Raw genomic sequence first — 115,343 nt, 5'->3', positions numbered from 1 at the left:
CAGGATCTCCCGCAGCACGCCGGTGAGCTGGTCGGCCATCTCCTCGGCGGAGGCGAAGCGGCGGCGCGGGTCCGGGTCGGTGGCCCGCACCAGCAGCCGGTAGAAGGACTCGTACCGGGCGAAGACCTCGACCTGCTCGGGGCCGGGCAGTTCGTACTGGTGGGCCGCGGTGTTGTAGCCCTGGAAGTCGAAGGTGAGCACGGCCAGGGTGCGGGCCACCGTGTAGAGGTCGGAGGCCGGGGAGGGGCCGTCGGTGGCGATCTCGGGGGCCTGGTAGCCGACGGTGCCGTAGATCGGGCCGTTGTCGTCGAACCGGCGCACCGCGCCCATGTCGATCAGGGTGAGGGTGTCCTCGCTCTGGATGACGTTGTCGATCTTGAAGTCGCAGTACACCAGGCCGCGGCTGTGCAGGTAGCCGAGGGCCGGCAGCACCTCCAGCGCGTAGGCGATGGCCTGCTCCACCGGGAGCGGGTCGCGCTTGCCCGCCGGGTTGCGGCGGTCGTTGGCGATGTCCTTGAGCGACTTGCCGCCGACGTACTCCATGACGATGTAGCCGTCGGTGGAGCCGGTCTTCAGGTCCGGGTGCTCGACGAAGTTGATGATGCCGACGATGTTCGGGTGCTTGACCTCGGCCAGGAACCGGCGCTCGGCGATGGCCACCGCCAGCGCGTCCTCGTCACCGGTGTCCAGCAGGCCCTTGAGCACCACCCAGCGGTCGTTGACCCGGCGGTCCACCGCCAGGTAGATCCAGCCCAGGCCGCCGTGCGCCAGGCAGCCCATCACCTCGTACTGGCCGCCGATCAGGTCGCCGCGCTGCAGCTTGGGGGTGAACGAGTAGGGCTGGCCGCACTGCGAGCAGAAGCCGTCCGGGCGGCCCGGGCGGTCGCCCTTGGTGCGGCCCACCGGGGCGTCGCACTTGGAGCAGAACCGCTTGCGCTCGGCCACCTCGGGGTTGGCCAGCACGGCCGCGGCCGGGTCGGCCCTGGGCACCGGCGGGACCACCACCAGGCCGGCGCCGAGCCGGCTGCGGGTGGCGCTGGGACCGGAGGAGCGGGAGGTGTTGACGGCGATCGAGCCGCGGGTGCCGGTCCGGGTGGACCGGTGCGAGCGGGACCGGCCCGACATCGAACGGGCCGAGCCGGTGCGGCTGGAGCGGATCGAGCCGGAGCGGACCGAGGCGGAGTCCGGTGCCGACCGGGCCGGCGGCACCGCCGGGGTGCTGGCCACGGCCTCCGGGGCCAGGCCGCACTCGTCGCAGAAGCCGTCCGCGTCGATGGTGCCGGAGCAGCCCGGCCGGGTGCACCGGCTGCCGACCGCGGATCCGCCGGCCGGTGCGGCGCTCACGCCCGCGGTGCCGCCCGCGCTCTCCGGCGCCAGGCCGCACTCGTCGCAGAAGCCGTCCGCGTCGATGGTGCCGGAGCAACCCGGCCGTCCACATACCTCGCCCATGGCTCTCAATCCCCCTGTCCGTCGTACCGCCGCGCGTCCTGCGGCCCGGCCGCCGGTCGCAACGCCTGCTGGAACCTGGCCACCGCCGCTGCCGCCGCCCGCAGATCGCACGGGGCGCTCCACAGCAGCCAACGGGCCTTCTCGTAACGCTCGATCACTTCGGGGTCCTCGGCGACCCTGAGCCGGGCGGCCATCGCCTTGTAAGCGTCAAGCCGGCCACGCAGTTCGGCCCGGACCGCGAGCGGGGCGGTCACCTCGGTGAGCGAGGCGCGGGCCCGCTGCAACTCCTGGGCCGCCTGCTCCTCCAGCGAGTCCAGCAGCGGCGCCAGCCGGTGCCAGAGCCCGGTCTGGCGCAGCTCGGCGGCCTGGTGCAGGCCGTCGCGCAGCGCGCCGGAGGGGCCGGGCACGGCCGGCACCTCGGTGGCCGCGATCTTGGCCAGCACCTCGCCGCGGGCCTGCCGGGCCTCGCCGAGGGTGGCGTCCGCGCGGCGCAGCAGGTCGGCGACCTGGTGCAGCCGCTCGTCCGCCTCGTCGCGCAGCCGCAGCAGCTGCTCCAGCTCGACCCGTATGCCGTCCAGTTCGCGCCCGGCCCGGTCGAACCGCTCGGTGTCCACCACGCCGGCCGCCGCGGCCTGGGCGGCCGCCACGCTGGTGGCCGACTCGTAGCCGCGCTGCGAGGGCACCCGGGCCGGGCGCCACAGCGCCAGCGGGTCGGCCACCACCTCGGCCCGCAGCTCGGTCAACTGCCGCTCCAACCGGGCCAGGTCGTCACCGAGCGGGTGGTTGCCGGCCTGCACGCCCACCGAGCCGGCCAGCATGGTCACCCGGCGCAGCTCGGCCAGCAGCAGGTCGATCCGGGCCGGCAGCGCCGACCAGACCGCGTCCGCCGCGCTGACCACCTCCAGCACGGTGGCGTACCAGGTGTTCATCCGGTCCATCAGCTCGGACAGGCTGACCTGTTCCACCAGCCGTGCCGGTCCGGCCAGTTGGCGGGCCGCATCGGGCAGCTGGGCGCCCGAGACGGTGACCGCCCGGCCGCGCAGCAGCTCGCTCAGCTCGGCCAGCTCCGGGGAGCTGGGCCGCACCCGGCGCGAGCGCACCGCGCGGGCCGAGGCCAGTGCCTCGGAGTAGCGGTCGAAGAAGGTCCACAGCAGGGACAGGCCCTGGGACGCGAGCTGCCAGCGCTCCTCGGTCCGGCCCGAGAGCGTGGCGCCCTCCAACAGGCGCCGGCCCGGGTGGTCCTGGAGCGCGAGCAGCGCCGACTCCACGGCCTCGCGCTCGGCGCTCAGCCGGGTCAGCTCGCGGTCCACCTCCTCCCGGCTCAGCACCGGGCCAGCGGATCCGGTCAACGCCACGCCCTTCCCCTCCTGTGTGTTCCCTCTGTCGCGTGCTGCCGCTTGCTACGGCAGGTAGTTGGCAGCCGGCGGCTGCGCGCCCCTGCCGAGGTAGTCCTCCAGCCAGCGGTGGTAGCTGTCCTGCCAGGGGCCGTGCCGGTAGTCCTCCAGGACCGCGTTGACCCTGGCCACCAGGTCCGGCGAGCTCTTGCTGATGGCGACGCCGTAGGGCTCGTTGGTCAGCGAGGGGCCGATCACCTGGACGGTCGGGTCCTGGGCCGCCTGGCCGACCGCGATCGCGTTGTCGGTCAGCGTGGCGTCCACCTGGCCGAGCTGCATCAGCACCAGGCAGTCCAGCGCGTTGCCCACCTTGGTCAGGCTCGCCTGGCCGCGCGGGTTCTTCTCCAGGTAGTCCTGCGCGGTGGAGGAGTCCGCCACGCACACCCGCTTCCCCTTCAACGCATCGTCAACCGTCTTGGCGCCGGCCGCCTTCGGCACCACGACCTGCTGGCCGGCCTGGAAGTACGCGGTGGAGAAGGCGGTGTCGTTGAGGCGCGCACAGGTGATCGTCATGGTACGCGCGATCAGGTCCACGGAACCGCTCTTGATGGCATCGATGCGCTTGGCGGTCGGCACCATCTTGAACTGCACCTTGTTGGGATCGCCGAGCAGCGCCTTGGCGATCGCGTGCACGATGTCGATGTCGAAGCCCTGGAGCTGGCCGGTGGCCGGGTCGCGGAAGCCCCAGCGGTAGCTGTTCTGGTCCACGCCGGCGATCAGCACGCCGCGCTTCTTGATCGCGCTGACGGCCGGTCCGGATTCGTCGGTGCTGGGCCGCAGGCTCTTGGTCGGGTCGCAGCTCGGGGTGTCGGTGAGCGCGGCGGCCCGCACCGCGGGCGGGCGGTCGCCCGCCTGGAGCGGGGCGGCCTGGGCGCTGGTGAGCGCGAGCGGGGTGGCCAGTACGGCGGCCAGTGCGGCGGTGCGGAGGCGGCGCATGCGAGGGCCCCTGGACTTGGTGTTCATCGGTACTCCGCCAGGCGTCGGTTGATCCCGGTCAGCACGCCGGCCGCGGCCAGCAGGGCCAGCACGCCGGCCGCGAAGACCACCGGCACGGTGGCGTCCCGGCCGTCCTGGGCGGCGCTGCGGAACTCGGCCTGCTCGACCTTGACCGCGGCGGCCAGGTCCTGGTCCAGCTTCTGGTACACCGGCTGGGAGCTGTCCGCCCCGGTGCCGACCGTCGCGTCCAGCGCGCCCTGGTAGTCACCGGCGTCGTTCTTGGCGCTGGCCGCGTCGTGCTTCTGGGTCCACACGGTGAACTGCTGGCGGGCCTGGCCGATCGAGTCGGCGGCGGCACCCGGGGCCAGCTGCTGGGCGTGGGCCAGCGCGGTGGCGTCGGCCTTGCTGGAGGTGGTCCACTGGTCGGCGTAGGTGGTGGTGGAGCCGCGGGCGACCAGGTTGAGGTTCTCGGCGGTGCGGGCCTGCAGCGAGTTGGTGCGGGCCACGTCGAGCGCCTGCAGCGGGGTGGCTCCCCGGCTCTTGCTCTGGTCCAGCGAGGAGTTCGCGCTCAGCACCCCGGTGGTCAGCCAGCCCAGCAGCACCAGCACGGCGGCGGTGGCGCCCAGCAGGCCGGAGTTGAAGACCCGGTTGGTGCGGCGGAACAGCATCAGCTGCGCCCAGAACAGAACGGCCAGGGTCAGCAGGCCGAAGGCGTAGGAGAACCACGGGGTGGCCCCGGCGTCCCGGTAGTCGCTGTCCAGCCGGGAGACCTCGGTGTCGGAGAGCTTCTGGGCCTCGGGCAGCAGCTGGGTCTGCATCATGTTCGAGGCGTAGCGCAGGTAGGCGGCGCCCAGCGGCAGGCCCTGCCGGTCGTCGGCCCGGGCGGTCTCCACCAGGCCTGCGTAGACCGGCAGTTGCTGGTTGAGCTGGGAGACCAGGTTCTGCGCCTGGTCGGAGCCGTTGGACTGGGCGGCGGCCTGGGTGAGCAGCTGGGTGGCGTTGGCCAGGTCGTCCTGGTAGCGCTGGCGCACGTCGTGCGGCTCGCCGCCGGCCAGCAGGAAGCCGGCCGCGGCGGTGGTGTCGGCGTCGGCCAGCGAGCGGTAGATCTCGGCCGCGTTCTGGCTCAGCGGCTGACTGTGCGTCACCACCTGGTCGGCGGCCTGGGTGCGGTCGTTGACCTCCCAGCCGGTGAGCGCGCCCAGGGCGAGCACCAGCACGGCCAGGCCGGCCGCGAGCAGGCGCAGGCGGCCGGGCGCGGTGTCGGCGGTGCGGCGCAGGCGGGCCAGCGGGCCGGTGCCGGATGCGGGCGCCTTCGGGGCCCGGGCCGGCGGGGTGTGCGTGAGGGCCGGGTTGGGCGCGTGGGCCGGCGGGTGCTGCGCGAAGGCCGGCGGGTGCGGTGCGGGGACCGCCCCGTACCCCGCTGCCGGACCGAACCCCGGCGCACTCGGCCCGCCCGGCGGCGCCTGCGCCGGCAGGTACGCCGACGGTGCTGCGCTCTGCTGTTCTGGTGTCGCCACCCGCCCCACCCTCCCCTGTAGCCGCCCGGTGCGTGGCGGCCGATGCCTGCAGTATGGCCAACCGGTCCGACGGCCACACGCGGTTTGTGCTGCTCTTGAGCTTGTGCCGGAGCGGTGGAACGCGGCCCGGCGGGCTCAAGACGCGAGGCGTACCCTATGCGGTTCCGAGGGGCGGCGCTGCGGCTGGGGGCCGGTAGGCCGGTGATCGACGGGTGCTCACCCGGTGCTCGGCGGCCGGTCGGCAGACGGTCGGTGGGCGATCTACCGGCGGGCGACGGGTGGCCGGCGCGGCGAGCAGCGCGGCGGGCGGCACCGGGGGCCGGTCCGGTGATCGTCCGCGGTTCGGCGATGATGGCCCGATGCACATCTCCGCAGCCTCCGGCTACCACGGCCCGCCGCCCTGGCAGTGGGCCGACCTGCTGACTTCCTGGACCCTGGAACCGGTGGTCCTCGCGCTCTCGCTGCTGGCCGGCGGGGGCTACCTGCTCGGGGTGCGCCGCCTGGCCCGGGCCGGCACCCGCTGGCAGCCGACCCGCACCGCCGCCTTCCTCGGCGGCCTGGCGCTGTGGCTCTGGCTCACCTGCTCGGGCATCGGGGTGTACGAGCGGATCCTGTTCACCGACCGCGCCGTGCAGGTGGTGCTGCTGCTGATGGTGGTGCCACTGCTGCTGGCGCTGGGCGCGCCGGTCTCGCTGCTGGTCGAGGCCTCGCCGCCGACCCGGCAGGAGCGGATCCTGCGGGTGCTGCGCAGCGGCCCGTCCAAGGTGCTGATGTTCCCGGCGGTCTCCACCGCGCTGCTGATGGCGCCGCCGTGGCTGCTCTACTTCACCCCCTGGTACGAGAAGTCGCTCAGCAGCGGCGCCTGGAACATCGGGCTGCACCTGTCGCTGGTGCTGCTGGGGCTGGCCTACTTCTGGCCGCGGCTGCAACTGGACCCGGTCGGCCACGAGTACCCGCACCTGGTCGGACTCTTCATCACCTTCGCGGAGGTGATCTTCGACGCGGGCCTGGGCATCGTGCTGATCTACGGCGGCCACCTGGTGGCCGAGCACTACTACCTGGCGCTGGACCGCCCCTGGGGTCCGAGCCCGGCCCAGGACCAGACCTGGGGCGGCAACGCGCTCTGGGTGCTGGGCGACCTGGTCGGCCTGCCGTTCGTGGCGGCGCTGGTGCGGCGCATGATCGTGCAGGGGCGCGAGGAGACCGCCCGGGTGGACGCCGAGCTGGACCGGCGCCACCAGGCGGCGGTGGCCGCGACCCCGGCCGGCGGCGAGGTGGAGTCCGAGGAGGGCATGCGGCCCTGGTGGCTGGACGACCCCAACCTGAAGCACCGTTACGGGGGGTAGTGGCGGTGCGCCCTACGATGGGGCCCATGCAGCTGACCGGAACCGTGACCGCCGACCGACCGCTCCTGGTGCTCGCCGTGGCCGAGGAGGCCTGCTACCTCGGCGACGAGTTCCCGGTGCTGCTGACCGGGATGGGCAAGGTGAACGCCGCCGCCGGGCTGGCCGCCGTGCTGGCGGGCGGCCCGAAGCCGTCCGCGGTGGTGAACCTGGGCACGGCCGGGGCGCTGCGGTCCGGGCTGGCCGGGCGCACCCACGAGGTGGGCAGCGTGCTCCAGCACGACCTGGACAGCCGGGTGCTGCGACTGCTGACCGGCCGGGCCGTCGGCGAGCCGCTGGACCTGGGCGGGGACGGCCCGGTGCTGGCCACCGGCGACCTGTTCGTCTCCGACCCGGCGGCCCGCGACCGGCTGGCCGAGCGGGCGCACCTGGTGGACATGGAGGGGTACGCGCTGGCGCTGGTGGCGCACCGGGCCGCGGTGCCGGTGCGGCTGGTCAAGCACGTCAGCGACGAGGCCGGCGAGGGCGCGGACCGGGTCTGGCGGGAGACGGTGGACGACTGCGCGAAGGTGCTCGCGGACTGGGTCCGCGAGCACCTGTGAGACCGGTGGCCGGCGCGGGTCAGGCGCCGCCGGCGGTGACGATCGCGTCGGTGACGAAGCCGGCCATGATGCCCGCCAGGATCATCCAGGTGGTCAGCTCCTTGAGCGCGGCCCGGCGGGCCACCGCGAGCAGCTCGATCACCACGTAGAGGATCGAGCCGGCGGCCAGCGCCAGGAAGGCGATGCTCAGGTAGTCGTTGACCAGGTGCTGGCCGATCAGGGTGCCGGCGAAGGTCGGGCCGCCGCCGATCAGGCCGAGCAGTGCCAGGCTGCCCCAGGACGGGCGGGTGCCCTCGGCGGCCAGCGGGGCCACGATGCCGAAGCCCTCGGTGGCGTTGTGCAGGCCGAAGCCGATGATCAGTAGGACGGCGAGCGAGATCTCGCCCTGGGCCGCCGAGTTGCCGATCGCCAGGCCCTCGGCGAAGTTGTGCAGGCCGATCCCGACCGCGATCATCATCGCCAGGCTCGCCGCGCTCCGCTTGCCCTCCGGGTCGGCGGCCGCCCGGCGGCGGGCGTTCCAGCGGTCGTAGTAGACCAGGCCGACCAGGCCCACCCCGAGGCCCACCGCCAGCACGACGCCGCCGCCCGCCGCGGTGCCCCAGTGCTTGTCCGAGAGCGCCTTGTCGGTCGGCTCCCAGGCGTGCGACAGCACGTCCCAGACCAGGAAGACCAGGATCCCGATGGCGAGCGCGTTCAACCCGGCCCGCAGCTTCGGCGCGGGGTTGCGCAGCCGGCCGATCGGCAGCCCGAGATAGATGGTGAAACCGGCGATGGCCCCGAGCAGGGCGATCTGACCGCTCGACATGAGATGGCTCCGGGGGAGTCGGAATGAGGGTGGTGACGCGGAGACCTTAGGACAGGCAAGGCTCACCTAACAAGCCCTGCTGGGGTCGGGGCCGTACGCCGGGGGTCGACGGTGCACACCGCGGAGACGGTGACGGTCCAGATTCGAGCGCCGGACATGGACCCCCAAATAATCGTTTGACGGTAGTCGCCGGCCCGGCGAAGCTGGCGCCATGCCACCCCAGGAACCCACCGAGGAGCTGCGGGCCCTCGCGCACCCGTTGCGGCTGCGGCTGCTCTCCCTGCTCACCAACCAGCCGATGAGTGCCGCCGAGGCGGCCCGGGAGCTGGGGGAGAGCCAGGCCAACCTCAGCTACCACCTGCGCCGGCTGCACGCGGCGGGGCTGCTGGAGCTCGTCGAGGAGGTGTCGGTGCGCGGCGGGCAGGCCAAGCGGTACCGGCACGACCCGCAGAGCGGCAGCAAGGTCGCGCCCAGCACGGTCGAGGAGCACCAGCTGATGGTCTCCGCGCTGGCCGCCGAGCTGCGCCGGCGCACCGCGCAGCGGGCGCTCGCGGCGCGGAGCGCCACCACCGACGCCGAGCTCTGGGTGGACCCGGCCGTCTGGGCCGAAGCCCTGGCGCGGGCCGGCGAGTTGGGTGTGCTGCTGCACGACGCGGCGCAGCGCCCGCACGCGCCGGGCGCGGTGCGGGTGTCGGCCACCATGGTCCTGTTCCAGCTGCACGAGGAGACGGCGAAGTGACCACCCCGCTGCGGCACCGGCCGTTCCGCAACCTGGCCGCGGGCCGGGCGAGCGCGGTGCTGGCCAACGCGATGGCGCCGGTGGCGCTCTCCTTCGCGGTGCTGGACCTGACCGGTTCGGTGACCGACCTCGGCCTGGTGGTGGGGGTGCGCTCGCTGGCCAACGTGGTCGCGCTGCTGTTCGGCGGGGTGCTGGCCGACCGGGTGCCGCGGGCCCTGGTGCTGCAGGGCACCGCCTTCGGCTCGGCCGTGGTCCAGGGGCTGTTGGCGCTGAGCGTGCTGACCCACTTCGCCTCGATCCCGCTGCTGCTCGCGCTCAGCGTGGCCAACGGCCTGCTGGCCGCGCTCTCGCTGCCGGCCGCCGCCGCGCTGCTGCCGCAGACGGTGCCCGCCGAGGAGCTGCGGACGGCCAACGCGGTGTCCCGGATCGGCGCCAACCTCGGTCTGATCGCCGGCAGTTCGCTGGGCGGCCTGCTGGCCGCGGCGCTCGGGCCCGGCTGGGCGCTGGCGGCGGACGCGCTCGCGCTGCTGGTGGCGGCCGGCTGCTACCTGGGGGTCCGGTTGCCCGAGGAGCCGGCCAAGGCGCCCACCAACACCGGACCACTGACGGAACTGCGCGACGGCTGGAGGGAGTTCGCCTCCCGTACCTGGGTCTGGGTGGTGGTGCTGCAGTTCATGGTGGTGAACGCGGCCGACTCCGGTGCGCTCTCGGTGCTCGGGCCCGGGATCGCCAACGCGACCATCGGGCGCGGCGCCTGGGGCGTGGTGCTGGCCGCGCAGATGGTCGGCGCGGTGCTGGCCGGCCTGCTGGTGGCCCGGCTGCGGATCCGGCGGGCACTGCTGGTGGGGGTGGCCGCGGTGCTGGCCTCGGCGCTGCCGGTGGTGGCGCTGGCGCAGCAGGCCGGGGTGGTGGTGCTGGCGGCCGGCACCATGCTGACCGGGTTCGCGGTGGAGTTCTTCGCGGTGGCCTGGGACCTGTCGCTGCAGCAGAACGTGCCCGCCGACCGGCTGGCCCGGGTGTACTCCTTCGACGCGCTGGGCTCGTTCCTGGCGCTCCCGCTGGGGGAGATGGCGATCGGCCCGGTGGCGCACCGGTTCGGCAACCACACCACCCTGCTCGCGGCGGCGGCGCTGATCCTGCTGGCCACCGGCGCGGCGCTGACCTGCCGTTCGGTGCGCACCCTGACGGTGCGCGAGGAGACGGCGGTACCCCTCGGTGCCACCGTGGCCGAAGCCGCCTGACGATCAGTCAGGCCGCCATCTCCACCGTGCCGTACGCCGCCCGCAGCCGCCGCTGCGCGTCCGCCCCCGCGCCCAGGCGGTCCAGCCCCAGCAGCGCGGCCCCCAGCACCGGCGGTGCGGTGACGATCCGCGGCTCCGCCAGCGGGGCCGCCTCGCGCAGCCGTGCGTACAGGTTGTCCAGCAGCAGCGGGTGACGGGCCGCCAGCACCCCGCCGCCGAGCACCAGCGGCGTCGGCTGGTCCAGCCGGTCCAGCCGGGCCAGCGCGACCCGGGCCATCGCGACCACCTCCCCGGCCTGGCGGTCGATCAGCGACAGGGCGACCGGGTCCCCGGCCTCGGCGCAGGCGAAGACCAGCGGGGTCAGCTCGTGCAGCCGCTCGGCGGCCAGCCGGCCCAGGTGGACGGCCTCCGCCACCGCGAGGGCGCCGGACAGGCGGAAGTGCGCGCCGATCGCCCGGGAGAGCGCGGTCGGCTCGCCCCGTCCGTCCTCGGCCCGGGCGGCGAACCACATCGCCTCCCGGGCCAGCCCCCCGCCGCCGCCCCAGTCGCCGGTCAGCCGCCCCAGCGCGGCGAACCGGGCGGTGCGCCCGTCGGGCAGCAGGCCGGCGCAGTTGATCCCGGCACCGCAGACCACCGCCACCCCCAGCGGCGCGTCGGTGCCGGCCCGCAGCAGCCCGAAGGTGTCGTTGGCCACCGCGACCGAGCTGCTCCAGCCGTGCCGGGCCAGCGCCGCGGCCAGCGCCTCCTCCTCCACCGGCAGGTCGGCGTTGGCCAGGCAGGCGTGCAGGTGGTCGACCAGCGGGCGACCGCGCACCGCGAGCCCGTCTCCCGCGAGCCCGTCCCCCGCGAGCCCGTCTCCCGCGAGCCCGTCTCCCGCGAGCCCGTCTCCCGCGAACCCCTCCGTGGCGAGCCCGGCCTGCGCGGCGGCCGCCCGCACCAGCGGGGCCAGCGCCGCGACCGCGGCCTCGGGTCCGTGCACCTGGGGCGCGAAGCCGCCGCCGCGGGCGGTGCCGAGGAGGGTGCCGTCGGCGGCCACCAGGGCGACGTCGGTCTTGCTGTTGCCCGCGTCGACGGCGAGCACGCCGGCCAGGTGCGGCGGGTGGAGGTTCATGGGATCCCCGGGTAGGTGCGTACCCCGGCCGGGACGGCGGGGGCACCCGGTCCGAGCGGCGGCTCGGACCGGGACGGACAGGCGCGGCTCAGGCCCAGGCCAGGTACTGCCGGTTGTGGGCCAGCAGCCGGTCGGTCAGCTGCTCGGCCAGGTCGAGCTGCCCGACCAGCGGGTGGGCCAGCAGGGCGGAAAAGACCCGCTCCCGCCCGCCCTTGAGCGCGGCCTCGAGCGCCAGCTGCTCGTAGCCGGTGACGTGCGCGATCAGGCCCGCGTACAGCGGCTCGACCGGGCGCTGCGGCAGCGGGCGGACCCCGGCGGCGTCCACCACGGCCGGCACCTCGATCACCGCGTCGTCCGGCAGGAACGGCAGCATCCCGTCGTTGCGGGTGTTGACCACCTGCACGTCCGAGCCGCCACCGGTGCCCAGCAGTGCCGCGATCAGCTGCACGGCCGCCTCCGAGTAGAAGGCGCCGCCGCGCTTGCCCAGCAGCTCGGGCTTGGTGTCCAGGGCCGGGTCCGCGTACAGGGTGAGCAGCTCCTGCTCGATCGCGGCGACCTGGGCGGCCCGCGAACCCTGCTCGCGCAGCTCGGCGACCACGGTGTCGTGCTGGTAGAAGTAGCGCAGGTAGTAGGAGGGCACCACGCCGAGCTGCTGGATCACCGGCAGCGGCAGGTGCAGGTCCTCGGCGATCTCCTTGCCGAAGCCGGCCAGCAGCTCCGGCAGCACCTCGCGGCCGCCCGCCGCCCCGGGGGCGTCCAACAGGGTGACCCCGCGCTCCCAGGTCAGGTGGTTGAGGCCGACGTGGTCCAGCCGGACCAGCTCCGGCGCCACGCCCAGGTGCGCGGCGAACTTGCGCTGGAAGCCGATGGCCACGTTGCACAGGCCCACCGCCTTGTGCCCGGCGGTCTGCAGGGCCCGGGTGACGATGCCGACCGGGTTGGTGAAGTCGACGATCCAGGCGTCGGGGTTGGCCCGGCGGACCCGCTCGGCGATGTCCAGCACCACCGGCACGGTGCGCAGCGCCTTGGCCAACCCGCCCGCGCCGGTGGTCTCCTGACCCACGCAGCCGCACTCCAGCGGCCAGGTCTCGTCCTGGTTGCGGGCCGCCTGCCCGCCGACCCGCAGCTGCAGCAGCACCGCGTCGGCGCCGGCCACCGCCGCGTCCAGGTCGGTGCTGGTGGTCACGGTGCCCGGGTGGCCCTGCTTGGCGAAGATCCGCCGGGCCAGGGCGCCGATCAGCTCCAGCCGCTCGGCGGCCGGATCGATCAGCACCAGCTCGCCGATCGGCAGGCTGTCCCGCAACCGGGCGAAACCGTCGACGAGTTCGGGCGTGTAGGTGGAACCGCCGCCGACGATGGCGAGTTTGAGAGACATCAGCCCTTGACCCCTGTGAGTGTCACGCCTTCGATGAAGGCCTTTTGCGCGAAGAAGAAGAGGAGGATGACCGGCGCCATGACCAGCAGGGTGGCCGCCATCTCCAGGTTCCAGTTGGTGTGGTGGGCGCCCTTGAAGGACTCCAGGCCGTAGGAGAGGGTCCAGGCGCCCTCGTTCTCGCTGGCGTAGATCTGCGGCCCGAAGTAGTCGTTCCAGCAGTAGAAGAACTGGAACAGCGCGACCGCCAGCACGGCCGGCTTGGCCATCGGCAGGACCACTCGCAGCAGGGTGCGCAGTTCGCCGCAGCCGTCGACCCTGGCGGCCTCCAGGTACTCCCTGGGGATGGTCAGCAGGAACTGCCGCAGCAGGAAGATGGTGAAGGCGTCACCGCAGGCCATCGGGATGATCAGCGGCCAGAGCGTGCCGCTCAGGTGCAGCTGCTTGGCCCAGAACAGGTACATCGGGATGATCGTCACCTGCGGCGGCAGCATCATCATCGCCACCACCGCCATCAGCGCCAGGTTGCGGCCGCGGAAGTCGAACCGGGCCAGCGCGTAGGCGACCGGCAGGCTGGAGACCACGGTCAGCAGGGTGCCCAGGCCGGCGTAGACCAGGGTGTTGCGCCACCAGGTGAGGAACCCGGGGGTCTGGAAGACCTTGGCGTAGTTGGACCACTGCCAGTGCTGCGGCCACCAGTCCGCGGTGAGGGCCTGACGGTCCGTCATCACCGAGGTGAGGAAGACGAAGGCGAACGGCAGCAGGAAGAAGAGTGCGGCGGCCACCGCGGTGGCGTGCACGGCGATCCAGTGCAGGGCGGCGCGGCGGCGGGCCGCGGCGAAGCCGGTGGTCCTGGCCGGGCGGGTCCCGAGGGCGATAGCGGTCATGGTTGTCTCTCAGTCCTCGCTCGACAGGAACCCGGCCCGGCGGCGCAGCAGCAGGCTGGTGAAGGCCATCGAGAGGGCGAACAGGATCAGCGCCACCACGCAGGCCGAGCCGGTGTCGAAGCGCTGGAAGCCGAGGTTGTAGACCATCTGCGGCAGGGTCCAGGTGGAGCCGTGCGGGTAGCCGGGTTCGAACTGCTGGCCGGAGCCGCCGATCACGCCGCTGGCCACCTTCCCGGCCACGATCGCCTGGGTGTAGTACTGCATGGTCTGGATCACCCCGGTGACGACGGCGAACATCACGATCGGCGAGATGTTCGGCAGGGTCACGTAGCGGAACTTGTGCCAGGCGGTGGCACCGTCCAGCTCGGCCGCCTCGTACTGCTCGCGCGGCACGTCCAGCAGCGCCGCCATGAAGATCACCATCAGGTCGCCGATGCCCCAGACGGCCAGCAGGCTCAGGGCCGGCTTCGACCAGTCGGGGTCGGTGAACCAGCCCGGCTGCGGCAGGCCGAGCGCGCCGAGGAAGTGGTTGACCGGCCCGGTGCCCGGGTTGAGCAGGAAGGCGAAGGCGGTGGTGGCCGCCACCGGCGGGGCCAGGTACGGCAGGTAGAAGGCGGTGCGGAAGAAGCCGGCACCGGTCTTCACCTTGGTGATCAGGATCCCGATGCCGAGTCCGAAGACCACCCGCAGGCTCACCATCACCAGCACCAGCCAGAGCGTGTTGCGCAACCCCTGCCAGAAGAACGGGTAGTGCTCGAAGACGTAGGTCCAGTTCTTCAGCCCGGTGAACACCGGGGCGCTGAAGCCGTCGTACTTCATGAAGGAGAAGTACACGGTGGAGACCAGCGGGTAGGCGAAGAAGACCGCGAAGCCGACCAGCCACGGGGAGAGGAAGGCGAAGGTGCGCAGGCCCGCCCGCCGGCGCTTGCGACGCAGCGCCGGCGGGGTGGCGAACTTGGTGGCCGCGGTGGTCACTTGGCCTGGTCCACGGCGGCGTCGATCTCCTTGTCGGTGGCGCTCAGGCCGGCCTTGAGGTCGTTCTGCTTGCCGGCCTCCACGTCGTAGGCGAGGTTCTGCAGGCTCACCTGGTAGGCGCCGCCGTTGATGCTGGCCGGGGTGGTGGAGCTGTGCGGGTTCCTGGCGATGTCCAGGAACACCTTGAAGTTCGGGTCGCTGTCCAGCTTCGGCGAGCTGAGCGCGGCGAGGGTGCTGGGCACGTTGTGGATCGCGTTGGCGAAGCTCACCACCGCGTCGGTGTCGGTGGTCAGGTACTTCACCAGCTCCCAGGCGGCGGCCTGCTTCTGGCTGCTGCGGGCGATGCCGACGATGGTGCCGGTCTGGTAGCCCCGGCCGTAGCTGTCGGCCTGCGCGTCCGGCACCGGGAACGGGGCGGTGGCCCAGTCGATGTCCGGCTTGTCGGCCTGCAGCGAGGCGGTGCGCCACTCGCCGTCCAGTGCCATCGCCACCTGGCCGGTCTCGAACGGGTTCTTGGCGCTGAACTCGTCGCCGAAGGAGGTGCGGAACTTCTCCAGCTTGTCGAAGCCGCCCAGTTTGCCGATCAGGTTCTTCTGCCAGGTCAGCATGGAGGTCACGGTCGGGTCGCCGGCCAGGTTCGACTTGCCGTCGGAGCCGAAGTACTCGGTGCCCCACTGGCCCAGGTAGTGCGCGGGAGCGGTCTCGTAGCCGTGGTAGTTCGGCATGAAGCCGAGCTGCTGGTAGCCGTCCGCGTTGGCCACGGTCAGCTTGACCGCGTCGGCGTCGAACTCGCTGAGCGTCTTGGGCGGGGCGGTGATGCCGGCCGCGGCGAAGGCCTTCTTGTTGTAGTACAGGCCGAAGGCGTCGGCGAGCAGCGGGAGCGAGCACTGGTCGCCCTGGAACTGGGTGTACTTGAGCATCGGGGCCGGGAAGGTGGCGGCCGGGTCGATCTTGTCCTTCTTCAGCAGCGGGCCGAGGTCGACCCACGCCTTGGAGTTGCAGAACTTGCCGACGTTGTCGGTGGTGAACGAGGAGACCACGTCCGGCGCGTCCGGGCCGCCGGCCCGCAGTGCCTGGTCGATCTTGTCGTCGGTGATGTTGGCGACCACCTTGACGTGGATGTTCGGGTGCGCCTTCTCGAAGTTGGCGATGTTGTCGTTGATCGCCTTGGTCTCGTTGTCCTGGCTCCAGCCGTGCCAGAAGGTGATCGTCACGTCCTTGCCGGACGCCGAGGCGTCGTTGCCGGAGCCGGAGTTCGAACCGGTGCAGGCACCGGCGAGGAGTGCGGTGGCCGCGGCCAGGGCGACGGCTGCGACCGGGCGGTGGCCGAGGGATCTGCGGTGAACGGACACGGGAACTCCTGAGGGTACGGGGGCAGGCGTCATCGCCCGACGGCCCGGCGGGGGTTGGGGGAGGAGGAGCGGGTGGTGCCGTGAGTACGGGTGGTGCCGTGGGTGCGGGCATGGCAGGCATGGCGGGGAGTCGACGGCGGGTCAGGCGGTGGTGAAGGCCCTCTCCCGTGCGTCGGTCAGGGCTCGTTGCAGGGCGCCGTGCAGCACCGGCGAGCCCTGGACGGTGGAACTGCGCACCTTGGGCCGCGGTACGGCCAGTCCGGTCAGCTCCTCCCGGACCAGCTCGCGCAGCCGCTCGCCGCCGGCGGTGGGAATCCCGCCGGAGAGCACGACGAGCTCGGGGTCGACCACGGCGACGATCGCGGCCAGCCCGGTGGCCAGCCGGTTGGCCAGCACCTGGAGGAACTCCTCGCCCGCACCCGGGGTCCCGAGCGCGCGGGCGATCGCCGCCTCGGCCGACTTGGCGGTCAGCCGGTACTGCTTGGCCAGGGCCAGCACGGCGTTGGCGCCGGCCAGCTCCTGGAACCCGCCGGAGTTCTCCCGGCGGACGTTGCGCACCAGCGGCGCGCCCGGGAGCGGCATGTAGCCGACCTCCCCGGCGCCGCCGGTGAATCCTCGGTGCAGCCGGCCGCCGATCACGATCGCGGCGCCGATCCCGTCCTCGGCCCAGAGCAGCACGAAGTCCTGACTGCCGCGGGCCGAGCCGAGCGCCTGCTCGGCGACCGCGGCCAGGTTGACGTCGTTCTCGATCGCCACCGGGGCGCCGAGTGCGGCGGCCAGCTCGCCGGTCAGGTCCGGGGTGTGCCAGCCGGGCAGGTGGGCGGCGTAGCGCAGCTTGCCCGTCTGCGGGTCCAGCGCGCCCGGGGTGCCGATCACCACCTCGCTCAGGCTGCCCCAGGGCAGTTCGGCCCGGCGCAGCACCTCGGCCAGCCCGTCGGCCACCCGCGCCACGGTGCCCGAGGCCTGCCGGCCGGGGGTGGCCAGGGTGTACTCGGCGCGGGTGCGGCCGGTCAGGTCGGCCACCGCGAAACGGATCTGACTGGGCGTCACATCCAGGCCGGCGACGTAGCCGGCGTCCGGGTTCACCTCGTACAGCTGGGCGTTGGGTCCTGGGCCGCCGGCCGTGGTGCCGACCGGGACCACCAGGCCGACCGCCTCCAGGCGGGCCAGCAGCTGGGAGGCGGTGGGCTTGGACAGGCCGGTGAGGGCGCCGATCCGGGTGCGGGAGAGCGGGCCGTGCTCCAACAGCAGGTCGAGCGCGGCGCGGTCGTTGATGGCGCGCAGGCGGCTGGGGGTGCCGGGGCGGGGGGCGGCCGTGGGGCGGGTGGAGTCGTTCACGGGGTCGATCCTCCTCCGTCGCTCGCCGGGACCGCCAGCTCCGTCCATTGCGGGCTGACGACTGGAAACTTTACTAACAATCTATGGAGTGTCAATGGATACGACGAAGCCCCGCACTCCCGGATCGGTGGGGTGCGGGGCTTCGCGGCGGCGGACCTGACGGTTGCGCGGCGCTGCGGCGGCCGGACGGCGCGGCCGGAGCGCGGCGCGTGGGCGGGCGGCGCGGTGGGCGGGCGGCGCCGTCAGGGGAGCTTGCCGAAGGCGGCCTGCTCCTCCGGCGACGGCGGCGGTATCGGCCTGGAGGCCAGCGAGCGGGCCGAGGTCGGGTCGGCCAGCGAGGAGGGCGCCTGCGCCTCCGCCAGGGTCGGCTTGGGCACGGCCGCCGAAGTGTCCTCCTTCAGCTTGACCCCGGCCCGGTCGAAGGCCTGCTTGAGCCGCAGCCGCAGCTCCCGGCCGACCGTGGCGCTCCGGCCCGGCATGGTCCGGGCCTCGACCCGCAGCACCACGGTCTCGGCGGAGACCGACTCCACCCCGAGCACCTCGCCCGGCGCCCAGAGCAGCTCGTCCCAGGGCGTCTCCTTGGCCATCGCCTCGATGGCGTCGGTGACCAGCTCGCGGACCAGCTCCAGGTCCTCGCGGTAGCCCACCTGCAGGTCCACGGTCGCGGTGGACCAGCCCTGGCTCATGTTGGCGATCCGCTTCACCTCGCCGTTGCGGATGTACCAGATCTCGCCGCCGGCCCCGCGCAGCTTGGTCACCCGCAGGCCCACCTCCAGCACGGTGCCGGCGGCCACGCCCGTGTCGATCTCGTCCCCGACGCCGTACTGGTCCTCCATGATCATGAAGACCCCGGACAGGAAGTCGGTCACCAGGTTGCGGGCGCCGAAACCGAGCGCCACGCCCGCCACCCCGGCGCTGGCCAGCAGCGGGGCCAGGTCCACCCCGATCCCGGCGAGCACCATCAGCGCGGCGGTGCCCAGGATCGAGAACGAGGCGACGCTGCGCAGCACCGAGCCGATCGCGGCCGAGCGCTGGGCTCGTCGCTCGTTGTTCACCAGCAGGCCACCGAGCCTGCTGCTGGTCTCGTGGTCGTTCTGCTCGGCCCGGGCCGCCATCCGGTGGATGAACTGGTCGATCAGCTTGCGCACCACGGCCCGCAGCACCAGCGCCAGCACCACGATCAGCACCGCCCGCAAGGTGCCCTCCACCCAGCTCTGCCAATGGGTGTCGAGCCACCCGGCCGCTTGGCGGGTGCTGCTGGTCACGTCGGTCACGGGCGGTCCTCCTGCGGTGCTTGCACGTCCGGCCTCAGCCTAGTGCCGCGCCAGGCAGCCTTTGCCCCGGGCGAAGGCTGCCCGACGCGGCGATATCAGCGTTCGAGTGCGTCGAGTCGCAGGTGTGGGCATAGAGATCAGTACGACCGGGTGGCGGCCGAACCCTCTTCGGCCTGTTACCCGGTAGTGGTGGCGCCGTACAAAGCCGTAAGGCGACACTGGGGGTGATCGTGCAGCGATGCGCGGTCATCCGCTCGTCCCGGCGCAAGCCACGCGCCGCAGGCGTCCAAGGAGGCATCCGTGCCGCATGTCCTGGTCCTCAACGCGTCGTACGAGCCACTCGGCGTCGTATCGATGCGCCGCGCCCTCATCCTGGTCCTCAACCACAAGGCAGTCAGCCTCGAGGATTCGGGTGTCACTCTGCACAGCGCCACCAGCGCCGTTACGGCGCCCTCCGTGGTCCGGCTGACCCGGTTCGTCCGGGTGCCGTTCTGCGGGCCAGTACCGCTCACCCGCCGCGCTCTGTTCGCCCGTGACCACGGGCGGTGCGTGTATTGCGGGGCCGCCGCGACCAGCGTCGACCACGTGATCCCGCGCAGTCGAGGCGGTCAGCACCGCTGGGACAACGTGGTGGCGGCCTGCCGCCGCTGCAACCACATGAAGGCCGACCGCCACCTCACCGAGCTCGGGTGGCGGATGAAGCGACCTCCGGCCCCGCCCAGCGGACTGGCCTGGCGCATCATCGGAACCGGGATCAAGGACCCGCGCTGGCGGCCCTACCTGGAGCCGTACGGCGGCACGGACCAGTTCCGTGACTTCGAGCACTACGACCATACCGAGCACCCCCCGACCCGCATCCACCGCGGCGAGCCCGAAGCGCTCACCGCCTGACCCACCCCGGGCCGCACCAGCACCGCGGCAGCCCCATGGGCCGGCCCCGCCCCTCGTGTGAGGGGGTGGAGCCGGCCCGCCGCGTTCGGGGAGGGGTCAGATCTTCAGTACGGCGACGTGCGGGGGCAGCAACCCCGGGAGTCGTAGGCCTCGACCAGGGCCGCGCCTACGGTCGAACGTATGGCAACGAAGAGGATCACCGTCACCATCCCGGAGGATCTCCTGGAGGGGGTGCCGGACAATCGCCCTTTCCGGTGACCCCGGTGCCCCTGCCACCGGTGCTTCGCCCGCTCGGGCGGCGTGCCGGGAGGGGTGGTGGGCTGGTGCGCCGGGTAGGACTGGAGCCCGACTGTTCGCCGTTGCCAGGAGGTCGCGTTGGCCGCGTATCTGGACCGTTCCGAGGAGCACCGTGACGAGTCATCAGCTCCGGGCCCCGCGCCCGACGAGCCAGGGGAGGACGCACCGTCAGCGGCGCTGGCCGCACTGGCGCACGCGCACGGAGTGGACAGCAGCTACGACGCCGGTGACGGGGACTTCGTCCAGGTGGGCGCCGCCACGCTGATCGCGGTGCTGGCCGCGCTCGGGGTGGACGCGAGCTCGCCGGAGGCCGTCGAGCGGGAGCTGCGCCTGCACCGGGAGGCGGCCGCGGAGCGCCTGCTGCCGCGCTGCCTGGTGGCCCGGGCCGGGCGCCGCACCGCGCTGGACGCCCCGGCCGCCGCCCGCCTGAGCATCGAGCTGGAGGACGGCGGCGACTGGCAGCTGCCCTCCGGCCGCTCGCACTGGCTGCCGGCCGACCTGCCGCTGGGCCGGCACACCCTGCACCTGCGGCTGGCCGACCGCACCGAGTCGGCCACCCTGATCGTCACCCCGGACCGGTTGGCCCCGCTGCCCGGCCGCGGCTGGGGCTTCCTGGCCCAGCTGTACTCGGTGCTCTCCGAGCGCTCCTGGGGGATGGGCGACCTGGGCGACCTGGCGGAGCTGGCCCAGTGGTCGGCCGGCGCGCTGGGCGCCGACTTCCTGCAGATCAACCCGCTGCACGCGGGGCTGCCCGGCGCCCCCTCCGACCCGTCCCCGTACCGCCCCTCCAGCCGCCGGTTCGCCGACCCGGTGCACCTGCGGATCGAGGCGCTGCCCGAGTACGCCTACGCGTCCGCCGCCGACCGCGCCGCCCTGGACGAACTGGCCCAGCGCGCCGGGCGGTTGCGCGCCGAGGTGCTGGAGCACGACGGGCTGGTCGACCGGGATGCGGTCTGGGCGGTCAAGCAGGAGGCGCTGCGGGTGCTGCACACCGTGCCGCGCGGCCCGGGCCGGGAGGCGGCCTACCAGGCCTTCGTCCGGCGCGAGGGCGACTGGCTGGAGCAGTACGCCGGCTGGACGGCGCTGGCCGAGCAGCACGGCAGCGACTGGCACGCCTGGCCCAAGGGCCTGCGCCACCCGGGCTCCCCGCAGGTGGCCGCCGCCCGGGCCGAACTGGCCGAGCAGATCGAGTTCCACCGCTGGCTCGCCTGGCTGGTCGACGAGCAGCTGAGCGGTGCCCAACTGGCCGCCGAGCGGGCCGGTATGGCGGTCGGTCTGATCCACGACCTGGCGATCGGCTGCCACCCGCACGGCGCCGACTCCTGGGCGTTGCAGGACCACCTGGCCGGCGACATCTCGGTGGGCGCGCCGCCGGACGCCTTCAACCCGCACGGCCAGGACTGGGGCCTGCCTCCGTGGCGCCCGGACGCGCTGGCCGCGGCCGGCTACGCGCCGTTCGCCGAACTGCTGCGGGCCGCCGCCCGGCATGCGGGGGCGATCCGGATCGACCATGTGATGGGCCTGTTCCGGCTCTGGTGGGTGCCCGCCGGCCACCCGCCCACCCAGGGCGCCTACGTGCGCTACGACGCCGAGGCGATGCTCGGCGTGCTGGCGCTGGAGGCGCACCGGGCCGGCACCGCGGTGATCGGCGAGGACCTGGGCACCGTGGAGCCCGGGGTGCGCGAGGAGCTGACGGCCCGTGGGGTGCTGGGCACCTCGGTGCTCTGGTTCGAGCGGGACTGGACCGGCAAGGAGGGCGCCAAGGGGGCGCCGCTGGCCCCCGAGCGGTGGCGGCCCGGCTGCCTGGCCACCCTCACCACCCATGACCTGCCCAGCACCGCGGCGCGCCTGGGCGGGGACCACGTGGAGCTGCGGCACCGGCTGGGGCTGCTGGCCCACCCGCTGGCCGAGGAGCAGGAGGCGGCCGCCGCCGAACTGGCGGACTGGCGCGCCGAGCTGACCAGGCGGGGGCTGCTGGAGCCCGGCGCCGCCGTGGACCAGCAGGCGCTCTACCGTTTCCTGCTGGCCACCCCCGCCGAACTGGTCGGGGTCTGGCTGCCGGACACGGTGGGCGACCCGCGCCCGCAGAACCTGCCGGGCACCTGGGACCAGTACCCCAACTGGCGGCTGCCGGTCGCCGACCGGGCCGGCACCCCGGTCACCCTGGAGCGGCTGGCCACCGAGCCCGGTGCGCTGGCGTTGCACGAACTGCTCGGCGAGGGGCTGGCCCGGGCGTCCGGGCGCGGGCGCCACGGAAGGCCGACCCCGCCGCGCGAGGGCCGGTAAGGGGCCGGTACCTTGGGAATCGTGGACAAGAGGAACGCTTTGCGCGCTGGTGCGGTCTCCGCAGCGGCCACGCTGATGATGCTGATGACGTCGCCCGCCTTCGCGCTGACCCGCGACGACGGTGACGACCCGGGCAAGGGCCTGACCGTCGCGCAGACCCTCGGCCTGTACGTCGCCGCCCCGTTGGTCGCCTTCGCGGTGATCGCCGGCCTGGTCATGGTCGCCGGCGGCAACAAGAAGAAGTAGCCCCCGGGCTTCGCGCCCGCCCGGCGCTGCCCCCGTCCCGCGAGAACCGGGGACGGGGGCAGCGCCGTGCGGGCCACCGTGCCCTCGGAGTCCGACCGTGCCTCAGACCCCGGCCGCGCCCAGGAGTGAGCCCGCCGCGTAGGTGACGGCCATCGCCAGTCCGCCGCCGAGCAGGTTGCGCAGGATCGAGGGGCGCACCGGGGAGTCGCCGAGCCGGGCGCCCGCCCAGCCGGTGAGCGCCAGCGCGCAGAGCACCGCCACCACGGTGACCGGTACCCGCAGGTCGGCCGGCGGCAGCACGATGGCCAGCAGCGGCAGCAGCGCACCGACGGTGAAGGCGACGAAGCTGGCCCAGGCGGCATGCCACGGGTTGACGATCTGCGCCGGGTCGATGCCCAGCTCGACCTGGGCGTGCGCGGCGAGCGCGTCCCGGGCGGTGAGCTGCTCGGCCACCTCGCGGGCCACCGCCGTGGTCAGGCCGCGCGCGGCGAGCAGGTCGGTCAGCTCGTCCAGTTCGGCCTCCGGCTGCTCGGCCAGCTCGCGCCGCTCCTGGGCCAGCGCGGCCCGCTCGGAGTCGCGCTGGGTGCTGACCGAGACGTACTCCCCGGAGGCCATCGACAGTGCTCCCGCCAGCAGGCCCGCCAGGCCCGAGGCGAGCAGCGCGGTGGCGTCCGAGGTGGCGCCGGCCACGCCGACCACCAGGCCGGCCGTGGAGACCACCCCGTCGTTGGCGCCGAGCACCCCGGCCCGCAGCCAGTTCAGCCGACCGCTCAGCCCGCTGCCCTGGTCCGCGGTGTGTACCTCGCTCTCGTCCATCAGGCCAGTCTCACCCGGCGGCTAACCCTGCGCCAAATGACGGGCCAGTCCCGGGGTGCCCAGTCGGCGGCCGTCGGGCAGGACCACCAGGGCCTCGTGGCCGGCCAGTGCGGTGACCCAGTCCAGCGCGCGGTGCGGGCCCATGGCGAAGGCCGCGGTGGCGTACGCGTCGGTCAGTGCCAGCCGCGGGCCGACCACGGTGACGGACAGCGCCCCGCCGGCCGGCCGCCCCGCGACCGGGTCCACGATGTGCGCCCCCCGCTCGGCCGTCCCCGAGGTGGCCACCGCGAACGCGCCCGACCCCGCCAGCACCGCAGCCAGCGCCTGCGGCCGCGCGGGGTCGGCCACCCCCACCCGCCACGGCTGCCCGTCCGGCCCGGTGCCCCGGGCCTGCACGTCGCCGCCGCCGGTCACCGTGTGGTCCGGGCAGCCCGCCGCGGTCAGCAGGTCGCTGGCCCGTTCCACCGCCCAGCCCTTGACCCAGCCGGACAGGTCCAGCCGGCCGCCCGGCCGCTCGGTGAAGAACCCGCCGCTGCGCGCCCGCACCGCCGCGCAGTGCGCCAGCGCCTCGGCGACCAGCGGGTCGCACTGGTCCACCGTCAGCTCGCCGCGCCCCAGCCGGCTCAACTGGCTCTGCGGGCGGTAGGTGGAGAACAGCCCGTCCAGCCGGTGCAGCTCGGCCACCGCCGGGGCCAGCGCCCCGGCCGGGCCGCCGCGCACCGCGAAGGAGAAGACGGTGCCCATGGCCTGCTCGGTGTGACGCAGCATCAGCCGCTGCCGCCCTGCCCGGCCTGGTCCAGCGCGCTCTGCAGCGAGCGGGTGTAGCCGTCGCTGGTGTAGGTGGCCCCGGAGACCGCGTCGATGTTCGCACTGCCCGCCGCGATCGCCTCCTGGTTGAGCTGCGGCAGCGCGTACGCGTTGATCTCCCGGTCCCGGCCCGACTCGGCCGGGTACTGCAGCACGTCCACCTTGGTCAGCTTGCCGCCGGTCACCGTGATCCGGACCTGGACCGGTCCGAACCGGGTGTCGACGGCGTTGCCGGTCACCGTCCGGGTCCCGGTCGCCGGCTGGCCGGACGAGGCCGGGGCCGACGGAGTGGCGGAGCCCGACGGGGTGGAAGGGGCGGTGGCGGGGACCGCCGCCCCCTGGTCCGAGGAGATCAGCGCCTGCGACCCGGAACCGCCCGAACCGTGCGGCTTCAACCCGAGCAGCAGCACCACCAGGGAGACCGTCGCGACGCCCGTCACCACTGTCCTGCGCATGAACCCGTACTCCTCAGAAGACGAACGACTCGTGGTGGATCCGCCGACCCGGCACTCCCGCGGCCCGCAGCTCGCGCACCGCGGCCTCGGTCAGCTCCGCCGGCCCGCACAGGAACACCTCGTGCTCGCGCAGCCGGGGCACCAGCGCGGTCAGCCGCCGGGCGCCGAGCGGGTCCTCGCCGCCCTGGTCCCGGCTGCCCAGCAGCCAGTGCACCTTGGCCCTGCGCTGCTTCGCCACCTGCTCCAGCTCCTGACGGAACAGCAGGTCCTCCTCCCGCCGGGCCCGGTAGACCAGGGTGGGCCGGCCGGGCAGGGTCTCGAACAGCGCCCGGACCGGGGTGATCCCGACCCCGGCGGCGATCAGCAGCACCGGCCGGTGCGGCGCCACCCGGGCCCGCTCGGTGAAGGCCCCGTACGGTCCCTCGGCCCGCACCCGGACCCCGGGCCGCAGCGCGGCCACCGCCGAGCTGTGGCCGCCCAGGTCCTTGACCGTGAAGCGCAGGAACCGCGGGTGCGGCGGCGCGGAGAGCGAGTACGGGTTGGCCGCCCAGCGCAGGCCCGGAGCCAGGAACTGGAGCCGGAAGAACTGGCCCGGCAGGCAGCGCAGTTCGTCCAGCCGACGGCCGGTCAGGAAGATCGAGACCACGCCGTCCGCCTCCGGACGCACCTCGGCGATCCGCAGCCGGTGCCGCCGGTCGCGCAGGAACGGCAGCGCCAGCCGGAACCAGCCGAGCACCGCGAACGAGCCCAGGTAGAGCGTCCACCAGCCCAGCAGGCCCGGCCCCTCGACCAGGTCGGCGCCGTTCACCAACTGGTGCGAGAAGCCGAGGGCGATCGCCAGATAGGTGGCCAGGTGCAGGTAGTACCAGGCCTCGTAGCTCAGCCGCCGCCGGGCCGCCCGGGCGGAGATGGCGCCGGTGCCCAGGAACAGCAGGGTGGCCGCGGTGCCCTTGAGCATCTCGGGGTAGTGGAACACCAGTTGGCCGGTCTCGGCGACCACCGTGCGGTGCGCGGTCAGCGCGTACCCCCAGGTGACGGCCAGCACGTGCGAGGTGATCAGGAAGACCAGGTACCGCCCGCCCAGCGCGTGCCAGCGGGCCAGCCGGTCGGCCCCCACCTCGCGCTCCAGCACCGGGATCCGGGCCATCAGCAGGAGCAGCACCGGGGCCAGGTAGCCGGCCAGCAGCCCGGTGATCCGCCCGGCGCCGGTCAGCCACTGGTCGGCGCCGGTGACCGCGTAGGTGTCCCGCCACCACAGGGCCAGCACGCCCAGCGCGCCGGCCGCGACCGCGGCGGGCAGCAGCCAGGGCAGCGCGGCGCGGGCCAGCTCCCGGTCGGGCGCGGGCGCCCGACGGTGGGTGGTGGGCGCGGTCACGGCTGCTCCTTCCTCTCGATCCCGGCCCACCCTGGCAGCGCAAGCTCTCAGTTCGCTCTGAAAACCTGCCGGCGCCCTCCGCCATGGACCGGATATTCGCAGGTCAGTGCAGGTCAGGCGGCTGCCAAAGCTCATCGCATTCTCATACCGGTGCGGCACAATGCCCGCTATGACCGCGCACCGCATCCTGGTCGTCGACGACGAACCCGACCTCGTCGAAGTGCTCTGCGCCGCACTGCGCTACGAGGGTCACCAGGCGCTGGGGGCGGCCACCGGCGTACAGGCCGTCCGGCTGGCCCGCGACTGGGCACCGGACGCGGTGGTGCTCGACATGATGCTCCCCGATCTGGACGGCATGGCGGTGCTGGAGCGGATCCACGCCGAGCGGCCCGAGGTACGGGTGCTCTTCCTCACCGCCAAGGACGCCCTGGAGGACCGGATCGGCGCGCTGGCGGCCGGCGGCGACGACTACGTGACCAAGCCGTTCAGCCTGGAGGAGGTGGTGGTCCGGGTCCGCGGCCTGCTGCGCCGGGCCGCCCCGCCCGCGGCGCCGCCGCCCGGGGCCCTGGTGCTGGGCGACCTGGTGCTGGTGGAGGCGGCCCGCGAGGTCAGCCGGGCCGGCACCCCGATCGAGCTCAGCCCCACCGAGTTCGCCCTGCTGCAGTACCTGATGCGCCATCCGCGCCAGGTGCTGAGCAAGGCCCAACTGCTGGACGCGGTCTGGTCCTACGACTTCGGCGGCCAGGCGCACGTGGTCGAGCTGTACATCAGCTACCTGCGCAAGAAGGTCGACGCCGGCCGGGCTCCGATGATCCACACCGTCCGGGGCGCCGGCTACCTGCTCCGGGCCGCGGTGTGAGGGCCCCGGCCTGGTGGCCCCTGGCCTGGTGGCGCGGCCGCCGCTCGCTGCGGGTGCGGCTGCTGGCCGGCCTGCTCGCGCTGCTGCTGGTGATCTTCGCCGGGGTCGGCCTGGCCGTCACCACCGCGCTGCGCGGCTTCCTGCTGGCCCGCCTGGACCAGCAGCTCGCCGAGACCGGCGGCCGGTACGCGGCCAGCCTGGAGCACGGCAACACGAGCGACACCCGGGCCCAGGCCCCCGGCACCTTCGGCGCCCGGCTGCTGGCCGGCACGGTGACCGCCGCCGCCGTGGTGGACGGCGACTCGGACGACGCGGCGGTGGCCGCGGGCACGGCGGCCGCCGACGCCTCCGACCAGGTCGTGCCGGCCCCGCCCGTCCAACAGCGGCTGGCCGCACTGGCCGTCGGCGGCGCGGCCGACACGGTGCGCCTGGGCGCGCTCGGCTCGTACCGGGTCCGCGCGGTGCCCGGGATGGACGGGGACGTGCTGGTCACCGGCGTGCCGCTGCGCCCGGTGGAGGACACCGTGCACCAGGTCGTGCTGCTGGAACTGACCGTCTTCGCGGCCGCCGTGGTGGTGGCCGGCACCGTCGGCGGCGTCTGGCTGCGGCTCGCGCTGCGCCCGCTGGACCGGATCGCCGCCACCGCCACCAGGGTCAGCGCGCTGCCGCTGGCCCGCGGCGAGGTGGTGCTCAGCGAGCGGGTCCCGGCCCGGGCGGCCGACCCGGCCACCGAGACCGGCCGGGTCGGACTCGCCCTGAACCGGATGCTCGGCCACGTGGAGGGGGCCCTGGCCCAGCGGCACGCGGTGGAGGACCGGCTGCGCGGCTTCGCCGCCGACGCCGGGCACGAGCTGCGCACCCCGGTGGCCACCGTGCGCGGCCACGCCGAGCTGGCGCTGCGCCACCCCGAGCCGGTGCCGCAGCCGGTGCGCCACTCGCTGGAGCGGATCGCGGCCGAGTCCCGCCGGATGGGCGCGCTGGTGGACGATCTGCTGCTGCTCGCCCGGCTCGACGCCGGCCGCCCGCTGGCCGCCGCCGAGGTGGACCTGACCCGGCTGGCCCTGGACTGCGTGGCGGACGCCCGGGCCGCCGCCCCCGAGCACCACTGGCGGCTCGAACTGCCCGAGCAGCCGGTGCTGGTGACCGGGGACGAGGACCGGCTGCGCCAGGTGGTGGCCAACCTGCTGAGCAACGCGCACCGGCACACCCCGCCCGGCAGCACCGTCACGCTGTCCCTGACGGATCGTCAACTCACCGTTGCCGACGACGGACCGGGGATCCCGGCCGAGCTGCACGAGCAGCTCTTCGAGCGCTTCGTGCGCGCTGACCAGACCCGGGCCCGGGCTACCGGCGGCACCGGCCTGGGCCTGGCCATCGCCCGCGCGGTCGCCCTCGCCCACGGCGGCACCCTGACCCTGGAACCCGGCCCGGGAGCCCGGTTCGTGCTGCGGCTGCCCTGACTCGGTTTCACCAGGACCAGGTTTCACCAGGACCAGTACGACTGCCCGGGGGACATCGACAGGGGGCGTTGACGAAGGCCGCGGGCCCCGGACACCGCGTGGTGTCCGGGGCCCGCGGCGGGACCTGACCGGGGCTCAGCTCCGGGCGCGGTCCGCGGCCTGGGCCTTGAGGGCGCGCTCGACGCCGGCCCGGGCCTCGACGACCAGGCGGGCCAGCGCCGGGGCCGGGTCGGCGGTGGCCAGCCAGTGGTCGGTGGCCTCCAGGGTGGCCGGCTCGATCTGCAGCGACGGGTAGAGCCCGGTGATGATCTGCTGCGCGATCTCGTGGCTGCGGGTCTCCCAGACCGTCTTCAGCGCGGCGAAGTACCGGCCGACGTACGGCGCCAGCAGCTCGCGCTGGTCGCCCACCGAGAAGCCGGCGATCACCGCGTCCTGGACGTAGTTGGTGAGCGCGTCCGACTCCACCACCGAGTCCCAGGCCTCGGCCTTGGCCTCGGCCGTCGGGCGGGCCGCCCGGGCGCAGGCCGCCCGCTCCTGGCCGGCCGCGGTGTTGTCGCGGGCCAGCTCGGCCTCGATCGCCGCGTCGCCGGCCTTGCCGGTGGCGACCAGCCGGAGCAGCAGGTCCCAGCGCAGGTCGGTGTCGACGGCGAGTCCGTCCAGCTCGACGGAGCCGTCCAGCAGGCCCGCCAGCAGGGCCAGCTGCTGCTCGGTGCGGGCCGCGCCGGCCAGCGCCTTGGCCCAGGCCAGCTGGTGGTCGCCGGCGGGTGCGGCGGCGCGCAGGTTCTGCTCGCAGACCTCGGCCCAGCGCAGCAGGCCCGTCTCGCGCCAGGCCGGGTCGGCGTACAGCTCCAGGGCCAGCTTGGCCTGGCGCTGCACCGACTGGACCACGCCGATGTCGCTCTCCTTGGGCAGCCCGGCGACGGCCAGCTCCAGGTAGTCCCGGGTGGCCAGTTCGCCGTCCCGGGTCATGTCCCAGGCGGCGGCCCAGACCAGGGCGCGCGGCAGCGGCTCGGCGAAGTCGCCCAGGTGCGCCGTGACCGCGGCCAGCGACTCCTCGTCCAGCCGCAGCTTGGCGTAGGACAGGTCGTCGTCGTTGAGCAGCACCACGGCCGGGCGCTGACGGCCGACCAGCTCGGGCACCTCGGTCCGCTCGCCGTCCACGTCCAGCTCGACCCGGTGGGTGCGCACCAGCTTGCCGTCCACCAGGTCGTAGCAGCCGACGGCGATCCGGTGCGGGCGCAGCGCCGAGCTGCCCTTGGCGCCCTCGGGCAGCGCCGGGGCGTCCTGGCGGACCGCGAAGGCGGTGATCAGGCCGGCCGCGTCCACCTCGATCTGCGGGCGCAGCACGTTGATCCCGGCGGTCTCCAGCCAGGCCTTGGACCAGGTCTTCAGGTCCCGGCCGCTGGTCTCCTCCAGCGCGCTGAGCAGGTCGGCCAACCGGGTGTTGCCCCAGGCGTGCCGCTTGAAGTACGCCTGCACGCCCTTGAAGAAGGCGTCCTGGCCGACGTAGGCGACCAGCTGCTTGAGCACCGAGGCGCCCTTGGCGTAGGTGATGCCGTCGAAGTTGACCATGACGTCTTCGAGATCGTTGATCTCGGCCATGATCGGGTGGGTGGACGGCAGTTGGTCCTGCCGGTACGCCCAGGTCTTCATCTGGTTGGCGAAGGTGGTCCAGCCGTTGGGCCAGCGGGTGCCGGTCGGCTCGACCAGCGCGACCATCTCGGCGTAGGTGGCGAACGACTCGTTCAGCCAGAGGTCGTTCCACCACTCCATGGTGACCAGGTTGCCGAACCACATGTGGGCCAGCTCGTGCAGGATCGTGGTGGCCCGGGCCTCGTAGGAGGCGTCGGTCACCTTGGACCGGAACACGTACTGGTCGCGGAAGGTGACCGCGCCGGCGTTCTCCATCGCGCCCGCGTTGAACTCCGGGACGAAGAGCTGGTCGTACTTCTCGAACGGGTACGGGGTGTCGAACTTCTCCTGGAAGTAGTCGAAACCCTGCTTGGTGACGTCGAAGACGGCCTCGGCGTCCAGGAACTCCTTGAGCGAGGGCCGGCAGTAGATGCCCAGCGGCACCACCTGGGCGCCCGCGGTGTACTCGTCGAAGACGCCCACGTACGGACCGGCGATGACGGCGGTGATGTACGAGGAGATCCGGCCGGTCGGGGCGAACGACCAGCGCTGCGCCTCGCCGTCGCCGACCGGCTCGGGGGTCGGCGAGTTGGAGACCACCACCCAGCCGCGCGGGGCGGTCACCGTGAAGGTGAAGGCCGCCTTGAGGTCGGGCTGCTCGAAGGAGGCGAACACCCGGCGGGCGTCCGGCACCTCGAACTGGCTGTACAGGTACGTCTCGCCGTCCACCGGGTCGACGAACTTGTGCAGGCCCTCGCCCGTGTTGGTGTAGGCGCAGTCGGCCACCACCCGCAGCTCGTTCTCGGCGGCCAGGCCGGTCAGCGCGATCCGGCTGTCGGCGAAGGCGGACAGCTCCACCGCGGTGCCGTTCAGGGTGATCTCGTGCACGGTCGGGGCGACCAGGTCGATGAACGTGTCGGCGCCGGGCCGGGTGGCGGTGAACCGGACCACGGTGGTGGACCGGAAGGTGCCGCTGTCACGGGCCGAGCTCAGGTCGAGCTCGATGTCGTACGCGTCCACGCTGAGGAGCTCGGCCCGGGTGCGGGCCTCCTCACGGGTCAAGTTGGTGCCAGGCACTCGCAGGACTCCTTCGTCAGGCTTGTTGGGCGCATCCTCCCACGAGGAACGGTCGTGGGCGGATTGCTCCGTTCGGGGCCGCTACTGCTTGGTGTAGAGGGTGAGGGTGGAGTCCATCGGCAGCTGGGGCAGCGTCAGCACCTGGTTGTCCTGGGAGTCGAAGAGGACCTGCTCGTCCTGGAAGGACAGGAACGAGTCCTTGGTGGCGAAGGAGAGCAGCGGGCTGAAGCTGCCGTCGGTGGCCGACAGGGTGCCCAGCTGGGCGGCCTTGTTGTAGCCGTGCATGGCGATCACCGTCGGACCGTCGGTACCGGTGTGGTCGACCAGCCGCACGCCCTCCTCGGCGCCCGCGTCCTTCGTCCACAGGGTCTTGCCGCTGCCCAGGTCGATCGCCCGCAGGCCGGTCTTGCTGCCCTCGTTGACCTCGATGTAGAGGTTGTTGCCGATCACCAGCGACTTGGCCAGCGGGGCGCCGTACGGGGTCGGGCGCAGCTTGTCCTCGCCGGTCACCTTGAGCGGGATCTTGGTGGTGGGGCTGAAGTTGGAGTCGAGCACCTGCAGGTAGTCGTTGTCCGACCCGGCGGAGATCTGCAGCACCACCGGCTTGGTGGCGACGATCGCCTCCACCCGCTCGTTCTCCCCGCTCAGCGTGAAGCTGCCCAGCTGCTTGCCGTCGCCGGAGCCGAGCACCTGCAGCTGCTGCTTGGGGCTGCCGTCCGAGCAGTAGTCGCTGACCACGACCAGGCTGGCGCCGGCCACCGCCGACTCGTTGCAGTACTGGCCGCGGTCCTTGAAGCTCCAGGCCGTCTTGCCGTCGCTGATGTTGACCCCCGCCAGCAGCGCGCTGCTGGCGGCGGCGACCGTGGTGTCCGAGACGGTGACCTGGGTGTCGAAGCTCTTGCGGTCCAGCGGCTGGCCGGTCTTGAAGAGCAGCTTGCCGGTGGTCGCGTCGACCCCGCCGATCCCGGCGCAGTCGTCGTCGCCGAGGTTGAACGAGACGCCGCCGACGTTGTTCTTGTTCAGGCCGGGGGACATGCTGCAGAACGCCTTGGTGCCGCTGGGCGCCGGCAGGGTCCAGGCCTGCTTGCCGTCGCTCAGGTTGTAGGCGGTCAGCCCGGTGGCGTCGCCGCGCACCAGCAGCTTGTCGGTGGTCCACTCGCCGAGGGTGGAGTGGTCGCTGGCGTTGCCGGTGGCCTTGGGCACGGTCCAGCCGACCCCCAGCTTGCCGCTGGCGGAGGTGTTGGTGTCCGGGCCGCCGGTGGTGCTGTTGTGGTGCGGGGCGGGGCCGTTGAACAGCACCACCAGGCCGATCACGATGCCGATGGTCAGCACGGTGCCGGCGATCGCGCCGAAGACGAAGATCGGGTTGCGCTGCTTGGCCGGGGCGGTCGGGCCGACGGTGACCGGGGCGCCGGTCTGGGCGGGGTAGCCGTAGCCGAGGCCGGCCTGCGGCGGCGCGGTGGGCCGGCCGTACGGCTGCCCGTACGAGGCCTGCCCGAACTGCGGCTGCGCCTGGGGCTGGCCGAAGCCGGCCTGCGGCGGCGCGGCGGGCTGGCCGTACGGCTGCTGCGGCGCCTGCGGGTAGCCGTAGCCCGCGCCGCCCTGCTGGTCGTACGGGCCGAACTGCGCGCCCGGCGCGGGCGCGGCCTGCTGTGCGGGGAAGGCCGGCGCGGTCGGCTGGTAGGCCGCAGGCGCCGGACCGGCCTGCTGCGGTGCGCCGACCGGTCCGCCCGGCTGGGGGCCCTGGCCGGGGACGGCCGCCCCGTCCAGCTGCGTCATCTGATCCGCGACCGCCGCCGGGTCGACTCCGGGCCGCTGCGGTGCGCCGCCGCCCGTGCTGGACTGATCCCCTGCCATGTGATGCCCCGTCATTTTCCGGTCCGGGCCGCCCCCGTCCGGTGCCGTCGGGGCACCGGTGAACGGATGGGCGGCTGAGAATTAAGGGACATCGTAGAGGGGTGCGGTGCGCCGATCCGAGCAAGGGGCGCCCCGGCCGGCCGCACGCTCGGCGACCCGGGCGCGCGCCGGACGCGGACCCGCTGCGGCTGCGCGGGGACACCGGCTCGGCATAGAGTTCACAAGTTGAAGGTGAACTTCTGGTATCGGCACGCTCTGCCGCAAGGGTGCGGCGGGGGCCGGGAACGCACGGGTTCCCGTGCCCGGAGGAGGGTAATTCATGTCCATGGACACGCCGGGGTCGCAGTCCTCACTGCACCGCGCCAACCTCGAACGGGTGCTGCGCGCGGTGCGGATGGCGGGCTCGCTGACCCAGGCCGAGATCGCCCGGACCACCGGCCTGTCGGCGGCCACCGTCTCCAACATCGTGCGCGAGCTCAAGGAGAGCGGCACGGTGGTGGTGGCCGACACCTCCTCGGGCGGGCGCCGGGCCCGCAGCGTCTCGCTCAGCGGCGACGCCGGGATCGTCGTCGGGGTCGACTTCGGCCACTCCCACCTGCGGGTGGCGGTGGGCAACCTGGCCCACCGGGTGCTGGCCGAGGAGAGCGAGCCGATGAACGTGGACGTCTCGGCCGAGCAGGGCTTCGCCCGGGCCGAGGCGATGGTGGCGCGGCTGCTGGAGCAGGCCGGCTTCCGCTCCGACAAGGTGATCGGGGTGGGCCTGGGCGTGCCCGGACCGATCGACGTGGAGACCGGTGCGCTCGGCTCCACCGCGATCCTGCCCGGCTGGACCGGGATCGCGCCCGGTCGCGAACTGGCCCAGCGGCTGGGCATGGAGGTCTACGTCGACAACGACGCCAACCTGGGCGCACTGGGCGAGCTGGTCTGGGGCGCCGGGCGCGGGCTGGGCGACCTGGCCTACATCAAGGTGGCCAGCGGTGTGGGTTCGGGACTGGTCATCAACGGGCAGATCTACCGGGGGCCGGGCGGCACGGCCGGCGAGATCGGGCACATCACGCTGGACGAGGCCGGACCGGTCTGCCGCTGCGGCAACCGGGGCTGCCTGGAGACCTTCGTCGGTTCGCGCTACCTGCTCAACCTCTTGAACGCTAGCCATGACCGGGAGCTGACGTTGTCCGCAGTGGTCCAGCTGGCCCAGCAGGGCGACCTGGGCTGTCGGCGGGTGATCGCGGACGCCGGGCGGCAGATCGGGACCGGCGTGGCCACCCTGTGCAACCTGCTCAACCCGCGCCGGGTGATCCTAGGCGGCGACCTCGCCGAGGCCGGTGAGCTGGTGCTTTCCCCGATCCGGGACTCGGTGGCGCGGTACGCGATCCCGTCCGCGGCCCGGCAGCTGTCCATCGTGCCGGGCACGCTGGGTGGTCGGGCCGAGGTGCTCGGCGCGCTGGCCCTGGTAATGAGCGAGATGGGCGAAACCGGAGCAATCGGACATGCCAGTCAGGCGATGGGAGCGCGTTCCTGACGGTGCGCCTCCCTCCCAAGAGGGACAAAGCGTGACGAGTCTGCGCAGTTAGGTCTCGGCTTAGCCTTCAGGAAGGTAACGAAAGCATTTGGATCTCAGAAGGCTTGGGTTTACTTGTTGACGCCAATGCGAGGTGGAAGGTTGACTCCCTTCCACCTCGCCGCGATGTTGCGGCTCTGTCAGGGAGGCTCCCCCCCATGAACGCAATGATGCGTCGCGTTGTCATCGGCACTGCCGCGGTCTCGATGGCTCTCACCATGGCCGCCTGTGGCAAGGCCGGAAACAGCAGCTCCTCGAACTCCGCGAGCTCCGGTGACACGAAGACCGTCGGCCTGCTGCTTCCGGAGAACTCCTCCTCGGTCCGCTACGAGTCCTTCGACAAGCCGCTGATCGAGGCCAAGGTCAAGGCGCTGTGCCCCGACTGCACCGTCAAGTACAACAACGCCAACGGTGACGCGGCCACCCAGAAGCAGCAGTTCGACACCCTGGTCTCGCAGGGCGTCAAGGTGATCCTGCTGGACGCGGTCAACGCCAAGGGCACCGCGGCCTGGGTCACGGACGCCCAGAAGAAGGGCGTCAAGGTCGTCGCGTACGACCGCCTGGCCTCCGGCCCGGTCGCCGGCTACGTCTCCTTCGACAACGAGAAGGTCGGCGAGCTGCAGGGCCAGGCCCTGGTCGACGCGCTGGGCGCGAACGCCAAGAGCGCCAACATCGTCATGATCAACGGTGACGACGCCGACCCGAACGCGGGCATGTTCAAGGCCGGCGCCCACAAGGTGCTGGACACCGGAGTCGCGAAGATCGCCTACGAGCAGTCCGGCGAGTGGAAGCCGACCGTGGCGAGCCAGAAGATCGGTGCCGCCATCACCTCGCTGGGCAAGAACGGCTTCCAGGCCGTCTACTCCGCCAACGACGGCATGGCCGCGGCCATCATCACCGCGCTCAAGGCCCAGGGCATCAACAACATGCCGGTCGGCGGCCAGGACGCGGCCTCCGACGCGATCCAGCGGATCCTGACGGGCGACCAGGCCTACACCATCTACAAGGCCTACAAGCCGGAGGCCGATGGCGCCGCCACCATCGCCGTCGACCTGCTGCACGGCCTCGACGTGACCGGCACCGCCACCGCGATGACCGACAGCGACGGCACCAAGGTCCCGTCCCTGCTGCTCACCCCGATCGTGGTCACCAAGGCCAACGTCAAGGACACCGTGATCGCGGACGGCCTGTACAAGGCCAGCGACATCTGCACCGCCCAGTACGCCGACGCCTGCAAGGCCGCCGGCATCCAGTAAGCAGCACCCTGTCCGGCCGGGCCGCCACCACTGGCCCGGCCGGTCCCTTCGTACGTCCCGGGCGTGCACGCGCGATCAGCCGCCCCTTCCAACTCCCCACGGAGCCCACAACCATGGCCCAGACAGACGCACCCGTACTGGCGTTGCGCGGAGTCTCCAAGCGATTCGGCGCCGTCCAGGTGCTCACCGGTGTCGACCTGGAGGTGCACGCCTCCTCGGTGGTCGCCCTGGTCGGCGACAACGGCGCCGGCAAGTCCACCCTGGTCAAGACGATCGCGGGCGTGCACCCGATCGACGAGGGAACCATCGAGTGGGAGGGCCGCCGGGTCCACCTGAACCGCCCTCAGGACGCCCAGGCGCTCGGCGTCGCGACGGTCTACCAGGACCTCGCGCTCTGCGACAACCTCGACGTGGTCGCCAACCTCTTCCTCGGCCGCGAGCTGATCCGCGGCGGCCGCCTCGACGAGGTGGCGATGGAGAAGAAGGCCAAGGAGCTGCTGGACACGCTCTCCATCCGGATCCCCAGCGTGCGGATCCCGGTGGCCTCGCTCTCCGGCGGCCAGCGCCAGGTGGTCGCGATCGCCCGCGCCCTGATCGGCGACCCGAAGATCGTCATCCTGGACGAGCCGACCGCCGCCCTGGGCGTCGAGCAGACCGCCCAGGTGCTCGACCTGGTCGAGCGGCTGCGCGACCGCGGCCTCGGCGTGATCCTGATCAGCCACAACATGGCCGACGTGCGCGCGGTCGCGGACGAGGTCGCGGTACTGCGCCTGGGCCGCAACAACGGCGTCTTCAAGGTGGCCGACGCCACCCAGGAGACCATCATCTCGGCCATCACCGGCGCCACCGACAACGCGGTGACCCGCCGTCAGGCCCGGGTGTCGGAGGGGACCAAGTGAGCAAGCACGCCAGCACCCAGACGAACGGCAGTCCTGTGAGCGAGATTCCCGACAGCGCGGCACCCATCCCGGCCGTGGACCCGCGACTGCTGGTCCGCGAGCAGGGCCTGACCGGCTACCTGGGCGAGTTCAAGCGGAAGCTGCGCAGCGGCGACCTCGGCTCGCTCCCGGTGGTGATCGGGCTGGTCCTGATCGCCGCCATCTTCCAGGGCATCACCGGCAAGTTCCTCACCGCCGGCAACCTGTCCAACATCACCCTGTACATCGCCGGCCCCGGCCTGATCTCGGTCGGCATCGTCTTCGTGCTGCTGCTCGGCGAGATCGACCTCTCGCTCGGCTCGGTGGCGGGCGTCTCGGCCGCGGTCTCCGCGGTGCTCTCCATCCAGCACGGCGTCAACGAGTACGCGGCGGCGCTGATAGCCGTGGCCGCGGCGCTGGCGATCGGTGCGCTGCACGGCTTCTTCTTCGCCAAGATCGGCGTGCCCGCCTTCGTGGTGACCCTGGCCGGCCTGCTCGCCTGGAGCGGTCTGCAGGGCTGGGTGATGGGCAACACCGGCACCCTGAACAACATCCCGGGCGGCTTCATCGCCAACCTGGACAACTACTTCTTCGAATCGGTCGCCGCCGCCTACGGCCTGGCCGCGGTCAGCGTGGTCGGCTACCTGGTCGCCGCACTGCTGGGTGCCAAGAGCCGCCGTCAGGCCGGGCTGCTGGCCAAGCCGGTCGGCGAGATCGTGCTGCGCGCCGCGCTGCTGGCCGTGCTGGCCTTCGGAGCCGCCTACACCCTGAACCAGGACCGCGGCCTGCCGCTGGCGCTGGTGGTCTTCCTCGGCGTCGTGGTGGTCACCGACTTCGTGCTGCGCCGCACCTCCTACGGCCGCAAGGTGTTCGCGGTCGGCGGCGGCGTCGAGGCGGCCCGCCGGGCCGGCATCAACGTGGCCCGGGTGCGGATCTCGGTCTTCATGATCTCGGCCGGGCTGGCCGCGGTCGGCGGCCTGTTCATCGCCTCCCAGGCGGGCTTCGCGGACAAGCAGCTGGGCAGCGGCAACGTGCTGATGAACTCGATCGCGGCGGCCGTCATCGGCGGCACCAGCCTGTTCGGCGGCCGCGGCAAGACCTGGTCGGCGCTGCTGGGCATGCTGGTGATCCAGTCCATCGTCACCGGCCTGGACCTGCAGGGCATCAGCCAGTCGATCCAGTACATGATCACCGGCGCGGTGCTGCTGGCCGCCGTGGTGCTCGACTCGGTCTCCCGCCGGACCCAGAAGTCGGCCGGCCGCGGCTGACCCTTCCCGCCACTGCCACGGAGCCCGGGACACGCCCCGCACAGGGGCGTGTCCCGGGCCTTCGTGCGCCCCTCCCGGCTCCAGTCGTCCGCGAGGTGGACATTAGACTCGACCAGCCGGGTGGGCCGACAGCCCGCCGGGACACGTACCGAAACGAGGAGGAACGGGTGCCCCTGCTGACCCGCATCCGGGGACCGCGCGATCTCGACCGGCTGACCCCGGCACAGCTGCCGGCCCTGGCCGAGGAGATCCGCGCCTTCCTGATCGAGGAGGTCGCCAAGACCGGCGGGCACCTGGGCCCCAACCTCGGGGTGGTCGAGCTGACCATCGCGCTGCACCGGGTGTTCGACTCCCCGCGCGAGCGGATCCTCTTCGACACCGGGCACCAGTCCTACGTGCACAAGCTCCTCACCGGCCGGCAGGACTTCGCCCGGCTGAAGATGAAGGGCGGCCTGTCCGGCTACCCGTCCCGGGCCGAGTCCGAGCACGACGTGATCGAGAACTCGCACGCCTCCACCGTGCTCGGCTACGCCGACGGCATCGCCAAGGCCAACCAGCTGCTCGGCCACCAGGACTGCCCGGTGGTCGCGGTCACCGGCGACGGCGCGCTGACCGGCGGGATGGCCTGGGAGGCGCTGAACAACATCGCCGAGGGCAGGGACCGCCCGGTGGTGATCGTGGTCAACGACAACGAGCGCTCCTACTCGCCGACCATCGGCGGCCTGGCCAACCACCTCAGCACGCTGCGCACCACCCAGGGCTACGAGCGCTTCCTGTCCTGGGGCCGGGACGCGCTGCAGCGCACCCCGGTGCTCGGCCAGCCGCTGGCCGGCGCGCTGCACGGCGCGAAGAAGGGCCTGAAGGACTTCATCGCCCCGCAGGGCATGTTCGAGGACCTGGGCCTGAAGTACCTCGGCCCGATCGACGGCCACGACATCGCCGCGCTGGAGTCCGCACTGCGCAAGGCGCGCGGCTTCGGCGGCCCGGTGATCGTGCACTGCATCACCGAGAAGGGCCGCGGCTACCACGCGGCGCTCAACAACGAGGAGGACCGCTTCCACGCGGTCGGCGTGATCCACCCGGACACCGGCCTGCCGGTGAAGACCTCGGGCAAGGACTGGACCTCGGTCTTCGGCGAGGAGATGGTCGAGCTCGGCCGCGAGCGCAAGGACATCGTGGCGATCACCGCGGCGATGCTGCACCCGGTGGGCCTGGCGCCGTTCGCCAAGGCCTTCCCGGAGCGCACCTTCGACGTCGGCATCGCCGAGCAGCACGCCGCGGTCTCGGCGGCCGGCCTGGCCACCGCCGGGCTGCACCCGGTGGTCGCGGTCTACGCGACGTTCCTCAACCGGGCGTTCGACCAGGTGCTGATGGACGTGGCGCTGCACAGGCTCGGCGTCACCTTCGTGCTGGACCGGGCCGGCGTCACCGGCACCGACGGCGCCTCGCACAACGGCATGTGGGACATGTCGATCCTGCAGGTGGTGCCCGGCCTGCGGCTGGCCGCCCCGCGCGACGCCGAGCAGCTGCGGGCCCAGCTGCGCGAGGCCGTGCAGGTCGAGGACGCCCCCACGGTGGTCCGCTACTCCAAGGGCTCGGTCGGCCCCGCGGTCGCCGCCGTCGGCCGGATCGGTGGGATGGACGTGCTGCGCGGCTCGGCCGCCCCGCCGGCCGAGGGCGAGCGGCGGGCCGACGTGCTGATCGTCTCGGTCGGCGCGCTGGCGCCGATGTGCCTGGAGGCGGCCGCGCTGCTGGACGCCCAGGGGATCAGCACCACCGTGGTCGACCCGCGCTGGGTCAAGCCGGTGGACGCCGCGCTGCCCGCGCTGGCGGCCGAGCACCGGGTGGTGGTCACGGTCGAGGACAACGGCCGGGCCGGCGGTGTCGGCGCCGCGGTGGCCCAGGCGCTGCGCGACGCCGAGGTGGACCTGCCGGTGCGCGACTTCGGCATCCCGCAGGAGTTCCTGGACCACGCCAAGCGCGAGGAGATCCTGGCCGAGATCGGACTGACCGGTCCGGACATCGCCCGCCAGGTGACCGCCCTGGTCTCCCGACTGGACCAGACCACTGCGGTCAGCGGTCTGACAAAGTGACAGTCATAACCAAGACTGGTTCCGCCACCGTTTCGCTCAGGTACGGCGGGTAGGTTGTCCCACGTGCCGACCGACACCGCGAACTCCGTGCCGCCCACCGCCCGCCCGGCCACCCGGCCCGGCGGGCGGTGGACCGCCGCCTGGGCCGGTCGGGTGCGGACCGGCTACTGGACCAGGCTGGTCCCGCTGCTCGCGGTGCTGGCCGTCGCCACCCACGTGCCCTCCTTCATGCGGCCGGTGTGGAGCCCCGACGAGGGCTACCTGGCCACCCAGGCCCGGATGCTGGCCGACGGCGGGGTGCTCTACGACACCGTGGTGGACCGCAAGCCGCCGCTGCTGCCCTGGCTCTACGAGGCCTGCTTCTCCATCTTCGGCTCGCTCTCGCTCTGGCCGCTGCGCACCCTGGCGATCGTGGCGCACCTGGTCACCGCGGTGCTGCTGGCCTCGATCGCGCGCGGCCGCTGGGGCAACCGGGCGGGCGGCGCGGCCGGTGCGCTCTACCTGATGCTCTCCATCGGGCTCTCGCCCGAGGACACCCAGGCCGCCACCTTCGAGGTCTTCATGCTGCCCGCGATGGTGGCCGCCTTCCGGTACGCCGAGCGGCGCCGCTGGCTGGCGGCCGGGATCGCGGTGGCGGTCTGCTCGCTGACCAAGCAGACCGGCGGCGCGGTGCTGCTGCCGGTGCTCTGGATGCTCTGGCAGGACGCCCGGCACCGCGGCGTGCGCGGGCTGCCGGCGCTGGCCAAGACGGCCTTCGGCTTCGCGCTGCCGATAGCGCTGGTCGCGGTGATCCTCACCAAGCCCAAGGGCTTCCTGTTCTGGGTGGTCACCGGCAGCGGCGACTACGCCTCGCTGGGCGGCAACTGGCTGCAGATGATCGGCCGGGCGCTGGGCAACTCGGCGATCCTGGCCGCCGCCGGGCTCGGCTTCCTGTTTCCGCTGGGCCACCGGCTCTGGGTGCGCTACCGCACCGGCCGGCCCGCGCCGGTGCACGGCGAGTCGCGCGGCTCGGTGGGCGACCTGGGGGTCTGGCTGGCCTCCTCGGTGGTCGCGGTGGCCACCGGGTTCCACTTCTTCGGCCACTACTACCTGCAGCTGATGCCGCCGCTGGTGCTGCTGGGGGTGGGCGCGGTGGCCGCCTCGGCGGTGCGCTGGCGCCCGGTGATGGTCTACAGCACGGTGGCCGCCACCGCCTTCTGGGCGCTGGCGATGGCCTGGCCGGGGGAGCAGCTGGACCAGACCACCCAGGTGGCCACCGCGGTGGCCGAGCGCAGCACCCCCAAGGACAAGGTGCTGGTCTGGGGCATGCACCCGGAGCTGTACTGGCTCTCCGACCGCCAGCCCGCCTCGCGCTACCTGACGGCCGGCTTCCTGACCAACTTCAGCGGCGGCAAGAGCGCCGACTCGGTGGGCGAGCAGTACAGCGTGGCCGACGCCTGGCAGACCTTCGACCAGGACCTGATGGTCAACGGGCTGCCCGAGATCGTGGTGGACGACTCGGGCAACGCGCCCTACCAGCCGTACCTGGTGCCCAAGATCGAGGACCTGCTGGACACCCACTACGAGCCGGTGGGCGCCTACGGCGACACCGTGGTGTACCGGCTGAAGAAGACCGGCTGACCCGCCCGCGGCCGGGGCCGCGGGCGGGTCGGGTCATGCGGTACCGGTCAGGCCCGGCGACGGTTGCCCAGCACCATCCCTGCTCCGGCGGCGAAGGCGAGCAGGCAGGTCAGCCCGCCCACGATCACCTGGTTCCAGATCATGCCCCGGGTTGCGGTGTGACCCACCGTCACCACCCACGGGGAGATGATCAGGAAGACACCTGTCGCGGCCATCGCCCAGGTCAGCCCCATCATCCGGGCCGGGGCGAGGGTCAGGCAGAGCCCCAGCGCGGCGATGCCGATGCCGAGGATCAGGTTGCAGATCACCAGTTCGTGGCTGGCGGCACTGAAGTGCACCACATAGGGCGAGATGGCCAGGTACAGGCCGGCCAGGACGACCAGGCCGTCCACCGCCACCCCCTGCGGCCCGTCCATCACGCGTGCGTACCGGGCGCGCATCTCGGCGATGTCCGGATGCGTGCGCAGATCACCGGCTCGATGTGAGACGTCGGCCATACGACTCGCCTCCTTCGGTGTGCAAGTCAGTCCGCTTGGCCTAACGGTATTATGCGCTTTGTCCTCATTTGATGTATAGCGAGAAGGCCCCCGTTCCGTTACGGAACGGGGGCCTTCGCTGCTCGGGGGTCACCCCGGGGCGGCCGTCAGGCTCAGGCCGGCACGCTGGCCAGGCCGGGAGCCAGGAACTTCTTGCCGGTGACCCGCTCGGAGACGCCCTCGCGGTCCAGGTACGGGGTGATCCCGCCCAGGTGGAACGGCCAGCCGGCGCCGGTGATCATGCACAGGTCGATGTCCTGCGCCTCGCCGACCACGCCCTCGTCCAGCATCAGGCCGATCTCCTGCGCCACCGCGTCCAGCGCCCGGGTCAGCACCTGCTCCTCGGAGAGCACGCTGTCGCCGAAGGAGAGCAGCTCGAGCACCTCGGGGTCGAGCACCTGGGCGCCGTCCTGCCAGATGTAGAAGCCGCGCTTGCCGGCCTTGACCACCTTGCCGAGGTTCTCCGAGACGCTGAACCGCTCCGGGAACGCGCCGTGCAGGGTCTCCGAGACGTGCAGCGCGATGGCCGGGCCGACCAGCTCCAGCAGCGCGATCGGGGACATCGGCAGGCCGAGCGGCTGCACGGCCTTCTCGACGGTCTCGAACGGGGTGCCCTCGTCGATGACGCTCTGGATCTCGCCCATGAAGCGGGTCAGGATCCGGTTCACCACGAACGCCGGGGCGTCCTTGGTCAGCACCGCGGTCTTCTTCAGCTTCTTGGCGACCGCGAAGGCGGTGGCCAGCGAGGCGTCGTCGGTCTTCTCGGCCCGGACGATCTCCAGCAGCGGCAGGATCGCGACCGGGTTGAAGAAGTGGAAGCCGACCACGCGCTCCGGGTGCTGGAGCTTGGAGGCCATCTCGGTGACCGAGAGCGAGGAGGTGTTGGTGGCCAGCACCGTGGTCGGCGAGACCACGGCCTCCAGCTCGGCGAGGACGTTCTGCTTGACGCCCATCTCCTCGAACACGGCCTCGATGACGAAGTCCGCGTCGCCGAAGGCGGTCGCCTTGTCCAGGTGGCCGGAGACCAGGCCCTTGAGCTTGTTCGCCTTGTCGCCGTTGACCCGGCCCTTGGCCAGCAGCTTGTCGATCTCGGCGTGCACGTAGCCCACGCCCTTGTCGATCCGCGCCTGGTCGATGTCGGTGAGCACCACCGGCACCTCGAGGCGGCGGGCGAAGAGCAGCGCCAGCTGGGAGGCCATCAGACCGGCACCGACCACGCCGATCTTGGAGACCGGGCGGGCCAGCGACTTGTCCGGCGCACCGAACGGCTTCTTGGCCCGGCGCTGCACCAGGTTGAAGGAGTAGATGCCGGCCCGCAGCTCGCCGCCCATGATCAGGTCGGCCAGCGCCGCGTCCTCGGCGTCGAACCCCTTCTGCAGGTCGCCGTCCTTGGCCGCGGCCATGATGTCCAGCGCGCGGTAGGCGGCCGGAGCGGCACCGTGCACCTTGGCGTCGGCCACCGCGCGGCCCCAGGCGATGCACTGGTCCCAGTTCTCGCCCCGGTCGATCTCCGGGCGCTCGACGACGGTCTCGCCCTTGAGGACCTTGGCGGCCCACAGGATCGACTGCTCCAGGAAGTCGGCCGGCTCGAAGATCGCGTCCGCGATGCCGAGCTCGAACACCTCCTGGCCCTTGAGCTGCTTGTTCTGGCTCATCGAGTTCTCGATGATCACCTTGACCGCGTTGGCCGGGCCGACCAGGTTCGGCAGGATGGTGCAGCCGCCCCAGCCGGGGACCAGGCCGAGGAAGACCTCGGGCAGCGAGAAGGCCGGGGTGCCGGAGCTGACGGTGCGGTAGGTGCAGTGCAGACCGACCTCGACACCACCGCCCATCGCGGCGCCGTTGTAGAAGGTGAAGCTCGGCACCGGCAGCGCGGCGATCCGCTTGAAGACCTCGTGGCCGCCCTTGCCGATGGCCAGCGCGTCGCCGTGCTCCTTGAGCAACTCGACGCCCTTGAGGTCGGCGCCGACCGCGAAGATGAACGGCTTGCCGGTGATGGCGACCGCGACGATCTTCCCGTCGGCGGCCTCCGCCTCGACCTGGTCCAGCGCCTCGGAGAGCTTGAGCAGCGAGCCCGGGCCGAAAGTGGTCGGCTTGGTGTGGTCGAAGCCGTTGTCCAGGGTGATCAGCGCCAGCCTGCCGGCCTGCAGCGGCAGGTCCAGGTGGCGCACGTGCGCGGTGGTGACGACCTCGCCGGGGAACAGCTCGGCGCCGCGCTTGAGCAGCTCAGTGGTGTTCGTCATGATCACTTACCACCCTCGAAGTGCGGGTTCTCCCAGATGACCGTGGCGCCCATGCCGAAGCCGACGCACATGGACGTCAGGCCGTAGCGGACGTCCGGGCGCTGCTCGAAGCGGCGGGCCAGCTGGGTCATCAGGCGCACGCCGGAGGAGGCCAGCGGGTGGCCGTAGGCGATCGCGCCGCCGTACGGGTTGACCCGCTCGTCGTCGTCGGCGATGCCGAAGTGGTCGAGCATGGCCAGCACCTGGACGGCGAAGGCCTCGTTGATCTCGAAGGCCTGGATGTCGTCGATGGTCAGGCCGGCCATGGCCAGCGCCTTCTCGGTGGCCGGCACCGGGCCGTAGCCCATGACCTCCGGCTCCACGCCGGTGAAGGCGTAGGAGACCAGGCGCATCTTGACCGGGAGGCCGAGCTCGCGGGCCACGTCCTCGGCGGCCAGCAGCGAGGCGGTGGCGCCGTCGTTGAGGCCGGCCGCGTTGCCGGCGGTGATGTTGCCGTGCGGGCGGAACGGGGTCTTCAGGCCCGCCAGCATCTCCATCGTGGTGCCCGGGCGCATCGGCTCGTCCGCGGTGACCAGGCCCCAACCGGTCTCGCCGACCTCGGGGTTGGTGTTGCGGACGGCGATCGGGACCAGGTCGGGCTGGATGTCGCCGTTGGCGTACGCCTTGGCGGCCTTCTCCTGGGAGCGCACCGCGTAGGCGTCGCAGCGCTCCTTGGTGATGTGCGGGAAGCGGTCGTGCAGGTTCTCCGCGGTCATGCCCATGAACAGGGCGGACTCGTCGACCAGCTTCTCCGAGACGAAGCGCGGGTTCGGGTCCACGCCCTCGCCCATCGGGTGGCGGCCCATGTGCTCGACGCCGCCGGCCACCACGATGTCGTAGGCGCCGAAGGCGATGCCGCCGGCGGTGGTGGTGACCGCGGTCATCGCGCCGGCGCACATCCGGTCGATGGCGTAGCCGGGGACCGACTTCGGCAGACCGGCGAGCAGGCCGGCGGTGCGGCCGATGGTCAGGCCCTGGTCGCCGATCTGCGTGGTGGCGGCGATGGCCACCTCGTCGATGCGCTCGACGGGCAGGTTCGGGTTGCGGCGCACGAGCTCGCGGATGCACTTGACGACCAGGTCGTCGGCGCGGGTCTCGTGGTAGATGCCCTTCGGGCCGGCCTTGCCGAACGGGGTGCGGACGCCGTCGACGAAGACGACGTCCCGCGAGGTACGAGGCACGGGGGCTCTCCTCCCAGGGAACATGGCATGGTGTGCAGAACCGTGCTCGCAGGCGAGCAGCGCTGCTTCACCGGCCATGCTACTGGTCGGTAACCAACTTGCCCAGGGCCGGGCCGGTGTGCCGGATGTGTCCCGCGCCACGTGCCGCAGCGCTCACTGCGGCGGCTCGACCAGGGCGGCGGCGAACGCCTCGGCCACCACCGGGGCGACCAGCTCCACCTGCCAGCGGCGGGCCCCCAGGGTGCGCAGCGCACCGGCGAGGGCGGGCGCGGTGGGCTCGGCCGGTGGCTCCCAGCAGACCCGGCGGACCAGCTCCGGGGTGATCAGGTTCTCGGCCGGCAGCTTGAGCCGCTCGGCCAGCTCGGTCACCGCGGCCCGGGCCCCGGCCAGGCGGGCGGCGGCCACCGGGTCCTTCTCGGCCCAGGCGCGCGGCGGCGGCGGGCCCTCGTGCGGGGCGGCGGCCGGCGGCAGCTGGGCCTCGGGCACGGCCCGGGCCCGGTCCAGGGCGGCCAGCCACAGCTCCAACTGGCGCCGGTGCACCCGCGGCCCGAAGCCCTGCACGGCCTGCAGCGCCGCGACGGTGGTCGGCATGGCCAGCGCGGCCGCCACGATCGCCGCGTCGGAGAGCACCCGGCCCGGCGAGCTGTCCCGCTCCTGGGCCAGCTTGTCCCTGGCCTGCCAGAGCTCGCGCACCGCGGCCAGCTGCCGGCGGCGGCGGATCTTGTGCAGACCGGAGGTGCGCCGCCACGGGTCCACCCGGGGCGCCGGGCGGGGCGCGGCGGCGATCGCCGCGAACTCCTCCAGCGCCCAGTCCAGCTTCTGCTGCCCGGCCAGCTCCGCCTCCAGCGCGTCGCGCAGCTCGACCAGCACCTCGACGTCCAGCGCCGCGTAGCGCAGCCAGGGCTCGGGCAGCGGGCGGGTGGACCAGTCCACCGCGGAGTGCTCCTTGGCCAGGCTGTAGCCGAGCACGTGCTCGGTCATCGGGCCCAGGCCCACCCGGGCGAAGCCGGCGATCCGGCCGGCCAGCTCGGTGTCGAACAGGCGCTGCGGGCGCATCCCCACCTCGGCCAGGCACGGCAGGTCCTGGGTGGCCGCGTGCACCACCCATTCCGTGTCGGCCAGGGCGGCGCCCAGCGCGCTCAGGTCGGGGCAGGCGATCGGGTCGATCAGCGCGGTACCGGCGCCCGCCCGGCGCAGCTGGATCAGGTAGGCGCGCTGTCCGTAGCGGTAGCCGGAGGCCCGCTCGGCGTCCACCGCGACCGGGCCGGTGCCCGCCGCGAAGGCGGTGACCACGGCGTCCAGCGCCGCTTGGTCGACCACCACCGGTGGCAGACCCTCCCGCGGTTCGAGGAGCGGCACCGGGGCGGTCTCTAGGGCGATGGCTTCTGCGGCGTCGGTCACCCACCAAGGGTACGACGCGCACCGCTTGGCGGACCCGGATCGTCAGGCGTGGACCAGCCCGAACACCAACGGCGGTCCGGAGGAAACGTTCCTCCGGTCCGCCGTCGCGGTTCAGTGGATGATGCCGGTGCGCAGCGCCACCGCGACCATCCCGGCCCGGTCGCCGGTGCCCAGCTTGCGGGCGATCCGGGCCAGGTGGCTCTTGACGGTCAGCGCGGACAGGCCCATGGCCACGCCGATCGCCTTGTTGGACTGGCCCTCGGCGACCAGCCGCAGCACCTCGACCTCGCGCCCGGACAGCTCGCGGTAGGCGGCCGGGGCACCGCCGGGGACCCCGGGGACGCCGGGCGCGCCGGGGGTGCCCGGAGCACCGAGGTGGCCGGGCGCGCCGGGGATGCCCGGACGGCGGAGCCGGCCGGCCAGCCCGGCCTGACCCAGCGGCAGGCCCGGGCGGCCCGGCATCGCGACGTTGGTCCGGGTGCCGGTGACCACGTAGCCCTTGACCCCGCCGGCCAGCGCGCTGCGCACCGCGCCGATGTCGTCGGCCGCGGAGAGCGCCAGGCCGTTGGGCCAGCCCGCCGCCCGGGTCTCGGCCAGGATGGTCAGGCCGGAGCCGTCCGGCAGGTGGACGTCGGCGACGCAGATGTCGCGGGGGGTGGAGACCCGCGGCCGGGCCTCCGCGATCGAGGAGACCTCGATGACGTCGCGCACCCCGAGGGCCCACAGATGACGGGTGACGGTGTTGCGGACCCGGGGGTCGGCGATGACCACCATCGCGGTGGGCTTGGTCGGGCGGTAGGCGACCACGTTTGCGGGGTGCTCGAGCAGGACCGACACCGTGCCTCCTGAAGGGGAGTGGCGGACGGAACCCCGATGGGCGAAGGAGTCGGAGTGTTCCGCGGAGTGGAAAGGGTCACAGACTGCTTCGGCATCATCCGTGCCCGGCTTTAGCGAATGATCACGATCTAGTGAGTCACAATACGGACATTTCGATCAGACATCCGGTGCGACATGCGCAGAAGTCGGTCGAATTCGAATGGATTCCGCACGAAACGGTCGTACTCGGAGCGTCGGTTGACGCCCCATGAGGGCCTGTGAGCAGCAGTGATCCGGATTTCGGGGCCTGCAGGGGGGTCGGCGGTCCGTCAGCCTTCAGTGTGAGCGGGGGCGGCGCCGGGCCGGCATCGGGACCACTCCGCCGAGTGACGGCGCGTCAGCCGAGGGCAGGGGCGCGGGCGCGGTGGGCGGCAGCCCCGCGCAGACGCAGAGCAGGTCCGCCCAGGCGGTCAGGTGGCGCTCGAACCGGCCGTCGGCCGGGGTCCAGGAGGCCCGCAGCTCGATCTCGGTGCTGGCGCCGCGGTCCGCCAGGGCGCCGAAGTAGTGCGAGGCGCACCTGGTCACGGTGCCGCCGGGCTCGGCGTAGCCGGCGCCGTGCGTCTGCAACGCGTCCAGCAGCCAGGACCAGCCGACCTCGCCGAGCATCTGGTCGCCGGCGATCTCCGGCTCCAGCTCGGCGCGGACCATGGTGACCACCCGGTACTCGCCGTGCCAGGCCTCCTGGCCGGCCGGGTCGTGCAGCAGCACGAAGCGGCCGTCGGCCAGCTCCTCGCCGTCCACCTCGACGGTGGCGGTCACCGCCCAGCTGTACGGGGCCAGTCGGCGCGGGGCCGGGGTGGCGGCGAAGACGACCTCCGGGCGCGGCCGGACCGCGACCAGCGCCTCGACCGCGGAACGGAACCCGTCGGGCGCCGACTCCTTGCCCGTGCCGCCGCGCTGCGCAGGGTTCCCACCGACCGATGCCATGAGCTGAAGACTATGCCCAGCGGCGCCCGTGCCGGGTGACCGGCACGCAGTTCGGGCACCCCGAACGCCAGGGTGCGCCACCCCTGCGGGCCGCTCCCCAGTCTTCGGAGGAAACCACCAGTGGGCCCGGCCGGTACGGCCCGCGGTGCGTGGGAGGATGACCGGGTGAGTGAGACGACCGCAGCCCAGCCTTCCGCGCGCCGGAGTGCCGCACACGACTCCGCCTTCCTGCGCGCCTGCCGGCACGAGCCGGTGCCGCACACCCCGGTCTGGTTCATGCGGCAGGCCGGCCGCTCGCTGCCCGAGTACCTCAAGGTGCGCGAGGGCATCCCGATGCTGGACTCCTGCATGCAGCCCGAGCTGGTCAAGGAGATCACCCTGCAGCCGGTGCGCCGGCACAAGGTGGACGCCGCGATCTTCTTCAGCGACATCGTGGTCCCGCTCAAGGCCGTCGGCATCGACGTGGACATCAAGCCCGGCATCGGCCCGGTGATCGCCGACCCGATCCGCACCGCCGCCGACCTGCAGCGGCTGCGGCCGCTGACCCCGGACGACGTCCCCTACATCACCGAGGCGGTCGGACTGCTGGTCGACGAGCTCGGCGCCACCCCGCTCATCGGCTTCGCCGGCGCGCCGTTCACCCTGGCCAGCTACCTGGTGGAGGGCGGCCCTTCGAAGAGCCACGAGCGGACCAAGGCGATGATGTACGGCGCCCCCGAGCTCTGGGCCGAGCTGCTGGACCGGATCGCGGTGATCACCGCCGGGTTCCTCCAGGTGCAGATCGAGGCCGGCGTCTCCGCCGTGCAGCTCTTCGACTCCTGGGTCGGCTCGCTGGCCCCGGACGACTACCGCCGCTCGGTGATGCCGGCCAGCACCAAGGTCTTCGACGCGGTCGCCGACGCGGGCGTGCCGCGGATCCACTTCGGCGTCGGCACCGGCGAACTGCTGGGCCTGATGGGCGAGGCCGGCGCCGACGTGGTCGGCGTGGACTGGCGGGTCCCGCTGAACGAGGCGGCCCGCCGGGTCGGCCCCGGCAAGGCGCTGCAGGGGAACCTCGACCCGGCGGTGCTCTTCGCCCCCACCCGCGTGGTGGAGACCAAGGCGCGCGAGGTGCTGCACGCCGCCTCCGCGCTGGGCACCAGCGGACACGTGTTCAACCTCGGCCACGGGGTGTCGCCGAGCATGGACCCGGACGCGCTGACCCGGCTGGTCGCCTTCGTGCACGAGGCCAGCGCACGCTGACTTAGACCCTCCGGCAATTGGGGGGCGGCGTCGCGACGCCCGGACTCTCGCCTGGACGGCTTCTCCTCAGTCGCCAATGGTCCGCATGGACTCCTTCGTCGGCACCGCCCAGACTCGGCCCGGACACCGCTCCTTCACCCACCCCCCAATGCCGGAGGGTCTTAGTCCTGCGGTTCCTGGGTGGTGCCCCGCTGCCGCTGCTTGCGCAGCTGACGGAGCGCCACCCAGCCGATCGGGGCCAGCACCAGCAGGAACGGGGCGAGCGCGGCCAGCGCGATCAGCAGCGCGCGGACCACGGCGACCAGGGCGTGCCAGCCGCCGGCCAGCGCGTGCCCGATCGAACCCCAGAAGCCCTGCTGGTGCGGGGCCGGCGGGGCGGACTGCGGCTGCGTTCTGGTGCTCAGCTCCAGGGTCACCGTGGAGAGCGCCGTCTTGCCGGCCAATGCCTGGGCCTGGCCCTTCAATGACTCCAGGTCGGACTCGCGCTTGGTCAGCTCGCTCTCCAGCGAGACCACCTCGGCCAGCGTCTTGGCGTCCTGCATCAGGGCGCGCACCCGGTCCACGCTGGCCTGCTGGCTCTTCACCCGGCTGTCCAGGTCCACCTGCTGCTGGGTCAGGTCGTCGGCCTGCCGGCTGCGGGCGAGCACGGTGCCCAGGGCGGCGAACTGGTCCAGCGACTTGGCGAAGTCGGCGGACGGCACGCGCACGACCAGCTCCGCGGTGCTGCCGGTGGTGTTCTCGTGCTCCACGTAGCCGGCGCCGGCGGTGGCCAGGTCCTGGGCCCGGGCGAGCGCGGCGTCCAGGGCGGGGACCTGCAGGTCGAGCCGGGCGGTGTAGGACATGGCGCGGTCGGCGGCGACGGCGGTGCCGCCGGTGGTGGGCTTGGCGGTGGCGCCGACGGCGGGAGCGGGGGCCATCGGGGCGGCCCCGGCCCCGTGGGCGGCGCTGTCGGTGCCGGACGAGCCGGCGGCACTGCACCCGGCCAGCCCGAGCAGGGCGGTCAGGAAGAGCGCGGCGGTGCGGGTTCTGTGTCGGGTCATGTCCCTTGGACGGGGCGGCTGGTGACGGGGTTTCAGTTCCCCGGTTGCGGGGTGGTCACAGAACGAACACCGACCGGACACCCCCGTGCGGGGCTTACCCCCTGCACCGGGCCGGGGCGCCGGGGTGGGAGACTGCCTGGCATGGGAGAAGCACTGCCCCGGATCGCCGTCATCGGTGGCGGCATCGCCGGCCTCACCGCCGCCGCGCAGCTCGGCGGGGCGACCGGCCGACCGCCCCGGGCCCGGGTCACCCTCTTCGAGGCCGGCCCGCAGTTCGGCGGCAAGCTGAGATCCGGCGAGGTCGGCGGCGTCCAGGTCGACCTCGGCGCCGAGTCGGTGCTCGCCCGCCGCCCCGAGGCCGTCGAGCTCGCCCGGGAGGTCGGCCTGGCCGACCAGCTCGAACCCCCCACCACCGCCAAGGCCGCAGTCTGGACCAGGGGAGCCCTGCGCCCGCTGCCCGGCGGCCAGTTGATGGGCGTCCCGGGGGACCTGGCCGCGCTGGCCGCCGCCGACCTGCTCACCCCCGAGGGCCTGGCCCGGGCGCACGCCGAACGGCCGGCCTCGGTGGACCCGGACACCGCGGACGTCGCGATCGGCGCCTACGTGGCCGAGCGGCTCGGCCAGGAGGTGGTGGACCGGCTGGTGGAGCCGCTGCTCGGCGGGGTGTACGCCGGGCGGGCCGAGGAGATCTCGCTGCGCGCCGCCGTCCCGCAACTGCTCGCGGCGGCCCGGCGCGGTGGCTCGCTGGTCGAGGGCGTGCACGAGCTGCTGGACCGGCCCCAGGCCGGCGGCCCGGTGTTCCAGGGCCTGCGCGGCGGGATCGGCACCCTGCCGCGCGCGGTGGCCGCTGCCTGCGAGCGGCACGGCGTCCAGCTGTGCCCGAACACCGCGGTGGCCGAGCTGCGCCGCACCCCGGACGGCTGGCTGGTGGACGGCCGCGGCTTCGACGCCGTGCTGCTGGCCGTCCCCGCCCCGCAGGCCGCCCGGCTGCTGGCGGCCGACGCCCCGCAGGCCGCCGCCGAGCTGGCCGCGGTCGAGTACGCCGGGATGGCCCTGGTCACCATGGCCTTCCACCGCACCGAACTGCCCGCCCCGCCGCCCGGCAGCGGCTTCCTGGTCCCGCCGGTGGACGGCCGGTCGATCAAGGCCGCCACCTTCTCCTCGCAGAAGTGGGGCTGGCTGGCCGCGGCCGCCCCCGACGCCTTCGTGCTGCGCACCTCGCTGGGCCGCTTCCGCGAGGAGGCGGCGCTGGAGCTGGACGACGCCGAACTCGTCGCCCGTTCGCTCGCCGACCTCGGCGAGGCGGTCGGTCTGCGGGCCCGCCCGTACGCCACCGCCGTCACCCGCTGGCGGGCCGGGCTGCCGCAGTACCCGGTGGGCCACCAGGACCGGGTGGCCCGGATCCGGGCCGCGGTGGCCCGGGCCGGCCGGCTCGCGGTGGCCGGCGCGGCCTACGACGGGGTCGGCATCCCGGCCTGCGTGGCGGGCGCGCGCCGCGCCGTCGACGACCTGTTGACCCCGCTGCCGAGTGCGGCGGACGCGAAGGGACAATGAGGACATGACTGAGACGACCGCCGAGCAGCAGCCGCAGAAGATGAAGGCCCGCGACCTGAACCAGGTCATCCGCTACACCATGTGGTCGGTGTTCAAGCTCAAGGACGTGCTCCCCGAGGACCGTTCGGCGCTGGCCACCGAGGTCGAGGAGCTGTTCGAGCAGCTCGCCGCCAAGGACGTCACGGTCCGCGGCAGCTACGACGTCTCCGGCCTGCGGGCCGACGCGGACATCATGATCTGGTGGCACTCCGGCAGCTCGGACGACCTGCAGGAGGCCTACAACCGGTTCCGCCGCACGGGCCTGGGCCGCCTGCTGGCGCCGGTCTGGTCGAACATGGCGCTGCACCGGCCCGCGGAGTTCAACAAGTCGCACATCCCGGCCTTCCTGGCCGACGAGGTGGCCCGCGAGTACGTCTGCGTCTACCCGTTCGTCCGCTCCTACGAGTGGTACCTGCTGCCGGACGAGGAGCGCCGCGGGATGCTGGCCGAACACGGCAAGATGGCCCGCGGCTACCCGGACGTGCGGGCCAACACCGTCGCCTCGTTCGCGCTGGGCGACTACGAGTGGCTGCTCGCTTTCGAGGCGGACGAGCTGCACCGGATCGTGGACCTGATGCGCGACCTGCGCCCGTCCCGCGCGCGGCTGCACGTGCGCGAGGAGGTCCCGTTCTACACCGGCCGCCGCAAGCCGGTGAGCGAGCTGCTGAACGGCCTGGCGTAGCGGCGCCGGGTCCGAGGGCGCTGCGCGGTCAGCCGCGCAGCGCCGCGCGCAGCCGGGCGTCCGGCACCGCGTCGGTGCCGTCGATGGCCACCGCGGTCAGCAGCCGGCGCTCGGCGTCGCCGGACTGCCCGCCGCTCTGCTGGCGCGGCAGCCGGATCTCGCGCAGCACCCGAAGGCCGGCCGGCGCCGCCCAGCGGGTGTACGGGTGCACGTCCACCCGGGCCATCAGCAGGGTTCCGGTGGTGAGGATCAGCGGCAGCGAGAACCAGGCCAGGGTGGTTCCCGCGGTGCTGCCGTCCGCCGGGCCGGTCAGGGTGACCGCGGCGACCAGCATCAGCACCCCCAGCAGCAGCGCCTGGCGGACCTGACGCACCGCCAGCACCGTGTTCTCGCGCACCCCGGCGGGGGTGGCCAGGCCGGCCAGCGAGAGCCGGACCCCGATCTCGGTCACCGTCGGGTGCTCGCTCAGCGCCGCGCGCAGCTCGGTGGTGCGGCACTGGCCCTCCGGGCCGATCTCGCTGATCAGCGCCCGCTCCAGCCGGCTGCGGCCCTGCGGGTCGACCACCGTGGTCCAGCCGGTGTGCGCCAGGTGCAGCCGGCCGCGCCCGCTCATCAGCACCAGTGCCAGGTCCACCACCCGGCGCGGCCCGCCGGCCAGGTAGGCGGTCTCGTACAGCCCGATCAACACCACCTCGGCGTCCTCCTCGGCCAGCCCGGCCATCGCGTCCGCGGCGGCGGCCACCCGCACCAGCCGCAGACAGGAGAGCACCGCGACGACACAGGCGGGAACCAGGAAGAGCAACCACATGGGCCCTGTTGTAGACCGCCCGCACCCCTCCTGGCAGGGGCAACGGGTCGCGCGATACCGAATCGTGATCCGCGCGACCCGCCTGCCCCGGCGCGCCCGCCCCGGCCGGCTCAGCCCTCGGCGGGCCGCAGGGTGAGCGAGATGCTGTTGATGCAGTACCGCTGGTCGGTCGGCGTGCCGTACCCCTCGCCCTCGAAGACGTGGCCCAGGTGGCCGCCGCAGCGCGCGCAGCGGACCTCGACCCGGCGCATGCCCATCGAGTCGTCCTGGATGTACTGCACCCGGTCCTCGGCCAGCGGCGCGAAGTACGAGGGCCAGCCGCAGTGGCTGTCGAACTTGGTCTCGGAGCTGAACAGTTCGGCTCCGCAGGCGCGGCAGGCGTACACCCCGACGGTCTTGGTGTCGGTGTACTCGCCGGTGAACGGCCGCTCGGTGCCGGCCTCGCGCAGCACCTGGTACTCGGCCGGGCTGAGCTGCTCGCGCCACTCGGCCTCGGTCTTCTCGATCTCGTAGCTCATCGCGCCAGCTCCTCCAGGATGGCGGGGCCGAGGTTCGTGACGTCCCCGGCTCCCATGGTGAGAACCAGGTCGCCCGGCTTGGCCATTCCGGCCAGCAGGGCGGCAGCGGCGGTGAACTCGTGCTCTGCGGTGACGTCGGCGCCGGCCGCGCGGGCGGCGGCGATGATCAGCTCGCTGGTGACGCCCGGGATCGGGTCCTCGCGGGCCGGGTAGATGTCCAGCACCACCGAGGCGTCGGCCAGCGCCAGCGCCTGGCCCATCTCCGCGGACAACTGCTGGGTGCGGCTGAACAGGTGCGGCTGGAAGAGCACCAGCACCCGGCCCCGGGCCACCTCGCGGATCGCCTCCAGGTCGGCGGCCATCTCGGTCGGGTGGTGCGCGTAGGTGTCGATCACCTGCACGCCCGCCGCCTCGCCCTTGAGCTGCAGCCGGCGGCGGACCCCGGTGTAGGCGGCCAGCGCCTCGGCCAGCTCCTCGCCGGGCACGCCCAGCGCGATGCCGGCGGCCAGCGCGGCCACCGCGTTGTGCGCGTAGTGCCGACCCGGGACCGAGACGGTGAAGGTCAGCTCGGCGCCCTCCAGCTCGATCGTGACCTCGCTGGTCATGCCGTTCGGCACCACTGAGAGGACCCGCACGGTGGCGTCCTCGGCGGCACCGACGGTGACCACGCTCAGGTCCTCACGGCCCACCACCCGGGCGGTCAGCTCGCGGGCCCCGGGGTGGTCGGCGGAGACCACCAGGGTGCCGCCGGGCTGGATCCGGCCCACGAAGGTCTCGAAGGAGTCGTGGATCTCGTCCAGCGAGGCGTAGTTGGCGTGGTGGTCCAGCTCCACGTTGAGGATGATCGCGACCTCGGGGGCGTACTTGTGGAAGCTGCGGTCGCTCTCGTCCGCCTCGGCCACGAAGATCTCGCCGGTGCCGTGGTGGGCGTTGGAGCCGGGCGCGTCCAGGTCGCCGCCGATCGCGTAGGACGGGTCCAGGCCGAGCGCGGCCAGCGAGACCGCCAGCATGCTGGTGGTGGTGGTCTTGCCGTGGGTGCCGGCCACTGCCAGCGCCCGGCGCCCGCCCATCAGCGCGGCCAGCGCGTCCGAGCGGTGCACCACCGGGATGCCGCGCTCGCGGGCGGCGGCCAGCTCCGGGTTGTCCTCGCGGATCGCGCTGGAGACCACGATGCTGCTGGCCCCGTCCGGCACGTTCTCGGCCGCGTGTCCGACCTGGACCGCGGCACCCAGCTCACGCAGCGCCAGCACGGTCTCGGACTCCCTGGAGTCGCTCCCGGAGACCTTGGCGCCGCGGACCGTGAGGATCTTCGCGAGGCCCGACATGCCGGCGCCGCCGATGCCGATGAAGTGCGGGGCATGCAGGTCGTGGGCGGCGTCGTTCAAGGGTGTGCTCCGTAGTCAGTGGCGGAATCGTCCTCGCGAGCGGGCTCCCCGGGGGCGCCGCCCGCAAGGACGATTCTGCACCACCGACGGCGGCCGGTGACGCGCTCAGGACTCGCTGGCGAACAGCTTCAGCACCGGGACCCCCACCTTGTGCCGGGCCTGGGAGGCCCAGTCCCGGTGGAAGAACTCCTCCACGAAGTGCGGTGCGGTCAGCACCAGCACCTCGTCCGCGCCGGTCTCCTCGCACACCGCGCGCAGGCTGTCCAGCGGGTGCTCGACGACCACCCGGCCGACCGCCTCGGCCCCCGCCGCCCGCAGGTGGCGCAGGCTGTGTTCGAGCGACTCGTCCGCCACCTCCGCAGCTCCCGCCTCGGTGCGCTCGTGCACCGCCTTGTCCAGATGCCCGAGTGCCACGTCGTCCAGTGCGCGCAGCAGTTCGTCGGTCTTTCCGCGGGGTTGCATCAGGACGACGAAGGAGACCTTCTCCTCGCCGTGGAGCGTGGTGACCAGCTCCACGTCGGCGTCGGAGAGCGCCTTTTCGATCATCAGTACGGTCTTGAACACAAGAGTCCCTTCCGTGTCGCAGGCCCCCGGGGTCCGGTGTCCCCTCTCATAGTGCCCGGCGGAAGCTTTCCTCACGCGGCACACGCGGCACACCGGCCCCTTGGGAGTGATCACTGACCCGGTTCAGGATTGCCCGCTCGGCAGTAGCGGGTAAAGATGAAACCTTTCTGCTCGATCAATGAGACCAGCCGCATCGCCTGCGCGTCCGGCATTTCCAGTCCGTGCATGATCCGTGGCGCGTCACCGGCGGTCATCAGCGGGGCCAGCGAGAGGCAGAGCTCGTCCAGCAGCCCGGACCCGGCCAGTCCGGCCAGCAGCCGGGGACCGCCCTCGGTCAACTGCCGGGTCCAGCCGCGCGCGGTCAGCTCCCGCTGGGCCGCCACCAGGTCCACCGAGCCGTGCCCGGCCTCGACCAGGTCGGCCACCTCGGCCACCGCCGCCCGGGCAGCGGCGGGGGCGTCCCTGGTGGTGACCACGACGGTGCGCACCAGCGGCTCGGTGAACAGCGGGGCGGTCAGGTCCAGGTCCAGGCTGCGGCTGACCACGGCGATCGCCGGGGCCGGCGCCTGCCCGGCCGCGGCCCGGGCGGCGGCGAACCCCTCCCGGGCCCGGGCCGGCCGATACCCCTCGGCGCGGACCGTCTCGGCGCCCACCAGCACCACGTCGCACAGGGCCCGCAGCACCCCGAAGATCCGCTTGTCCGCGGTGCTCGACAACCCCGCGGAGAGCCCGTCCAGCCGGGCCGCCCCGTCCAGCGAGGAGACCATGTTGGCGCGTAGCCAGGGCCGGCCCAAGTTCACCTGCTCGGGGTACGCGTAGACCTCGGCGAGCGCGGCCAGGTCGTCCTGGTCAAGCTCCTGGGAGTGTGATGCAGGGATCAGTCGGCGCATGACTGGCAGTGTTCCACGGCGCGTAGGCTTTATTACCGTGTCCGCAGCCTCACACCCCCATGCCATAACCACCGCGGCCCCACCCGTCTCGCTGGTCGAGCGCCGCCCGGTGGTCGCCGCCGAGCGGCTGGTCGCCGAGATGGTGCCCCCGCCGCGGTTCGCCGGGGTCAGCTTCGGCTCCTACCTGCCCGACCCGACCCAGCCCAGCCAGGCCGAGGCCGTCACCGTGCTGGCGGAGTTCGCCGCCGGCCTGAACGCCGCCGAGGCCCCGCGGCGCGGCTGGTTCCGCCGCGCCGCCCCCGCCCCGACCGGCCCGGCCGGGGTCTACCTGGACGGCGGTTACGGCGTCGGCAAGACCCACCTGCTCGCCTCGCTCTGGCACGCGGTGCCCGGGCCGAAGGCCTTCGGCACCTTCGTCGAGCTGACCAACCTGGTCGGTGCGCTCGGCTTCCAGCAGGCGGTGGCCACCCTGTCCGGGCACAAGCTGCTGTGCATCGACGAGTTCGAGCTGGACGACCCGGGCGACACCGTGCTGGTCTCCACCCTGCTCTCCCGGCTGGTCGAGGCCGGCGTCAAGCTGGCCGCCACCTCCAACACCCTGCCGGAGAAGCTGGGCGAGGGCCGGTTCGCGGCCACCGACTTCATGCGGGAGATCCAGGGCCTGTCGGCGCACTTCAGGTCGGTGCGGATCGACGGCCAGGACTACCGCCACCGCGGCCTGCCGGCCGCCCCGCCGCCGTACACCGACCAGCAGGTCGCCGAGCGGGCCGAGCAGGCCCCGGGTGCCGCGCTGGACGACTTCCCGGCACTGCTGCGGCACCTGTCGGCGGTCCACCCGAGCCGCTACGGCGCGCTGCTGGACGACGTGCATGCGGTCTTCCTGCAGGGGGTCTGCCCGGTGGAGGACCAGTCCACCGCGCTGCGCCTGGTGGTGCTGGCCGACCGGATGTACGACCGGGAGCTGCCGATCACCGCCTCCGGCATCCCGTTCGACCAGGTCTTCTCGGCGGAGATGCTCAAGGGCGGCTACCGCAAGAAGTACCTGCGGGCGGTCTCCCGCCTGGTGGCGCTGGCCCGGGACAGCGCCCGCGGCTGAGGGGGCGTTAGGCCGGTGTTAGACCGGCTGCCTAGGGTGTCGACCGGTCGTCCACCGACGGACGGGCCGTCACCCTTCCCTCTGCTGGAGCTCCTTGATGCCCCGCACCATCCGCCGTCCCGGCCCGGCCGTGGCAGTCCTGCTGCTGCTGATCGCCGCGCTCCTCGGCGCCCTCCCGGGCGCCGCCCGGGCAGCCGTCCCGATCGGCCCTCCCGCCAACATACCCGGCACCGCGCCCGTGCCCGCCGGAGTCACCGTCAGCGGGGTTGACCTGCACGACGGCCAGATCCAGAAGTTCGGCTCGACGTACTACCTGTACGGCACGATGTACAACTGCGGCTACACCTGGCAGCAGCAACCCACCCCGTGGTGCGGGTTCGGCGTCTCGACGGCGTCGAGCATGAGCGGGCCCTGGTCGACGCCCGTCATGCTCTTCTCGAAGGACGCGCCCGACCCGTACAACCCGGGCCACACCTACCAGGACGTCTGCGGAAACCACCGCTCCGGCTGCTTCTCGCCGCGGATGGTGCAGCGGTCCGGCTGGGGCGCCGGCGACAACGTCTTCGTGCTCTGGTTCAACGCACCCGCGTACATGAGCCTGCCGGCCCCCAACACCGCCTCGCACGCCTACATGACGATGGGCTGCAACGGTCCGACCGGCCCGTGCGGCGCCTCGGCCGGCGCGCCCTACGGCACCACCCACCGCCCGACCCTGCACCAGTGCGACGGCGCCAACGGCGACCCGGGCCTGACCGCCGACTCGGAGCGCGTGGCCGTCGGCGAGCCGAGCTCGATCGCGCTGATCTGCCCGTCGGTCGGCACCACCTCGGTCTCCGTGGAGCAGCTCGACAAGTGGGGCACCAACGGCACCGGGGTCGGTGTCGACAAGGTCCCCGGCATCGCCAACGCCGAGGCGATGGGCGCCTACCGGGACGCCTCCGGCACCTGGGTGATGACCTTCGCCGACCACAACTGCGGCTACTGCGCGGGCACCGGCGCGGGTTACGCGACCGCGCCCCACATGCTGGGCCCGTGGACGGTGCAGGGCAACAAGGGCGTGGGCCAGTCCGACGACGCCCGGCGGATCTTCTCGCCCGGCTCCTGCGGCGGCCAGGTGGACACCGTCTCGGTGATCGACGGCCAGGCCTGGGAGAAGATCGACCTGTGGACCGGTGCGATGAACGAGAAGGGCGCCAACCTGCGGTTCGAGCCGCTGAACTTCAAGGCGAGCAGCCACACCGCCGGTGACGGCCAGGTCTGGCGCCCCGAGCTCGCCGCCTTCGGCTGCACCGACGCGCCGCCGCCCGCGACCGCACCGCCGGCCCCGGTGACGATCAGCGGGGTGGACCTGCACGACGGCCAGATCCAGAAGTTCGGCTCGACCTACTACCTGTACGGCACGATGTACAACTGCGGCTACACCTGGCTGGCGACCGCCACCCAGTGGTGCGGCTTCGGCGTCTCGACGGCGTCCAGCATGAACGGCCCGTGGTCCACGCCCCAGCTGCTCTTCTCGGCGACCGCCGACGACCCGTACTACCCGGGCCACACGTACCAGGCGGTCTGCGGCTCCGGCTCCGGCTGCTTCTCGCCGCGGATGATCCAGCGCTCGGGCTGGGGCGCCAACGACGGCGTCTTCATCCTGTGGTTCAACGCCCCCGGCTACAAGAACCTGCCCGCCCCCTACACGGCCACGAACGGCTATATGACGATGGGCTGCAACGGCCCGACCGGCCCGTGCGGGGCCTCGGCCGGGGCGCCCTACGGCACCACCCACCGCCCGAGCCTGCACCAGTGCGACGGCGCCAACGGTGACGCGGGGCTGAGCACCAGCGTCGAGGACAACACCCTCGCGCTGGTCTGCCCGATGCCCGGCACCGGCTCGCTCTCGTTGGAGGAGCTGAGCTACTGGGGCACCGACGGCAGCGGGACCGGAATCACCCACCTGGGCAAGCTGGACAGCACCGAGCTGGGCAACGTGGAGTCCACCGGCCTGTTCAAGGACAGCGCGAGCCACAAGTGGGTGCTCACCTACGCCGACAAGAACTGCGGCTTCTGCAGCGGCACCGGTACCGGCTACGCGACCGCCGACACCCTGACCGGGACCTGGACCGCGCCGGCCAACACCGGCGTGTACGCCGCCGGGCCGGACTCGCCCGCGCACAGCCGGCGCCAGGTCTCCGCCAACTCCTGCGGCGGCAAGCCGGACACCGTCTCGGTGATCGACGGCCAGGCCTGGCAGAAGATCAACCTGTGGACCGGCTCGACCGCGCCGGCCGGATCCGGCCTGCTCCTCGAGCCGCTCAGCTACCAGCCGTCCGGCAACAAGGCCGGCGACGGGCAGCCCTGGCTGGCCGAACTCGCCCCGTTCACCTGCCCGGACATGTGATCCCCGGCTGAATGTCGGCGATGGGTCGTACGGTGGATCCGTGCGACCCATCACGAGCATTGAGCGGACCAAGGCGCCCTTCGAGGTCGTCAGCCCCTACCAGCCCAACGGCGACCAGCCGGCGGCGATCGCCGAGCTGGAGCGCCGCATCCGCGCGGGCGAGAAGGACGTCGTCCTGCTGGGCGCCACCGGCACCGGCAAGTCGGCCACCACCGCCTGGATGATCGAGAAGCTCCAGCGGCCCACCCTGGTGATGGCGCCGAACAAGACCCTGGCCGCCCAGCTGGCCAACGAGTTCCGCGAGCTGCTGCCGAACAACGCGGTCGAGTACTTCGTCTCGTACTACGACTACTACCAGCCCGAGGCCTACGTCCCGCAGACCGACACTTACATCGAGAAGGACTCCTCGATCAACGAGGAGGTCGAGCGGCTGCGCCACTCCGCGACCAACTCGCTGCTCACCCGCCGGGACGTGGTGGTGGTCGCCTCGGTCTCCTGCATCTACGGCCTGGGCACCCCGCAGGAGTACGTGGACCGGATGGTCCAGCTGCGGGTCGGCGAGGAGGTCGACCGGGACGCGCTGCTGCGCCGCTTCGTCGACATCCAGTACACCCGCAACGACCTGGCCTTCACCCGCGGCACCTTCCGGGTGCGCGGCGACACCGTCGAGATCTTCCCGGTCTACGAGGAGCTCGCGGTCCGGATCGAGATGTTCGGCGACGAGATCGAGGCGCTCTACCTGCTGCACCCGCTGACCGGCGAGATCATCCGCCAGGACCAGTCGATCCACATCTTCCCCGCCACCCACTACGTGGCCGGCCCGGAGCGGATGGAGCGGGCGGTCAACGGCATCGAGGCCGAGCTCGCCGAGCGGCTTGCCGTGCTGGAGAAGCAGGGCAAGCTGCTGGAGGCCCAGCGGCTGCGGATGCGCACCACCTACGACATCGAGATGCTCCGTCAGATCGGCTCCTGCTCCGGCGTGGAGAACTACTCGATGCACTTCGACGGCCGCGAGCCCGGCTCCCCGCCGAACACCCTGCTGGACTACTTCCCGGAGGACTTCCTCCTGGTCATCGACGAGTCGCACGTGACCGTCCCGCAGATCGGCGCGATGTACGAGGGCGACGCCTCGCGCAAGCGCACCCTGGTGGACCACGGCTTCCGGCTGCCCTCCGCGCTGGACAACCGCCCGCTCAAGTGGGAAGAGTTCCTGGGGCGGATCGGCCAGACCGTCTACCTCTCCGCCACCCCCGGCCCCTACGAGCTGTCCCGCGGCGACGGCACGGTCGAGCAGATCATCCGCCCGACCGGCCTGATCGACCCCGAGGTGATCGTCAAGCCGACCGAGGGCCAGATCGACGACTTGGTGCACGAGATCCGGGCCCGGGTGGAGAAGGACGAGCGGGTGCTGGTCACCACGCTCACCAAGAAGATGTCCGAGGACCTCACCGACTACCTGGTCGGCCTGGACATCCGGGTCCGCTACCTGCACAGCGACATCGACACGCTGCGCCGGGTCGAGCTGCTGCGTGAGCTGCGGGCCGGCAAGTACGACGTGCTGGTCGGCATCAACCTGCTGCGCGAGGGCCTGGACCTGCCCGAGGTCTCCCTGGTGGCGATCCTGGACGCGGACAAGGAGGGCTTCCTGCGCTCCGGCACCTCGCTGATCCAGACCATCGGCCGCGCCGCCCGCAACGTCTCCGGCCAGGTCCACATGTACGCGGACCGGATCACCCCGTCGATGGAGCGGGCGATCGACGAGACCAACCGCCGCCGAGCCGTCCAGCAGGCCTACAACGAGAAGCACGGCATCGACCCGCAGCCGCTGCGCAAGAAGATCGGCGACATCCTGGACACCCTGGCCCGCGAGGAGGTGGACACCGAGGAGCTGATGTCCAGCGGCTACCGGGACGCCAAGGCCAAGGGCCGGGCTCCGGTGCCCGCCCTGGGGGTCGGCCAGAAGGACACCAGGAGCCTGCCGGCCGCCGAACTGGCCCAGCTGATCCAGGACATGACCGAGCGGATGCACACGGCCGCCGCCTCGCTCCAGTTCGAGCTGGCGGCCCGGCTGCGCGACGAGGTCAAGGAGCTGAAGAAGGAGCTGCGCCAGATGCGCGAGGCCGGCATCGCCTGACCCGGGGCGGGGCCCCGCGCGGGGCCGGGGCCCCTGGTCGGGGGTCCGGCCCAGGGCCTAGGGTGAGGGTGGCGTACATCGGAGGGGGCCGCACCGTGTCGGTGAGTCTGAGCAAGGGGCAGCAGGTCCGGCTGCGCCGGTCGACCGGGGAGGCAATGACCCTGGTCCGGATGGGCCTGGGCTGGCAGGCGGTGCCCAAGCGCGGCCTGTTCGGCAGCAAGCCCCGGCAGATCGACCTGGACGCCTCCGCGCTGCTCTACACCGACCGGGTGCCGACCGACGTGGTCTTCTTCAAGCACCTGGTGAGCAACGACGGCTCGGTGCGGCACGCCGGCGACAGCAGGGTCGGCGGCGCCGTGGCCGGCGGCGATGACGAGTCGATCGTGGTGGACCTGAGCCGGATCCCGGCCCGGATCACCCAGCTGGTCTTCACCGTCAGCTCGTACGGCGGCCAGCCGTTCACCGAGCTGGCCGCCGCGCACTGCCGCCTGGTGGACGAGTTCGGCGGCCAGGAGCTGGCCCGCTACGAGCTGGCCGGCGGCGGCGCGCACACCGGCCAGATCATGGCCAAGGTCTACCGCGAGCCGGACGGCGACGGCTGGGCGATGCAGGCGATCGGGGCGGTGGCGCAGGCCCGGACCTTCCAGGACATGCTGCCGGCCATCGCGCCGTTCCTCTGACTTCTTTACCTGCGCTTGACGTTCTCTGGTAGCCTTCGCAGTAACGGAGGGGAGTATTCCCCCTCGGCGCTTCCCGTCATCACGGCGACCTCCGACCGGTCGCCCGGGTTCGCCGGCTCGCCGCAGGCGGGCGGAAGAGACCTCCGGCATCGAATCCATGCCGGAGGAGCAGTTCCGTGGACGTTTCGTTCGCCCTGTGGGCGGCCACCATCGGGGTCCTGATCGCCCTGATCGCCGCCGATTTCTTCATCGGCGGCCGCAAGCCGCACGAGGTCTCGCTCAAGGAGGCCGGCATCTGGACCGGGGTCTGGGTGGCCCTGGCTCTCGCCTTCGGCGGCTTCCTCTGGTGGCAGTTCGGCGGCGGCAAGGCGGGGGAGTTCTTCGCCGGCTACGTCACCGAGAAGTCGCTGAGCGTGGACAACCTCTTCGTCTTCGTGCTGATCATGGCCAAGTTCGCGGTGCCCAAGGCGCAGCAGCAGCGGGTGCTGCTGGTCGGCGTGCTGATAGCGCTGGTGCTGCGGGCGCTGTTCATCGCCGGCGGCGCGGCCCTGGTGGCCAGCTTCTCCTGGATCTTCTACCTGTTCGGCGCGTTCCTGATCTGGACCGCCTGGAAGCTGGTCAAGGAGGCCCGGTCCGGCCACCAGGAGAGCGAGTTCGAGGAGAACGCGCTGCTGCTGGCGGTGCGCCGGTGGTTCCCGGCGATCTCCGCGATGACCGTGGTGATGCTGGCGATCGGGCTGACCGACCTGCTCTTCGCGCTGGACTCGATCCCGGCGATCTTCGGCCTGACCCAGGACCCGTACATCGTCTTCACCGCCAACGCCTTCGCCCTGATGGGCCTGCGCCAGCTGTACTTCCTGCTCGGCGGGCTGCTGCAGCGGCTGGTGCACCTGAGCTACGGGCTCTCGGTGATCCTCGGCTTCATCGGGATCAAGCTGGTGCTGCACGCCCTGCACGAGGGCGGGGTGGCGGTGCCGGAGATCAGCACCCCGCTCTCGCTGGGGTTCATCGTGCTGGTGCTCGCGGCCACCACGGCCAGCAGCCTGTGGGCCTCGCGCCGGGGCGCGGCGCGCGAGCTCACCGGCTGAGCCGCAGCCCGGTGGCCGCCGGCCCGGGCGGGCGGCGGCCACCGGCGGGTGTCACCAGCCGCGCTCGCGCCATTCGGCCAGGTGCGGGCGCTCGGCACCGAGCGTGGTGTCCTTGCCGTGGCCCGGGTAGACCCAGGTCTCGTCCGGCAGCGCGTCGAAGAGCTTGGTGGTGACGCCGTCCAGCAGGCTGGCGAAGGCCTCCGGATCCTTCCAGGTGTTGCCGACCCCGCCCGGGAAGAGGCAGTCGCCGGTGAAGACGTGCGGGTGGCCCTCCGGGTCGTCGTAGACCAGCGCGATCGAGCCGGGGGTGTGCCCGACCAGGTGGCGGGCGGTCAGCTCGGCCCGGCCGACCCGGACGGTGTCGCCGTCGGACAGCGGCAGGTCGGTGGGGACCGGGATGCCCTCGGCGTCGAAGCGGCCGGCCGCGGTGCGGGCGCCGGTGGCGGCCACCACCTCGGCCAGCGCGCCCCAGTGGTCCGGGTGGCGGTGGGTGGTGACCACGGTGGCCAGCCCCTCGCCGACCGTCTCCAGCAGCACCGGGGCGTCCGCGGCCGCGTCGATCAGCAACTGCTCGTCGGTGGCCCGGCAGCGCAGCAGGTAGGCGTTGTTGTTCGTCGGGCCGACGGCGACCTTGGTGATGATCAGGTGGGCCAATTCGCGGACGTCGGGCCGACCGCCGACGTGGACGTCTCCGTGGTAGCTCAAGACCTACTCCTCACAGTCAGGTGGCACAGCAGAACAGTCGAGTGGCACAGCGGAACGGGAACATGATCCCGGGTCAGCCCATCGGGGGCAGCGCGGGCAGGGCGGTGCGCGGGTCGGTGAGCAGCTCGCCGTTGCGGTGCACCTGCAGCCCGTCGCCGTCGGCCCGGCCGGAGAGCCAGGCCAGCAGCGCCCGCACCGGCCCCTCCACCCGCAGCTCGAAGGGGGCCTCGGCGCCGGCACCGGTGCCCAGCCGGGCCCGGTCGCCGGTGTCCTCGGCGACCAGCTCGACCGCGGGCAGGCCGTCCAGGGTGGCGAACCGGCCGGTCAGCTTGCGGAACTCGGCGGTGGCGAAGCCGTCCGGCCAGTGCGCGGGGGTGTAGCCGGCGGCCAGGTCGACATGGTGGTACTCCAGCTCGCACAGCCGCTTCCAGGGCAGCTCACTGGCCGGGAAGGTGTAGCCGTGCCGGTGCTTCAGCTCGGCCCCCCAGGCCTCGGCCGGCAGCGCGGCGGCGGCCGCGGCCAGCCGGTCGGCGCTGGCCCGCAGGTCGGCCGCCTGCTCGGCGAGCGGGCGGCCGGCGCCCTGCTGGATGCCGTCCTCGCGGGCCTGCTCGTCGGCGTACTGCGGGATGTCCTGGCCGGTGCGGGCCGACTCCAGCAGGTTGACCAGCGAGTCGGCGTTGCGGGACAGGTGGGCCAGCAGGTGGCCGCGGGTCCAGCCGGGCAGCGCGCAGGGCTCGGCCACCGCCTCGGGGTCCAGCTCGGCGACGGTGTGCAGCAGGTGCTCGGTGGCGGCCGCCACCTCGCGCAGGGTGGTGGCGGCGGTCTCGGCGGGCGTGGTCATCAGGTGGGGCCTCCGGACGGGCGTTGCCTTGCAGGGCCTGGATCGTTGGACAGCCGAAGGCTATCGCCGGGCGGGTGGTCGGGCGGGGAGTGGGCGCGACGCAGCCCGACTGTCAGTGGTATGCGGTTGACTCGGTGCGGCGTTCACTCGTCCGGGTGGGGTCCATTGGACAAGCTCGATAATCGAACGCCTGAGCTATACGCTGATCGGCGACACTGGAGAAGTTCTCTTGTTGCCAGATCCCGGAGAAAGGCGCCAGTAGCAGTGGCCGATCGCCTCATCGTCCGCGGTGCCCGCGAGCACAACCTCAAGAACGTCTCGCTCGACCTGCCCCGGGACGCCCTGATCGTCTTCACGGGCCTGTCCGGCTCGGGGAAGTCCTCGCTGGCGTTCGACACGATCTTCGCCGAGGGCCAGCGCCGGTACGTCGAGTCGCTGTCCTCCTACGCCCGCCAGTTCCTCGGCCAGATGGACAAGCCGGACGTGGACTTCATCGAGGGCCTCTCCCCGGCCGTCTCGATCGACCAGAAGTCCACCAACCGCAACCCGCGCTCCACCGTGGGCACCATCACCGAGGTCTACGACTACCTGCGGCTGCTCTTCGCCCGCGTCGGCAAGCCGCACTGCCCGCACTGCGGCCGCCCGATCGCCAAGCAGTCCCCGCAGGCCATCGTCGACCAGGTGCTGAAGCTCACCGAGGGCACCAGGTTCCAGGTGCTCAGCCCGGTGGTGCGCGAGCGCAAGGGCGAGTTCGTCGACCTCTTCGCCGACCTGCAGTCCAAGGGCTACGCCCGGGCCCGGGTGGACGGGGAGACGGTCCAGCTGACCGAGCCCCCCGTGCTCAAGAAGCAGGAGAAGCACACCATCGAGGTGGTGATCGACCGCCTCACCGTCAAGGAGAGCGCCAAGCGCCGGCTGACCGACTCGGTGGAGACGGCCCTCAAGCTCTCCGGCGGCATGGTGGTGCTCGACTTCGTCGACCTCGACGCGGGCGATGCCGAGCGCGAGCGGATGTACTCCGAGCACCTCTACTGCCCGTACGACGACGTCTCCTTCGAGGAGCTGGAGCCGCGCTCCTTCTCCTTCAACTCCCCGTTCGGCGCCTGCCCCGAGTGCACCGGCCTGGGCAGCCGGATGGAGGTCGACCCCGAACTGGTCGTCCCCGACGAGGAGAAGTCGCTGGAGGAGGGGGCGATCCACCCCTGGTCCGGCGGCCACATGAAGGAGTACTTCGGCCGACTGATCGCCGCGCTGGCCGGCGAGCTGGGCTTCCGCACCGACATCCCGTGGGCCGGCCTGCCGGCCCGGGCCAAGAAGGCGCTGCTCTACGGCCACAAGGCCAAGGTCGAGGTCCGGTACAACAACCGCTACGGCCGCGAGCGCTCCTACGTCACCGGCTTCGAGGGCGTCATCCCCTTCGTCCAGCGCCGGCACACCGAGGCCGAGACCGATTCGGGGCGCGAGCGCTTCGAGGGGTACATGCGCGAGGTGCCCTGCCCGGCCTGCCAGGGCACCCGGCTCAAGCCGGTGGTGCTCGCGGTCACCGTGCAGGGCAGGTCGATCGCCGAGGTCTCGGCGATGTCGATCAGCGACTGCGCCGACTTCCTCGGCGCGATGAAGCTGACGGCCCGCGACAAGAAGATCGCCGAGCGGGTGCTGAAGGAGGTCAACGAGCGGCTGCGGTTCCTGGTCGACGTCGGCCTGGACTACCTCTCGCTCAACCGCGCGGCCGGCACCCTGTCCGGCGGCGAGGCGCAGCGGATCCGGCTGGCCACCCAGATCGGCTCCGGCCTGGTCGGCGTCCTCTACGTGCTGGACGAGCCCTCGATCGGCCTGCACCAGCGGGACAACCACCGGCTGATCGAGACCTTGGTCCGGCTGCGCGACATCGGCAACACCCTGATCGTGGTCGAGCACGACGAGGACACCATCAAGACCGCCGACTGGGTGGTCGACATCGGCCCCGGCGCCGGCGAGCACGGCGGCAAGGTGGTGCACTCCGGGGCGCTCAAGGAGCTGCTGGCCAACGAGGAGTCGCTGACCGGCCAGTACCTCTCCGGCAAGCGCTCGATCCCGATCCCGGGGGTGCGCCGCCCGCGGGACAAGAAGCGCCAGATCACCGTGCACGGCGCGCGCGAGCACAACCTGCGCGACGTCACGGTGGGTTTCCCGCTCGGCACCTTCACCGCGATCACCGGTGTCTCCGGCTCCGGCAAGTCCACCCTGGTCAACGACATCCTCTACACCCACCTGGCCCGCGAGCTGAACGGGGCGCGCAGCGTCCCCGGCCGGCACACCCGGATCACCGGCACCGACCAGGTGGACAAGGTGGTGCACGTGGACCAGTCGCCGATCGGCCGCACTCCGCGGTCCAACCCGGCCACCTACACCGGCGTCTTCGACCACGTCCGCAAGCTCTTCGCGGAGACCACCGAGGCGAAGGTGCGCGGCTACCTGCAGGGCCGGTTCTCGTTCAACGTCAAGGGCGGCCGCTGCGAGAACTGCTCCGGCGACGGCACGATCAAGATCGAGATGAACTTCCTGCCGGACGTCTACGTGCCCTGCGAGGTCTGCCACGGGGCCCGGTACAACCGGGAGACGCTCGAGGTGCACTACAAGGGCAAGTCGATCGCCGAGGTGCTCGACATGCCCATCGAGGAGGCGCTGCACTTCTTCGAGGCGGTGCCCGCCATCGCCCGCCACCTGCGCACGCTGAACGACGTCGGCCTCGGCTACGTCCGGCTCGGCCAGAGCGCACCCACCCTCTCCGGCGGCGAGGCGCAGCGCGTCAAGCTCGCCTCCGAGCTGCAGAAGCGCTCCACCGGCCGGACGGTCTACGTGCTGGACGAGCCGACCACCGGTCTGCACTTTGAGGACATCAGCAAGCTGATCAAGGTGCTCTCCGGTCTGGTCGAGAAGGGCAACACGGTGATCGTCATCGAGCACAACCTCGATGTGATCAAGACCGCCGACTGGGTCGTGGACATGGGGCCGGAGGGCGGCAGCGGCGGCGGCACCGTGGTGGCTGAGGGCACCCCGGAGGAGATCGCCCAGGTGACGGCCAGTCACACCGGCAAGTTCCTGCGGGACATCCTCGGCGACCGGATCACCGACGAGGCCCCGGTGCCCGCCCCGCGGGCCGCCCGCAAGCGGGCCACCGCCAAGAAGTGAGCGGCGGCGGCGCGCTGAGGGACCGCAGCTAGACTGCCGCCGTCCCCCAGCCGCCGTCCCGCCCAGGAGTTCGCACCATGTCCGAGTCCGCCGAGCTTCCCACCACCTCCCGCCGCACCCTGCTCTGCTGCGGGGCGGCCGTGCTGGCGGGCGGCTCTGCCGTCGCGGTGGCCGGCTGCTCCTCGGCCGGCGCCTCGGGGGGCAGCGGCTCCGGCTCGACCGCGACCACGCCGGCCAGGAGCACGGCCGCCGTCGAGGTCGGCGCCGCGGCCGACGTGCCGGTCGGCGGCGGCAAGGTCTTCCGCGACCAGTTGGTCGTGGTGACCCAGCCCACCGCCGGCCAGTACAAGGCGTTCAGCGCCCGCTGCACGCACGCCGGCTGCATCGTGGACCAGGTCAAGGACAACCAGATCCAGTGCCCCTGCCACGGCAGCCGGTTCTCCACCGGCGACGGCGCGGTGCAGGACGGCCCGGCACCCAAGCCGCTGCCGTCCTACCCGGTGAGCGTCGAGAACGGCCGACTGATGGTCCAGAAGTAGGGTTTCCACAGACGACAGCACCATCCGAGGGGGACCGAACCGCATGGCTGACCCGTCCACCTACCGCCCGGCACCGGGGGCGATTCCGACGTCCCCCGGGGTCTACCGGTTCCGGGACGCGCACGGTCGGGTGATCTACGTCGGCAAGGCCAAGAGCCTGCGCCCGCGGCTCTCCTCCTACTTCCAGGACCTGGCCAACCTGCACCCGCGCACCGCCACCATGGTCACCACCGCGGCCTCGGTGGAGTGGACGGTGGTCGGCACCGAGGTCGAGGCGCTGCAGCTGGAGTACTCCTGGATCAAGGAGTACGACCCCCGGTTCAACGTCAAGTACCGCGACGACAAGAGCTACCCCGAGCTCGCCGTCACCCTGAACGAGGAGTTCCCCCGGGTCCAGGTGATGCGCGGGGCGCACCGCAAGGGCGTGCGGTACTTCGGCCCCTACGGCCACGCCTGGGCGATCCGCGAGACGGTGGACCTGCTGCTGCGGGTCTTCCCGGTGCGCACCTGCTCCACCGGCGTCTTCAAGCGCGCCCAGCAGGTCGGCCGCCCCTGCCTGCTCGGCTACATCGGCAAGTGCGCGGCCCCCTGCGTCGGCCGGGTCTCGGCCGCCGAGCACCGCGAACTGGCCGAGGAGTTCTGCGACTTCATGGCCGGCCGGACCGGCAACCAGCTGCGCCGGCTGGAGCAGCAGATGCAGCAGGCCGCCGCCGAGACGGAGTACGAGAAGGCCGCCCGGCTGCGTGACGACATCGAGGCGCTCAAGCGCGCGATGGAGAAGAACGCCGTCGTGCTGGCCGACGGCACCGACGCCGACCTGCTCGCCCTCGCCGAGGACGAGCTGGAGGCCGCGGTGCAGATCTTCCACGTGCGCGGCGGCCGGGTGCGCGGCCAGCGCGGCTGGGTCACCGACAAGGTCGAGGACGTGGACAGCGCCGCCCTGGTCGAGCACGCGCTGCAGCAGCTCTACGGCGGCGACACCGCCTCGGTGCCGCGCGAGGTGCTGGTCCCGGCGCTGCCCGAGCCGCTGGCCCCGGTCCAGGAGTGGCTGACCGGCCTGCGCGGCGCCCAGGTCGACCTGCGGGTGCCGCAGCGCGGCGACAAGAAGGACCTGATGGAGACGGTGGCCCGCAACGCCCAACACGCGCTGGCGCTGCACAAGACCAAGCGGGCCTCCGACCTGACCACCCGCAGCCGCGCGCTGCAGGAGATCGCCGACGCGCTGGAGCTGGACTCCGTCCCGCTGCGGATCGAGTGTTTCGACATCTCCCACCTGCAGGGCGAGGACGTGGTCGCCTCGATGGTGGTCTTCGAGGACGGACTGGCCCGCAAGAGCGAGTACCGCCGGTTCCAGATCAAGGGCTTCTCCGGGCAGGACGACGTCCGCTCGATGCACGAGGTGATCAGCCGCCGGTTCCGCCGCTACCTGCGCGAGCGCGAGCAGACCGGCGAGTGGGCGGTCCCCGAGGAGGGCCCCGAGGACGACGGTGCGCGCCCCGACGGCGACGGCCCGCGCACCGAGGACGGCCGCCCCAAGCGCTTCGCCTACCCGCCCCAGCTGCTGGTGGTGGACGGCGGCCAGCCCCAGGTGGCCGCCGCCCGCCGCGCCCTCGACGAGCTCGGCATCGACGACGTGGCGCTGTGCGGCCTGGCCAAGCGGCTGGAGGAGGTCTGGCTGCCCGGCCAGGACGACCCGGTGGTGCTGCCGCGCAGCAGCGAGGGCCTCTACCTGCTGCAGCGGGTGCGCGACGAGGCGCACCGGTTCGCCATCACCTACCAGCGCGGCAAGCGGGCCAAGCGGCTCACCGCCGGCGGGCTGGACGCGGTGCCGGGTCTGGGCGAGACCAGGCGCACCGCCCTGCTCAAGCACTTCGGCTCGGTGAAGAAGCTGCGGGCCGCCACGGTCGAGGAGATCTGCCAGGTCCCGGGAATTGGCCGGCGCACCGCGGAGACTGTTGTCGCGGCGTTGGCCTCCCGGACACCCTCCGCCTTCGCGCTGAACACCGCCACAGGCGAGATCATGGACGACGAAGTGCCACAGGGAACGCAACACAGCACCGAGAGCGGGGAACCGAAGTGACAGTGTCCGACGAGGGGCGCGCGGCCCGGCCGGAGCCGGCCGGCGACGAGACCGCCCCCGAGCTGGTCATCATCTCCGGGATGTCCGGCGCCGGCCGCAGCACGGCCGCCAAGTGCTTGGAGGACCTCGACTGGTTCGTGGTCGACAACCTGCCGCCGGCCCTGATCCCGACCATGGTCGACCTCGGCGCCCGCTCGCAGGGCGCGGTGGCCCGGATCGGCGTGGTGATCGACGTCCGCGGCCGCCAGTTCTTCGACGACCTGCGCGCCTCGCTGGAGGAGCTGGACAAGCGCGGCACCCGGATGCGGATCGTCTACCTGGAGTCCAGCGACGACGTGCTGGTGCGCCGCTTCGAGTCGGTGCGCCGCCCGCACCCGCTGCAGGGCGATGCCCGCCTGGTGGACGGCATCGCCCGCGAGCGCGACCTGCTGCGCGAGCTGCGCGGCGAGGCCGACCTGGTGATCGACACCACCGACCTCAACGTCCACCAGCTGCGCGCCAAGCTGGACGCCCAGTTCGCCGACCACGACGAGCCCGCGCTGCGCTGCACCGTGATGAGCTTCGGCTTCAAGTACGGCCTGCCGGTCGACGCCGACCTGGTGGTCGACTGCCGCTTCCTGCCCAACCCGCACTGGGTCCCGGAGCTGCGGGCCCACACCGGCACCGATGCGGCGGTGGCCGACTACGTCTTCGCCCAGCCCGGCGCCCAGGCGTTCCTGGACGGTTACACCGACCTCCTGCGTATTGTCACCGAGGGTTATCGGCGAGAGGGTAAGCGCCACATGACCCTTGCCGTAGGCTGCACCGGTGGCAAGCATCGCAGCGTGGCCATGTCGGAGCGGCTGACGAAGCGTCTGGTCGCCGACGGCGTGGAAACGGTGCTCGTGCACCGCGACATGGGACGGGAGTAACGGCGGTCCCCCAGCACCGCCGACCGACAGGAACGTGGGGTAGGTGTGACGGGATACTCGCCAGGGCGGCAGCTCCAGCACAAGGCCGCTGAGCGGGGATCCCCGGGCGCATCGAGAGCACCGCGGGGCACCGCGCCGCGGATCACCGCACTGGGCGGCGGCCAGGGGCTGTCCGCCTCGCTCTCCGCACTGCGCCGACTCACCTCCGACCTGACCGCGGTGGTCACCGTGGCCGACGACGGCGGCTCCAGCGGCCGGCTGCGGTCCGAGCTCGGCGTGCTGCCGCCCGGCGACCTGCGCAAGGCGCTGGCCGCACTCTGCGGGGACGACGAGTGGGGCCGCACCTGGTCCGAGGTGATCCAGCAGCGGTTCTCCGGCAACGGCGAGCTGGGCGGGCACGCGGTCGGCAACCTGCTGATCGTGGCCCTGTGGGAGAAGCTCGGCGACCCGGTGGCGGCCCTGGAGTGGGTCGCCCGGCTGCTCAACGTGCAGGGCCGGGTGCTGCCGATGTCGGCGGTCCCGCTGGACATCGAGGCCCAGGTGCGCGGCCACGACCCGGCCCACCCCGCACTGGTCGCCGCGGTCCGCGGCCAGGCCAGCGTGGCGGGCACCCCGGGCACCGTGCAGTCGGTGCGGCTGCTGCCGGAGGAGCCGCCCGCGGTGCCGGAGGCGGTGACCGCGGTGCTGGAGGCCGACTGGGTGGTGCTCGGCCCCGGCTCCTGGTTCACCAGCGTGCTGCCGCACCTGCTGGTGCCGGAGCTGGCCAAGGCCCTGGTGGAGACCAAGGCGCGCCGGCTGCTCTGCCTCAACCTGGCCCCCCAGCCGGGCGAGACCGAGGGCTTCACCCCGCAGCGCCACCTGGAGGTGATCGCCGACCACGCTCCGCTGTTGGGGGTGGATGCGATCCTGGTGGACGAGCGCGCGGTCACCGGCGGTGCCTTCGGCGTGGCCGACCTGGGTGGCCTGCGCAGCGCCGCCCAGCGGATGGGGGCGGCGCTGGTGCTGGACAAGGTGGCCGCCAAGGACGGCAGCCCGCGACACGACCCGGAGCTTCTGGCCGCCGCGTACGACCGGATTTTCCGGACACATGGAAGGATCGGCCCATGGCGATGACGGCAGCGGTGAAGGACGAAATCTCGCGGCTCCCTGTCACCCGGGCCTGCTGTCGCAAGGCTGAGGTGTCGGCGATCCTGCGATTCGCGGGCGGACTGCACATTGTGAGCGGTCGGATCGTGATCGAGGCGGAGCTGGACACCGGCATTGCGGCCCGGCGGCTGCGCAAGGACCTGCTGGAGATCTTCGGCCACGCGTCCGAACTGGTGGTGATGGCCCCCAGCGGGCTGCGGCGCGGCAGCCGGTACGTGGTCCGGGTGATCAAGGACGGTGAGCTGCTGGCCCGGCAGACGGGGTTGGTGGACGGGCGGGGCCGGCCGATCCGGGGCCTGCCCCCGGCGGTGGTCTCGGGTGCCACCTGCGATGCCGAGGCGGCCTGGCGCGGTGCGTTCCTGGCCCACGGCTCGCTGACCGAGCCGGGCAGGTCCTCCTCGCTGGAGATCACCTGCCCCGGCTCCGAGGCGGCCCTGGCCCTGGTCGGCGCGGCCCGCCGGCTGGGCATCCCGGCCAAGGCCCGCGAGGTGCGCGGCGCGGACCGGGTGGTGATCCGGGACGGCGACGCGATCGGCGCGCTGCTCACCCGGCTCGGCGCGCACGAGTCGGTGCTGGCCTGGGAGGAGCGCCGGCTGCGCCGCGAGGTGCGGGCCACCGCCAACCGGCTGGCCAACTTCGACGACGCCAACCTGCGCCGCTCGGCCCGCGCCGCGGTCGCGGCCGGCGCCCGGGTCCAGCGCGCGCTGGAGATCCTGGGCGAGGAGGTGCCCGAGCACCTGGCAGCGGCCGGCGCACTGCGGATGCAGCACAAGCAGGCCTCGCTGGAGGAGCTGGGCGCGCTCGCCGACCCGCCGCTGACCAAGGACGCGGTGGCCGGCCGGATCCGCCGCCTGCTGGCGATGGCCGACAAGCGCGCGATGGAGCTGGGCCTGCCCAACACCGAGGCCAACCTGACGGAGGAGATGGCACTCAACTGACCCGTGTGCCTGGCGTGGCGGTTGCGACGCAATGTGGCGTACAACGCCACGCCAGGGGCTTGACCTCGGGGGGTGATGTGCTCCGGAACACGTCCGGGGGGTAGGGTCGTGGGTGGTCGGGGACATCCCAAACTCCACCCCCGTCGGCATAGCCCGGCGTACCTCAGAGGAGATCGGTAAGTGACGATCCGGGTAGGCATCAACGGATTCGGCCGCATCGGCCGGAACTTCTTCCGTGCGGTGAAGGCTCAGGGCGCGGACATCGAGATCGTGGGTGTCAACGACCTCACCGACACCAGGACCCTGGCGCACCTGCTCAAGTACGACTCCATCCTCGGCACCCTGCAGGCGGAGGTCAGCCACACCGCCGACTCCATCACGGTGGACGGCCACACCTTCAAGGTGATCGCCGAGCGCGACCCGGCCAACCTGCCCTGGGGCGAGCTGGGCGTGGACATCGTGATCGAGTCCACCGGCATCTTCACCAAGGCCGCGGACGCCAAGAAGCACGTGGCCGCCGGTGCCAAGAAGGTCATCATCTCCGCGCCCGCGACCGACGAAGACGTCACCATCGTCATGGGTGTCAACGACGACAAGTACGACGCCGCGAACCACACGGTGATCTCCAACGCCTCCTGCACCACCAACTGCGTGGCGCCGATGGCCAAGGTGCTGAACGAGAACTTCGGCATCGTCAAGGGTCTGATGACCACGGTGCACGCCTACACCAACGACCAGGTCACCCTGGACTTCCCGCACAAGGACCTGCGCCGCGCCCGCGCCGCCGCCCTGAACATCATCCCGACCTCCACCGGTGCCGCCAAGGCCACCGCGCTGGTGCTGCCGGAGCTGAAGGGCAAGCTGGACGGCACCTCGCTGCGCGTCCCGGTGCCGACCGGCTCGATCACCGACCTGGTGGTCACCCTCGAGCGGGACGTCACCATCGAGGAGGTCAACGCGGCCTTCCAGAAGGCGGCCGAGGGCGACCTCAAGGGCATCCTGCAGTACACCGAGGACCCGATCGTCTCCTCCGACATCGTCAACTCGCCGTTCTCCACCATCTTCGACTCCCAGCTGACCATGGTCCAGGGCAACCAGGTCAAGGTCCTCGGCTGGTACGACAACGAGTGGGGCTACTCGAACCGGCTGGTCAACCTGACCTCCCTGGTCGGCAGCCAGCTCTGACGCAGCGACAGCTGACGTGAAGTGAGGTGTCAGGGCCCGGCCGGCGGAACACCCGCCGTCCGGGCCCTGTCCCTGCGCGCACCCCTCATTTCGCCCCCAACCCCCGGCGGCCCGGCGCCGTGCCGCCTGTTCAGCGCCTTCTCCCAGGAGACCGAAGACCGTGAAGACCATCGACGACCTCGAGGTGTCCGGCCAGCGGGTGTTCGTCCGCGCCGACCTCAACGTTCCGCTGAGCGGCGACACGATCACCGACGACGGCCGGATCCGCGCCGTCGCGCCGACCATCGCCGCGCTGCTCGAGCGCGGCGCCAAGGTGATCGTCGCCTCCCACCTCGGCCGCCCCAAGGGTGAGCCGGACCCGCAGTACTCGCTCGCGCCCGTCGCGGTGCGCCTGGGCGAGATCCTCGGTGTCCCGGTCGACTTCGCCACCGACACCGTGGGCGACAGCGCCAAGGCCGCCGTCGCGGCGCTGGCCGACGGCGGCGTGGTGCTGCTGGAGAACCTGCGCTTCAACGCGGGGGAGACCAGCAAGGACGACGCCGAGCGCGGCGCCTTCGCCGACCAGCTCGCCGGGCTGGCCGACCGCTACGTCGGCGACGGCTTCGGCGCGGTGCACCGCAAGCACGCCTCCGTCTTCGACCTGCCGGCCCGGCTGCCGCACGCGGTCGGCCTGCTGATCGAGAAGGAGCTGGGCGTCCTCAAGCGGCTGACCGAGGACGTGGCCCGCCCGTACGCGGTGGTGCTCGGCGGCTCCAAGGTCTCCGACAAGGTCGGCGTGATCGACAACCTGCTGGGCAAGGCCGACCGGATCCTGATCGGCGGCGGCATGATGTTCACCTTCCTCAAGGCCCAGGGCCACGAGGTGGGCGCCTCGCTGCTGCAGGAGGACCAGATCCCGCTGGTGCAGGAGTACCTGGAGCGGGCGAAGGCCAACGGCGTCGAGTTCGTCATCCCGGTGGACACCGCGGTGGCCGGCGGCTTCCCCGACGTCAAGGGCCAGAGCCCGGTGGCGGACTTCGAGGTGGTCGACGTCGACGCGATCCCGGCCGGCAAGCTGGGCCTGGACATCGGCCCGAAGACCGCGCAGCTGTTCGCCGAGAAGCTGGCCGACGCCAGGACCGTCTTCTGGAACGGCCCGATGGGCGTCTTCGAGCACCCGCAGTTCGCCGAGGGCACCCGCGCGGTGGCCCAGGCGCTGCTGGACTCCGAGGCCTTCACCGTGGTCGGCGGCGGCGACTCGGCCGCGGCCGTGCGCACCCTCGGCTTCGACGAGACCGAGTTCGGACACATTTCGACCGGCGGTGGCGCAAGCCTGGAGTACCTGGAGGGCAAGACCCTCCCCGGTATCGCCGCCCTGGAGGACTGAGAGCAGATGACTGAGCGTCTCCCGCTGATGGCGGGCAACTGGAAGATGAACCTCAACCACCTCGAGGCCATCCAGCACACCCAGAAGCTGGCCTTCGCGCTGGCCGACAAGGACTACGAGGCGGTCGAGGTCGCGGTGCTGACCCCGTTCACCGACCTGCGCTCGGTGCAGACCCTGGTCGACGGCGACAAGCTGAAGATCAAGTACGGCTCGCAGGACATCTCGGCCCACGACTCCGGTGCCTACACCGGCGAGATCTCCGGCCCGATGCTGGCCAAGCTCAAGTGCAGCTACGCGGTGATCGGCCACTCGGAGCGGCGCCAGTACCACGGCGAGAACGAGGAGATCGTCAACGCCAAGGTCAAGGCCGCCTACCGCAGCGCGATCACCCCGATCCTGTGCATCGGCGAGCCGCTGGAGATCCGCAAGGCCGGCACCCACGTCGCGTACACGCTGGCCCAGCTGGACGGTGCGCTGGAGGGGCTGACCGCGGCGGACGCCGAGTCGATCGTCGTCGCCTACGAGCCGGTCTGGGCGATCGGCACCGGCGAGGTGGCCACCCCGGAGGACGCGCAGGAGGTCTGCGGTGCGATCCGGGCCCGGCTGGCCGAGCTGTACGGCGCCGAGCTGGCCGACAAGGTCCGTGTGCTGTACGGCGGTTCGATGAAGGCCGGGAACGTGGCGGGCCTGATGGCCAAGCCCGACATCGACGGCGGCCTGATCGGCGGAGCCTCGCTGGACGCCGACGAGTTCGTCAAGATCGTGCGCTACCGCGAGCAGGCGGTAGGCTAACGCCCCCCTGGCAACGTAGTCTTTGGGCCGGACCCCTTTCCTGGCGGTCCGGCCCTTCGCCTCCTGACCCAAACAGAACGAGAGAGTTGGTCCCGCCGTGGTTCTCGGGTTCTCGATTGCCCTGATCATCTTCAGCCTGCTGATGGTCCTCCTGGTGCTGCTGCACAAGGGGAAGGGCGGCGGTCTGTCCGACATGTTCGGTGGCGGCTCGATGTCCACGGGCGGGGGTTCGGCGGTGGCCGAGCGCAACCTGGACCGGATCACGATCATCGTGGGCCTGGGCTGGTTCGCCTGCATCGTCGTCCTGGGCCTGCTCATCAAGGTCAAGGGCTGATCCGGACTCAGTTCCACAGGCGGTGCGGACAGAACCTTATCCGCTCCGTACACTAGGACAACTTGCCACTGTCCGCAGTCGGCGGCCGGTTGGCAGCGCCTGGGCACATCCCAGGCGGTTCCAGGGCATGCAGGGAGTCAGACCGTGGCAAGTGGCAACGCCATCCGTGGCAGCAGGGTCGGGGCAGGCCCGATGGGTGAGGCGGAGCGTGGTGAGTCCGCTCCGCGCACCCGGATCTCCTTCTGGTGCGCCAACAAGCACGAGACGCGGCCGAGCTTCGCAGCCGAGGCCGTCGTCCCGGAGACCTGGGACTGCCCGCGCTGCGGGTTCCCGGCCGGGCAGGACGAGCACAACCCGCCGGCGCCGTCGCGCAACGAGCCGTACAAGACGCACCTGGCCTACGTCCGCGAGCGGCGCAGCGACGCCGACGGCGAGGCGATCCTGGCCGAGGCGCTGGCCAAGCTGCGCGGCGAGATCTGAGGCGATGTGACGAGGGGTGGTGCACCTGACGGTGCACCACCCCTCTGCGCTGCTCTGACGGCCGGTCAGGCCGAAGCCGGCGGGTAGAGCTGCGGCGGCAGCTTGGCGGCCGCAGCCCGGTCCAGCAGCCAGAGCGTGCGGGCGGTGCCGTACGCGCCGGAGGCCGGGGCGAGCAGCTCGCCCGGGCCGGACAGCGCCAGCGCCACCGCGTCCGCCTTGTCCTCGCCGGCCGCCAGCAGCCAGACCTCGCGGGCCGCCCGGATGGCCGGCAGGGTCAGCGAGATCCGGGTAGGCGGCGGCTTCGGCGCCCCGCGCACCCCGACCACCGTGCGCGCGGTCTCCCGCACGCCCGGGTGCTCGGGGAAGAGCGAGGCCACGTGGGTGTCCGGGCCGACGCCCAGCAGCAGCACGTCGAAGGCCGGCACGCCGAGGCGGTCCTGCGGCCGGGCCGCCTTGGCCAGCTCCTCGGCGTACCGCTCGGCGGCGGCCTCCACGTCGGCGCCGTCCACCCCGTCCGAGGCGGGCATGAAGTGCACCCGCGCCGGGTCCAGCGGGACCCGCCCGAGCAGCTCGTCGGTGGCCTGCACCGCGTTGCGCTCGGGGTCGGCGGACGGGACGAACCGCTCGTCGCCCCACCACAGCTCCAGCCGGGACCAGTCCACCGCGTCCCGGGCCGGGGAGCCGGCGATCGCGGCCAGCAGCGCGTTGCCGTTGCGCCCGCCGGTGAGCACCACGGAGGCGGTGCCCCGGGCGGCCTGGGCATCGACGATCCGGGTGATCAGTCGCGCGGCGGCCGCCTGGGCCATCAGCTCCTTGTCGCGGTGCACCACCAGCTGCGGGGTGGCGGCGGTCATGCCTTGGTCCGCTTCCGGGGGGCGGCCTTCTTCGGCTCCTCCGCCGCGACGGCCTCGGCGGCCGCCTCGGTGGCGGCCTCGGCCGCAGCGGCCTCGGTGGCGGCCGGGACGGTGCCCCGCTCGATCAGCCGGCCCACCCCGGTGCGCACCGCGGCGGCGTAGATGTCGTCCGGGTCGAGTCTGCGCAGCTCCTCGGCGATCAGCTCGCTGGTCTCGCGCCGCTTGAGCGCCACCATCCGGTCCGGCGAGCCGGGGATGGACAGGGTGCCCATCAGCCCGTCCGGCCGGTCCAGCACGATGTCGCCGTCCGCGGTGCGCATCCGCACCGCGGTGATGCCCGGACCGCCGGTGACCACCCGCTCCACCGGGACCCGCAGGCGGTCGTGCAGCCACAGGCCGAGCAGCTCGACGCTGGGGTTGTAGGACTCGCCCTCGACCACCGCGGCGGTCACCGTGGCGGGCTTCTGGTCCAGCGCGGCGGCCAGCATCGAGCGCCAGCCGGTGATCCGGGTCCAGGCCAGGTCGGTGTCGCCGGGGGTGTAGCTGTCGGCGCGGACCGCCAGCTGGTCGACCGGCGACTCGGCGGTGACCGCGTCGGTGATCCGGCGCTGGGCGATCGCGCCCAGCGGGTCCTGGGCGGCGTGCAGCGGCGCGTTCTCCGGCCACCAGACCACCACGGGGGCGTCCGGCAGCAGCAGCGGCAGCACCACGGACTGCGCGTGCGAGACCAGCTCGCCGTGCATCCGCAGGATCACCGTCTCGCCCGAGCCGGCGTCGGAGCCGACCAGGATCTCGGCGTCCAGCCGCGTCCCGGCGCGGGCCCGGGGGGAGCGCCCGGCCCGCTTGATCACCGCGAGGATCCGCGAGGGGTGCTCGCGGGAGGCGTCGTTCGCCGCCCTGAGGGCGTCGTACGCGCTGCCTTCGTCCACCACGATCACCAGGGTCAGGACCATGCCGGCAGCGGTGGAACCGCTGGCCCGGCGGGCGTCCATCAGGGCGCTGTTGATCTTGCTTGCCGTGGTGTCGGTCAGGTCGATCTTCATGGCCGGCGCCAGCTCCTGCCGTCTCGTGCGAGCATCTCGTCCGCCTCGGCCGGGCCCCAGGTGCCGGCCGGGTACTGCGCGGGCTTGCCGTGCTGGTCCCAGTACTGCTCGATCGGGTCGAGGATCCCCCAGGAGAGCTCGACCTCCTGGTGGCGCGGGAACAGGTTGGCGTCGCCCAGCAGCACGTCCAGGATCAGCCGCTCGTAGGCCTCGGGGCTGGACTCGGTGAAGGACTCGCCGTAGGCGAAGTCCATCGTCACGTCCCGGACCTCCATCGAGGTGCCCGGGACCTTGGAACCGAACCGCACCGTGACGCCCTCGTCCGGCTGCACCCGGATGACCAGGGCGTTCTGCCCCAGCTCCTCGGTCGCGTAGGAGTCGAACGGCAGGTACGGGGCGCGCTGGAAGACCACCGCGATCTCGGTGACCCGCCGGCCCAGCCGCTTGCCGGTGCGCAGGTAGAACGGCACCCCGGCCCAGCGGCGGTTGTTGATCTCCAGCTTGATCGCGGCGTAGGTGTCGGTCTTGGACTCGGGGTTGATGCCGTCCTCGTCCAGGTAGCCGACCACCTCCTCGCCGCCCTGCCAGCCGGCCGCGTACTGGCCGCGGACCGTGTGCCGCCCCAGGTCCTTGGGCAGCTGCACGGCGCTGAGCACCTTGAGCTTCTCCGCCACCAGGGCCTTGGGGTGGAACGAGGCAGGCTCCTCGATGGCGGTCAGCGCCATCAGCTGGAGCAGGTGGTTCTGGATCACGTCACGGGCCGAGCCGATGCCGTCGTAGTAGCCGGCCCGGCCGCCGATGCCGATGTCCTCGGCCATGGTGATCTGCACGTGGTCCACGTAGGACCGGTTCCAGATCGGCTCGAACATCTGGTTGGCGAACCGCAGCGCCAGGATGTTCTGGACCGTCTCCTTGCCCAGGTAGTGGTCGATCCGGAACACCTCGTCCCGGGGGAAGACCTCGTGCACCACCTTGTTGAGCTCCTGGGCGCTCGCCAGGTCGTGGCCGAAGGGCTTCTCGATCACCGCGCGGCGCCAGGAGCCGGCCGGCGGGTCCGCCAGGCCGTGCTTCTTCAGCTGCTGCACCACGGTCGGGAAGAACTTCGGCGGCACCGAGAGGTAGAACGCGAAGTTGCCGCTGGTGCCCTGCGCCGCATCGAGGTCCTCGATGGTGCGGCGCAGGGTGTCGAAGGCCTCGTCGTCGTCGAAGGTGCCCTGGACGAACCGCATGCCCTTGGCGAGCTGCTCCCAGACCTCCTCCCGGAAGGGGGTGCGGGCGTGCTCCTTGACGGCGTCGTGCACCTCCTTGGCGAAGTCCTCGTGCTCCCACTCGCGGCGGGCGAAGCCCACCAGCGAGAAGCCCGGCGGCAGCAGGCCGCGGTTGGCCAGGTCGTAGATGGCCGGCATCAGCTTCTTGCGCGACAGGTCGCCGGTGACCCCGAAGATCACCAGGCCGGACGGGCCGGCGATCCGCGGCAGCCGGCGGTCGGCCGGGTCGCGCAGCGGGTTCGCCGGCCGCTCCGGAGCGCCGCCGGGGTCCCCCTCGGCCGCCTCCAGGTCGGGAAATGCCTGTGGATTGCTCACTGCTTGGGCTCCGCTTCCAGATCCGTAGAGCAGGGTCACTTACCGGCGGCGAAGGAGGCGAGCGAGGCGGTCACCGTGTCGAGCAGCTCCTGCCAGGAGGCCTCGAACTTGCTGACGCCCTCGTCCTCCAGGACCTGCACCACGTCGTCGTAGGAGACGCCCACCGCGGCCAGCGCGTCGAGCACGCCCTGCGCCTCGGCGTAGCCGCCGGTGATGGTGTCACCGCTCACCACGCCGTGGTCGCCGGTGGCGTCCAGGGTGGCCTCGGGCATGGTGTTGACGGTGCCGGGCGCGACCAGCTCGGTCACGTAGAGGGTGTCCGGCAGGGCCGGGTCCTTGACCCCGGTGGAGGCCCAGAGCGGGCGCTGCGGCTTGGCGCCGGCCGCCTCCAGGGCCTTCCAGCGGTCGCTGGCCGCCGTCTTGCCGTCCACCGAGCCGAACACCTCCTCGTACGCCTGGTAGGCGAGGCGGGCGTTGGCCAGCGCGGCCTTGGAGCGCAGCGCCTTGGCCTCGTCGGTGCCGATCGCGTCCAGCCGCTTGTCGATCTCGGTGTCCACCCGGGAGACGAAGAAGGAGGCCACCGACTCGATCGAGGACAGGTCGATGCCCTTGGCCTTGGCCTGCTCCAGGCCGGTCAGGAAGGCGTCGATCACCGCCTTGTAGCGCTCCAGCGAGAAGATCAGCGTGACGTTGACGCTGATGCCCCGCCCGATCACCTCGCTGATCGCCGGCAGGCCCGCCTCGGTGGCCGGGATCTTGATGAACGCGTTGGGGCGGTCCACCAGCCACCACAGCTGCTTGGCCTCGGCCACGGTCGGGGCGGTCTGGTGCGCCAGCCGCGGGTCGACCTCGATCGAGACCCGGCCGTCGCGCCCGTTGCTGGCGTCGTAGACCGGGCGCAGCACGTCGGCCGCGTCGCGCACGTCGGAGGTGGTGATCATGCGGATCGCCTCCTCGGTGGTGACCTGACGGAGCGCCAGGTCGCGCAGCTGGCCGTCGTAGGAGGTGTCGCCGCTGCCGGCGATCGCCTTCTGGAAGATGGTCGGGTTGGTGGTGACGCCCACCACGTGCTTGCTCTGCACGAGCTCGGCCAGGTTCCCGGTGTTCAGCCGGGTCCGGCTCAGGTCGTCCAGCCAGATTGCCACGCCTTCGTCGCTGAGGCGCTTCAGTGCGTCAGTCATGATTCGAATCCCCTGTAGGTCTTGAGCCGGAGTCAGCGGTTGACGGCTTCGAGCGAACGCAGCGACTTGTGCGCGGCGTGCGCGACGGCCTCCGCAGTGATACCGAACTCCTGGTACAGCACCTGGTAGTCCGCCGAGGCGCCGAAGTGTTCCAGGCTGACGATCTGTCCGTGGTCGCCCACGAACTCGCGCCAGCCCTGGGCGATGCCGGCCTCGACCGAGACCCGGGCCTTGACCGAGGGCGGCAGCACCTGGTCGCGGTAGGCCTGGTCCTGCTCGTTGAACCACTCCACCGACGGCATCGAGACGACCCGGGTGGCGACGCCCTCGGCCTCCAGTGCCTCGCGCGCCTGCATCGCGAGCTGCACCTCGGAGCCGGTGCCGATCAGGATCACCTGCGGGACCCCGTCGGAGGCCTCGGCCAGCACGTAGCCGCCCTTGGCCGCGCCCTCGGCGGAGCCGAAGACCTCGCGGTCCCAGGTCGGCACGCCCTGGCGGGTCAGCGCCAGGCCGACCGGGCCGGGGTGGGTGGTGTGCCGCTCCAGCACGGTGCGCCACACGACCGCGGTCTCGTTGGCGTCGGCCGGGCGGACCACCGACAGGCCGGGGATGGCGCGCAGCGCGGCCAGGTGCTCGACCGGCTGGTGGGTCGGGCCGTCCTCGCCCAGGCCGATCGAGTCGTGCGTCCAGACGTAGGTGACCGGCAGCTTCATCAGCGCGGCCAGTCGCACCGCCGGGCGCATGTAGTCGGAGAAGACCAGGAAGGTGCCGCCGTACACCCGGGTCCGGCCGTGCAGCGCGATGCCGTTCATGGTCGAGCCCATGGCGTGCTCGCGGATGCCGAAGTGGATGGTGCGGCCGTACGGGTCGGCGCCCTTGAGCGGGTTGCCCGCCGGGAGGAAGGAGCTCTCCTCGTCGATGGTGGTCAGGTTGGACTCGGCCAGGTCGGCCGAACCGCCCCACAGCTCCGGGATCACCGAGCCGAAGGCCTTCAGCGCGTCGCCGCTGGCCTTGCGGGTGGCGACGTCCTTGCCGGCCGGGAAGACCGGGGTGAGCTTCTTCCAGCCGTTCGGCAGCTCGCCGGACTGGATCCGGTCGAACTCGGCGGCCTTGGCCGGGTTGGCCTCGCGCCAGGCCAGGTAGGACTTCTCCCACTCGGCGCGGGCGGCCTTGCCGCGCTGGATCACCTGGCGGGTGTGGGCCAGCACCTCGTCGCTGACCTCGAAGGTGCGCTCGGGGTCGAAGCCCAGCACCTTCTTGGTGGCGGCGATCTCGGCAGCGCCGAGCGCCGAGCCGTGCGCCTTGGCGGTGTTCTGCGCGTCCGGGGCCGGCCAGGCGATGATGGTGCGCATCGCGATCAGCGAGGGGCGCTCGGTCTCGGCCTTGGCGGCGGCGAGTGCGGCGGCCAGCTCCTGCACGTCCACGTCGCCGTTGGGCTTCTGGTCGATCCGCTGCACGTGCCAGCCGTAGGCGGCGTAGCGGGCCAGCACGTCCTCGGAGAAGGCGGTCTGGGTGCTGCCCTCGATCGAGATGTGGTTGTCGTCGTAGAGCGCGACCAGGTTGCCCAGCTTCTGGTGGCCGGCCAGCGAGGAGGCCTCGGCGGAGACGCCCTCCTCCAGGTCGCCGTCGGAGACGATGGCCCAGACGGTGTGGTCGAACGGCGACTCGCCGGCCGCCGCCCCGGAGTCGAACAGGCCGCGCTCGTAGCGGGCCGCCATCGCCATGCCCACCGCGTTGGCGATGCCCTGGCCGAGCGGGCCGGTGGTGGTCTCCACGCCCGCGGTGTGCCCGTGCTCGGGGTGGCCCGGGGTGCGGCTGCCGGCCACCCGGAAGGACTTCAGGTCGTCCAGCTCAAGGCCGTAGCCGGAGAAGAAGAGCTGGGTGTAGAGCGTCATGCTGGTGTGGCCCGGGGACAGCACGAAGCGGTCCCGGCCGACCCAGTTGGGGTCGGTGGGGTCGTGGCGCAGGAAGCGCTGGAAGATCACGTAGGCGGCCGGGGCCAGCGCCATGGCGGTGCCCGGGTGGCCGTTTCCGACCTTCTGCACGGCGTCCATGGCCAGAACCCGGGCCGTGTCCACCGTGCGCTCGTCGAGAGCGGTCCACTCGATTGCGTTCGTCGGCGTCGTGCTCACCCTTCTCAGGGCTCCTTCCGTATTGAGGTGTCACCCCGTGAAGGGACCGGGTCCGGCCCACGTCGCTGTGGTCCTGACGCTAGATCGTGCCCGGTCACGGAGGGTTGATCCCGCTTCGAGGCCGAGCCTACCGCTCGGGCCGGGGCCCGCCTTCCGTACGGGGACAATCGGGAGTTTCGCGCTCGGTTGCAGGACCTACTGTGCGGAGTGCGGCGGGCACGCACCGCTTCGCCGCGGACGCGGCCGGTGTCCTGACGGACGGTCGGCACCGGTCCCACCTCGGCACGGTCCGGCCCGGATCGCTTGTCGGCGAACGGGGTGCTTCACCCGGCGGGGTGCCCGCGGCCCCGTCAGGAGACCCCGGAGCCGATCGCCGGATCGGAACCGTCTAAGGTGGCGTGGTACGCGCAGCGTGAACGGATTCACGAGCTCCTCGGAACCGGGACGCCTGCGAAGATTCATCTTCAGTTGGGGTGTTCGTGACCGCCGTCGAATCCCGCCCCGCCGGGGGAGTCGGGACACCCCCCGGCCGCCGGTCGTTCGGGGCCCGTGTCGGGGCGTTCGTCGCACTGACCAAGCCGCGGATCATCGAGCTGCTGCTGATGAGCACGGTGCCGGTGATGTTCCTGGCCCAGCGCGGGGTGCCGAACCTGCTCACGGTGCTGTCGGTGGTGGTCGGCGGGTACCTGTCGGCCGGCGGGGCGAACGCCCTCAACATGTACATCGACCGCGACATCGACGCGGTGATGACCCGCACCGAGAAGCGGCCGATCGTGACCGGGATGGTCGCGCCCCGCGAGGCGGTGGTCTTCGGCATCGCGCTGGGCGTGGCCTCCACGCTCTGGCTGGGTCTGCTGGTCAACTGGCTCTCGGCCGGCCTGGCGCTGACCGGTTACCTCTTCTACGTCTTCGTCTACACCCTGGGCCTGAAGCGCCGCACCGCCCAGAACATCGTCTGGGGCGGGATCGCCGGCTGCATGCCGGTGCTGGTGGGCTGGGCGGCGGTGAAGAACTCGCTGGACTGGGCGCCGTTCGTGCTCTTCCTGGTGGTCTTCTTCTGGACCCCGCCGCACTACTGGCCGCTCTCCATGAAGGTCCGCGAGGACTACGAGAAGGCCGGGGTGCCGATGCTGCCGGTCACCGCGGGGAACCTCGCGGTGGCCCGACAGATCGTCATCTACAGCTGGGTCATGGTGGTCGTGTCGCTGGCGCTGTGGCCGCTGGGGCACACCAGCTGGCTCTACCCGGTGGCCGCGGTGCTGCTGGGGGCCTGCTGGCTCAAGGAGGCGCACGGGCTGCTGCGCCGGGCCAAGGCCGGGGTCACCGGGGCCAAGCTCAAGGAGATGCGGCTCTTCCACTGGTCGATCACCTATTTGACGCTGCTGATGGTGGCGATCGCGGTGGACCCGTTCATCCACTGACGCCGACCCTGCCCCGGCTCAGCGCGGCGCCTCCTGGCTCGGCCCGACCCGGTGGTCGAGCCAGTCCTTGAGCGGGCGGGCCCCGCGCAGGAAGGCGAGCAGGTGCTCGGCCGCCGCGGGGGTGCTCAACCAGGGCTCGACCTCCCACTCCCGCCAGGCGATCAGGCCCTTGTGGCGCAGCAGTCCGATCCGCGGGTGGTCCTTCGGGTAGCCGCGCGGGGCGGTCTTCAGTGAGTCCCGGCCGACCACCGGGACCCCGTCCGCGGTCAGCGCGGCGACCACCCGCTCCAGCTCGCGCCCGGTGACCTCCTCGGCCACCGCCGCGCGGTAGCGCTCCAGTTGGTCGGCGGCCAGGTGGTACATGCCCAGCCCCGAGGCCAGCCCCCGGGCGGACAGCTGCACGTAGCCGCCGTGTTCGAAGAACAGCCCGAGGTGCGTCTTGTACGGGGACTTGTCGGCGCTGAACCGCAGGTCCCGGTTGGGGCGGAAGATCTTGCCGTCGCCTAGTTCGGGCTCCAGCCGGGCCAGCAACTCCTCGGCGGGTGCCAGCACCGCCTCCTGGTACGTCTCCTTGTGGTCGTTCCAGTAGGTCCTGGAGTTGTCGGCCTCCAGGCCCTCGTAGAAGTCCAGCGCCTCGAGCGGCCAGCCGTGGAAGGTCATGGTCCAAGCCTAGGAGTCCGCCGACCGGGTGTGTGGCCCGCGGCACAGCACCCACCCGTCGCCAGCCCCCGTACCCGTGGGTAGCATGCGGGCATGAGCAGCGCAGAGACCCTCGCCCCCGCGGCGGACGCCCGTGCCGAGCGGCGCGCGAAGCGGATCGCCAAGAACCTGACCGCGTTCAGTCGCCGGCACGGCGGCAGCGCCGACGGCGTGGTGGAGTACGTCGGCCAGGCGGCCACCCGGATCGTGCTGGTCGGCGCGGACGGCTCCTGGGGCGACCAGGTGGCGCCCAGCTACGCGATCGGCAGGCGGGCTGCCGAGCTGGCCGGCCTGACGCTGCACGAGTCCTTCGAGGGCGAGCTGGCGCTGCGGGTGCGCACCGGCCCGTACGAGTGGAAGCGGATGGCCGGCATCCAGATCTGATGCCGCAGCTGACGCGGCCTCAATGACCGAGGCCCTGGCCCCCCGGGTGCGGAGTGGGGGTCAGGGCCTCTGTGCTGCCTGTCGGCGGGGCGGACGCTGCGGCTCAGAGCGCCGCGGCCGCGGGCTGCTGCTGGGCGGGGAGCGCCTGGTCCGCCGCCGCGTCCTCGCGCACCCGCAGCGCCAGCGGGATCCGCAGCGCCGCGATCCAGGTCAGCGTGGCGCCCAGCATGTGCAGGCCGACCAGCAGCTCCGGCACCTCGGTGAAGTACTGGACGTAGCCGATCACGCCCTGCAGCAGCAGCACCAGGAACAGCTCCCGGGCCCGGGCCCGGGCGGCCGGCGGTGCCTTGACCGCGGCGAGGGCGAAGATCACCGCCAGGGCGAGGCCGACCGTGACGAAGGCGAGGTCCGCGTGGACCTGGGCCAGCCGGTCGTAGTCGACCGGCACCCGGGGCACGTCCGAGGAGTCGCCCGGGTGGTGCCCGGCGCCGGTCACCAGGGTCCCGGCCACCACCAGCGCGCCGGTCACCGCGACCAGCACCTGGCTCAGCCGCCGCAGCGGCTCGGCCACCAGGGCCCGGGCCGGCCCGTCCCCCTCACTGGACCGCTCCCAGGTCAGCACCGCGACCCAGACCAGGGCCAGCGCGGCGAGCATGTGCGCGGCCACCACGTACGGGTTGAGGCCGGCCAGCACCGTGATGCCGCCGAGCACCGCGTTGCTCATCACCACCCAGAACTGCGCCCAGCCCAGCCGGGTCAGGCCGCTGCGCCACGGTCGGGCACAGCGGGCCGCCAGGATGGCCCAGCCGACTGCCGCGCAGAGCACGTAGGTGAGCATCCGGTTGGTGAACTCGATGATCCCGTGCACCCCCATCGCGGGCGTCGGGGTCAGGCTCTGCGCCGTGCAGGTGGGCCAGGTGCTGCAGCCCAGGCCGGACCCGGTCAGGCGGACCGCGCCGCCGGTCACCACGATGACCACGCTCATCACCAGCGCGGTCAGGGCCGCTGCCCGGACCTGGGCGGCGGACGGGTGCCAGCGCTCGGCGAGCAGGGAGAAGGGGGTACGCACGGACTCATCGTAAGGGGCGGTTCGGGTGATCTTGCGTCGGGGGCGAGGCTGCTGGACGGGGTGCCGGGCCGCCCGGAAACGGAGGTTCGCGGGCAAGCCGGATATTGGTCTTGACGAAGAGGCGGGCTGCGCCGAAAAGTGCGCCCAGACCCACTCGTCCCGACTCGGTGATGACCGGGCGGGGTCGGCCCGCGGGCCTGACGCCACCTCGGAGAACGGTAGGTCGGCCCCGGCGAGGAGTTCCGTTCGCCGGGGTTCGCCGGGTCCGGGGCAGCTCGGTGCGTCCGGCGCCAGGGTGAATCCGGTCGTTCTGTTTCGGGGGTGGGCCGCGGTGGGCGGCGGTAGAGTCCCCACACACCACTTGTAGCCGGTCGCTCACCAGTTCTGGCAACGCCCGTGCTGCACACCACCTTTGGGAGGGATCAGAGTATGGCGCGACATGGGCGGATATCCGGCCGGACGCTGGCCGGGGCAGCGGCCCTCGCAGTGGTCGGCGTCGGCGCACTGGGCGGCACGGCGTCGGCGCACACGCCGTCGGTGACCAGCACCTGCACGACGGCCACGGTCAAGCTGACCGGTTACAACGACAAGGTCACCAACACGGTGACGGTGACGATCGACGGCAAGGTGGTCGTCGACCACCAGACCTTCGGCGGCACCTTCAAGCAGGACTTCCCGATCGCGGCGCACACCAAGCCGGTCCACGTGGTGGCGGACGTCATCGCCGGGGACGACCTCAAGGGCCACAACGGCTGGACCGGTCAGTTCCCCACGGACGTGCCGGTCTGCCCGCCGCCCACCACCCCGCCGGCCAGCCCCACGCCGACGCCGACCCCGAGCCCCACCCCGACGCCCACGGCGGCTCCGACCAGCAAGGCGCCGACGACCAAGGCGCCCAGCCCCTCGCCGACCGGCCCGCAGCTCGCCTCCACCGGTGGCGGCAGCAACAGCGGCCTGATCGCCGGGATCGGCGTGGGCGTGCTGGTGATCGGTGGCGGCCTGGTCTTCGCCACCCGTCGTCGGGCGAACCGCCACTGACGACCCGACAGCCGGCCGTCGGCGCCCTGCGGGGTGCCGGCGGCCGGTCAGGTCAGCGGCTCACTCCCAGCGGAAGAACCGAGCCGCGGCCGCCAGGCCCAGCACCGCCCATCCGGCCAGCACCCCCAGGTCGCCCCAGGGCACCCCGGCCCCGGTCTGCAGCACCGCGCGCAGCCCGTCGGAGAGCGCGCTGATCGGCAGCGCCTCCAGCACCGGGCGCACCGCGCCGGGGAACTTGGCCAGCGGTACCACCACCCCGCCGCCGAGCAGCAGCAGGACGAAGACCAGGTTGGCCGCCGCCAGGGTGGCCTCCGCCTTGAGCGTGCCGGCCATCAGCAGCCCGAGCCCGGAGAAGGCCGCGGTGCCCAGTACCAGGAGCAGGAGCACGGCGAGCGCCCCTGACGGTGTATCCAGCCCGTGCGGCGACCAGCCCAGCGCCAGCGCGATCGCCGACAGCAGCGCCACCTGCAGCGCCTCGGTGACCAGCACGCAGCCGGTCTTGGCGGTGAGCAGCGCCCAGCGCGGCAGCGGGCTCGCGCCCAGCCGCTTCAGCACGCCGTAGCGCCGCTCGAAGCCGGTGGCGATGGCCTGGCCGGTGAAGGCGGTGGACAGCACCGCCAGCGCCAGCAGCCCGGGCGCCAGGAAGTCCACCCGCTTGCCGGGCCCGGCCACCGCCACCACGTCCACGGCGCTGAACAGCACCAGCAGCACGGTCGGGATCACCACGGTGAGCAGCAGCTGCTCGCCGTTGCGCAGCAGCATCCGGGTCTCGAAGGCGGTCTGCGCCAGCAGCATCCGGCCCACCGGGGCGGCGCCGGGCCGGGGGGAGTGGTCGACGGTGGTCACGAGCGCAGCTCCCTGCCGGTCAGTTCGAGGAAGACGTCTTCCAGGCCGCGACGCTGCACGGTCAGTTTCTCGGGCAGCACCCCGGCCGCGGCGCACCAGGCGGTGACCGCGGCGACCAGCTGCGGGTCGAGCGGGGTGGCGTCCACCCGGTAGGAGCCGGGGGCCAGCTCGACGGCCGCGGCGCCGTCGGGCAGCACCTTGGTCAGCGCGCCCAGGTCCAGGCCGGCCGGCCCGGCGAAGTGCAGGCTGGACTCGGCGCCGCCGCGGCACAGCTGCTCGGGGCTGCCCTGGGCGATCACCCGGCCGTGGTCCACGATCGCCACCGCGTCGGCCAGCTGCTCGGCCTCGTCCATGTAGTGGGTAGTGACCACCACGGTCACCCCGTCCCGGCGCAGGTCGCGGACCAGGTCCCAGGTGGCGTGGCGGGCCTGCGGGTCCAGGCCGGCGGTGGGCTCGTCCAGGAAGACCAGCTCGGGGCGGCCGACCACGGCCATCGCCAGGGCGAGCCGCTGCTGCTGGCCGCCGGAGAGCCGGCGGTAGGTGGTGCGGCCGCAGGAGCCGAGGCCGAGGCGTTCGACCAGGGCGTCCACCTCCAGCGGGTGGGCGTGCAGCTTGGCGGTGTGCCGCAGCATCTCCGCGGCGCGCGCTCCGGCGTACACGCCGCCGGACTGGAGCATCACGCCGATCCGGGGTCGTAGCTCACCCGCCTGGCGCACCGGGTCCAGGCCGAGCACCCGCACGGTGCCCGCGTCCGGGCGGCGGTAGCCCTCGCAGGTCTCGATGGTGGTGGTCTTGCCGGCGCCGTTGGGGCCCAGCACGGCGGTGACGGTGCCGCGCTCGATCCGCAGGTCGAGGCCGTCCACGGCGGCCTTCGCGCCGTACCGCTTGACCAGCCCGGCGATCTCGACGGCGGGGTGTGCATCCATGGCGGCGAGTCTAAGAGTGCGCAACCCCGATCCGGACCGGCGGCCCCCAGTCCTCGTCCGCCCAGGTCAGGTAAGGCTTACCTTCCGTGACGGAGGACACCGCTGAGGCGTGGGTCACGGCTTGTTTGGTCGGCGGGAATTACGCAACAATGGTGTTGTGAAAAACGTGCGGGAGCAGCTGGAGCAGCCGGAGGCCGAGTCGGCCCCCGGTTGTCCGGTGCCCGCGACCCCGGCCGAGGTCCTGCTGGACGGCCACCGGGCGACCCGGGACCGGGTCGCCCGCTCGATCCTGGACCACGGCCCCTCCTCGGCCGCCGACCTGGCCGGCCGGCTGGGCCTGACGGCCGCCGCGGTCCGCCGCCACCTGGAGGGGCTGGCCGCCGCCGGCCTGGTCGAGTCCCGCGAGCAGCGGGTCTACGGCAGCCGCGGCCGCGGCCGCCCGGCCAAGGTCTTCGCCCTCACCGAGTCCGGCCGGGACGCCTTCTACCAGGCCTACGACCAGCTCGCCGCCGACGCGCTGCGCTGGATCGCCGAGTCGGTGGGCGGCGGCAAGGCCGGGGAGGAGGCGGTCGCCGCCTTCGCCCGGGCCCGGTTCGGCAAGCAGGGCCAGAAGTACCAGGGCAGCGTGCGCGAGGCCGCCCCCGAGCGGCGGGCCGAGGCGCTGGCCGAGGCCCTGAGCGCGGACGGGTACGCTGCCACGGTGCGGCGGGGCCCCAGCGCGACGGCTGCCAAGGCGCCGGCCGGAGCCCAGCTCTGCCAGCACCACTGCCCGGTGGCGCACATCGCCGAGCAGTTCCCCCAGCTCTGCGAGGCGGAGACCGAGGTCTTCTCCCAGCTGCTGGGCACCCACGTGCAACGGCTGGCCACCATCGCCCACGGCGACGGGGTCTGCACCACCTATGTGCCGGCACCCGGTGCCGCACCGTCGCCCCGTCCGGGTCCCGGTGCAGCGCCGACTGCCGGTACGTCGACCGAAACACCCGCTACGTCCGCGCGGAGGAGTCCCGCATGACTGACACCGTTTCCCACCCGGAGCTCGAGGGTCTGGGCACCTACGAATACGGCTGGTCGGACTCCGACGCGGCCGGCTCGGTGGCCAAGCGCGGCCTGAGCGAGGAGGTCGTCCGCGACATCTCGGCGAAGAAGTCCGAGTCGGAGTGGATGCTCAACCTGCGCCTCAAGGGCCTCAAGCTGTTCGGCAAGAAGCCCATGCCGACCTGGGGTTCCGACCTGACCGGCATCGACTTCGACAACATCAAGTACTTCGTCCGGTCGACCGAGAAGCAGGCCGAGTCCTGGGAGGACCTGCCCGCCGACATCAAGGCGACCTACGACAAGCTGGGCATCCCGGAGGCGGAGAAGCAGCGCCTGGTCGCCGGTGTCGCCGCGCAGTACGAGTCCGAGGTGGTCTACCACCAGATCCGCGAGGACCTGGAGGAGCAGGGTGTCATCTTCCTGGACACCGACACCGCGCTCAAGCAGCACCCGGAGCTCTTCCAGGAGTACTTCGGCACCGTGATCCCGGCCGGCGACAACAAGTTCGCCGCGCTGAACACCGCGGTCTGGTCCGGCGGGTCGTTCATCTACGTGCCGAAGGGCGTGCACGTGGACATCCCGCTGCAGGCCTACTTCCGGATCAACACCGAGAACATGGGCCAGTTCGAGCGGACGCTGATCATCGTCGACGAGGACGCCTACGTCCACTACGTCGAGGGCTGCACCGCGCCGATCTACTCCTCGGACTCGCTGCACAGCGCCGTGGTCGAGATCATCGTCAAGAAGGGCGGCCGCTGCCGCTACACGACGATCCAGAACTGGTCGAACAACGTCTACAACCTGGTCACCAAGCGCGCCGTGGCGTACGAGGGCGCGACCATGGAGTGGGTCGACGGCAACATCGGCTCCAAGGTCACCATGAAGTACCCGGCCGTCTACCTGATGGGCGAGCACGCCAAGGGCGAGACCCTGTCGATCGCCTTCGCGGGCGAGGGCCAGCACCAGGACGCCGGCGCCAAGATGGTGCACCTGGCGCCGAACACCTCCTCCAACATCGTCTCCAAGTCGGTGGCCCGGGGCGGCGGCCGCACCTCGTACCGCGGTCTGATCGAGATCGGCGAGGGCTCCAAGGGGGCCAAGTCCAACGTGCTGTGCGACGCGCTGCTGGTGGACACCATCTCCCGCTCGGACACCTACCCGTACGTGGACGTGCGCGAGGACGACGTGTCCATGGGCCACGAGGCGACCGTCTCCAAGGTCAGCGAGGACCAGCTCTTCTACCTGATGAGCCGCGGCATGACCGAGTTCGAGGCGATGGCGATGATCGTGCGCGGCTTCGTCGAGCCGATCGCGCGCGAGCTGCCGATGGAGTACGCGCTGGAGCTGAACCGGCTGATCGAGCTGCAGATGGAGGGCTCCGTCGGCTGACCCGCCGTCAGCTGCCCCCGCCCACCCGAACCTTGACGAAGAGAGCACCACGAACAGCCATGGCTGAGCAGAACACCACCGGCTCCACCACCGCCGGGTCGATCGAGGTCGGCACCGCCGGTGCCGGCGCGCAGCTGGCAGGTCCCGGCACCGGCCGGACCGCGGTCCAGCAGCCGATCGACGCGCGCGTCGCGGTCAAGCCCTCGTACGACGTGAACGACTTCCCGGTGCCCACCGGCCGCGAGGAGGACTGGCGGTTCACCCCGCTGCACCGCCTGGCCGGCCTGCACGACGGCACCGCCGCCGCTGCGGAGCGGGGCGAGAACAAGGTCGGCTTCAGCCTGCCGGCCGGCGTCACCGCCGACCTGGTCGGCCGGGACGACGCCCGGGTCGGCCGGGCCGGCAAGCCGGTCGACCGGGTCGCCGCGCAGGCGTTCAGCGCCTTCGAGCAGGCGCTCGTGGTCACCGTCCCCAGGGACGCGGTGCTCACCGAGCCGGTCAAGGTGGACGTGCACGGCGAGGGCGGGGTGCGCTTCGACCACCTGGTGATCGAGGTCCAGCCGTTCGCCGAGGCCGTGGTGGTGCTCAGCCACACCGGCACCGGCACCCGGGCCGCCAACGTCGAGCTGCTGGTCGGCGACGGCGCCAAGCTGACCTTCGTCTCGGTCCAGGACTGGGAGCGGGACGCGGTGCACGTCGCCCAGCACACCGCGCTGGTCGGCCGGGACGCCTCGCTCAAGTCGGTCGTGGTGACCTTCGGCGGCGACCTGGTCCGGCTCCACCCGCGGGTCACCTACGCGGCCGCCGGCGGCGAGGCCGAGCTGTTCGGCCTCTACTTCGCCGACGCCGGCCAGCACCTCGAGCACCGCCTGCAGATCGACCACGACACCCCGCACTGCCGGTCCAACGTGGTCTACAAGGGCGCGCTTCAGGGCCAGGACGCGCACGCCGTCTGGGTCGGCGACGTGCTGATCCGGGCCGCCGCCGAGGGCACCGACACCTACGAGCTCAACCGCAACCTGGTGCTCACCGACGGCGCCCGGGTGGACTCGATCCCCAACCTGGAGATCGAGACCGGCGAGATCGTGGGCGCCGGACACGCCTCGGCGACCGGCCGCTTCGACGACGAGCAGCTGTTCTACCTGCAGTCGCGCGGCATCTCCCAGGAGGAGGCCCGCCGCCTGGTGGTGCGCGGCTTCTTCGCCGAACTGGTCCAGCAGATCGGCGTGGCCGACCTGCACGACCACCTGATGGAGAAGATCGAGGCCGAGCTGGCGGGTGTCGCGTGAGCTTTCTGCGTGTCTGTTCGCTGAGCGAGCTGGCCGAGGACACCCCCAAGCGGGTCCAGGTCGACGGCGTCGCGGTCTCGGTGGTGCACACCGACGGCGAGGTGTACGCGATCAACGACACCTGCTCGCACGCCAACGTCTCGCTCTCCGAGGGTGAGGTCGAGGACTGCCGGATCGAGTGCTGGCTGCACGGCTCCAGCTTCGACCTGCGCACCGGGAAGCCCTCCGGACTGCCCGCGACCAAGCCGGTCCCCGTTTACCCCGTAAAGATCGAAGGGGACGACGTGCTCGTCTCCGTGTCCCAGGAGTCCTGAGCACCATGGCTACCCTTGAAATCCGTGACCTGCACGTCTCCGTCGAGGCGGAGAACGGCCCGCGCGAGATCCTGCGCGGCGTCGACCTGACGGTCAAGCAGGGCGAGACCCACGCCATCATGGGCCCCAACGGCTCCGGCAAGTCCACCCTGGCCTACTCGCTGGCCGGCCACCCGAAGTACACCGTGACCGGCGGCGAGGTGCTGCTGGACGGCGAGGACGTGCTGGCCATGTCGGTGGACGAGCGCGCCCGGGCCGGCGTCTTCCTGGCCATGCAGTACCCGGTCGAGGTGCCCGGCGTCTCGGTCTCCAACTTCCTGCGCACCGCGGCCACCGCCGTGCGCGGCGAGGCCCCCAAGCTGCGCACCTGGGTGAAGGAGGTCAAGGAGGCCATGGCGGCACTCCAGATGGACCCGGCCTTCGCCGAGCGCAACGTCAACGAGGGCTTCTCCGGCGGTGAGAAGAAGCGCCACGAGATCCTGCAGCTGGAGCTGCTCAAGCCGAAGGTCGCGATCCTCGACGAGACCGACTCCGGCCTCGACGTGGACGCGCTGCGGATCGTCTCGGAGGGCATCAACCGGGTCCGCTCCACCGGTGAGGTGGGCACCCTGCTGGTCACCCACTACACCCGCATCCTGCGGTACATCAAGCCCGACTACGTGCACGTCTTCGCGGGCGGCCGGATCGTCGAGTCCGGCGGCGCCGAGCTCGCCGACAAGCTGGAGAACGAGGGCTACGAGGCTTACGTGAAGGGTGGCGCTTCCGAGTGACGAACCTGCTTCCGGGACTGCTCGACACCGACGCGATCCGCAAGGACTTCCCGGTCCTGCAGCGGGTGCTGCACGAGGGCAAGCCGCTGGTCTACCTGGACAACGCGGCGACCTCGCAGAAGCCGCGCCAGGTGCTGGACGCGCTGAACGCCTACTACGAGCAGCACAACGCGAACGTCCACCGGGGCGTCCACGTGCTCGCCGAGGAGGCCACCGCGCTGTACGAGGGCGCCCGGGACAAGGTCGCGGCCTTCATCAACGCGCCCAGCCGCAACGAGGTGATCTTCACCAAGAACGCCTCGGAGTCGCTGAACCTGGTCGCCAACATGCTGGGCTGGGCCGACGAGCCGTACAAGGTGGACGCCGACTCGGAGATCGTGATCACCGAGATGGAGCACCACTCCAACATCGTGCCGTGGCAGCTGCTCTCGCAGCGCACCGGCGCGAAGCTGAAGTGGTTCGGGCTGACCGACGAGGGCCGCCTCGACCTGTCGAACATCGAGCAGCTGATCACCGAGAAGACGAAGATCGTCTCCTTCACCCTGGTCTCCAACCTGCTCGGGACGGTCAACCCGGTCGAGGCGATCGTCCGCCGGGCCCAGGACGTCGGCGCCCTGGTGCTGATCGACGCCTCCCAGGCGGCCCCGCACATGGTGCTGGACGTCCAGGCGCTGGAGGCCGACTTCGTCGCCTTCACCGGGCACAAGATGCTGGCGCCCACCGGCATCGGCGTGCTCTGGGGCCGCCAGGAGCTGCTGGAGGACCTGCCGCCGTTCCTCGGCGGCGGCGAGATGATCGAGACCGTCACCATGGGCTCGTCCACCTACGCCCCGGCGCCGCACAAGTTCGAGGCCGGCACCCCGCCGATCGCCCAGGCGGTCGGGCTCGGCGCGGCCGTCGACTACCTGGGCAACATCGGCATGGACAAGATCGCCGCGCACGAGCACGCTATCACCGAGTACGCGGTCAACCGCCTGCAGGAGGTGCCGGACCTGCGGATCATCGGTCCGCGCACCGCCGTGGACCGGGGCGCCGCGATCTCCTTCGTGCTGGGCGACATCCACCCGCACGACGTAGGCCAGGTGCTGGACGAGCAGGGCATCGCGGTCCGGGTCGGCCACCACTGCGCCCGCCCGGTCTGCCTGCGGTACGGAATTCCGGCGACCACCAGAGCGTCGTTCTACCTGTACTCGACGCCGGGCGAGGTCGACCTGCTGATCGACGGCCTGCACCACGTCCGCAACTTCTTCGGCTGAAGGGCGACGGCTCCATGAAGCTCGACTCGATGTACCAGGAGATCATCCTGGACCACTACCGCAACCCGCACGGCAAGGGGCTGCGGGCGGGTGACGCCGAGGTGCACCACGTCAACCCCACCTGCGGCGACGAGATCACCCTGCGGGTCAAGCTGGACGGCGCCGTGGTCGCGGACATCTCGTACGAATCCCAGGGCTGCTCGATCAGCCAGGCCAGTGCCTCGGTGCTGAACGACCTGGTGGTCGGCAAGACCGTGGGCGACGCGCAGGCGATCCAGGAGGCCTTCCTGGAGCTGATGCAGTCCAAGGGCCAGGGCGAGGGCGACGAGGAGCTGCTGGAGGACGCGGTCGCGTTCGCCGGCGTCTCCAAGTACCCGGCCCGGGTCAAGTGCGCGCTGCTCAGCTGGATGGCCTGGAAGGACGCCACCGCCCAGGCGCTGGCCGCCCACCCGGCCTGACCACTCCGGCCGACTCACACGGACAAGGAACGCAACCCATGAGCGACACCGAGGCCACCCCGGCCCACGAGGGACCGGTCGCCATCGTCGGCACCACGGCGGGCACCGTCTCGATCGAGGACCTCACCGAGGCCCTGATGGACGTGGTCGACCCCGAGCTGGGCATCGACGTGGTCAACCTGGGCCTGATCTACGGCATCCACATCGACGAGAGCGATGTGGCCACCATCGACATGACCCTGACCTCGGCGGCCTGCCCGCTGACCGACGTGATCGAGGACCAGGCCAGGACCGCCACCGACGGCCTGGTCCAGGACCTGCGGATCAACTGGGTCTGGATGCCGCCGTGGGGCCCGGACAAGATCACCGACGACGGGCGCGAGCAGCTGCGCGCGCTCGGCTTCAACGTCTGACGGAGCCTCACCGGCCGAACCGCCGTCAGCACCGCTGCCGCGCCACCATCCCGCCGAGGGGAGGTGGCGCGGCAGCGTCGTGTCGTGCGGCAGCGCCCACCGCCGGGCGCTCAGCGCCGGCGCAGCACCGACAGGGCCAGCGCGAGGCAGGCCGCGGCGGCGACCAGGGCGAAGCCGCTGACCGCCGGGAGCAGGCCGTAGCTGCGGGCCAGCGCGCCGACCGCGACGATCGGGGCCGAGCTGCCCAGGTAGACGATCACCCACAGGGTGGACATCTGGGAGGCGCGCTGGGCCGGGTCCATCGCGGCGACCGCGGTGGTGAACAGCGAGCGGAACGCGATGCCCTGGCAGGCGCCGCCGAGCACGCTGCCCACGAAGAGCAGGGCCGGCAGGTGGGCGTACGCGGCCACCACCACCAGGGCCAGGCCCAGCGCCAGACCGGTCATGCCCAGGGCGACCAGGACCCGGCTGCGGGTCGGCGGTACCAGCAGCTGGGCGGTGGCCGAGGAGCCGAGCAGCAGGGCCGCCACCACCGAACCGACCATCGGCGCCCGGGTGTGCAGCAGGGTGGCCGAGAACGACGGGGCCAGGCTCAGGAAGACGCCGAAGACCGCGTAGGAGACGAAGCCGGCGCCGGCCGCGCGCAGGAAGGCGCCGCGGGCGCGGGCGGGCAGCGCGAGCCGGCGCGGCCTGAGGTGGAAGGCGGTGGTGATCCGCGGCGGGGCGTCGGCCGGGCGTCGGGCGCCGGGCATCCGCGGGTGCACCAGGGCCAGCGGCACGCACAGCACCAGCAGCGCGAAGGCGTGGCACAGGAACGGCGTGAGCAGCGGGTGGCCGCCGCCGGCCAGCGCCGCGCCGGCGATCGGGCCGAGCGCCACTCCGCCGGCCGAGCAGGCCAGGGTGAGCTTGGCGGCCAGCGTCGGGTGGTCGGGCAGCAGGTCGCCCAGGGCCGCGCCGGCCGCGCCGGTGGCCAGCGCCACCGCCACGCCCTGGATCGCCCGGCCGGCCGCGAGCTGGCCGAAGGAGCCGGCGGTGGCGAAGATCGCGTCCCCGCTGGCGGCCAGGCCGACCGCGGGCAGGATCAGCGCCCGGCGGCCCAGCAGGTCGGACCAGTGGCCGACCGCGGCCAGCACCGGGACCAGGGCGAAGACGTAGCCGGTGAAGAGCAGCGTGGTGTCGAAGGCCGTCAGGCCCAGCTGCCGCTGGATCAGCGGGTAGACCGGGGTGGCGAGGTTGGCTCCGACCAGCAGCAGCAGCAGGGCGCCGGCCACCAGGCCGACCCGCACGCCGCGCAGCGCGTTCCACCGGCTGACGGCGGAGAGCTGGAGCTGGGTCCGAGGGGCGAGCTCCAGGGGGAGCAGGGCCTCCGAGAGCCGGGAACCGGTCAGCTGCCCGCTGGGCAGGCCGGAACCGGCGCGGAAGAGGTCCGCCATGGCAGGGATCTCCTGGGTGGGCCGGGCGCGCTAGGGTGCCGGCGGGGTGGGCCGGCGGCCGGAGGGCGCTGTGTGCGTCGAGCAGGGCCGGGCGGCGTTGCCCGGGCAGGACCGCGCGCGGGGTGTGCGCGGTGTCCGCAATGAGGATAAGGGGTGGTGAAAGGACGGCGTGCGCAGGTGGCACGCGCCCCCCGTCGAGCGGGCGATCTGACGGGGTCGGCCGATACGCTGGCAGCAGTGCAGCCCCGCCCTTCTTAGGAGATCGCCCCCGATGGCCGGACGACGCCGCAAGAACACTGACCGCCCGTCGGCGGGCGAGCCGGAGTCGGAGAGCCTGCTGCCCGCAGACTTCGAACTGGCCGACCTCTACGGGGCGCACGGCAGTGACGCGGAGGAAGACCTGGACGACCTGGCGGTGCTGGTCCCGCCGGTGCGGCTGCTGCCGGAGGCGGAGCTGGCCGCGGCCGCGCTCGCCGTCCCGCTGCTGCAGCGCGCGGTGCGGCTGGCCCGGTGGAGCGCCCCGACCCGTCCGGTGGACGAGCTGGGCGACCTGCTGGACGCCGACCGGGAGGCCGCCGCCCGCCTGCTGGAGCTGGCCCCGGCCACCGGCGAGGTGTCCGAGGAGGCGGTGCTGGAGGCGATGCGGGCCTGGTCGCTCGCCTGCGACCTGGAGCTGGTGGTGCTGGCGCACGACGCCGCCGGGCAGCGGGCCGGCGGCCCCAGCGAGGAGTTGGCGCCGGTCGAGGCCGGCGAGCCGGAGGCGGTGCTGGAGCTGTGGCTCGCCGCGGCTGACGTGATCGCCGAGCTGGCCGCCGAGATCGAGCCGCTGGACGCCGAGCCGGACGCCGGCGAGCAGGCCGACGAGGCGCGGGCCGAGGAGCTGCTGGCCCAGTTCGAGGAGGTCCAGGAGGAGGCCGCCGAGCTGCTGGACGAGGCGCTGCAGGTGCTCTACGAGACCACCGCCTTCGCCGAGCCGGGCCAGGAGACGGTGCCGCTGGGCGTGCTGGCCGCGCTGCTGGTGGTGCCCGACGGCGAGGAGCCGGACGAGGAGATGCTCGGCGACATCACCGACGTGATGGTCGCCCTGGACCCGATGCTGGCCGACCTGGCCGAGATCGGGCTGCTGGAGTACCAGCCGATCGACCCCGAGCTGTTCGACGAGGAGGAGGCGGCCCAGGCCGAGTCGGCCGCGGAGCTGGACGAGGCCGAGGCGGCCAGGTTCGGGATGGTCCGGCTCACCCCGCTGGGCCAGTACGGGATCCGCCAGTGGCTGCTGGACGAGGGCTTCGAGGCCCCGCTGATCGGCGAGCACGCCACCGGGGGCGCGAGCGCGCTGCTGCAGGGCATCGCCGAGGCGGCCAACGTGCTGCCCGAGCAGGAGATCCGGGTCTGGCTGGCCGGCCGGGAGCCGCTGGGCGCGGCCCGCGAACTGCTGGACGCCGCGCGCGGCAGCGACCCGAGCGCGCCGCTGCGCCGGATGCTGGCCCAGCTGGCGCTCGGCGAGCTGGGGCCGCAGGTCGAGCCGGTGGTGCGCGAGGTGCTGGCCGACCCGGAGCTGGGCGGCGCGGCGCGGGCCTGGCTGGTCTCGCACGGCGCGGCGGGGGTGCCGGCCCCGGAACGGGGCATGGTGCTGTGGACCACGGTGGACACCTTCGCCGCCCAGTTGCTGGACAGCGAGGGCGACGCCGAGGTGCTGCGCGAACTGATCGCCGAACTGCCGGTCACCGACAACCCGGCCAGCTTCTTCGGCGAGCTGTGGCGGGTCGACCACCCCTACACCGCGCAGGTGCTGGAGGCGGTCGGCGAGCTGCACGTGGACCGCGCGGTGGCCAAGGAGGCCCGCAAGGCGGCCTTCAAGGCGCGCTCGAAGAGCTAGCGCAGGGTGCTGCCGAGGCGAGCGCGCAGGCCGCGCTCGCCCGAGCGCATCATCAGCGCGTGGTTGATCAGGAAGAGCGGGCGCCCGGGCAGCGCGAGGCGGCGCATCAGCGCCTTGCCCGGGCGGACGTCCTCCTCGAAGACGGCCAGGCTCCCTGCGGCCCCGTCCGGGCCCACCGTCCAGCGCGACCAGCCGACCAGGTCCCCCGCCAGCTCCGCCTCCAGCACCCCCGCCCGGGAGTACCCCCGGGCGGAGGCTCGGGGAGGGTCCTGGCGCCGCTCGTGCGCGGTGACCAGCAGCTGGTAGGGCAGCGCCGAGCGGATCCGCACCCGCCCCGTCCGCTCGTCCAGCCGGACCACCTGGCGCACCTGCGGCCACCAGTGCGGGTAGGCCGGCACGTCGCGCAGCGCCCGGTAGACCGGGCCCGGCGGTGCGGGCAGCCGCCAGGTGCTGGTCAGCCGGTAGTGGTTGAACTCCACCCGGGCACTATGGCAGGTCCAGCTGCCCCTGTTCGGTGAATGCGAAGAACGGGTTGTGCGCCAGCTCCCACAGGTGGCCGTCGGGGTCCTGGAAGTAGCCGGAGTAGCCGCCCCACTCGGTGGCCGCGGGCGGTTTGACGATTCCGCCGCCCGCCGCGACCGCCACCGCCAGCGCCGCGTCCACCGCCTGCGGGGACTCCAGGTTGACCGCCAGCGTCACCCCGCGGAAGGCCGGCTCGCCGCCGGGCGGCAGCCCGGCGTCGGCCGCCAGCTCGTCGGCGGGGAAGAGGCCGAGCGCGGAGTCGGCGGTGCGGAACCAGACGATCTCCGGGCTGGAGGCGGTCGAACGCTGCCAGCCCAGCGCCGCGTAGAACGCGCTGCTGACGTCCAGGTCGGCCACGCCGAGGGTGACGATGCTGATCCGGGCGGGCACCGCGGTCGTGGCGGTCCCGTGCTGCTCTGTCATGCGACCCACCGTAGGCATCCGCACCGACAACGATAGGGCCGACAGGCGGGTGACGGGCCGCAAGGAGCGATCTGCCAACCGTACGAGGGAAGCTGATGGCCCAGCAGGTCCCGCGCACGTATCGTGGGCGAGCGCGGCCCGGACCCACCGCCTGCCCCGGTACCCGGCCGCGCATCGAACGACGGCGAGCCCCGGGGGTGCGGCGAAGGTGACGATCAGCAGTGACAGCTGGGCCGCGGAACCCGAGGACGACCTCCTGGCCGTGGACGAGGGGCGGCTGGAGGACCAGGAGCGGCTGATCCGCCAGGTCTTCGCCGACCTGGACTTCGTGGTCTTCGGGGTGGACCGCTGCGGGCGGGGTGCGCGGGGCGTCGCCCCGGTGCCCGCGCAGCCGGGCGTGCCGGGCCGGGCGGACGCGGTGGTGGACAGCGACGCGCTGGGCGACTACGAGCTGCTCGGCGGTGAGCTGTCCTGGTTCGAGGTCCGCTCCGGGGACTGGAGCTCGCTGGACGGCCCCTACGTCACGGTGCGCACCTACCAGCCGGGCATCGAACGGCACCTGGCGCTGCCCGAGCTGGAGGAGGTGATCGAGCGCGAGCGGGACCGGGTGTACGAGCAGCTGGGCGTGGACGAGGGGGAGAGCCCCGGCCGGGTGCGCACGCTGCGCGAGTGGATCACCGTGGACGGCGAGCCGGTCCCGGTCCAGCTGCACGAGGAGCGTGGCACCGGGCCGGCCGGCCGGACGGTCTGGGCCGGACGGCTGCTGGTCAACGGCTCGGTGCTGCTGCTGTGCGGGCGCGGGATCGAGCCGGCCGACGTCGAGCTGCGGCACCTGAACGGGCGCGACCACGACCGGTTCATCACCGGGCGCACCGAACTGCTGCGCCAGGTCGAGCTGGCCCGGCTGCGCCGCCGGGCCCGGGCCCGGCGCGGGCAGGCCGCGCTCACCGGGCTGGACGCGCACCGGCTGCTGATCGAGGCCAGCGTGGAGCGCACCCTGGCGGAGCGGGCGCACCGGACCTCGGCCGGGCGGGTCAAGCTGCCCCGGCGGTTGCGGGCCGGGCAGCCGCCGGAGCAGTGGGCGGTGGCGATCCGTCAGCAGATGCGGTACGCCTCGGAGACCCGCGGGGAGGCGGCCGCCGCCGTCCACCTGATGGTGTCCCAGCTGTGCCGGCTGGCGGAGCGGGCGGACTGGCTGCTGGCCAGCACCGAGGGGCGGGCGGCGGTGGAGGAGGCGATCCGGTACACCGTCTTCGCCAGCCAGGTGCCCAGCCTGCCGGCCCAGTTGGCCTTTGCCGAGCTGCACGCCCGGCTCGGCGACCCGGACGCCGAACCCGCCGCCGAGGCCCACTGGCTCGCCGCCTGGGACCACTGGCGCCGCACCCGCTCCTAGGCCTCCGGGGCCGGGAGGCGGAGCTGGAGCATGGTGAGCAGCCGCTGCTGGGGGTGGGCCAGGTCGATGCCGGTGAGCTGTTCGGCGCGGCGCACCCGGTAGCGCAGGGTGTTGGGGTGGATGTGCAGCGCCTCGGCGGCCACCCGGACCTCGCCCAGCGCGTCCAGCCAGGCCAGCACCGACTCGGCCAGCCTGGTCCCGTGCCGCTCGTCGTACGCGGTCAGCGCCGACAGCCGTGGATCGCGCAGCTCGGCCCGCTCCTGCAGCAGCGCCAGCACCTCGCTGACCAGCACCTCGGCCTGCACGTCCAGCAGCGCCGCGACCTCCAGCGCGACCCCGCCGCGCCCCATCGCGTCCAGGATCCGGTCCGCCTGGGTCCGTGAGTCCGGCACCGCCGCCAGCCCCGGCACCGTGGCCCCGATCGCCGCCCGCAGCGGCACGCCCAGGTGGTCGCGGGCCGCGTCCACCACCTCCTGGGCCCAGGCCCGCACGGTGGCCGCCGACAGGGCGGGCGGCAGGTCGGGCAGCAGTACGTAGACCCGTCCGTCGATCGGGGCCAGCAGCGCGCCGCGGTGCCGGGCCGCGGAGTGCACCGAGATCAGCCCGGTCAGCTCGGGGCGGCCCAGCTCGTTGCCCGGCGCCGCGTAGGCCAGCACCGCGGCCGGCCGGTGGGTGGCCAGGCCCAGGTGGGTGGCGAGCGACTGCGGCCCGGTGCTGCGCTCCAGCAGCCCGGTGAGCAGGGTCTGGGTCAGCCGCACGTCCGCCGAGACCTCGCGGCGCCGGCGCACCAGCTGGGCCGCCGCTACCCGGGCGGCCCCGACCAGCGCCTGCTCGGCCTGCGGGGCCAGCGGCTGCGAGCCCTCCTGCACCCAGATCGTGCCCAGCGGCTGGCCCCCGGCCCGGATCCCGATCGCCAGCCGCCGGCGCAGCCCGAGCTCCGGGTGCGGCTCCACCGCGATCACCGTGTCGGAGCTGCGCAGGTGCTGGAAGATGCCCCACTCGCGCAGCTTCGACAGGTACGGCTCGGGGCCCTGCCAGCCCAGGATGGAGAGCCGGCGCAGGTCGTCGACCTCCTCGGAGTCGGCGGAGCGGGAGTAGGCCAGCACCCGGCTGGAGGTGTCCTCGATGGAGACGATGCCGCCGGTGAGCACCGCGGTGGTCTGGGCCAGCGAGAAGAGGTCGCCGAGGCTGGGTTCCACCGCCTCCGGCGCGTCCGGGCCGGCCAGCACCGCGCGGGCCAGCGCGTCCAGGTGCTCCCAGCGGGTCTCGCGGCGCACCGAGAGCAGCGCCACCCCGGCCTCGGTGGCGGCCTCGCGCAGCGCGTCGGCCTGCCCGGGGGCGTCCAGCTTGACCGCCACCGCCGCGGCCCGGGCCCGGCCCGCGGCGCGCAGCGCGGGCAGCGCGGCCCGGCCGCGGGCGCCGATCGCCAGCACCAGTTCGCCCGGCGCCGCGGTGGCCGGGTCCTCGGGGTCGAGGATCGCCACGTCCGTCACCAGGACGTCCAGCCCGGCCGGCGCGGCCTGCAGCTCGACCAGCGGCTCGCCCAGGGACATCAGCAGCCGGCGCAGCGGCAGGCCGGTCGCGGGACCGGTCCCCGCCGCGGTCGTCGGGGCGGTCATCTGCCCCACCTTCGTCCGTTCGAACAATGCCGTATGGATGACTTTAGCCGTCAGGCCAACCAACTGGGACCCCTGCGCGGCTTAACGTTCCTTCAGGACCGGCGTGCGAACCGCGCGGTCCGCCACCCCCACGAAGGAGAGCGTGCGCCTCATGGACGCTGTGACCCAGGTCCCCGCGCCGGTGAACGAGCCGGTCCACAGCTACGCCCCCGGCAGCCCGGAACGGGCCCGCCTGGAGGCCAAGCTGAAGGAGCTGGGGGGCCAGGAGCCCGTCCAGCTGACCATGACGATCAACGGTGTCCGCCGGATGGGTGGCGGCTCCGAGTTCCACGTCGTCCAGCCGCACAACCACGCGGCACGGCTCGGCACCCTGCGCAACGCCACCCAGGCCGACGCGCAGGAGGCCATCGACACTGCCCTGGCGGCCGCTCCCGCCTGGCAGGCGCTCTCCTTCGACTCGCGCGCCGCGATCTTCCTGCGCGCCGCCGAGCTGCTGGCCGGCCCCTGGCGCGAGACGCTGGCCGCCGCCACCATGCTGGGCCAGTCCAAGACCGCGCAGCAGGCGGAGATCGACACCCCCTGCGAGCTGGTCGACTTCCTGCGCTTCAACGTGCACTTCGCCCGCCAGATCATGGCCGAGCAGCCGATCTCCTCGCCCGGTGTGTGGAACCGCAGCGACCACCGCCCGCTCGAGGGCTTCGTCTACGCGATCACCCCGTTCAACTTCACCGCCATCGCGGGCAACCTGCCCACCGCCCCGGCGCTGATGGGCAACGTGGTGATCTGGAAGCCGTCCCCCACCCAGCAGTTCGCCGCGCACTACCTGATGCGGCTGCTGGAGGAGGCGGGCCTGCCCAAGGGCGTCATCAACATGGTGACCGGCGACGGCCTGGCCGTCTCCGAGGTGGCGCTCAAGCACCCGGCGCTGGCCGGCATCCACTTCACCGGCTCCACCGCGACCTTCCAGCACCTGTGGCGCGAGGTCGGCAACAACATCCAGAACTACCGGACCTACCCGCGGATCGTCGGCGAGACCGGTGGCAAGGACTTCCTGGTCGCCCACCCGTCGGCCGACCCGGCGGTGCTGAAGACCGCGATGACCCGCGGCGCCTTCGAGTTCCAGGGCCAGAAGTGCTCGGCGCTGTCCCGCGCCTACGTGCCGGCCTCGATCTGGGCCTCGCTCAAGGACGAGTTCCGCGACGAGGTCGAGGGCCTGACCATGGGTGACGTGGCCGACCTGGCGAACTTCATGAGCGCCGTGATCGACGACCGCGCGTTCGCCAAGAACAAGGCCGCCATCGACCGGGCGCAGGCCGACCCGGACGTCGAGGTGCTGGCCGGCGGGACCTACGACGACTCGGTGGGCTACTTCGTCCGCCCGACCGTGCTGGTCTGCAAGGACCCGGCCGCGGAGTACTTCAAGGACGAGTACTTCGGCCCGATCCTGGCCGTGTACGTGTACCAGGACGAGGAGTACGAGCAGATGCTGGCCCAGATGGAGTCCGTCTCCAGCTACGGCCTGACCGGCTCGATCATCGCCCAGGACCGCGCGGCCGCCCAGGAGGCGATGGCCAAGCTGCGGTTCGCGGCCGGCAACTTCTACATCAACGACAAGCCGACCGGCGCGGTGGTCGGCCAGCAGCCGTTCGGCGGCGGCCGGGCCTCGGGCACCAACGACAAGGCCGGCGCCAAGCAGAACCTGGCCCGCTGGACCTCGACCCGCTCGGTCAAGGAGACCCTGGTCCCGCCGACCGACTACCGCTACCCGCACATGGGCTGACCCCCGTCCGGCTCCCTCCCGCCGCCCGCCGCCACCCGTCCCACGGCGCGCCGCGCGCGGCACCTCCTGCGGGGGCGGCGGTCACACCCTCGCCGCCGCCCCCGCCCCTCGTCTTCCTGCCCATCCCCCACAGGAGTCCTTCGATGCTCCGTTCCGCCCTCCTCGCCGCCTCCCGCTCCCCGCAGGTGCGCACGGTGGTCGAGAAGTTCCCGCCGACCCACGCGATAGTCGAGCGCTTCGTCGCCGGCGAGCAGCTGGACCAGGCCGTCACCGCCACCGACGAGCTGGTGGCCACCGACCGCAAGGTCACCCTGGACCACCTCGGTGAGGACACCAAGGACGCCGCCCAGGCCGCCGGCACCGCGCTGGCCTACGAGCACCTGCTGACCGCGCTCAAGGAGACGGGCCTGGCGGCCAACGCCGAGGTCTCGGTCAAGCTCTCGGCGGTCGGTCAGTTCCTGCCGGTGGACGGCGAGAAGATCGCGCTGGAGAACGCCCGGCGGATCTGCGAGGCGGCGGCGGACGCGGGCACCACGGTCACCCTGGACATGGAGGACCACACCACCACCGACTCCACCCTGTCGATCGCGCGGGAGCTGCGCGCCGACTACCCGTGGCTGGGTGTCGTGCTGCAGGCCTACCTGCGCCGCACCGAGGCGGACTGCCGGGACCTCGCGACCGCGGGCTCCCGGGTGCGGATCTGCAAGGGCGCCTACAAGGAGCCCGAGTCGGTGGCCTTCCAGGGCAAGAGCGAGGTCGACCTGGCCTACGTGCGGGCCCTCAAGGTGCTGATGGCGGGCGAGGGCTACCCGATGGTCGCCTCGCACGATCCGAACATGATCAAGATCGCCGGGCAGCTGGCCGACTGGAACGGGCGGACCCGGGACAGCTTCGAGTACCAGATGCTGTTCGGCATCCGGCCCGAGGAGCAGCTGCGGCTGGCTCAGGCGGGGAACACCATGCGGGTCTACCTGCCCTATGGGCAGGAGTGGTACGGCTACTTCATGCGGCGGCTGGCGGAGCGTCCGGCCAACCTGGCGTTCTTCCTGCGGGCGATGGCGACGCGGGGCTGACCGTTTTGCCTGGTGGGGGTTGGTTGGTGGATGCCCCGGCAGTGATAGTCTGATGACAGCTGACAGATTTCAATATCTGTCAGCTGTCATCGCGTGAACCAGGCGGCCCGTCGCCCGTCCCCAGACCGAACGGGCGAAAGCGTCCAGGTTCACCCAAAACGGCCCGTCCCCTGGGTGGGGGAGTGCGGGCGCGCCAACCGAGTGGCCCGTCCCCTGGGTGGGGGAGCGGGCCGCTCGGTTCCTGTGTGTCCGGGCCCCGCTGCCGGGCCGCCTCCCGTCCGGCGTCAGCTTGCCGCCGTCGCCGAGTCCCGGGCCCGGATCGCCGCTCGCAGCGCCCCCGGGACCGGTTCGCAACGGGCGGCCAACTGCCCTATCCGCTCCCGGTGTTCGCGCCGCTGACGGCGGTTCAGCAGCAGGCCCAGCCGGGCCGCGTCGGCCAGGGCGACCAGCGCCGCGGTCTGCGGCTCGACCTGGGAGAGCGGGCCGCGCAGCGCCGCCGAGAAGGCGGCCAGCAGCGCCTTGCGCGGTCGCGGGTCCCGGAGCTCCACCCGGGTGGCGGTGAACAGCCCGAGCACCCGGTACGGCTCCAGTCGCAGCAGTCCGGTAGCGGCCAACTCCCGCTGCACGATGCGGCCCAGGCCGCGCCGCCGGGTGACCCAGTGCTTCCAGGAGTGCGGCCGCCTCTCGGCGATCTCGGCCAGCAGGTCGGCCAGCACCGGTGCCAGGTCGGCCGGTGCCGCACCCGTGGCCACCGCCCGGCCCTTGAGGTCGCGCAGCAGGCCGCGCTGGAGCAGTTCCGCCAGCGCGCCGGCGGTCAGCAGCAGGTCCAGGTTGTGCCGACCGGTCAGCTTGGACCGCTCGGGGTCGTACGCGAGCAGGTAGAGCTTGGCGGGCAGGGTGCCGGGTTGCTCGGCCATCGGGTCACTCGTCCTCTCCGGCCCCGTCCGGGTCCGTTTGCGTCTCCAACTCCTTGGCGGGGCGCCCCCGTTTGGGCAGCCCGCCGACCCCGCCGGGCAACCGGCCGCCCTCGGCCAGCGCCCGGCGGAGCAGGAACTCGATCTGCGCGTTGGTGCTGCGCAGCTCGGCCGAGGCCCAGCGGGCCAGTGCGTCGTGCACGGCGGGGTCCAGCCGCAGCAGGATCTTCTTCCGCTCCGTCGCCACTGGACGCGCCTCCTACTGGTACAGGGAGCCGGTGTTGACCACCGGCTGGGTGCCGCGGTCACCGCAGAGCACCACCAGCAGGTTGCTTACCATGGCGGCCTTGCGCTCCTCGTCCAGCTCGACCACGTCGCGCTCGGCGAGCCGGTCCAGGGCCAGTTCGACCATGCCGACCGCACCCTCCACGATCAGCCGCCGGGCCGCCACCACGGCGCCGGCCTGCTGGCGCTGCAGCATCACCTGGGCCACCTCGGGCGCGTAGGCGAGCCGGGTGATCCGGGACTCGACCACCTTCACGCCGGCCGAGGCGACCCGGCTGGCGATCTCCGCCGAGAGCTTGGCGGTGATCTCGTCGGCGCTGTCGCGCAGCGACAACTGGCCTTCCTGGTGCGCGTCGTAGGGGTAGCTGTTGGCGATGTGACGGACCGCGGTCTCGGTCTGGATGGCGACGAACTCGACGAAGTCGTCGACCTCGAAGACCGCCTTGGCGGTGTCCTCGACCTGCCAGACCACCACCGCGGCCATCTCGATCGGGTTGCCGTCGGCGTCGTTGACCTTGGTGGTCTCGGTCTCGTGATTGCGGATCCGGGTGGAGATGTGGCGGCGCGAGGTGAACGGGTTGACGAAGGTCAGCCCGTCGGCGCGCAGGGTGCCGCGGTAGCTGCCGAGCAGCTGGACCACCCGGGCCTGCCCGGGGGCCACCACGGTCAGACCCCGCATCAGCAGCAGCGAGAGCAGGAAGAGCACCGGGCCCGCGGTCAGCAGCGCCGGGGCGGCCGAGCCGCCGTTGTGCGCCTGGACCGCGCCGACCACCAGCAGCGCCGGCCCGGCCAGGAAGAGCAGCAGCGAGAGCAGCAGCACGGGCAGGCCCGCACGGCCGGTGATCACCCGCTCGGTCACCTTGGGGGCGGGCATCTCCACGTTCTGGAACTCCTGAGCGGCCATCGGGCCGCCTCCTCTCTCCTCCGTGACCCGCTAGCGCGGGCTTAGCAAAGTGATATCACTTTTTGCGCGCGCGGAGAAGTGGAATCACGGTGAAGGGGGAACCGCGGAGAAGGGTGGCCCGAGCCCGGCAGGAGCGCGGTCAGCGGGCGGCGAGCACCACGGTGGCGTCCAGGTCCTCGTCCACGGCGACCGTGGCAGTCAGGCCGGCAGTGGTCACCACGGCCACCGCCCGGGCGACTTGGCGCTCGCTGGTCTCGAAGAGCAGGTGCCCGCCGGGGCGCAGCCAGTCGCCCGCCCCGGCCGCCACCCGGCGCAGCACCGCGAGGCCGTCCGAGCCGCCGTCCAGGGCGAGGCGGGCCTCGTGGTCACGGGCCTCGGTGGGCAGCAGGGCGATCTCGGCGGTCGGGACGTAGGGCACGTTGGCCAGCAAAACGTCCACCCGGCCGCGTAGTTCGGCGGGGAGCGCGTCGAACAGGTCGCCCTGGTGCACGGTGGCGGCTTCGGCGAGGTTGCGCCGGGCGCAGGCCACGGCAGCGGGGTCCAGGTCGGCGGCGTGCAGCGCGCCGACGGGAGCGGCGGCCGACAGGGCCCTGCCGAGGGCGCCGGTGCCGCAGCACAGGTCCACCACGACCGCGCCGACCGGGGTCACCTCGCGGGCCTGTTCGACCAGGAACTCGGTCCGCCGGCGCGGGACGAAGACCCCGGGATCCACGGCGATCCGCAGCCCGCAGAACTCGGCCCACCCGACCACCTGCTCCAGCGGCTCGCCGGCCGCTCGGCGCCCGACCATGGCGGCGAGCTGCTCGGGGGTGTCGGCGGCGGCGAGGATCAGCTCCGCCTCCTCCTCCGCGAAGACGCAGCCGGCGGCACGCAGGGTGGCGACGATATCGGGCACGGGGGCGAGTCGATCACAGGAAGTCGGAGGTGTCGAGCTCGAAGCCGAAGGGGTCGGGGAGGGGGAGGGACTTGCCCAGGGCCACGACGTGGCTTTCGGTGTAGTCCTCGCCGCCGGGCGCGGAGAAGAGCGTGACCTGGGACAGCTCGCGATCGACCAGGAGGTAGAGCGGGATGGCTGCCGAGGCATAGGCGTGCCGCTTCGCGACCCGGTCCTGGGCCGGCTTGCTGGAGGTGACCTCGACCACCAGGGCCACGCCCGCCGGATCCATCCAGCTCGGCGCACCGCTGAAGCAATCGAGTTCTTCCGGCACGAAGGTGAGGTCGGGGATGACGTGGTTTTTCGGGCTCCGGCTACCGCGAGGCAGGACGAGGCCCTTTCCACCGGAGACGTCCATCTCCACCAGCGACTCCCGGATGACCTGCCGGATGACCTTGCTGATGATGTTCTCGTGGTCTCCGTCAGGCGGTGGCGACACGGTGATCTCCCCGTTGATGAGCTCGGCGCGGAATCCCTCGGGGGTCACCAGCTCAAGGAACCAGTCCAGGAGGACCTGCTCCTCGGACCACTCCGTCTCCACCGGCCGCTCATGCGTCATAGCAGTCATGATGCCTCCCTTCGTGGGCTGCCGTGAGGTTATCGACGGTGCAAGTCGCCCGGCTCGGGACCAGCCGCGATTCACCCGTTCGTGGACGGACCCTCACAGCAGCCGGGAGGCCGGCTGCACCATCCCGCGCGCCGTCTTCGCGTCCACGTAGGTCGCCAGCGCCGTCATCACCCACTCGCCCGAGTAGTGGCGGACCAGCTTCGCCAGGATCAGGCCCGGGTGGGGATCGGTGTGCGGGAGGTCGTAGCGGACCAGTTCCTCCTCGTCGGCGTCGAGCAGGCGGCAGTAGGTGTCGCGGACCTCGGTGAAGCGTTGGCCGGAGAAGGAGTTGAGGACCAGGACCAGTCCGCAGACCTCGGCGGGCAGCGCGGACAGGTCGAGGTCGAGGGCCGTCCGGTCGGCGTCGTCGGCGGCCAGTTCGCCGGCGTGCTGGATCGCGCCGTCGAAGACGGTGCGCTTCATGAACCAGGCAGTGTCCAGCCGTTCGCGCTGCGCGTCGAAGGCAAGGCAGGAGACGTCCAGGTCGACGCTGCGCCCGGGCTGCGCAGGGGACCAGCCGACCGCCAGGCGCAGCCGTCCGGGCAGTGCCCGGCCCTGCTTGACCAGGGTCACCGAGCCGTCCTTGACCAGCTTCACCCGGCCCTTGTCCAGGCTGCCCCGGGGCGGGGCGGTGGGCATCGGCGGCGGGACCGCCGTGGGGGTGAACGCCGTCGGCGCGGCGGCAGCCGCCGGGGCGGGAGCCGGCTCGTCCGGGGCGGCGCCGGACTCGGCGGCCAGGCCGGTCAGTCCGCCCGGGTAGCCGCGCCCGATCGCGCGCAACTGCCACTCCACGCCGCGCCGGTAGACCTCGACCACCAGCAGCGCGCTCTCCCGCTGCGCCCGGGGCGGGGTGAAGGTGGTGAGCACCCGGCCGGTGGCGGCGTCCCGCACCGTCGCGGTGGGGCCGGTGCCGGCGAAGGTGGCGGCCGGGTCGGCGGGGCCGGCGGCTACCAGCACCCGGGTGACGTCCGGCGGCAGCGCCCAGGTGTCCACGGTGATCGCCTGCGGCACCGAACCGGTGGCGGGCCGGTGCAACACGCCCGGCCCGCGCGGGGCCTGGTGCCGAATCAGGTCGGCGTCGGAGCGCACCTTGCCGGCTGCGGTGAGCAGCACCCCCACCACGTCCAGTCGCTGACGGGCCGTCACCTCCACGGTCACCCGGACCGCGGTCAGTGGGGCGGTCGCTCCCTGGGTCAGGGCGGTGGTCACCAGTCCTCCTCGGCACAGCGGCAGGGGGCACCCCCGGCCGAAGGCTGGGGGAGGCTCGGCCACCGGCGCGCGGGGGCTCGCGAACGGGCCGTGTGCGCCGGTCTGCGCCCAGCCTAACCAAGGACTGCGCCGGGTGGTGCGTTGCGGGAGGTGCTGGTGGGACGGGGTTGCTGAGGTGGCTTCAGCGAAGCGCCGACAGCCGCGGTGCCACCGCGGCCGGGCGGGCGGGCTCGGCGAAGCCGCCGTGGTCGGCCACCGCGTACGGGCCGTCCGGCGCGAAGCCGGAGGCCGACCAGCCGGCCGCGGCGCGCCGGACCGCTGCGCCCTGGACCGCGGAGCCCGTGGGGACCGCCGTGGCCGGACGCCCGGCCACCTGGACGGTGAAGGTGTAGCTGCCGGGCGGCACGTCCTCGCCCGCGGGCAGCGCGAACCGGTACACCAGCAGCGAGCCCGCCTGGTCCAGTGTCACCCGGGCGCCGGGCAGGGTGCTCCAGGCCATCGCGCCGGCCCCGGCGGTGGCCCGGTCCAGGCGCAGCTCGACCTCGACGGCGGTGAGCGGCCGGCTGACGGTGAGCGCCACCGTGTACCGGCGGGCCGGGTCGGCCGGGTCGGTGGCCGTGCCCTGGCCGACCAGATCGGTGCTCTGGTCGATCTGGCCCGCCGAGTTGCTCGGGTCACCCTGACCAGGCGTGCCAATCGGGGCGCCTTGGTCGGCCGGCTGCGTGAGGGCGCCCGGGTCGGTCGGCCGGGTGAGATCGTCCTGGTCGGTCGGCCGAGTGAGATCGCCCTGGTCGCTCGGCTGGGTGAGGGCGTCCGGCGAGGGCCGCTGACCGGGGATCAGCGGCTTGCCGGTCGGCGCCGGCGGCGGGGTGGGCTTGCGCGGCACCGGGACCGGGGTGGGCTGGCCGCCCGCCCCGCCCTTGGCCACCGCGCCGGTGTCGGCGTCGGCGGCGGGGTTGGGGTCGGCGGCTGCGTCCGCGTCGCCCGCCGGCCTGCCGGGCGCCCCGGCGATCACGTTCGGTCCGGTGGGGAGCGGTGCCGGGGTCCCCGGCACGGTGCCGGCGGAGACCCCGGGCCGCGGGGTGTCGGCCAGGGCGGGCCCGCTGGGCTGCCCGGCGACCGGGGCGGCCGCGCTCGGGCCGGCGGTCGGCTGGGTGCTGCCGGGCGGGGTGGCGTCGGCGGGGCTGCCCGAGGCACTGCCCGGGCGCGCGGCAGTGCCGGTGGGCGCGGACGGACCCGGACGCGCCGGGGCGGTGGACCGGCTGGCCCCCGGCAGCGCGGTCGGGCCCCCGGCGGCCCCGAGCGGGGCCAGCGGAGCCGGTCGGCCCGGTGGCGCGCGGCGGCGCGGGGGCGGTGGGCGGGG

The 115,343-nt window shown here is 72.7% G+C and carries 100 protein-coding genes and 1 pseudogene (1 of these 101 running past the window's edge); 49 read left to right on the top strand and 52 right to left on the bottom strand.

The annotated features are described in order from the left end of the window. The 4 genes in view from C7C46_RS24845 to C7C46_RS24830 are tightly spaced (at most 45 nt apart) and all read right to left on the bottom strand, a layout consistent with a single transcriptional unit that may run on beyond the window. Positions 1–1,449: the 5' portion of a serine/threonine-protein kinase gene (locus C7C46_RS24845; RefSeq protein ID WP_110672134.1), read on the bottom strand. The gene continues 1,074 nt to the left of window position 1, outside the view; the window shows 1,449 of its 2,523 coding nt (coding positions 1–1,449); the start codon lies at positions 1,447–1,449; its stop codon lies beyond the left edge, outside the window. A 5-nt stretch (positions 1,450–1,454) separates the two neighbouring features. Next, entirely contained in the window at positions 1,455–2,804 is a 1,350-nt protein-coding gene (locus tag C7C46_RS24840) for a hypothetical protein (protein WP_245984825.1), read from the bottom strand. 45 nt (positions 2,805–2,849) lie between these two features. Next, a complete protein-coding gene (locus C7C46_RS24835) occupies positions 2,850–3,779 on the bottom strand; it encodes a glutamate ABC transporter substrate-binding protein (protein ID WP_245984823.1) in 930 nt (309 codons plus the stop codon). 23 nt (positions 3,780–3,802) lie between these two features. Next, positions 3,803–5,296, bottom strand: coding sequence for a hypothetical protein (locus C7C46_RS24830; protein ID WP_245984821.1), 1,494 nt, complete (start codon positions 5,294–5,296; stop codon positions 3,803–3,805). 359 nt (positions 5,297–5,655) lie between these two features. Here C7C46_RS24830 and C7C46_RS24825 point away from each other — a divergent pair, with 359 nt between their 5' ends. Then, complete coding sequence (locus C7C46_RS24825) at positions 5,656–6,642, top strand: cytochrome c oxidase assembly protein (RefSeq protein WP_110672131.1); 987 nt, start codon at positions 5,656–5,658, stop codon at positions 6,640–6,642. Between the two features lie 26 nt (positions 6,643–6,668). After that, positions 6,669–7,241, top strand: a complete 573-nt coding sequence (locus C7C46_RS24820; RefSeq protein WP_181442505.1) for a nucleosidase — start codon at positions 6,669–6,671, stop codon at positions 7,239–7,241. 19 nt (positions 7,242–7,260) lie between these two features. Here C7C46_RS24820 and C7C46_RS24815 read toward each other — a convergent pair whose 3' ends face one another. Continuing rightward, on the bottom strand, positions 7,261–8,046 hold the full coding sequence (locus tag C7C46_RS24815) for a ZIP family metal transporter (RefSeq protein WP_110672129.1): 786 nt from the start codon (positions 8,044–8,046) through the stop codon (positions 7,261–7,263). Positions 8,047–8,257: 211 nt separating this feature from the next. Between C7C46_RS24815 and C7C46_RS24810 the strand changes: the two genes are divergently transcribed. Continuing rightward, a complete protein-coding gene (locus C7C46_RS24810; RefSeq protein WP_110672128.1) occupies positions 8,258–8,785 on the top strand; it encodes a winged helix-turn-helix domain-containing protein in 528 nt (175 codons plus the stop codon). Next, positions 8,782–10,026, top strand: a complete 1,245-nt coding sequence (locus tag C7C46_RS24805; RefSeq protein ID WP_110672127.1) for an MFS transporter — start codon at positions 8,782–8,784, stop codon at positions 10,024–10,026. The genes C7C46_RS24810 and C7C46_RS24805 overlap by 4 nt, the downstream gene beginning before the upstream one ends. Before the next feature lie 7 nt (positions 10,027–10,033). Here C7C46_RS24805 and C7C46_RS24800 read toward each other — a convergent pair whose 3' ends face one another. The 7 genes from C7C46_RS24800 to C7C46_RS24770 form a co-directional block, all read right to left on the bottom strand. Further along, entirely contained in the window at positions 10,034–11,137 is a 1,104-nt protein-coding gene (locus C7C46_RS24800; protein ID WP_110672126.1) for an N-acetylglucosamine kinase, read from the bottom strand. Between the two features lie 88 nt (positions 11,138–11,225). Next, the gene (locus tag C7C46_RS24795) at positions 11,226–12,512 is read right to left on the bottom strand and encodes a 6-phospho-beta-glucosidase (RefSeq protein ID WP_110672125.1); all 1,287 of its coding nucleotides are present in this window, start codon (positions 12,510–12,512) and stop codon (positions 11,226–11,228) included. Then, positions 12,512–13,396: a carbohydrate ABC transporter permease gene (locus C7C46_RS24790; RefSeq protein WP_110672124.1), complete on the bottom strand. Its 885-nt coding sequence runs from the start codon at positions 13,394–13,396 to the stop codon at positions 12,512–12,514. The genes C7C46_RS24795 and C7C46_RS24790 overlap by 1 nt, the downstream gene beginning before the upstream one ends. A 9-nt stretch (positions 13,397–13,405) precedes the next feature. After that, a complete protein-coding gene (locus tag C7C46_RS24785; RefSeq protein WP_110672123.1) occupies positions 13,406–14,371 on the bottom strand; it encodes a carbohydrate ABC transporter permease in 966 nt (321 codons plus the stop codon). After that, positions 14,368–15,723 (bottom strand): extracellular solute-binding protein, encoded by a 1,356-nt coding sequence (locus C7C46_RS24780; protein ID WP_245984819.1) that lies wholly within the window; start codon positions 15,721–15,723, stop codon positions 14,368–14,370. The genes C7C46_RS24785 and C7C46_RS24780 overlap by 4 nt, the downstream gene beginning before the upstream one ends. A gap of 141 nt (positions 15,724–15,864) precedes the next feature. Next, positions 15,865–17,061 (bottom strand): ROK family transcriptional regulator, encoded by a 1,197-nt coding sequence (locus C7C46_RS24775; RefSeq protein ID WP_245984816.1) that lies wholly within the window; start codon positions 17,059–17,061, stop codon positions 15,865–15,867. A 242-nt stretch (positions 17,062–17,303) separates the two neighbouring features. Further along, positions 17,304–18,335, bottom strand: a complete 1,032-nt coding sequence (locus C7C46_RS24770; protein ID WP_110672120.1) for a mechanosensitive ion channel family protein — start codon at positions 18,333–18,335, stop codon at positions 17,304–17,306. 300 nt (positions 18,336–18,635) lie between these two features. Between C7C46_RS24770 and C7C46_RS24765 the strand changes: the two genes are divergently transcribed. The 3 genes from C7C46_RS24765 (at position 18,636) to C7C46_RS24755 (ending at position 22,055) form a co-directional block, all read left to right on the top strand. Beyond that, complete coding sequence (locus C7C46_RS24765) at positions 18,636–19,226, top strand: HNH endonuclease (RefSeq protein WP_110672119.1); 591 nt, start codon at positions 18,636–18,638, stop codon at positions 19,224–19,226. A 375-nt stretch (positions 19,227–19,601) separates the two neighbouring features. Further along, positions 19,602–21,809, top strand: coding sequence for a 4-alpha-glucanotransferase (gene malQ / locus C7C46_RS24760; RefSeq protein ID WP_425470115.1), 2,208 nt, complete (start codon positions 19,602–19,604; stop codon positions 21,807–21,809). Between the two features lie 21 nt (positions 21,810–21,830). Continuing rightward, entirely contained in the window at positions 21,831–22,055 is a 225-nt protein-coding gene (locus C7C46_RS24755; protein WP_110672118.1) for a hypothetical protein, read from the top strand. Positions 22,056–22,157: 102 nt separating this feature from the next. On the opposite strand, the gene C7C46_RS24750 is transcribed toward C7C46_RS24755, so the two are convergent. Genes C7C46_RS24750 through C7C46_RS24735 form a run of 4 tightly spaced genes read right to left on the bottom strand, consistent with a single transcriptional unit; the run spans position 22,158 to position 25,508 of the window. After that, positions 22,158–22,871, bottom strand: coding sequence for a VIT1/CCC1 transporter family protein (locus C7C46_RS24750; protein WP_110672117.1), 714 nt, complete (start codon positions 22,869–22,871; stop codon positions 22,158–22,160). A 21-nt stretch (positions 22,872–22,892) separates the two neighbouring features. After that, positions 22,893–23,639: an FAD:protein FMN transferase gene (locus C7C46_RS24745; RefSeq protein WP_110672116.1), complete on the bottom strand. Its 747-nt coding sequence runs from the start codon at positions 23,637–23,639 to the stop codon at positions 22,893–22,895. Beyond that, positions 23,639–24,133 (bottom strand): FMN-binding protein, encoded by a 495-nt coding sequence (locus C7C46_RS24740; protein ID WP_110672115.1) that lies wholly within the window; start codon positions 24,131–24,133, stop codon positions 23,639–23,641. The genes C7C46_RS24745 and C7C46_RS24740 overlap by 1 nt, the downstream gene beginning before the upstream one ends. Before the next feature lie 13 nt (positions 24,134–24,146). Further along, the gene (locus tag C7C46_RS24735; protein ID WP_245984814.1) at positions 24,147–25,508 is read right to left on the bottom strand and encodes a ferredoxin reductase family protein; all 1,362 of its coding nucleotides are present in this window, start codon (positions 25,506–25,508) and stop codon (positions 24,147–24,149) included. A gap of 169 nt (positions 25,509–25,677) precedes the next feature. On the opposite strand from C7C46_RS24735, the gene C7C46_RS24730 reads away from it, so the two are divergent. Next, positions 25,678–26,367, top strand: coding sequence for a response regulator transcription factor (locus C7C46_RS24730; RefSeq protein ID WP_245984812.1), 690 nt, complete (start codon positions 25,678–25,680; stop codon positions 26,365–26,367). Then, a complete protein-coding gene (locus C7C46_RS24725; RefSeq protein ID WP_245984810.1) occupies positions 26,364–27,827 on the top strand; it encodes a sensor histidine kinase in 1,464 nt (487 codons plus the stop codon). Before C7C46_RS24730 ends, C7C46_RS24725 begins: the two co-directional genes overlap by 4 nt. 135 nt (positions 27,828–27,962) lie before the next feature. Here the strand turns inward: C7C46_RS24725 and pepN are convergent, their stop codons facing one another. Both pepN and C7C46_RS37405 read right to left on the bottom strand, forming a co-directional pair. Next, positions 27,963–30,536 (bottom strand): aminopeptidase N, encoded by a 2,574-nt coding sequence (gene pepN / locus C7C46_RS24720; RefSeq protein ID WP_110672112.1) that lies wholly within the window; start codon positions 30,534–30,536, stop codon positions 27,963–27,965. A gap of 81 nt (positions 30,537–30,617) precedes the next feature. Beyond that, positions 30,618–32,393 carry an outer membrane protein assembly factor BamB family protein gene (locus C7C46_RS37405; protein WP_110672111.1) on the bottom strand — a complete coding sequence of 592 codons (1,776 nt, stop codon included), beginning with the start codon at positions 32,391–32,393 and terminating at the stop codon, positions 30,618–30,620. Positions 32,394–32,718: 325 nt separating this feature from the next. On the opposite strand from C7C46_RS37405, the gene C7C46_RS24710 reads away from it, so the two are divergent. The 6 genes from C7C46_RS24710 to C7C46_RS24685 all read left to right on the top strand — a co-directional run bounded on the left by C7C46_RS24710 (position 32,719) and on the right by C7C46_RS24685 (position 41,108). Beyond that, positions 32,719–33,915 carry an ROK family transcriptional regulator gene (locus C7C46_RS24710; RefSeq protein WP_181442507.1) on the top strand — a complete coding sequence of 399 codons (1,197 nt, stop codon included), beginning with the start codon at positions 32,719–32,721 and terminating at the stop codon, positions 33,913–33,915. A gap of 197 nt (positions 33,916–34,112) precedes the next feature. Then, positions 34,113–35,210 carry a sugar ABC transporter substrate-binding protein gene (locus C7C46_RS24705; RefSeq protein WP_181442504.1) on the top strand — a complete coding sequence of 366 codons (1,098 nt, stop codon included), beginning with the start codon at positions 34,113–34,115 and terminating at the stop codon, positions 35,208–35,210. 113 nt (positions 35,211–35,323) lie between these two features. After that, positions 35,324–36,109 (top strand): ATP-binding cassette domain-containing protein, encoded by a 786-nt coding sequence (locus C7C46_RS24700; protein ID WP_110672108.1) that lies wholly within the window; start codon positions 35,324–35,326, stop codon positions 36,107–36,109. A 35-nt stretch (positions 36,110–36,144) separates the two neighbouring features. Further along, positions 36,145–37,395 (top strand): sugar ABC transporter permease, encoded by a 1,251-nt coding sequence (locus C7C46_RS24695; protein ID WP_245984809.1) that lies wholly within the window; start codon positions 36,145–36,147, stop codon positions 37,393–37,395. Between the two features lie 167 nt (positions 37,396–37,562). Then, positions 37,563–39,488, top strand: a complete 1,926-nt coding sequence (gene dxs, locus C7C46_RS24690) for a 1-deoxy-D-xylulose-5-phosphate synthase (protein ID WP_110672106.1) — start codon at positions 37,563–37,565, stop codon at positions 39,486–39,488. 63 nt (positions 39,489–39,551) lie between these two features. Next, a complete protein-coding gene (locus C7C46_RS24685) occupies positions 39,552–41,108 on the top strand; it encodes an ArnT family glycosyltransferase (protein WP_245984807.1) in 1,557 nt (518 codons plus the stop codon). A gap of 47 nt (positions 41,109–41,155) precedes the next feature. Here C7C46_RS24685 and C7C46_RS24680 read toward each other — a convergent pair whose 3' ends face one another. The 6 genes from C7C46_RS24680 to C7C46_RS24655 all read right to left on the bottom strand — a co-directional run bounded on the left by C7C46_RS24680 (position 41,156) and on the right by C7C46_RS24655 (position 48,311). Next, positions 41,156–41,605: an SPW repeat protein gene (locus C7C46_RS24680; protein ID WP_110672105.1), complete on the bottom strand. Its 450-nt coding sequence runs from the start codon at positions 41,603–41,605 to the stop codon at positions 41,156–41,158. A 152-nt stretch (positions 41,606–41,757) separates the two neighbouring features. After that, complete coding sequence (locus C7C46_RS24675; RefSeq protein WP_110672104.1) at positions 41,758–43,887, bottom strand: 3-hydroxyacyl-CoA dehydrogenase NAD-binding domain-containing protein; 2,130 nt, start codon at positions 43,885–43,887, stop codon at positions 41,758–41,760. Positions 43,888–43,889: 2 nt separating this feature from the next. Further along, the gene (locus C7C46_RS24670; protein ID WP_110672103.1) at positions 43,890–45,107 is read right to left on the bottom strand and encodes a thiolase family protein; all 1,218 of its coding nucleotides are present in this window, start codon (positions 45,105–45,107) and stop codon (positions 43,890–43,892) included. Positions 45,108–45,260: 153 nt separating this feature from the next. Continuing rightward, positions 45,261–46,508, bottom strand: a complete 1,248-nt coding sequence (locus C7C46_RS24665; protein WP_110672102.1) for an HRDC domain-containing protein — start codon at positions 46,506–46,508, stop codon at positions 45,261–45,263. Positions 46,509–46,619: 111 nt separating this feature from the next. Next, a complete protein-coding gene (locus tag C7C46_RS24660; protein ID WP_110672101.1) occupies positions 46,620–47,345 on the bottom strand; it encodes a response regulator transcription factor in 726 nt (241 codons plus the stop codon). Positions 47,346–47,660: 315 nt separating this feature from the next. Next, positions 47,661–48,311 carry a DUF3000 domain-containing protein gene (locus tag C7C46_RS24655; RefSeq protein ID WP_110672100.1) on the bottom strand — a complete coding sequence of 217 codons (651 nt, stop codon included), beginning with the start codon at positions 48,309–48,311 and terminating at the stop codon, positions 47,661–47,663. Between the two features lie 165 nt (positions 48,312–48,476). Here C7C46_RS24655 and hemE point away from each other — a divergent pair, with 165 nt between their 5' ends. After that, positions 48,477–49,553 (top strand): uroporphyrinogen decarboxylase, encoded by a 1,077-nt coding sequence (gene hemE / locus C7C46_RS24650; RefSeq protein WP_110672148.1) that lies wholly within the window; start codon positions 48,477–48,479, stop codon positions 49,551–49,553. Positions 49,554–49,714: 161 nt separating this feature from the next. Here the strand turns inward: hemE and C7C46_RS24645 are convergent, their stop codons facing one another. After that, positions 49,715–50,593 carry a DUF4349 domain-containing protein gene (locus tag C7C46_RS24645; protein ID WP_110672099.1) on the bottom strand — a complete coding sequence of 293 codons (879 nt, stop codon included), beginning with the start codon at positions 50,591–50,593 and terminating at the stop codon, positions 49,715–49,717. Between the two features lie 141 nt (positions 50,594–50,734). On the opposite strand from C7C46_RS24645, the gene hemG reads away from it, so the two are divergent. After that, the gene (hemG, locus tag C7C46_RS24640) at positions 50,735–52,147 is read left to right on the top strand and encodes a protoporphyrinogen oxidase (RefSeq protein WP_110672098.1); all 1,413 of its coding nucleotides are present in this window, start codon (positions 50,735–50,737) and stop codon (positions 52,145–52,147) included. A 4-nt stretch (positions 52,148–52,151) separates the two neighbouring features. After that, positions 52,152–52,868, top strand: a complete 717-nt coding sequence (gene hemQ, locus C7C46_RS24635) for a hydrogen peroxide-dependent heme synthase (RefSeq protein WP_110672097.1) — start codon at positions 52,152–52,154, stop codon at positions 52,866–52,868. A 28-nt stretch (positions 52,869–52,896) separates the two neighbouring features. On the opposite strand, the gene C7C46_RS24630 is transcribed toward hemQ, so the two are convergent. The 5 genes from C7C46_RS24630 to C7C46_RS24610 form a co-directional block, all read right to left on the bottom strand. Beyond that, positions 52,897–53,676: a TIGR04222 domain-containing membrane protein gene (locus C7C46_RS24630; protein WP_110672096.1), complete on the bottom strand. Its 780-nt coding sequence runs from the start codon at positions 53,674–53,676 to the stop codon at positions 52,897–52,899. Between the two features lie 110 nt (positions 53,677–53,786). Then, positions 53,787–54,194 carry a peptide-methionine (R)-S-oxide reductase MsrB gene (msrB, locus tag C7C46_RS24625; protein ID WP_110672095.1) on the bottom strand — a complete coding sequence of 136 codons (408 nt, stop codon included), beginning with the start codon at positions 54,192–54,194 and terminating at the stop codon, positions 53,787–53,789. Next, positions 54,191–55,579, bottom strand: coding sequence for a UDP-N-acetylmuramate--L-alanine ligase (gene murC, locus C7C46_RS24620; protein WP_110672094.1), 1,389 nt, complete (start codon positions 55,577–55,579; stop codon positions 54,191–54,193). The genes msrB and murC overlap by 4 nt, the downstream gene beginning before the upstream one ends. A 105-nt stretch (positions 55,580–55,684) precedes the next feature. After that, a complete protein-coding gene (locus C7C46_RS24615; protein ID WP_110672093.1) occupies positions 55,685–56,143 on the bottom strand; it encodes an indole-3-glycerol phosphate synthase in 459 nt (152 codons plus the stop codon). A 110-nt stretch (positions 56,144–56,253) separates the two neighbouring features. After that, positions 56,254–57,033, bottom strand: a complete 780-nt coding sequence (locus C7C46_RS24610) for a dihydrofolate reductase family protein (protein WP_110672092.1) — start codon at positions 57,031–57,033, stop codon at positions 56,254–56,256. A 37-nt stretch (positions 57,034–57,070) separates the two neighbouring features. Between C7C46_RS24610 and zapE the strand changes: the two genes are divergently transcribed. The 5 genes from zapE to C7C46_RS24585 all read left to right on the top strand — a co-directional run bounded on the left by zapE (position 57,071) and on the right by C7C46_RS24585 (position 64,420). After that, positions 57,071–58,129: a cell division protein ZapE gene (zapE, locus tag C7C46_RS24605; RefSeq protein WP_245984804.1), complete on the top strand. Its 1,059-nt coding sequence runs from the start codon at positions 57,071–57,073 to the stop codon at positions 58,127–58,129. Between the two features lie 97 nt (positions 58,130–58,226). After that, positions 58,227–60,518 carry a glycoside hydrolase family protein gene (locus tag C7C46_RS24600; RefSeq protein WP_110672090.1) on the top strand — a complete coding sequence of 764 codons (2,292 nt, stop codon included), beginning with the start codon at positions 58,227–58,229 and terminating at the stop codon, positions 60,516–60,518. Between the two features lie 40 nt (positions 60,519–60,558). Continuing rightward, entirely contained in the window at positions 60,559–62,652 is a 2,094-nt protein-coding gene (gene uvrB / locus C7C46_RS24595) for an excinuclease ABC subunit UvrB (RefSeq protein WP_110672089.1), read from the top strand. 95 nt (positions 62,653–62,747) lie between these two features. Then, a complete protein-coding gene (locus C7C46_RS24590) occupies positions 62,748–63,332 on the top strand; it encodes a TerD family protein (RefSeq protein ID WP_110672088.1) in 585 nt (194 codons plus the stop codon). A gap of 176 nt (positions 63,333–63,508) precedes the next feature. Next, positions 63,509–64,420: a TerC family protein gene (locus tag C7C46_RS24585; protein WP_110672087.1), complete on the top strand. Its 912-nt coding sequence runs from the start codon at positions 63,509–63,511 to the stop codon at positions 64,418–64,420. Positions 64,421–64,471: 51 nt separating this feature from the next. Here the strand turns inward: C7C46_RS24585 and C7C46_RS24580 are convergent, their stop codons facing one another. Further along, positions 64,472–65,125 (bottom strand): MBL fold metallo-hydrolase, encoded by a 654-nt coding sequence (locus C7C46_RS24580; protein ID WP_110672086.1) that lies wholly within the window; start codon positions 65,123–65,125, stop codon positions 64,472–64,474. Positions 65,126–65,198: 73 nt separating this feature from the next. Then, entirely contained in the window at positions 65,199–65,966 is a 768-nt protein-coding gene (locus C7C46_RS24575; RefSeq protein ID WP_110672085.1) for a maleylpyruvate isomerase family mycothiol-dependent enzyme, read from the bottom strand. 264 nt (positions 65,967–66,230) lie between these two features. Here C7C46_RS24575 and uvrA point away from each other — a divergent pair, with 264 nt between their 5' ends. From uvrA to C7C46_RS24520, 11 genes are all read left to right on the top strand, one after another. Continuing rightward, on the top strand, positions 66,231–69,137 hold the full coding sequence (gene uvrA, locus C7C46_RS24570) for an excinuclease ABC subunit UvrA (protein WP_110672084.1): 2,907 nt from the start codon (positions 66,231–66,233) through the stop codon (positions 69,135–69,137). 77 nt (positions 69,138–69,214) lie between these two features. Then, on the top strand, positions 69,215–69,676 hold the full coding sequence (locus tag C7C46_RS24565; protein ID WP_110672083.1) for a Rieske (2Fe-2S) protein: 462 nt from the start codon (positions 69,215–69,217) through the stop codon (positions 69,674–69,676). 43 nt (positions 69,677–69,719) lie between these two features. After that, the gene (uvrC, locus tag C7C46_RS24560; protein WP_110672082.1) at positions 69,720–71,756 is read left to right on the top strand and encodes an excinuclease ABC subunit UvrC; all 2,037 of its coding nucleotides are present in this window, start codon (positions 69,720–69,722) and stop codon (positions 71,754–71,756) included. After that, complete coding sequence (gene rapZ / locus C7C46_RS24555) at positions 71,753–72,667, top strand: RNase adapter RapZ (protein WP_110672081.1); 915 nt, start codon at positions 71,753–71,755, stop codon at positions 72,665–72,667. The genes uvrC and rapZ overlap by 4 nt, the downstream gene beginning before the upstream one ends. Before the next feature lie 45 nt (positions 72,668–72,712). Then, the gene (locus tag C7C46_RS24550; protein ID WP_110672080.1) at positions 72,713–73,780 is read left to right on the top strand and encodes a gluconeogenesis factor YvcK family protein; all 1,068 of its coding nucleotides are present in this window, start codon (positions 72,713–72,715) and stop codon (positions 73,778–73,780) included. Beyond that, positions 73,771–74,751: a DNA-binding protein WhiA gene (gene whiA, locus C7C46_RS24545; RefSeq protein ID WP_110672079.1), complete on the top strand. Its 981-nt coding sequence runs from the start codon at positions 73,771–73,773 to the stop codon at positions 74,749–74,751. The genes C7C46_RS24550 and whiA overlap by 10 nt, the downstream gene beginning before the upstream one ends. Positions 74,752–74,931: 180 nt before the next feature. After that, entirely contained in the window at positions 74,932–75,936 is a 1,005-nt protein-coding gene (gap, locus tag C7C46_RS24540) for a type I glyceraldehyde-3-phosphate dehydrogenase (protein ID WP_110672078.1), read from the top strand. Between the two features lie 160 nt (positions 75,937–76,096). Beyond that, positions 76,097–77,302: a phosphoglycerate kinase gene (locus tag C7C46_RS36745; RefSeq protein ID WP_110672077.1), complete on the top strand. Its 1,206-nt coding sequence runs from the start codon at positions 76,097–76,099 to the stop codon at positions 77,300–77,302. A gap of 6 nt (positions 77,303–77,308) precedes the next feature. Then, positions 77,309–78,094 carry a triose-phosphate isomerase gene (gene tpiA / locus C7C46_RS36740; protein ID WP_110672076.1) on the top strand — a complete coding sequence of 262 codons (786 nt, stop codon included), beginning with the start codon at positions 77,309–77,311 and terminating at the stop codon, positions 78,092–78,094. Positions 78,095–78,191: 97 nt separating this feature from the next. Next, positions 78,192–78,428 (top strand): preprotein translocase subunit SecG, encoded by a 237-nt coding sequence (gene secG, locus C7C46_RS24525; protein ID WP_110672075.1) that lies wholly within the window; start codon positions 78,192–78,194, stop codon positions 78,426–78,428. 144 nt (positions 78,429–78,572) lie between these two features. Beyond that, complete coding sequence (locus C7C46_RS24520) at positions 78,573–78,908, top strand: RNA polymerase-binding protein RbpA (protein WP_110672074.1); 336 nt, start codon at positions 78,573–78,575, stop codon at positions 78,906–78,908. Positions 78,909–78,973: 65 nt separating this feature from the next. Here the strand turns inward: C7C46_RS24520 and pgl are convergent, their stop codons facing one another. The 5 genes from pgl to tkt all read right to left on the bottom strand — a co-directional run bounded on the left by pgl (position 78,974) and on the right by tkt (position 85,701). Continuing rightward, positions 78,974–79,762 (bottom strand): 6-phosphogluconolactonase, encoded by a 789-nt coding sequence (gene pgl / locus C7C46_RS24515; RefSeq protein ID WP_110672073.1) that lies wholly within the window; start codon positions 79,760–79,762, stop codon positions 78,974–78,976. After that, positions 79,759–80,805 carry a glucose-6-phosphate dehydrogenase assembly protein OpcA gene (gene opcA, locus C7C46_RS24510; protein ID WP_110672072.1) on the bottom strand — a complete coding sequence of 349 codons (1,047 nt, stop codon included), beginning with the start codon at positions 80,803–80,805 and terminating at the stop codon, positions 79,759–79,761. The genes pgl and opcA overlap by 4 nt, the downstream gene beginning before the upstream one ends. Then, a complete protein-coding gene (gene zwf / locus C7C46_RS24505; RefSeq protein WP_110672147.1) occupies positions 80,802–82,361 on the bottom strand; it encodes a glucose-6-phosphate dehydrogenase in 1,560 nt (519 codons plus the stop codon). The genes opcA and zwf overlap by 4 nt, the downstream gene beginning before the upstream one ends. Positions 82,362–82,423: 62 nt before the next feature. Beyond that, positions 82,424–83,569: a transaldolase gene (gene tal / locus C7C46_RS24500; protein ID WP_110672071.1), complete on the bottom strand. Its 1,146-nt coding sequence runs from the start codon at positions 83,567–83,569 to the stop codon at positions 82,424–82,426. 32 nt (positions 83,570–83,601) lie between these two features. After that, entirely contained in the window at positions 83,602–85,701 is a 2,100-nt protein-coding gene (gene tkt / locus C7C46_RS24495) for a transketolase (RefSeq protein WP_110672070.1), read from the bottom strand. A gap of 479 nt (positions 85,702–86,180) precedes the next feature. On the opposite strand from tkt, the gene C7C46_RS24490 reads away from it, so the two are divergent. After that, positions 86,181–87,122 carry a heme o synthase gene (locus C7C46_RS24490; protein ID WP_110672146.1) on the top strand — a complete coding sequence of 314 codons (942 nt, stop codon included), beginning with the start codon at positions 86,181–86,183 and terminating at the stop codon, positions 87,120–87,122. A gap of 18 nt (positions 87,123–87,140) precedes the next feature. On the opposite strand, the gene C7C46_RS24485 is transcribed toward C7C46_RS24490, so the two are convergent. Then, entirely contained in the window at positions 87,141–87,782 is a 642-nt protein-coding gene (locus C7C46_RS24485; protein ID WP_110672069.1) for a DUF2461 domain-containing protein, read from the bottom strand. Positions 87,783–87,875: 93 nt separating this feature from the next. On the opposite strand from C7C46_RS24485, the gene C7C46_RS24480 reads away from it, so the two are divergent. Continuing rightward, positions 87,876–88,205, top strand: a complete 330-nt coding sequence (locus C7C46_RS24480) for a hypothetical protein (protein ID WP_110672068.1) — start codon at positions 87,876–87,878, stop codon at positions 88,203–88,205. 103 nt (positions 88,206–88,308) lie between these two features. On the opposite strand, the gene C7C46_RS24475 is transcribed toward C7C46_RS24480, so the two are convergent. After that, positions 88,309–89,274, bottom strand: coding sequence for a COX15/CtaA family protein (locus C7C46_RS24475; RefSeq protein ID WP_342775427.1), 966 nt, complete (start codon positions 89,272–89,274; stop codon positions 88,309–88,311). Between the two features lie 429 nt (positions 89,275–89,703). On the opposite strand from C7C46_RS24475, the gene C7C46_RS24470 reads away from it, so the two are divergent. Then, on the top strand, positions 89,704–90,312 hold the full coding sequence (locus C7C46_RS24470; protein ID WP_110672067.1) for an LAETG motif-containing sortase-dependent surface protein: 609 nt from the start codon (positions 89,704–89,706) through the stop codon (positions 90,310–90,312). A 60-nt stretch (positions 90,313–90,372) separates the two neighbouring features. Here the strand turns inward: C7C46_RS24470 and C7C46_RS24465 are convergent, their stop codons facing one another. After that, positions 90,373–91,107, bottom strand: a complete 735-nt coding sequence (locus C7C46_RS24465; protein WP_110672144.1) for an ABC transporter permease — start codon at positions 91,105–91,107, stop codon at positions 90,373–90,375. A 47-nt stretch (positions 91,108–91,154) separates the two neighbouring features. Next, positions 91,155–92,084, bottom strand: coding sequence for an ABC transporter ATP-binding protein (locus C7C46_RS24460; RefSeq protein ID WP_110672066.1), 930 nt, complete (start codon positions 92,082–92,084; stop codon positions 91,155–91,157). A 157-nt stretch (positions 92,085–92,241) separates the two neighbouring features. Between C7C46_RS24460 and C7C46_RS37400 the strand changes: the two genes are divergently transcribed. From C7C46_RS37400 to C7C46_RS24420, 8 genes are read left to right on the top strand one after another with little or no spacing between them, the layout of a single operon-like run. Continuing rightward, a complete protein-coding gene (locus tag C7C46_RS37400) occupies positions 92,242–93,096 on the top strand; it encodes a helix-turn-helix transcriptional regulator (RefSeq protein WP_425470114.1) in 855 nt (284 codons plus the stop codon). Then, positions 93,093–94,508, top strand: coding sequence for a Fe-S cluster assembly protein SufB (gene sufB, locus C7C46_RS24450; protein WP_110672065.1), 1,416 nt, complete (start codon positions 93,093–93,095; stop codon positions 94,506–94,508). Before C7C46_RS37400 ends, sufB begins: the two co-directional genes overlap by 4 nt. Positions 94,509–94,567: 59 nt before the next feature. Beyond that, on the top strand, positions 94,568–95,797 hold the full coding sequence (sufD, locus tag C7C46_RS24445) for a Fe-S cluster assembly protein SufD (RefSeq protein WP_110672064.1): 1,230 nt from the start codon (positions 94,568–94,570) through the stop codon (positions 95,795–95,797). Then, the gene (locus C7C46_RS24440; protein WP_110672063.1) at positions 95,794–96,111 is read left to right on the top strand and encodes a bifunctional 3-phenylpropionate/cinnamic acid dioxygenase ferredoxin subunit; all 318 of its coding nucleotides are present in this window, start codon (positions 95,794–95,796) and stop codon (positions 96,109–96,111) included. Before sufD ends, C7C46_RS24440 begins: the two co-directional genes overlap by 4 nt. A 5-nt stretch (positions 96,112–96,116) precedes the next feature. Then, positions 96,117–96,881, top strand: coding sequence for a Fe-S cluster assembly ATPase SufC (gene sufC, locus C7C46_RS24435; RefSeq protein ID WP_110672062.1), 765 nt, complete (start codon positions 96,117–96,119; stop codon positions 96,879–96,881). Continuing rightward, on the top strand, positions 96,878–98,137 hold the full coding sequence (locus C7C46_RS24430; RefSeq protein WP_181442502.1) for a cysteine desulfurase: 1,260 nt from the start codon (positions 96,878–96,880) through the stop codon (positions 98,135–98,137). The genes sufC and C7C46_RS24430 overlap by 4 nt, the downstream gene beginning before the upstream one ends. Positions 98,138–98,151: 14 nt before the next feature. Further along, entirely contained in the window at positions 98,152–98,595 is a 444-nt protein-coding gene (sufU, locus tag C7C46_RS24425; protein WP_110672061.1) for a Fe-S cluster assembly sulfur transfer protein SufU, read from the top strand. Between the two features lie 38 nt (positions 98,596–98,633). Next, the gene (locus C7C46_RS24420) at positions 98,634–99,008 is read left to right on the top strand and encodes a metal-sulfur cluster assembly factor (protein ID WP_110672060.1); all 375 of its coding nucleotides are present in this window, start codon (positions 98,634–98,636) and stop codon (positions 99,006–99,008) included. A gap of 110 nt (positions 99,009–99,118) precedes the next feature. Here C7C46_RS24420 and C7C46_RS24415 read toward each other — a convergent pair whose 3' ends face one another. After that, positions 99,119–100,441, bottom strand: coding sequence for an MFS transporter (locus C7C46_RS24415; RefSeq protein ID WP_110672059.1), 1,323 nt, complete (start codon positions 100,439–100,441; stop codon positions 99,119–99,121). 271 nt (positions 100,442–100,712) lie between these two features. On the opposite strand from C7C46_RS24415, the gene C7C46_RS24410 reads away from it, so the two are divergent. After that, positions 100,713–102,317 carry a hypothetical protein gene (locus C7C46_RS24410; RefSeq protein ID WP_110672058.1) on the top strand — a complete coding sequence of 535 codons (1,605 nt, stop codon included), beginning with the start codon at positions 100,713–100,715 and terminating at the stop codon, positions 102,315–102,317. Here the strand turns inward: C7C46_RS24410 and C7C46_RS24405 are convergent. Further along, positions 102,314–102,796, bottom strand: a complete 483-nt coding sequence (locus C7C46_RS24405) for an SRPBCC family protein (protein WP_110672057.1) — start codon at positions 102,794–102,796, stop codon at positions 102,314–102,316. The two genes, C7C46_RS24410 and C7C46_RS24405, sit on opposite strands and share 4 nt — an antisense overlap. A 7-nt stretch (positions 102,797–102,803) precedes the next feature. Further along, positions 102,804–103,262 carry a VOC family protein gene (locus C7C46_RS24400; protein ID WP_181442501.1) on the bottom strand — a complete coding sequence of 153 codons (459 nt, stop codon included), beginning with the start codon at positions 103,260–103,262 and terminating at the stop codon, positions 102,804–102,806. A gap of 208 nt (positions 103,263–103,470) precedes the next feature. Here C7C46_RS24400 and C7C46_RS24395 point away from each other — a divergent pair, with 208 nt between their 5' ends. Continuing rightward, positions 103,471–104,655 carry a hypothetical protein gene (locus C7C46_RS24395; RefSeq protein WP_110672056.1) on the top strand — a complete coding sequence of 395 codons (1,185 nt, stop codon included), beginning with the start codon at positions 103,471–103,473 and terminating at the stop codon, positions 104,653–104,655. Here the strand turns inward: C7C46_RS24395 and C7C46_RS24390 are convergent. Then, entirely contained in the window at positions 104,652–106,274 is a 1,623-nt protein-coding gene (locus tag C7C46_RS24390) for a PucR family transcriptional regulator (protein WP_245984803.1), read from the bottom strand. The genes C7C46_RS24395 and C7C46_RS24390 overlap by 4 nt on opposite strands. Before the next feature lie 151 nt (positions 106,275–106,425). Between C7C46_RS24390 and pruA the strand changes: the two genes are divergently transcribed. Both pruA and C7C46_RS24380 read left to right on the top strand, forming a co-directional pair. Beyond that, positions 106,426–108,054, top strand: a complete 1,629-nt coding sequence (gene pruA / locus C7C46_RS24385) for an L-glutamate gamma-semialdehyde dehydrogenase (RefSeq protein ID WP_110672055.1) — start codon at positions 106,426–106,428, stop codon at positions 108,052–108,054. Positions 108,055–108,197: 143 nt separating this feature from the next. Further along, positions 108,198–109,127 carry a proline dehydrogenase family protein gene (locus C7C46_RS24380; RefSeq protein ID WP_110672054.1) on the top strand — a complete coding sequence of 310 codons (930 nt, stop codon included), beginning with the start codon at positions 108,198–108,200 and terminating at the stop codon, positions 109,125–109,127. Positions 109,128–109,411: 284 nt separating this feature from the next. Here C7C46_RS24380 and C7C46_RS24375 read toward each other — a convergent pair whose 3' ends face one another. The 7 genes and pseudogenes from C7C46_RS24375 to C7C46_RS35260 form a co-directional block, all read right to left on the bottom strand. After that, positions 109,412–110,044, bottom strand: coding sequence for a GOLPH3/VPS74 family protein (locus C7C46_RS24375; RefSeq protein WP_110672053.1), 633 nt, complete (start codon positions 110,042–110,044; stop codon positions 109,412–109,414). 4 nt (positions 110,045–110,048) lie between these two features. After that, positions 110,049–110,288, bottom strand: coding sequence for a type II toxin-antitoxin system antitoxin (locus C7C46_RS24370; RefSeq protein ID WP_110672052.1), 240 nt, complete (start codon positions 110,286–110,288; stop codon positions 110,049–110,051). 12 nt (positions 110,289–110,300) lie between these two features. Further along, complete coding sequence (locus tag C7C46_RS24365; protein ID WP_110672051.1) at positions 110,301–111,230, bottom strand: SPFH domain-containing protein; 930 nt, start codon at positions 111,228–111,230, stop codon at positions 110,301–110,303. A 139-nt stretch (positions 111,231–111,369) separates the two neighbouring features. After that, positions 111,370–112,116 carry a putative protein N(5)-glutamine methyltransferase gene (locus C7C46_RS24360; protein WP_425470116.1) on the bottom strand — a complete coding sequence of 249 codons (747 nt, stop codon included), beginning with the start codon at positions 112,114–112,116 and terminating at the stop codon, positions 111,370–111,372. Positions 112,117–112,138: 22 nt separating this feature from the next. Then, positions 112,139–112,732, bottom strand: coding sequence for a Uma2 family endonuclease (locus tag C7C46_RS36730; protein WP_110672049.1), 594 nt, complete (start codon positions 112,730–112,732; stop codon positions 112,139–112,141). Positions 112,733–112,825: 93 nt separating this feature from the next. Further along, positions 112,826–113,980, bottom strand: coding sequence for a TerD family protein (locus tag C7C46_RS24350; protein WP_245984787.1), 1,155 nt, complete (start codon positions 113,978–113,980; stop codon positions 112,826–112,828). Between the two features lie 181 nt (positions 113,981–114,161). Continuing rightward, a pseudogene (locus tag C7C46_RS35260) lies at positions 114,162–115,343 on the bottom strand (hypothetical protein); the annotation flags it as partial.

It is taken from the genome of Streptomyces tateyamensis (assembly GCF_003205575.1).
GTDB classification, from domain to species: Bacteria; Actinomycetota; Actinomycetes; order Streptomycetales; family Streptomycetaceae; genus Kitasatospora; species Kitasatospora tateyamensis.
This window is presented reverse-complemented; position numbering and strand designations above follow the sequence as displayed.

Bases quoted from the DNA above. Each gene is read 5' to 3' on its own strand.
- C7C46_RS24655 (WP_110672100.1), bottom strand. From the start codon at position 48,311: ATGGCATCGGTCGGTGGGAACCCTGCGCAGCGCGGCGGCACGGGCAAG.
- C7C46_RS24740 (WP_110672115.1), bottom strand. From the start codon at position 24,133: ATGCGCAGGACAGTGGTGACGGGCGTCGCGACGGTCTCCCTGGTGGTG.
- C7C46_RS24745 (WP_110672116.1), bottom strand. From the start codon at position 23,639: ATGCTGCGTCACACCGAGCAGGCCATGGGCACCGTCTTCTCCTTCGCG.
- C7C46_RS24485 (WP_110672069.1), bottom strand. From the start codon at position 87,782: ATGACCTTCCACGGCTGGCCGCTCGAGGCGCTGGACTTCTACGAGGGC.
- C7C46_RS24680 (WP_110672105.1), bottom strand. From the start codon at position 41,605: ATGGCCGACGTCTCACATCGAGCCGGTGATCTGCGCACGCATCCGGAC.
- sufB (WP_110672065.1), top strand. From the start codon at position 93,093: ATGACTGACACCGTTTCCCACCCGGAGCTCGAGGGTCTGGGCACCTAC.
- C7C46_RS24700 (WP_110672108.1), top strand. From the start codon at position 35,324: ATGGCCCAGACAGACGCACCCGTACTGGCGTTGCGCGGAGTCTCCAAG.
- opcA (WP_110672072.1), bottom strand. From the start codon at position 80,805: ATGAAGATCGACCTGACCGACACCACGGCAAGCAAGATCAACAGCGCC.
- whiA (WP_110672079.1), top strand. From the start codon at position 73,771: ATGGCGATGACGGCAGCGGTGAAGGACGAAATCTCGCGGCTCCCTGTC.
- pgl (WP_110672073.1), bottom strand. From the start codon at position 79,762: ATGACCGCCGCCACCCCGCAGCTGGTGGTGCACCGCGACAAGGAGCTG.
- C7C46_RS37405 (WP_110672111.1), bottom strand. From the start codon at position 32,393: ATGGCAGGGGATCAGTCCAGCACGGGCGGCGGCGCACCGCAGCGGCCC.
- C7C46_RS24790 (WP_110672124.1), bottom strand. From the start codon at position 13,396: ATGACCGCTATCGCCCTCGGGACCCGCCCGGCCAGGACCACCGGCTTC.
- C7C46_RS24365 (WP_110672051.1), bottom strand. From the start codon at position 111,230: ATGGCCGCTCAGGAGTTCCAGAACGTGGAGATGCCCGCCCCCAAGGTG.
- C7C46_RS24465 (WP_110672144.1), bottom strand. From the start codon at position 91,107: ATGCTGCTGGCGCAGACCGCCTTCGAGACCCGGATGCTGCTGCGCAAC.
- C7C46_RS24375 (WP_110672053.1), bottom strand. From the start codon at position 110,044: ATGGCCGAGCAACCCGGCACCCTGCCCGCCAAGCTCTACCTGCTCGCG.
- C7C46_RS24415 (WP_110672059.1), bottom strand. From the start codon at position 100,441: ATGGCGGACCTCTTCCGCGCCGGTTCCGGCCTGCCCAGCGGGCAGCTG.
- C7C46_RS24730 (WP_245984812.1), top strand. From the start codon at position 25,678: ATGACCGCGCACCGCATCCTGGTCGTCGACGACGAACCCGACCTCGTC.
- C7C46_RS36730 (WP_110672049.1), bottom strand. From the start codon at position 112,732: ATGACTGCTATGACGCATGAGCGGCCGGTGGAGACGGAGTGGTCCGAG.
- C7C46_RS24420 (WP_110672060.1), top strand. From the start codon at position 98,634: ATGAGCGACACCGAGGCCACCCCGGCCCACGAGGGACCGGTCGCCATC.
- msrB (WP_110672095.1), bottom strand. From the start codon at position 54,194: ATGAGCTACGAGATCGAGAAGACCGAGGCCGAGTGGCGCGAGCAGCTC.
- hemG (WP_110672098.1), top strand. From the start codon at position 50,735: ATGGGAGAAGCACTGCCCCGGATCGCCGTCATCGGTGGCGGCATCGCC.
- hemQ (WP_110672097.1), top strand. From the start codon at position 52,152: ATGACTGAGACGACCGCCGAGCAGCAGCCGCAGAAGATGAAGGCCCGC.
- C7C46_RS24810 (WP_110672128.1), top strand. From the start codon at position 8,258: ATGCCACCCCAGGAACCCACCGAGGAGCTGCGGGCCCTCGCGCACCCG.
- sufU (WP_110672061.1), top strand. From the start codon at position 98,152: ATGAAGCTCGACTCGATGTACCAGGAGATCATCCTGGACCACTACCGC.
- uvrC (WP_110672082.1), top strand. From the start codon at position 69,720: ATGGCTGACCCGTCCACCTACCGCCCGGCACCGGGGGCGATTCCGACG.
- C7C46_RS24565 (WP_110672083.1), top strand. From the start codon at position 69,215: ATGTCCGAGTCCGCCGAGCTTCCCACCACCTCCCGCCGCACCCTGCTC.
- C7C46_RS24380 (WP_110672054.1), top strand. From the start codon at position 108,198: ATGCTCCGTTCCGCCCTCCTCGCCGCCTCCCGCTCCCCGCAGGTGCGC.
- C7C46_RS24400 (WP_181442501.1), bottom strand. From the start codon at position 103,262: ATGACAGAGCAGCACGGGACCGCCACGACCGCGGTGCCCGCCCGGATC.
- C7C46_RS24815 (WP_110672129.1), bottom strand. From the start codon at position 8,046: ATGTCGAGCGGTCAGATCGCCCTGCTCGGGGCCATCGCCGGTTTCACC.
- C7C46_RS24675 (WP_110672104.1), bottom strand. From the start codon at position 43,887: ATGACGAACACCACTGAGCTGCTCAAGCGCGGCGCCGAGCTGTTCCCC.
- C7C46_RS24630 (WP_110672096.1), bottom strand. From the start codon at position 53,676: ATGTGGTTGCTCTTCCTGGTTCCCGCCTGTGTCGTCGCGGTGCTCTCC.
- C7C46_RS24410 (WP_110672058.1), top strand. From the start codon at position 100,713: ATGGCCGGACGACGCCGCAAGAACACTGACCGCCCGTCGGCGGGCGAG.
- C7C46_RS24835 (WP_245984823.1), bottom strand. From the start codon at position 3,779: ATGCGCCGCCTCCGCACCGCCGCACTGGCCGCCGTACTGGCCACCCCG.
- C7C46_RS24705 (WP_181442504.1), top strand. From the start codon at position 34,113: ATGAACGCAATGATGCGTCGCGTTGTCATCGGCACTGCCGCGGTCTCG.
- C7C46_RS24575 (WP_110672085.1), bottom strand. From the start codon at position 65,966: ATGACCACGCCCGCCGAGACCGCCGCCACCACCCTGCGCGAGGTGGCG.
- C7C46_RS24460 (WP_110672066.1), bottom strand. From the start codon at position 92,084: ATGGATGCACACCCCGCCGTCGAGATCGCCGGGCTGGTCAAGCGGTAC.
- C7C46_RS24820 (WP_181442505.1), top strand. From the start codon at position 6,669: ATGCAGCTGACCGGAACCGTGACCGCCGACCGACCGCTCCTGGTGCTC.
- C7C46_RS24390 (WP_245984803.1), bottom strand. From the start codon at position 106,274: ATGACCGCCCCGACGACCGCGGCGGGGACCGGTCCCGCGACCGGCCTG.
- C7C46_RS24645 (WP_110672099.1), bottom strand. From the start codon at position 50,593: ATGACCCGACACAGAACCCGCACCGCCGCGCTCTTCCTGACCGCCCTG.
- C7C46_RS24825 (WP_110672131.1), top strand. From the start codon at position 5,656: ATGCACATCTCCGCAGCCTCCGGCTACCACGGCCCGCCGCCCTGGCAG.
- C7C46_RS24795 (WP_110672125.1), bottom strand. From the start codon at position 12,512: ATGTCTCTCAAACTCGCCATCGTCGGCGGCGGTTCCACCTACACGCCC.
- C7C46_RS24480 (WP_110672068.1), top strand. From the start codon at position 87,876: ATGAGCAGCGCAGAGACCCTCGCCCCCGCGGCGGACGCCCGTGCCGAG.
- C7C46_RS24470 (WP_110672067.1), top strand. From the start codon at position 89,704: ATGGCGCGACATGGGCGGATATCCGGCCGGACGCTGGCCGGGGCAGCG.
- sufD (WP_110672064.1), top strand. From the start codon at position 94,568: ATGGCTGAGCAGAACACCACCGGCTCCACCACCGCCGGGTCGATCGAG.
- tpiA (WP_110672076.1), top strand. From the start codon at position 77,309: ATGACTGAGCGTCTCCCGCTGATGGCGGGCAACTGGAAGATGAACCTC.
- C7C46_RS24750 (WP_110672117.1), bottom strand. From the start codon at position 22,871: ATGGACGAGAGCGAGGTACACACCGCGGACCAGGGCAGCGGGCTGAGC.
- C7C46_RS24710 (WP_181442507.1), top strand. From the start codon at position 32,719: ATGGACACGCCGGGGTCGCAGTCCTCACTGCACCGCGCCAACCTCGAA.
- tal (WP_110672071.1), bottom strand. From the start codon at position 83,569: ATGACTGACGCACTGAAGCGCCTCAGCGACGAAGGCGTGGCAATCTGG.
- C7C46_RS24800 (WP_110672126.1), bottom strand. From the start codon at position 11,137: ATGAACCTCCACCCGCCGCACCTGGCCGGCGTGCTCGCCGTCGACGCG.
- pruA (WP_110672055.1), top strand. From the start codon at position 106,426: ATGGACGCTGTGACCCAGGTCCCCGCGCCGGTGAACGAGCCGGTCCAC.
- C7C46_RS24610 (WP_110672092.1), bottom strand. From the start codon at position 57,033: ATGCGCCGACTGATCCCTGCATCACACTCCCAGGAGCTTGACCAGGAC.
- sufC (WP_110672062.1), top strand. From the start codon at position 96,117: ATGGCTACCCTTGAAATCCGTGACCTGCACGTCTCCGTCGAGGCGGAG.
- C7C46_RS24600 (WP_110672090.1), top strand. From the start codon at position 58,227: ATGCCCCGCACCATCCGCCGTCCCGGCCCGGCCGTGGCAGTCCTGCTG.